Below are 115,343 nucleotides of genomic sequence, written 5' to 3' on the forward strand. Positions count from 1 at the left end.
CTCTATAATATAAAGTAAGAATGTGTGAATAAAGAAGATGCCATTACCTGGGGAGATCTCCAAAGTCACGAGTTGGCATAAAGGAGAAGTAACGCTAAAGACGTCATTTTCAATCAGCAGAGGTCATAGTAGTTGTTGGAAACGAGCAGATATCAAAATCAGAGGTCTCACAAGCAGCGAAGGACCGAACGTAATTCTCTTTAAAATTCGCATAGGAATGATGATTCATAGCCTATGCTTAAACTAGAGGATAGTTTCAAGGGTGAAAAGAGCTTTGGTGTGATGATTTACGAACCGCCGTATACGAGACCCCCCCCCCCCGCACTTGATGCGGGGGGGGGTGAGAGGCGCAGTGGCGACCGTTAGGTCGTCACCCGTCTACTCGACTGTAAATAGTGCTTTTCGCAATTATAATCCTCTAATGTAACAGTCAAAAAATGGTCTTTCTCTATGAATTAGGCTCAAATCATAATCAGCTCGTTGGCTTGAAAATCCGATTTTATGTTCTTTAATAGTTCCATCTTTGGAAATATAGCTATGATTTATAATTTCCGCAATATCATCTGCAGCATAATTTTCGGGCATTTGAAAAAAATCAAATAAAAAACTCGACCCAAATCCGAATGTTTTTCCGTCATTCATTTTTACACAAAATCCTGTCCACGACATTGTAGTTTCACCACGAATTTTTCCAAGAATATCTTTTGGAAAAGCAAATGGGCTTTTTTCTATTCTATCAATATCGTATTCATTAATTGAGTTTTTTTTCGCTACAAAACTTTCTACTATATCTTCATATCCAAACCCCGAACTTTTACTGAAAATTCCTTTTCCTTTTCGCTCCTCGTCAAATCTTCTAATTGCAAGTTCAGTTAGTGGTTTTGGGTTTCTAAAACGAACACAAGGAATATAAGTTCCATCAGTCAAATATGCTGATGCTCGATATCCATTTCCATAAATCTGGTCATCGATTGGCTCTATATTTTCTTTTAAAAACTTAATTTTTTCTTCTAGCGTCATTTTGTTTCCGCATTAATTACAACGTTTATGTATATGGAAAGTTGCATGTTTGTGAGCGAGGATTTTCCGAAGGAAAATCAGCACTAAGCAAACAAAGCAACTAACTTTGGTTAAGCACAGAATAGCAATTTTTTATATACTGTGTGGCTGTTGCACAACTATAAAACACTCTAATTCCTGCTTAATTATTTTTGTCTTCAAAACAACAACGTGTTGATTTTAAATTAGTTATGATTTTTCGTTGTTATCAAAATTTATTACTTTATTTAAAATTATGAGTTGTGCAACGGCTACCATTGTTGTGTGTAGTGTTTTTTACTTAAGTTTATCTGGGTTTTTTCCAAGTTTCTTCGGTTCAGAAATCACTCTTCGCTCCAGTTTTTTAATATCTTCTTCTGCTGGTAAATCCTCTGGCTTTATGCCTCGTTTTAAAAGGATATTTCTAACACCACGATTATTTGTAATATGTTCGGCAGAAATTTGTCTTTCAGATGAAAGCCCTTTTTCTTTTGTGTTGAAGACAGTTATTTCTGTTGCAAAATCTTTGGCTTTAATTGTTATTGTCGGTAAGAAATCCGCAAGTGCTCTTCCCTTGGGAACTCCCAATTTCTTTTTCATCTGTTGGGTAGTTTTTCCAAATAAAGCCTGGTCTCCTTTACTTCTTATTAATCCAAAATTCTTATCGTTACCAGTTTGTTCGTAAATTAGTTCAGAAAGTTCTTTTTCGGATAGTGTAAGTTTTTGTCTCGCTTGAAGTCTTTCCCAGTCTTTTATCCTTTTTTCAATTTCCTCAAACTTACGTGTTTGTATCGCGAAGTAATTTTGAGCAAAGGCTATTTGTTCTTTTCTTGGGTCTCCGTTTTGTGCTATTAAGTAACAAGCGTATCTTGTTAACATAATATCATCAATTTCCCGCTCACTTCCTGAACCAAGTTTTACCATTTTGTTGACGTCAACAAAATGGTCTAAAATATCATTTCCAGTAGTTTCGCAAGATGTTTTTGCTTTTACTATTACTTTCTGAAAATTCCTCCATTCTGAATAGCCTAAAAGATGCTGTATATCTCTCGCAAACCAAAATTCAATACCGTTTTCGGTAGTTTGAGAATGGTCTTCAAAATTATTTGATAGTGATTTTATTATTTCTGATTTCATATCGTGAAAATACTGATTTTTAATGTAATTTTAATGTTCGTTCGACATTACACACAACGTGTTTGTGTATGATTTCGTTGCGTGTTTAAGCACTAAAGTTAGCAATTAAATCACAGACAGATAGTCCGCGAGGATTTTCAGAAGTAGGCGAGAACAAGCAATTAATTATAGCCAGTGTGGCTGTTGCACAACTATAAAACACTCTAATTCCTGCTTAATTATTTTTGCCTTCAAAACAACAATTCGTTGATTTTAAATGAGTTATGATTTTTCGTTGTTATCAAAATTTATTACTTTATTTAAAATTATGAGTTGTGCAACGGCTACCGGTGTTGGCACACGTTTTTTTATTTAAATCATTGTCATATAATCTCCGTTTTTAACCATTCCTGTTAAATCTATTTTAAAGTCTTCTTTTACTCGTTTTGCAAACTCGAAAGGGTCAACATTTTTTAATATCAAAATTTCTCTTGTCAATCGAGGATAATATAAAGTTCCAAAATTACCCATAGGAAAGTGTATTCCGATTGCAGGATGAAAAGGATTGCTTGATATTAGATAGCAATATGAAAAAGCACCAGTTTTTGCATCGCCAAAAGGAATTGGAACAGCTTGGTTAGCTTTAACAGTCATTGAGGTCGGTTGTCCAATAGACATAGTCATTTTCATTAAGTATTCAAGTCCATTTTTAGTAGTATGTACTGTAATATGGAATCCTCCAATACTTTCAATTGCTCCACTTGAAACAACGTTTTCAAATGCTTTTGAGTGAACGTCCAGAATGTGTTTTGGTTCAGTACTTTTTAGGTTTGAAACAAAGTTTCTTTGAAAAGCATTGAACCCAAGACTATCTCCAATCCAATGATTTTGATTTGACGGATTAACTTCTCCCTTCGAGATTTTACAAAGTAAAGGTTGGTTTTCTAAAGAGCCAATCAAAAAGTCTGTCTCATAATTAGATTCTTTGTTTATCTCAATAAGTAACTTTTTAACGTTCCCAATAGTCAGTTCTTTTAGTTTATAAATTTGTTCTATTGCTTCTTGAGCTGTGTCAACTCCTCCAGCATATGAAACGCAAAGTCTTGGGTGTAGAATGATAGTTTTTAATAAACCAGAAAAAATACTATTTCGGTTAGATGCTATTTTCGGATTAGTAATTTTTGAATCACTATCGATTCTTAAAATTCCTTGAGTTATTCGTCCAATTACTAATGTCATTTCTCAAATGTGTGCCAACGTCTCGGCGTCGAGTAGGCAAAGGGATTTTCACCCTAAGCCTCTCACAGAACCGTGCTTGAAAGTCTCCCCTCACACGGCTCTTATAATACAAATCTATGCAATTACATTTATAAAAGAATATCTCCAATGGTAAAATAGATACGGAAACTGTTCACGTACTGCTTGCAACCATTTAAAGGCTTTTCTAATACTGGTTTTGTAACGCTTATACCTTTTTCTTGCCCAACGCACTAATCGATTGCTTAAAAGTCTAAACACTTTTGTGAGTTCTGAGGCTCTAAATTTACCATAGTAATTTACCCATCCTCTTATCATTGGATTTAGGTATTGGGCAACGCCTACAATGCTTTTAAAGCTTAAGGATTCTACTTTTAGTGTTCTTAACTTTTCTGCAATTCGTTTTCTTGAACCGATACTTATAGCACAATCAAAGCCTAAAAAAAGACGATTGCTTTTCTTGGATGTTGTTGTTCTGGGCTGAAAGGAGTAACCCAAAAAGTCAAATTTATTTATTGGGTATTTGCCTTTCCTACGATAATCTCGGCAATAGACAATTTTTGTCTTTTGTGGATATAATTCTAATCCTACCGTTTTCATTCGTTCCCGTATAGCATTGAGTATCTGCTTTGCTTGGGCTTCGCTTTTACAATGTACTATGGCATCGTCGGCATATCGAGCATAGTGTATTGTTCTGTCTGTGTTTTCTAACCATTTATCAAAGGCGTAATGTAGAAAAAGGTTTGCTAATAGCGGACTTATAACCCCGCCTTGTGGCGTGCCTTTTCCTTGCTTTTGGATTAGGGTATTAGACTTTGTTAAAACAGGCATTTCCAACCATCGTTTTATGTAAAGGCGTGCCCAATGCTCTGGCACGTGTTTCTCTACAGCTAGCATTAGTTTGCTATGGTCTATGTTGTCAAAGAATCCTTTGATGTCTAAATCGATTACCCAGTCTGTTTTCCAGCAGTTCTCTCTAACTTGTTTGAGCGCTTGATGCGCACTTTTGTTAGGTCTGTACCCAAAGGAATTAGGACTGAATATCTTCTCTAAACGAGGTTCTAAAAACATTTTAACCACCATTTGCCCAACCCTGTCGCTAATGGTGGGGATGCCCAATTTACGGATGCTTCCATCTGTCTTTGAGATTTCTACTTCTTTAACAGCAGGAGGAAAATAGCTTCCTGATGCCATACGATTCCAAAGTTTGTAAAGATGTTGACTGCGATTGGCATCGAATGCTTCCATGCTAATCTGGTCAACGCCCGCACTCCCTTTGTTGGCTCTTACCTTTTTATAAGCCTGCCAAACCATTTGCCGGCTTATAGGTATTGATTTTGTTTCATTCCATAAATTCATCCTCTAAAAAAAATTGAGTTGATACATAAAATGCAACTGTATTATCTAATCCCTTCGCTCCATTTCCATTACAGAAACTTCATCACTACTACAGATTAGTCCGCCTTTGCCTATAACGTTGGTATTCCACCTCTCGATTGTTTCGATTGTGTGTTTCTCTTTGCATTTATAGGCAATTTCCCGAGTTCCATAAATAAGCCCAAATAAAGGTCATGCCATCTGAATGACGCCAGCCATACGGAAAGTAAACAGGTAACCTCCGTATTTAGTATTGTAATAATACTACTTTTCACTCCGTATCATACTTCGCAGCTTTTGACTGGGTGTTCGCAACTTCTCGACACCTCTTCAATGGTTCACTTGCGTTCATCTCCTTTATTAATACCTTCTAATCTCGTGGATTGGATTCTCCTAAACGCTCAATACCATAACTCTTAATTACAGCACCTTTAGGTGGTTTAAAGCCATTGCCTGTACAACGACTTTGGTGGGTCGTCTTTCTAAAAAAAAGATTCCACCATCTTATTTACAGCATGCAATAGGTAATTGTTGCCGCCTATTGCTTCTCGGCACACTATGAGTAGTTGCGTGGGTTAGTACTTAATTTTGCAAGTACACACGGAACTGAAAATCCGCGAGGATTTTCAGAAGTGGGTGAAAACTAGCAATTACTTATAGTCATTGTGGCTGTTGCACAACTATAAAACACTCTAATTCCTGCTTAATTTTTTTTGCTTTCAAAACAGCAATACGCTGATTTTAAATTAGTTATAGTTATTCGTTGCTGTCAAAATTTATTACTTTATTTAAAATTATGAGTTGTGCAACGGCTACCGGTGTTGTAAAACGTTTTTATACATTCTATAATTATCACCAACCAAATTTACTTTTAATTAAACGTAATATATCAAATCATAAAGCTAGCTATAATCGTTAAGATTAAAGCAGTCAAAAAAAACTAAATTGGAATTGCAATACCTAAACCAGTTCTTAAACCAGACCAATTAGTTTTTACTTTGTCTCCATTATTATTTTCTAAATAAAAGTCATTATTCTCTTTAAATTTTAATGTTCCACCGAAGGTCATATCAAAACCTAAAGAAGCCTTAATAATAAAAAATGACATAGGATATTCATAAATCAATCTGCCTCCAACCCCTAAGTTAATAGATTGAAACTTTATGTTCTCATTAGTGATATTATCTGAAATTTGAGTGTAATTTTCTAATCTCAAATTTGACAACATACTAAATCCTCTAAGTCCCAAGCTAAAGTTATTATTAGTCTTGGATAGTTTAATTTGATATTCGCCTCCAAATGTATAGGCATTCAAAGGCTGAGTTATTCTTATAACTCCAGAATAATCTGAATACGATATTTTTCCTCCTGTTGAATTATAACTAAAAAATAAGGACGTATTAATTTGATTTAGTTTATAACCTAAAGTAAAACCAATATTTGACGGGAAATTATCATTAACTTCGATGGGTACTTCAGGGATATCTTCAATAAATTCTTGCTGAAAAGACTTTAAAGAAGCATGTGAAAATGTATTGTAATTAAGTTCAATAATAATATTACCATTTTGACTATAAATCATGAAAGAAAAACAGATAAATAAAAGTAAGGCTATTTGCTTTTTCATATTGTTATTCGTTTATATAATGATCTAAATAAAACCCCAAGCCATATGCATAAATTAGTTTATCGCTTTGTAACCAATAACCTCTAGGGATTTCATTTGGACTCCATATAGAAACAACATTTTTTACTTCAATTCTTTTGAAGTTTGTGCTTGTAAGATCATAAACGTATGCATAAGAGGGTTGTGTATTACTTAGACCAAATTCACTTCTTACAAATAACAACTTATTTGTTCCGTTGTCATAATCCATAATGTTAATTCTTGTAAAATCACTTAAAGTTGATTTTGTTCTGGTCATCAAATCAAATATAATTGGATTTCCATCATACGAATTGTAAACACATTTGTTTTGATTTACGATGAATTCAACCAAATTGACATTGTCGTTGGTATTAGTTTTAACTATTTCATTTATAACTTTACTATTTATTTCGAAAAAAGCATTGTTGATGTAGAAATATCTACCATCATCAGACATTTTAAAATAACCTGATTTACTGGTATTATAAAATAATTCTTTAGTTGTTGAATCATAAAAGCTTATCTGATTATCTTGCTCAATAACTATGGTATTATTTCGATATTTGATACTTCCAGTTTGTACTCCAAAGTCTGATAGTTTCCATTGATTTATAATTGAAAGACTATTACCCTCGACTAGATATGAAATATCTACTACATCTATTATTAAGTTACCTGTAGAAGTAATTGTTAAATCTCTAGCATAATTAACACCTTTTGTAGTAATGAATTTCGTTTCAACGAGTGCTAAAGTTTCGGAATCTAGTTTTTCAATAGTAATATAATCTGGAGAAGTTCTACTTGAACCCGTTCTTAACACATAAATAAGATTATCAAATTGATTATAAAGAAACTCTCCATAACTACTGCTAGGATCATAATCAAATTGTTTGTTATAGGATTCAGGTATAAATAACGACCCCTTATATATGTTTTGGCCTCCAGATTCTTCATATAAAGTTAAGTTAGTACCAACATCATTATAATCAGGAAATATAATAAGTTTATCCACTATTATTTCTCCCCCTAAAGAGCTTACTTTGTGTGTGTTACTCATGGAATCGGTAAACAAATAGTAATCAAAATTGCTATACAAAGTATGTTGAGGAATAATTAATTTGTATTGATTTTCATTTAAGATTAGCTTTTCAATTTCAAATTTCTTTATAAATATATTTACTTTATTACTAACTGTATTTCCTCTAGTATTTTTAAGCTGGATTTGATATTCTATGTCATGATCCATTTGTTCTTCTCCTGCAGGAATGAATGTATGCACATTTGTGTCATTATAATTCAATTTTAACATTTCTTGTTCAGTGATTTCAAAGTAGTTTGGAGAACCATTATTAGTAATTACCAGCGTAGCACTATCAAAATTTAATTTAGTAATTGGTTCCCATGACAGATAAATAGAACCATCGATAATTTCAGCACTTTTCATAACAATAGTCTCTGGAGGAGATTTATCAACTATAAAATTATATTCTTCAGTTTTTATATAAGCCTCAACACCACTTACGTCAGCTAAACTGCCAGATCCTGAAGAAAAAATATATTCAACTTTTAAAATATGATTTCCATCTTCTAATGATTCTGTATTAATATTAAAATCACCCGAATTGATTGAGCTAGTTTTGATTTCAACGTTATCAATGTAAATTTTTATTTCATAAAGGAGATGCTTGTTATTTCCATTATAATTAAAAATGATTTTTGTAGTGACATAAAAAGTTTGATTATCACTTAAGTCATTTAAACTAATAGATGCAGTTGGAGGGTTTTGGCTAACTTCTATGAATGAATCTTCAGAAAATTCATAAGCGCAATTTGATAAAATAATTAATGTGGTAAAAATTAATAAAGACTTATTAAATTTCTGGAGTGGTGATTTCATGTTTTTTTTAATAAGTTTAAAATCATTTGGATAGTTATTAAAATTAATTAATATCTATCTTAATTTATTTTTTTGTAAATGTTTTACAACGGTTTCGTATAAGAATAGTGCGGTTTTGTGTGCGAGGATTTTCCACAGGAAAATCAGACGTAACAAAATTGCACTAACCTTTGATTAAGCGCCTAATTTAGCATTATTTTTATACAATGTGGCTGTTGCACAACTATAAAACACTCTAATTCCTGCTTAATTATTTTTGCCTTCAAAACAACAATACGTTGATTTTAAATGAGTTATGATTTTTCGTTGTTATCAAAATTTATTACTTTATTTAAAATTATGAGTTGTGCAACGGCTACCATTGTTGGCAGTAGTTTTTATTTTATCTGGTTTATGCTATAATCCATTTGAGTTAAATCCACCACAACCTCATATTCTGCGTTCCATCTTTTTTCAGGGTATTTCTCCGAGTTTAAGCAATAAATGCTCCACGAATAAACACCATCTCCCAACTTATTATTAAGGCTAATTGTTGAACCCTCATTTTCTCTTTTTTCTTTACGCAATAATTTTTTGATGTCTTTTTTATCTTTTATTATGTCATAGGATTTCTGAATTTGGGCAAGTTCGAGCTCAACATTTTTTTCATACCTTTTTTTGGCTCCAATTCCATAAATACTATCCATTTTTCTCCAAAGCCTTAAATGAACAGATTTAACACTGTCAACAAGTTCATGGCTAACCATACAGCCAGCAACTCCTTTGACCTCAAGATTGTATTCTTTTGCAGTAAATTCCATTGCTTTAATTCTCAAATAACTCATTAATCCGTAATAAAGAATTTGACCTTGATTGTCAGAGTCGGTTGATTCCTGCGAAAATCCGCCAAATGAAATCAAAAGAATTAATATGTAGATTATCTTTTTCAAATTATTGCCAACGTTTGGGCTAAGAGTAGTTGCGTGGGTTAGCACTTAACTTTGCAAGTACACACCAAACTGAAAATCCGTGAGGATTTTCAGAAGTAGGTGAGAACAAGCAATTACTTATAGCCATTGTTGTATGCCATTATTTTTGTTTTCTCCTTTTCAATCTATGTCTCCTCATCATCCTTTCCATAAATGACATTCCTTTATTATACTCATTCATCCATTCATTTATATATTCTCTAAATTCGTCAGTAGTCATTTTATTATGACGACCATCATAAGTAGAAGAAGTCAAATTATATGTTGACCTCTTATTAAAAATAACAAATGAACCTCTAAAAAATCTAGACACGTGTCTTGCAGTTTCAGGAATTTCATATCCCATTTCATTGTAATCGTAGCGATGCTCAACTAAATCGTATTTATCATAACTTCCTGGATAAATTTCGGACACACTTTCTCTATCGTGATTTTTTTCGTATGGTATTTTCTCGTCTTCATTTTTGTAAACTCCTGAAGATTCCAATTCATCAAGCTCCAATCTGAAATAATTCCACTCTGGGTCAGCTCCAAAAGATTCAAAGACTAACCTTTTTGGTTTAACAATATCTGTAAGACCACCAAAATCTAATTCTATGCAATCTCTTTCATATGATTTTTTTGTTCCTTCTAAATCTAAACCACCACCATCTGGGAAAAATAAGTGATTTAAGTTATCATATGAGCCAATGACATTAAGCACCTTAATTATATCCTCATTTTCTTCCCAGATTACTCTTTTAGGAAATGAGGTTGGAAAAAGTTTAGTTTGAATTTCAAACCACTGCTCTAGATTTTGTTCGTGAAAATTCTCGTTTAATAATTTCCAATCTTCGAGCTCATTTATGAATTGCTCCATAGTAGGCCTTTTTTCCGGGTCATTATCTGTTGAAGCAGTTAGTAACTTGTCAATTGGACTTGTATAGTGAGAATTGTAAAATTGTCTTAATTCGATGATTGAGTCAGTTGAATATTGTCCATCAAATCCTTTCTGATTTTCAGTTAAGATAATCCAAAGTGTTTTAGCGAGAGAATATACATCTGCTTTTAAGCTATCAGCCGAAGATGACTCTCTTTTCATTTCAGGTGCCATTGTCCATTTAGCACCTATGATTTCATTTTTATGTGAGATATCCTTTTTGTTTGGAAAGTCAACTAATCCAAAATCAGCTATACAAAATCTTGAATTAAACAAAAGAATGTTGGGAAGCTTGATATCTCGATGTGATATTTTTCTATCGTGTAGATTTTTTAGTGTATTAGCAATTTCAATGACTGCATCAACTTTATTTTCAATTGATTTGCCATTTAGCTCCCTTTCAGCGTTACTAGCAACTGGCATAACAAAATAAGGAATGTCAGTTTTTGAAAGTTTTTTTGGTAAGTTTTTATCAATTATTGGAATTATTCCTTCAATATCAGAGTTTGCTTCTATTACGCTTATTTCATCCAAAAAGCGATTATACGATTTTTGCTTAAGAGTTTTAATGAGTTTCATAGCTCCAAATTCACCTTTTGAATTTACACATTTCCATACTTCACCATTCCCACCTCCACCAAGGTAGGAAACCAAAGTCCAATCATTAAATTTTTGATTTTTTTTAAATAGTTTTTTACTCATTTGGTTTTAATGGCATACAACGGTCTTGTGTAAGGAACGTTGCGTGTTTGAGTGCGAGGATTTTCCGAAGGAAAATCAGAAGCTAGCAAACAAAGCAACGACCAAACGATTAAACTAAAATAAGCAATGTTTTTTACACGGTGTTACCCAACGTTTTTATTTCTGTTATACAATTCGGTTTCTTTTCTTTCAAATGCTGGAATTGCTATAATACTTTCCCAATTTTTATCTATTTCGGGAAATTTATTTAGCAATTCGGTCATAAAAATCCGCCAACCTTCGAATTCCTCTGTCGCAAAAGATATTTTATTATCAGATTCAATTTTTAAACAAATATCATCTGTTGTAATTCGGTCAACTTTAAATCCAGTCAGTTTTTCAATCTCTGACCATTTGAATTGAGTAATTTCTTCATCATAATTGATCTGAAATCCGTTTTTAGTCAGTTCAATTTTTTCAATTTTTTTTCTTTTTTTGGTTTTCTTTTTTCTTAAAATAAAAATTAAGCAAGATATAAGCAGGACAATAAATATAAAAGCTATTCCAAAAATCACAAGAGTTATCCAAACTGTAACATAATTTAAATCAGGAGCAAAGGTTTTTAAAATTGACTCAGCGGAGAAGAAAAAAACTAATGATAATAAAATAAATAATACAAAATGGATTAGAATTATTTTTGATTTCTTCATTCGGTTTAAATGTTGGGTAACAATTGTATATGCGTACCGGTACGCATATTTCTTATTTGTCGATACCGCTAATCTAGCGGATTTTTAATTGTTTTGAAAGTGTTTTTTGCTCCAGTATGTAATTTCTGTCCTACTACTAGAACCAAGTACCTAAGAGCACTTGTGTTTGTCTTAAGTCTACCCGCAATTCCAAAAGACGTGGACACACCGTAGCTGCCGACGAAGCAGGGATTGGGTATGAAGCGAGCGAAATACTTCTATGGCCCTGCCAAGGATGGCTCATTTCAATAAATTATTTTATTTCTCCATTTTTAATCTGTGGAAATAAATTTCTCAAAATTATTAACATCATTCCAATAACATTTATGGTGGTGGTCGTAAGCAAGGCTATAATAACATTATCGGAAAGACAAACAAAAGAATTATTTAAAAAGACAATGATTATAACTGAAGCTAACCATAGGACTATGATAGCAGAAAAAATATACACAAGATTTGTTCTTAATGTAGTATCCTTTAAAAAACGCTGAATCTCTGCCTCTTTTAAATGTAAGTTTAAAGTTGCAGTATTATTTTTTGCAACCTCTAAACTTTCAAAATCGGGTACCTCTATTTGGTCAGGTAGTGTATTTAAATCAATGCTCACTTTTAAGCAGTTTTTAGTTTTGAACCATAATGCTGTAAAATATCATCGTCGTTAATTTCTGAATTAGAGCCTTGGCGATAAACTTTTTGCCAGGGTGTTTCCATTTGGTGAGTAAGTGCACTTAAATAAACCCCATCGTATTTCCCATACATGGACCAGATTTTCTCTAAAAATTTTTTGTCTTCTGGAGATATATTTTCTTTTACGTGGCTTGGTATTTCTTTTTTTATGGTGCTTTTTCCGTAATCTTTTATGCTATTGTACAAAGAAGGAAAAACAGGTCCAAAATCCCACGCAACAGCCTTTTCATTTAGAAGTCTTTCTTTTTTGGTTAATGCCAAATACCAACAGTAGGAGAGATAAGTCAGTTTTATAACTTTCATAGGGGTCATATCATCAGACGTATGCTCCTTTATAAAATAATTAGCTATTGTAGTCGGATTATAGGGCATAGTATCAAAATTTTAGGTTTTCTAATTTGTTATACAAAGATACTAAAAATCAGAACTGTAATCTAAATTTATTTAGATCACAATGTTTACCATAAGTCATCTTCCGATAGCTTATTAAAGTCTGTTATTTTTTGAAAAGTGAAATCTAATATTTTTGAAGGTTTCTTAAAAAAATCCCTCTTAAATCTTTTATTATTTTTATTTAAGACCATATACTCAATATCTTCCACTGCTCGTTTGCCCAAAGTATCACTTTGTTTTTCAACCAATTTAATGGATTTGATGGTAACTCTATATTGTCTTTCTTTAAATTCTATGACAGCGAATGCCTTTATATAATTATGGGAAACCATACTTGGTGTAGATAAATATGTGGATCCGTAGGTTTTGTAATCTGGTGAAAGTTGATTGATTTTAGCCGTTAGTTTTTTTTCATTAACCACTATGATATTTTCAAAATAGCCAGAAGTTTTAAGGGTTTCCTCAACTTGTTCCTTTGTTAAGTCCGTATCATAAACCTTTTGCCAAATAACTTGTCCGTTATTGATTTTAAAATTGCTTAGTTTGGAGGCACTAAACCCAAATATGACTACAGAACAAAGGAGGAAAAAAAGAGATTTCATATATAGACTTATTAAAAGTTATTGTTTTTTCAAAAACTATACCATGATTTTAAGACAAAAGCAGGATTTGGTTTTGGACGGCATATTATAAAGCACATAGCGCTCGGTATTGTTTATCATTGATTAAATATTTTTATTTTTTTGTGAGAAAACGTTTGAGAAAGAAAGCATAAAACCTTTATTTTTGTCTTAATGGAGAACCTGCTTCAAAATTATATTCCAGAAACAGCCATGTCTCAAGTTTTAAAACTTTTAGAGCATGATAACTTAGTAGTGAAAATTAAAAGTGAACGTAAAACCCGTCATGGTGATTACATGCGTTTACCAAATGGAAAACACCAAATAACCATTAATTCCAATTTAAACAACTATCGGTTTTTAATCACATTAGTACATGAAATTGCCCATTTTGAAGCCTATAAAACCTATGGTAAATTTATAAAGCCACATGGCATAGAGTGGAAGCGTACATTTCAGCATTTAATGCTGCCATTTTTAAATCCAGGGATTTTTCCAGATCATTTGTTGCCGCTTTTAGCAAAACATTTTAGAAACCCGAAAGCGAGTAGCGATACCGATACCGATTTAGCATTGGCATTAAAACAGTTTGACGCACCAAATAATAAAACCTATATTTTTGAAGTTCCTTTAGATAGCACTTTTAAGCTGTATAATGGTAAAGTCTTTAAAATGGGGCGAAAACGTGTCAAGCGTTTTGAGTGTATCGAAATAAGCACAGGAAGAGTTTATTTGTTTAACCCTAATGCTGAAGTTAGCTTAATAAATTAAATTAGCATAAATTTGGTTGCAGGGCGTAGTCGGAGCAAAAACAGGAAAGTAGTATAGCTGAGTCGCTATAAAATAGCATAGAATATTTAGAAATAAAAAATTGAAGTTCAAGGCAAAAAGCGTAGGCATAGCCTAGTTACGGCGAGTATTTTTAACGAAGAAATTCGGTTTTTTACTCTGAAGTTTCATGTTATTTTATATGGATTTAGCTATAGCTTTTCAACGCTAAGGTAGAAGTTGAAAAGTCTTATTCCTGCAAAGGCAGGAATCTTATGAAACGAAACTAAATATAATGATTTGTAGGTTTTTTCTTTAAATTATAACAAGTAAACCCTTATTTTTATTGTAAATAAAAAATAAATAAATGAATAAAAACTATTATGCTATTTTAATGGCTGGTGGTGTAGGTTCCAGATTTTGGCCTGTAAGCACTCAGGACTTTCCTAAACAATTTCACGATATGTTAGGAACTGGTGATACGTTGATTCAGAAAACCTTCCATCGTTTAGCAAAATTAATACCAGAAGAGAACATTTTTATTTTAACTAATGAGCGCTATAATGGTTTGGTGATGGAACAATTGCCAAGTGTTACAAAAAGACAGGTTGTTTTAGAGCCCGCCATGCGAAATACAGCGCCTTGTATATTATATGCATCGTTAAAGATTCAAAAAGAAAATCCAGAGGCAGTTATGATTGTAGCTCCCAGTGATCATTGGATTGAAGATGAAACGGCTTTTTCTAATAATGTGCAGCAGGCATTCCATTTTTGTTCTAAAAATAATGCATTAATGACTTTAGGTATTCAACCTACATTTCCTAATACGGGATATGGATATATAGAATACGGCAAGACTTCTAAAGAGGTTGTAAAACCCGTTAGCCAGTTTAAAGAAAAACCTGTTTATGAAGTAGCGAAACAATACCTTGAACAGGGTAATTTTTTATGGAACGCGGGTATTTTTATGTGGAGCGTAAAAAGTGTTGTAGAAGCTTTTAAAATTAATCAACCAGACCTGTTTACTTTATTTGAAAGTGGAATGGATGTTTACAATACCGATTTAGAAGATGGCTTTATCCGGGATAACTATGGCAAAGCAGAAAGCATTTCGGTAGATTATGCCATTATGGAAAAATCCAGTAATGTTTATGTCATTGCCGCGGATTTTGATTGGAATGATCTTGGTACTTGGGGGAGTTTATACGATAAGTTAGATAAAGATAAAGCCGAAAATGCCATAGTGAACGCCAGAACCTTAGTAGAGGATGCTTCTGGAAATATGATTCGTACTAAGAATGACAAAATAGTAGTGGTTGATGGCTTGAAAGATTATATTATTGTAGACAAAGATGAAGTTTTGCTTATCTTTCCTAAGAAAAAAGAGCAGGATATTAAAAAAGTACTTCAAAAAGTAAAGGATAAATTTGGAGAGCATTACGGTTAAAATATAATTATGAGCGAAGAAAGCAAATTCAATTTTTCGGAAGAAGAGACCAATCAGGATAAAGCCGTTGAGCAATCAAAAGAAGCTGTAAAAAAAGACGCTAAAGGTTTGTTTCAAAGTATTAAAACCTTTTTTAGTGAGTTACTTGATTTTAGAGATGACACAGACAGAGATGCTACCGTTGAGGCTATTAAAAAAGATATTTCTTTTAAAGGAGCCACTGCGTGGATTTTAATTTGCTCAATCTTTGTGGCTTCCGTTGGTTTAAATGCCGACTCTACTGCTGTTGTTATCGGAGCCATGTTAATTTCTCCATTAATGGGACCTATTCTTGGTGTCGGGCTTTCTATAGCTATTAATGATATTGATACCTTAAGAAAATCGTTAATAAACTTGGCAATTATGATTGTTTTAAGTTTGTTAACTGCTTTTTTATTCTTTTGGCTGTTTCCTTTAAGCGAAGACAATTCTGAACTTTTAGGCAGGGTTAAACCAGATATTCGAGATGTTTTAATTGCATTTTTTGGAGGACTGGCATTAATTATTGCGCGTACCAAAAAAGGAACCATAGCTTCGGTTATTTTTGGTGTAGCCATAGCTACAGCTTTAATGCCGCCATTATGTACTGCGGGTTATGGACTGGCAAAAGGTAATTGGGAATACTTTTTAGGTGCTATGTATTTGTTTACAATAAATACGATTTTTATTGCTTTGGCAACATTTCTTGTACTGAAGGTCCTGCGTTTCCCTATGCTTAAATATGTTAATTCCAAGAAGCGTAATCGTATTTCTAAATTGGCAACATTATTAGCCGTGGTAGTCATGGTTCCAGCTGTATGGACATTTTTAAATGTTTTAAAAGAAAGTAATTTTAACAGAGACGCTAAGAACTTTGTGAACAGTGAGTTGAATTCTTTGCCTCATGCCGAATATTTAAAAAATAATGCAGGATACAAATATTTAGGAAAGGAAGGATCTGTTATTGAATTAAATACCTTTGGTTTAGACGAAATTCCTGAATCGACTATCTCACTTTTACAGGGTAGAATGAAAGATTATAATGCCTTAACAACAAGTCGGCTTATAGTAAATCAAAATAAATCTAAAAATTTAGATAATTTTAGGTACATGGAAGAGTTGCGTACGCGCGATTCCCTTGATCTACTATCTCAAACTCAAAAAATAGCTTATTTAGAGAATAAGGTAAAACAACTTTCAAAATTAGAACGTAACTATATTGCTTTTGATGAATTAATAAAAGAGGTTAAAATTAATTATGAAACGATTGAGCAATTTTCTTATGCCAATGTTATAAATTCTAATTTTACCAAAATGGATACATTATCTGTTTTTTCGGTAAAATGGACAGATGCTTCTAAAGAGGAAATAAGAAAAAAGGATAGGGACAAGCTTGAAAAGTGGTTGAAACTAAAACTGGACTTAGACACTTTGATGGTAAAAAGAATGAACTAGTTTTTAAATCTAAAAAGAATAAAATGAAAAATAATGTTTTAGGTATTGTTTTAACGGTTCTTTTGTTAGGGGTTTCATGTAAACAAAAACAAGAAGGAAATCAGGTTAAAGATGGTTCGAAGAACAAGCTAAGTTTAGATTTAGTTTGGCAAACAGATACGCTTCTAACTACCAGCGAATCTGTTCTTTATAATAAAAAACTAGATATTATTTTTGTCTCGAATGTTAATAATTCTCCATGGGAAAAAGATAACAATGGCTTTTTGTCAACTATAGATGTGAAAGGGAATATTTTAGAGCTAAAATGGCTTGAAGGTTTAAGCGGCCCCAAAGGAATGGGTATTTTTAATGATAAATTATATGTAACCGATATTGATAGAATTATTGAAGTAGATATAAAAACACAAAAGATAATTAATAGCTATGCTGTAGAAGGGGAGCCTCATTTAAATGATATTACGGTGAGCACAGAGGGTGTTGTATATGCATCTGGATCTAATACAAATTCGATGTATGTTTTAAAAAATGGAAGAGTAAGTATTCTTGAAATGGATACAGAGGGGCGATTAAATGGACTGCTACATCAAAATGAGCATATATTTTTTGCAGACGCTGGGAAACAATGTTTTGGAAGCTATAATTTAAAATCAAACACTTCTAAAATTCTTACAGAAGGCGTTGGATATGGAGATGGTGTTGTAAGATTGGAAAATGGAAATTTTATTGTGTCTGATTGGAAGGGACAAATTTTTTATATTGATGCAGCCAATTGGCAAAAAATGCTATTGCTAGATACGCGTGAAGCTAATATTAATGCGGCGGATATTGATTATATTCCTGAAACACAGATGTTGTTAGTGCCTACCTTTTTTAATAATAGGGTCATGTGTTATAAGCTTAATTTGTAATAACAAACACATAAAGAAGAAACCGTTATTTATTTTCCTCTAAGTACATTTTACGAACTTTCTTAAATAAGTTTGAAGAATATACAAAGTCTGTAACCGCTTCATTATCAGTTTTAAAAATGGTTTGATTAGAGCCTTCCCAGGCTTTTAGTCCATTTTTTAAAAACACAATTTTTTCGCCAATCTCCATAACGGAATTCATGTCATGTGAATTAATAACCGTAGTAATTTGGTATTCATCGGTAATTTCTTGAATAAGATTATCTATAACGATGGCCGTTTTAGGATCAAGCCCCGAGTTAGGTTCATCACAAAACAAGTATTTCGGATTGTTTACTATGGCTCTGGCAATCGCAACACGTTTTTGCATGCCTCCAGAAGCTTCACTAGGCATTTTGTTATGGGCATCGTCTAAATTTACACGCTTTAAAACAAAGCTGACACGGTCTTCCATTTCACTTTTATTTTGATTAGTGAACATTTGCAACGGAAACATAACATTTTCTGCAATAGTCATAGAATCAAATAAAGCGCTTCCCTGAAATACCATACCAATTTCGGCACGTAGATTTCGTTTTTCATCTTCAGTTAATTGTGAAAATATTTTTCCATCGTAAGAGATAGAGCCTTCTTCGTAATCAAACAAGCCAAGTAAACATTTAAGAAAAACAGTTTTACCAGAACCACTTTGCCCAATAATAAGATTCGTTTTTCCTTTTTCAAAGCTTGTGCTAATGCCTTTTAAAACCTCAACACCACTAAACGATTTATGTAAATTTTTTACTTCTATCATGAGCCTAACATCATATCGGTTAATATATAATTTAACAGTATAATGACTACCGATGTCCAAACAAAGGCCGTTGTACTCGCTTTTCCAACCTCAAGCGCTCCACCTTTCATATAATAACCATGAAAAGAAGGAACAGTGGCAAGAATAAAAGCAAATACAAACGTTTTTATAAAAGAATAAATTATATGAAAAGGTTGAAAGTCGGTTTGAATCCCTAAAACATAATCCTCTAATGATGTATAACCTCCAAAAACACAAGCAGCCATACCGCCAAGGATTCCTAAGAACATCCCTATAGCGATGGCAAAAGGGTATAAGGATAACGCAATTGTTTTAGGTAAAACGAGATAATTTAAAGAGTTTATTCCCATGACCTCTAAAGCATCTATTTGCTCGGTAACACGCATGGTGCCTATACTGGATGTTATGAAAGAACCAACTTTTCCTGCCATGATTATAGAGGTGAATGTTGGCGCGAACTCCAATACAATAGATTGTTTAGTAGCAAATCCAACCAAATATTTAGGAATGAGAGGATTGTTTATGTTTAAAGCAGTTTGAATCGTTATAACACCACCAACAAAAAATGATATAAAGGCCACAATACCAAGTGAGCCTATAATCAAATCGTCAATATCTTTTAATATTAATTTCTTCATCACAGACCATTTAGTAGGTTTGCGAAACATCTCAAAGATCATTAAAAAATAAGCACCAATATTATGAAGATATGTCATATAAAAATTTGTTAGTGCTAAAGTAAAAAAAGTTAATGGTATTTAACCTTAATTTTAAATTTTGATGTATCAAAATATGTATTTTTGAGTTGTAAAAATAAGATTGTCATGATAAAAAATACATTCTCACTCTTTTTTGTTTTCTTTTTTTGTTTGTCCTGTAAGACACAAAACCAAGTGGTAGAGAAGGAAATGGCACATATAATGGCGTCTAATCCAAAGTTGGTAGTAGGTATTGTAGTAGATCAAATGCGATATGATTACTTAACACGGTTTTATAATAAGTTTGGTGAAGGTGGTTTTAAACGTATGATGCGTGAAGGTTTTAATTGCAAGAACAACCATTTTAATTATATCCCGACCTACACGGGGCCTGGTCATACCTCAGTGTATACAGGTACAACACCAAAATATCATGGTATTATTGGGAACCACTGGTATGATAAAGAAATTAAGAAAACAGTGTATTGTGCTGGGGATGATGCTGTGCAATCTGTAGGAACTAAAAGTGCAGCAGGGCAAATGTCCCCTCACAGAATGAAAACGACGACATTTGCTGATGAAAATAGATTGTTTACTCAAATGCGAGGAAAAACTATTGGTATTTCAATTAAAGATAGAGGCGCTATTTTACCTGCCGGGCATACGGCAAATGCAGCCTATTGGTTTCATGGATCCAAAGAAGGCCATTGGATTTCCAGTTCGTTTTATTTGAATGATTTACCAAACTGGGTGAAGGATTTTAATGCCTCTAAAACAGCAGAATCTTATTTAAAAGTTTGGAATACGTTGTATGATATCGATTCGTATACAGAGAGCGGAAGTGATTTAAATACTTTTGAAGGTGGGTTTAAGGGGAAAGAAACGGCAACCTTTCCTTATGATTTAGATGCCTTAAAAGAAGAGAATGGTAACTTTGATATTTTAAAAACAACTCCTTATGGAAATAGCTTGACTACAGATTTTGCTTTAGCGGCATTGGACGGGGAGCAATTAGGGAAAGATGCGATTACAGATGTTTTGACAATTAGTTTCTCCTGTACAGATTATATTGGACATAATTTTGGAGTAAATTCAAAAGAAGTAGAAGACACCTATCTACGTTTAGATAAGGACTTAGAAAGATTATTAGCTGTACTTGACACCAAAGTAGGGAAAGGGGCGTATACTGTTTTTTTAACTGCAGATCATGGAGCGATAGACGTGCCGGCATATTTACGGTCTGTTAAAATTCCTGCGGGATATTTAAATAATACTGAGCGTAAAGAAAAATTTCAAGAGTTTCTGAAGGCTAGTTTTGGAACAACAGATGTTCTGGAAAATATTAGTAATAATCAGATTTTCTTAAATAGAGAAAAAATAAAAATACTAGGATTAGACTTGAATGAGGTTCAGAACGCTATCGTAAATGAGCAGATAACCTATAAAAACATTTCAAAAGCTTATACGGCAACAACGATGGGCTCTGTTGATTTTACTACAGGAATCGAAGCTTTATTACAGAACGGATTTAATCAAAAAAGATCGGGAGATGTATTGTTAGTAGATGATCCTGCCTACATTTCTTATGGAAAAACCGGATCAACCCATGGTAGTGGTTTAAATTATGATACCCATGTACCGCTTTTGTTTTTTGGAAAAGGGATAAAGAAGGGACAGACCTTTCAAAAAACACACATAACGGATATAGCTCCAACGATGTCTGCGCTTTTAGGGATTAGTTTTCCTAACGGAGCAACGGGTCAACCTTTAGAGTTTGTTTTAGATTTTAATTAGTATGACTAAAAAGACTTTTTATTCGCTAATAGCCATCCTTATTGTTTTTGGGATTTATGGCTATGAGTTTTTTTTAAATCAAGAGGAAGTACTTGATATTGTTAATAAGGGTAAAGAAGTAAAAAATAATACGAATGCATATTTTCTGCCTACAAGTACTACAAATCAAATAATTCACCATGAAGGGTATTCATTGTCTTATAGTGAACCGCATGAACAGGCCGAATGGGTTGCTTATGAATTAAAAAAGGCACATGTATCCAATAGCCATTTTAAGCGCCCATATTTTGAAATAGACAAAGGCGTTGAAACAGGTTCAGCCCATTGGAGAAACTACAAAAACTCTGGATATGATCGCGGACATTTGTGCCCGGCAGGAGACAGGAAGTATAGTCAAAAAGCTCATGATGAAACATTTTTAACAAGTAATATTAGTCCCCAAGAACATCAATTTAATTCTGGTATTTGGAATAAGCTTGAACAGAAAGTGCGTTATTGGGCAGGTAAGTATGATGGTGTTTTTGTTGTTACTGGGGGTGTTTTAAAAGGCCATATGAAAACTATTGGAGAGGAGGCTGTTTCTGTGCCTAACCAGTTTTATAAGGTTTTAATAGATAACAATTCGGGTAAAACGAAAATGATTGCATTTTTAATACCACATAAAGCTTCGGAAGGACCATTATATGAATTTGTTGTTTCTGTGGATGCTATTGAGGCTTTAACCGGTATAGATTTCTTTCCTCAATTAGACGATACTTTAGAAACTCAGCTTGAAGCATCCAGTAGTTATAAAGGTTGGAGTTTTTAATAATATGTTTTGTCATTCCCTCGAAGGAGGGAATCTTATAAATTGGACTTCTTTTGTTCTTTCTGAAAATTCTCTATCTAAATTTATTTAGAATCCCTTTCCAACGCAAGTCGCGAATAAATACACCTTCTTGCTCAGAAACTAAATAGGGAATATTATTTTTCTTAGCTTTAAAATAGCCGGATATATAGTTTTTGAATAACGTAAAACTTCTTTTTTTATAAGCTAATTTCATTGCAGAAATTAGGGTAATAATAAAACCATAGCGCATTTTGTACATGGCTTCTCCCTGCAAATATTTTGAAGCCTTATTGTAACTCATCCCTGTTGGTTTTAAGTGCTTTACTTTTAAAGATGCATCGGTTAAAATATCCCAATTATAAAATTTGGCTAATAGCTCATCAACAGTATCCCAACCCATAGATGGTTTGAGTTTTCCAATTTGGAGAAAACAGTTTTTTCTATATGCCTTTAATGCACCACGAATATGGTCTTTTCTTGTTAAGTTTTCCAATACCCAATCATTATTCTTTTCTATATAGCAAAAGCCTGAAACCATCCCCAGTTTTTTATTTGCTTTATAGTGATTGGATAGTTGTTCTAAATAGTTATTAGGAAAAATGAGATCGGCATCAAATTTACAGATCACATCATAGTTATCATCTAAAGTGTCATAGCCTTTGTAAAAGGCATTAATAATTTTTGAGCCAGGTAAATGTTTGTTGGACGATTTAGAATTTACTAAGGAAATCCAAGAGTATTTCTCTGTGTAAACTTCAACGATATCCTGTGTTTTATCAGTAGAATTATCATTAACAACTACGATACGTTTTGGCAATAGTGTTTGTTTGGTCAATGAATTTAACGTAAGATCTATAGAACTTTGCTCATTGTGCGCAGGAATAACGATATAGAAATTCAAAATAGAAGTTTATTTATTCAAAGTTAAACTCTTTCGGCATAAATAATATAATATCTAGGCGTAAACCAGCGTAGAATGGGTCTAATTCCTATTTTTTTTACAGGATTTGTCCATTTTTTACTATCTATAATTTTCCAACCAGCCTTTTCTAACAACCAGTCGAATTGCCAATCTTCGAACTCGTGGTAGTGCCTGTCCAACATATCTGTTTTACTTCTATACGCTGAAGAAAACCATAATTTAAGGGGGACACTCGCTACTAATTTATTCGCTTTTATAGATTGTAAAACAGTAAAAGGGGATAGTAAGTGTTCAAAAATCTCAAATGCTGTAACGACATCGGTCTTAGAGTTTTCAATTGTGGAAGTGTCTAGATCAATATCCTCACCAAGCGTATTTTTAACAGAATAACCATTTTCTTGCATGATTTTTGTAAACGGGTTTACGACACCTAAATCTAAAATAGTTTCGGAATTAGAAATGTGTTTTTGCAAAAATTGAATGGTAAGCTCAAAGCGCTTGTTTGGATAGTTTTTCTCGTACATTTTAATGTTTGTAAACAATGGCATTTATATTCATACCTGCCCCAACACTTGCAAAAATAATAACATCACCTTTGTTTATTTTTTGGTTTTGCATATTTCCTTTTAATACCATGTCGTATAAAGTAGGTATGGTGGCAACACTTGAGTTGCCTAATTTCCCAATGGTCATGGGCATGATACCTTCAGGTATTTCCGAATGATATAATTTATAGAAGCGTTTTACGATAGCTTCATCCATTTTTTCATTAGCTTGATGGATGAGTATTTTTTTTACGTCTTTTATATGAACACCGCTTTTTTCAAGACAGGATTTCATAGCCAAAGGCACATTGTTTAATGCAAATTCATAAATCTTTCTACCATACATTTTTATGTATCGGCGCTTTTCATTTACATCCTGATTGTTAGTTTCACCGAAATAAATAAAATGAGCTTCGTCTAAGGTGTAGGTTGCCGTTTCATGAGCCATAATACCACCTGTTTCATTGGTGTTTTCAATAACTACGGCTCCAGCACCATCACTATAGATCATAGAATCTCTATCATGCTTGTCAATAACACGCGATAAGGTTTCTGCTCCAATAACCAGACATTTTTTTGCCATTCCCGAGGCTATAAAAGCATTTGCATGAATAACACCTTCTATCCATCCCGGACATCCAAAGAGTAGGTCGTATCCAACACATTTAGGTTTCTCAATTTTTAAAAGATGCTTTACTCTAGAGGCTATACTTGGCACGGTATCACTTTGCTCAGTATTATGTTTTATATCACCATAATTATGGGCAACAATGATATAATCTAAATCTTCTTTGTTGATTTTTGCATCTTTAATAGCCTTTTCAGCAGCGAAGAAAGCAATATCTGATGTGTTTAAATTGGGCTTGGCATAACGTCTTTCATTAATGCCGGTTATGGCCTCAAATTTTTTAACAATAACTTGATTGGGAGCCTTAATTACGGAGCCATCACTGTTTAAAAATTCATGCTCGTAGAAAGCTTCATTTTTTTCAATGGTTTTTGGAATATAACTCCCTGTTCCCGTGATCTTAATATTCATATATAAAAATTTGCCTTTAATTATTTACGGTCGTAATCAAACTAAGGTACTCGTTTTTAATTAAAGGCAGGCTTGGTTTTATTTTAATTTACGATGTTCAAAAGCTATTTACGCTTCTGCATAAGCCTCGATTGGGATACAGGAGCATATTAAGTTTCTGTCCCCATAAGCATCGTCAACACGTCTTACACTAGGCCAAAATTTATTATCCCTAACATATTCTAAAGGAAAGGCCGCAGTTTCGCGAGAGTATGGAAGATACCATTCGTCTGATGTTATCATATCTAACGTATGTGGCGCATTCTTTAAAACATTATTATCATCATCTTTAGAAGCACTATCGATTTCCTTTTTTATAGAAATCATAGCATCACAAAACCTATCGATCTCTGCTTTGCTTTCACTTTCTGTAGGTTCGATCATTAAAGTGCCGGCTACAGGAAAGGATACCGTTGGCGCATGGAAACCATAATCCATTAAGCGTTTAGCAATATCTGTTACTTCGATGCCATGTGCTTTAAATGGTCTACAATCTACAATCATTTCATGTGCAGCACGTCCTCGTTCACCAGAATATAGGGTGTCAAAACTACCTTCTAATCGGTGTTTGATGTAGTTTGCATTTAAAATCGCAATCTTAGTAGATGCTGTTAAACCTTCAGCCCCTAGCATTTTTATATAGCCGTATGATATTAAGCACGCTAATGCAGATCCAAATGGTGCTGCCGAAATAGCCGTAATTGCCTTTTCTCCTCCCGTTTTAATAATGGGGTTTCCAGGTAAAAATGGCACCAGTTGTTTCGCAACACAAATAGGACCAACTCCTGGGCCTCCACCACCATGTGGAATGGCAAATGTTTTGTGTAGGTTTAAATGGCATACATCGGCTCCAATGTTACCTGGGTTTGTTAATCCCACTTGAGCATTCATGTTGGCGCCGTCCATATAAACTTGTCCACCATTGTCATGAATGATTTGAGTAATCTCTTTAATGGCAGATTCATAAACCCCATGCGTAGACGGGTATGTTACCATTAAAGCAGACAGATTATCTTTATGTAATTCTGCTTTTTCACGTAAATCGTCAACATCAATATTTCCTTCCGCTGTCGACTTTGTTACGATCACTTTCATGCCAGCCATCACTGCACTGGCCGGATTTGTACCATGAGCGGACGATGGAATTAAGCAGATATTTCTATGGTGATCACCACGAGATTCATGATATGCTTTAATAACCATGAGTCCAGCAAATTCACCTTGTGCCCCAGAATTTGGCTGTAATGAGGTCGCGGCAAAACCTGTTATTTCAGTTAATTGATTTTCCAGTTCTTTTAAAATGGTTAAATAACCTTTGGCTTGTTTTAAAGGTGCAAATGGATGAATATTGCCCCATTTAAACCAGCTTAAAGGAAGCATTTCTGAAGCAGCGTTCAATTTCATGGTACAAGACCCTAAAGAAATCATGGAATGGTTTAATGCTAAGTCTTTACGTTCGAGACTTTTTATATAACGCATTAATTCGGTTTCAGAATGGTATGTGTTGAAAACATCCAATGTTAAGAAGTCGGACGTTCTCTGCATGGATTTTATAATATTATTAGCCTTGCTAATAGCAGAAATAGTAATAGTGTCTTTTTTGGCAGCCTCAGCAAACACAGAAATTAAATAATTAATGTCTCTAATAGACGTTGTTTCATTAATTGAAATAATGACCGTTTTTTTATTTGGGTAATATAAATTTACTTTCTTCTCTTTGGCAATGGCTTTTATTTTTTTAGCATTGGTCTTTATTTGGATCGTATCAAAGTAGGATGTATTGATTTGATCGTATCCTAATTGAGTTAAAGCATTTGCTAATTCGGAAGCTTTGTTGTGAACTTTGTCGGCAATAAACCGTAAGCCCTTAGGGCCATGATATACAGCATACATACTCGCCATAACAGCCAATAAAACCTGAGCTGTACAAATATTGGAGGTGGCTTTATCTCTTTTTATATGTTGTTCACGTGTTTGTAAAGCCATACGCAAAGCTCTATTGCCGTTTTTATCTTTAGTGACGCCAATAATTCTACCTGGTAAATCACGTTTATAAGCTGTTTTGGTCGCAAAGAACGCAGCATGAGGGCCTCCATATCCCATTGGAATACCAAAACGTTGCGTCGTGCCAACAACAACATCTGCCCCGAATTTTCCAGGAGCTTCCAGTTTTATTAAACTCAGGATATCGGCAGCAACGGCGACTTTAATTTGAGCGTCATTTGCTTTGGCAATAAACGTTTTAATATCGGTTACTTGACCGTCCTTTCCTGGGTATTGTAATAGGGCTCCGAAAAATCCTGATGAAAAATCAAAAGTTTCCTCATTACCAACTACTAATTCAATACCAATAGGCGTTGCTCTGGTTTGCAATAGCGACAGGGTTTGAGGCAATATATTTTCGGAAACAAAAAATTTATTGATTCCTTCTTTTTTCTGTTGACGTTCACGAACTGCAAATAGTAAGCTCATAGCCTCGGCAGCAGCAGTACTCTCGTCAAGAAGTGATGCGTTTGCAATTTCCATCCCCGTTAAGTCTATGACCATGGTTTGAAAATTTAAAAGAGCCTCTAATCTCCCTTGGGCAATTTCAGCTTGATATGGGGTATAAGCCGTGTACCAACCTGGATTTTCAAGGATGTTTCTTTGAATAACAGCTGGTAAAATGGTAGGGTGGTACCCTAAGCCAATATATGTTTTATAAGCTTTATTTTTTTTAGACAACTCATGGATATGAAGTAGATATTCATGCTCGGTCATAGGTGCTTCTAAATTTAGCCCATTTTCCAAGCGAATATCATCTGGAATTGTTTCATAAATCAATTGATCTAAAGATTCAACACCAAGGGTTTTTAACATGAGATTTTGGTCATCTTCTCTAGGACCAATATGACGCAATGCAAAAGCGTTTGTATTCATTAAAATAGAATTAATTATATAATTCGCAAAAATACATAATATTTAATGTGTTTTATTGCATAAAACGGAAATTTTTCAACCATTTGAAAGGGTTATCAACACTTTGATTATTTTTACACTATGAGGTTTGTAAAACAGCTTTTTAATTTCTATTTAAACAGTAGTATTCATGTCGCTTTATCGGTGTTTTCGTTAACATGGATTACGCTTATAGAGTTTGGTGTTCCGTATGATAAAAGCCTGCTCTACTTCGTGTTTTTTGCTTCTATAACCGGGTATAATTTTGTTAAGTATTTTGGGATCGCAAAATTTCATCATAGAAGCCTGACAAATTGGTTAAAATGGATTCAAATATTTTCTTTTTTTTGCTTTCTTTTTATGTGTTATTATGCCTTTAAGTTGAATGCAAAAACCCTGATTTGTATCGTTGGTTTTGCTATCGTGACATTTCTATATGCGATTCCCTTTTTGCCAAAACGTTTCTTTTTGGATAAGCAGCATAATTTAAGAAGTATTGGAGGGCTTAAAATTTATTTGATAGCTTTAATTTGGTCTGGAGTTACTGTATTACTGCCCTTAATAAATAATGATTATGGTATAAATATGGATGTTATATTAACAGCGATCCAAAGATATCTTTTCGTTATCGTTTTAATGTTGCCTTTTGAAATTAGGGACTTAAGGTACGATAGCTTAAAATTATCGACCATTCCTCAGAGAATAGGCGTGAAGCAAACAAAGATAATGGGGGGGATACTGTTGCTATTATACTTCTTTTTAGCTTTTTTTAAAAGCGAAAAAAGTGGCGTACAATTAATTGTTTTAATGATGATTACATGTATAACACTGTTGTTTCTTATGTTTTCTAAAATAGAGCAAGGAAAAAATTATAGTGCGTTTTGGGTAGAAGGTATACCCATGGTATGGCTAATATTGTTATTTTTATTCTATGAGCTCATTTAAAGTTTTTCAATTGGCTAAAAATGACTCATTTTCGCTATCATTCTAAAACGTTAAATGCGTTCTATTAACTTGAATGTTCTTTTAAGGCCTTTTCGAAATTTAGTTTCATAGCTTCTTTGCGCTTTTGATCTAAACATGCTACTTCAGATTTTTGTATAGCCTTAGTAAGTTTCGTATTGTTTTTTGTGTATTCCCTACAGGCCCTACAATATATAAGGTGTATATTGAGTTTTATTTTCTCCCATAGTGTAGCTTCTTTGTACTGTGTTTTATCACATACATGATTTGCATCTTCACAAGGAATAAAAAATTTAATTTCACTCATAATTAAAACCAATTTTCTTTTAAGCAATCTGCCATAGCAGTACGTGCTCTGTGAATGATTACCCAAAGATTAGACGCAGTAATATTTAATTCATTACATATGACTTCGGTTTCAAACCCTTGAATGGTTTTCATTTTAAAAACGTCTGATTGTTTTTTTGGTAATTTTCCTAAACAGTTATGAATGGCCTGGCCTAACTCACTATTTTGCATAGTATCTTCTGCCGTTTTATCAAATGGATCTGCAACACGTTCTTCCAACCAATCACCTTCTGTTTCAGAGTCGCCATTATAGTTAATGCGTACTTCTGCTTTCCCTTTTTTTGAATTTATTTTACGGTAATGGTCTATAATTTTTCGCTTTAAAATAGAGATAAGCCAAGTACGTTCGCTGGCTTCTCCTTTAAAGTTTTTCATAGACTTTAAGCCAGCCAAAAAAGTATCTTGTACTAAATCTTGTGCTACCTCTCTATCACTAACACGTGAAATAGTATAGTTATATAGGTAATCGGAATATAAATCGATCCATTGATTAGGATTAATTTGATGATTGGGCATTATCTATGCAATTATTTTGAATTTCAAAAATAAGATAAAAAAATGACTTTTTAAGGGTTTAGCAAATTGAACAAAGCACTTTCAATGTTTATGTATTTAAAGGCGTAACCATTGATTAACAATCGTTTTGGTATAACATTTCTGCTTTTTAGAACGAGCTCTGTTTCTGTACCAATAAGTTTCGCGCCCAATTCTAATAAAGGTTTTGAATGGGGCATTCCAAAAGGAGCTTTTAAAACTTTTCTGAGTGATTTCATCATAGTGCAATTATCTGTGGGTTTTGGAACGCATATATTAAAAACACCGCTTAGGTTTTTATGTTCTATTAAAAAATCAAGAATTTTTACAAAATCAAGTTCATGAATCCAACTTACTTTTTGATTGCCTATCCCATGTTTTCCACCCAATCCAAATTTGGTCATTTTTTTTAGTGGCATCAACGCCCCGCCATTTTTACCCAAAACGATTGACGTTCTTAAAATAATTTTTCGTGTTTTTGGGTTTGTTATGGCATTAAATGCTTTTTCCCACGATTTAGCAATGTTCATGGAAAAATCATCACCAATGTCTCCATGTTCTTCAGTCATTTCTTTATTCATTGAATGCTTGTAAATAGTTGCTGTTGATGAATTCATCCAGATTTTTGGTGGGTTTTCACAAAGGTTAATTGCTAGCCCAAGTACATGGGTAGAGTTGATTCTAGAACTGTAAATTATTTTTTTGTTTTTTTCGGTGTACCTACAATCCACAGATTTTCCTGTAAGATTTATGAGACCCTCAATATTTTCCAATTCTTTTGTCCATTTACCCAAATCTTTTGCATTCCAGTATATGTCGTTTTCGTGTTTAGGGTTTCTAGTTAATATTTTTACTAAATATTCTTTTTTAGAGAAATACTCCTTTAAAATTTGTCCAAGAAACCCACTGCCTCCAGCTATAATAATTGTTTTCATTGTTTTTGAATTAAGTAAGTTATATAAACAAAGTAACTAGCAATGAGCATTGGAATTATAAAAACACATATTATTTGTATGCTATTATTACCAATATTATTTGAATTAGAAAGAAGAAAGATCGTAAACAGAATAATTAAGACCGAAGACCAATAGTAAGAAATATGCCTTTTAATGCTTTTGTTGTACTTTTTTATATAGAATAAAATAATGATTGCTATTAATACTTGAACAATGCCAAGCACGAATTGAGCATACATGCCTACCATGGCGAAGTATATGGTCAAATAAGGTATAATGGTTATTAGGTAAAAAAAACTGTTAATATAATGGAGCGTTTTCATCTTCTTTAAAGGGGTTATACCAAATAAATTTCAAAATGATTGGTAATAAATTTGAATTATATTTTCTTTAGATGAGATAAAAAACATAAGCATAGCCTAGTTATGGTTACGTTTTTTATTGAAATATAAAGGAAATAGAAACGGATTTAACCAGTTATTTTGAAGTTTATTTGGTATTAGGTTGAGATTTTATATTTGATTTCAATGATTGTCTGGATTTACTTCTCCCTCTGAAAAAAAAGAATAAATTGATAAATAACATGAGGCCTAAATAAATAGAAAAACCACCTATTTTTTCACTCAATATTTCAATGAGTGATTGATAGTCCATTCCATTGACATGGTGATAAGAAATTTTAAGAATTAACAGGGCCCAACCTATATTGATGAGATAGAACCCAATTTCGAATAATTTGTTTGTTGCTAGCGCAATGTCTGCTTTCCCTTTAAAAATGTCAATCATAAATAGTTTTCCATTTTTAAAAAGCATTTTTGAGACGTAAATGGTCAGTAATACAACTATTGGTAAATACACTAAATAACCGATAACAATTTTTGAATTTTCCATGATTTATTATTTTAAAAGTTTTGATTTTATAATATATGTTAAGACGAAGACATTGTTGTAATGCAAAACTGCCAAAAGCATTATAATGCTTCCAAGTGTTGTTGATAGGGTGTTTATTAATTGGTTTATTGATTCGATATAATCCCAATAAGCGATAGTAATTATGGCATATCCGAGATTTACTAGATAATATCCAATGAGTAGTATATTGTTAATGCCATTTACTAATGAGCGATTGTTTTCGAACATGTTCAGTAAAAATACCTCGCCATATTTGTAAAATAGCCAACCAATTTTAATCGTAATGAAGCATATTATAGGAAGATAGATACAGTATGTGATTATGTTATAATTCATTTTAATATTATTGAATTTTCAGGAATTATTGAAACTATGTTTTAAATTTTTTTATTTAATAAGTTTAAGCAAGGATCTAGTCATCCAGTTTTGCTCTTGATTAACTATTTTGTTCATCATAGCATCTGCTGTTTCGGCTAAATCGTACAATGCTTTGGTTTGTTTAATAAGTTCCTTTGTTTTTTCTGTACCATCATCTTTAATGGAACTAACATCCTTTAATATTTTTATTACAGGTTTAATCTCTCTTCTACTTCGTTCTTTAGCGATATGTCTTGCTAATTCTTGTACATCTTTTTCGGTAGTAAAAAACTCTTTGCGTTCACCAGGAATAAGCTCTTTGGTAACAATGCCCCAATCCATAAGTTGGCGTAAGTTCATGCTGGTATTACCCCGGGAGATTTTTAGTTCTTCCATGATCTCTTCCATTGATAATGGTTTTGTTGAAATAAAAAGAAGTGATTGTATTTGAGCCATGGCTTTGTTTATGCCCCATAAAGTTCCTAAACTCCCCCAAGTGCTTATAAATTTTTCTTTTGCTTCTTGATATTCCATATGCAAATATAATAATAATTTCTAAACTTTCAATAATTTATGAAATATATTTGATTTATTACATGAAAATTAAAAGTTTGGCATACGATTTCTTTATATATAAAAACAATACGCGACCATTTTTCGATCTTGTTAAAAATGATCGCGCTAATAATTAAAAAAATATTAAGTTAATATCAAATGTGCTTTAAAAAGAAGTTTGAATGAGTTTATGGTGTTTATTGAAAAGAGACAACATCTGCCATGTATTCTACAAGATTATTACTGTTGAATATAAATAGGGTAGCTGATTTTGTCCCAGATAAATTACAACGAACCGTAAATGTGACTGGTAATGTCACATTTTTTGAACCATTTCCCGTATGCCCTAATAAACTTACCCATATTCCAGTATTATTTTTAACCTCAAACTTATAAGAGCCACTGCCATTTATTGTTATTGATTTTGAGCTAGGGGAGGTTAGTTGCGTAAATCCAGGATCGAAACCAGGAGGTGGAGGAAGTGGGTATAGGTAATTTACTCCAGCAATGTCGCTAGAAGATAATCCATTTCGTTGCACATTAAAAACGGTACCATCTAATCTAGTTATGGTTGGTTGACCGTTACTTGAGAAGAAATGAGAACCGTACATCATTATTGACCCAAAATCAAAATTAGCGATATCCTTACCGGTATTCGTAACAGCAGTGTATTTATCAAAGTTAGAACTAAAACCAGCTTGAATATTATTGTAATGAATTTGTACATGGTTATCCCTGTCTTTTCTGGTTTGTTCATGATACAAGCCTATGGCATGCCCAATTTCATGTATGGTATTTCCTGTTGTACAACCTGCAGCTAAACCAATTTCTTGCCTACCTCCTTTTTTACCTATAGAATTCGAATAACAACCAGTGGCAGGAATGAATTCAATATAATTTGATTGTGTTGTTCTAAGCGTGAATGTAAGTTCTGTATTGGCCTCCCAATGAGCAATGGCATCTGTTACCCTATTTTGTGCAGGAAGGTTGTTATTAATGGTATAATATACTTTCTTATTGGGCCATCTATAAGAGCTTCCAGTTTCAACAGCTGACTTATTAGACGGCTCATTTTTTTGTTTGTCTAAATCTTCTTGGGTGATTATTATATCTCCTTGGAATATATATTCGTTACCCTTTTTCATGGCTTTTATATTGTTGCCACGATAATTAATGGTTGTTGTTTCTCCAACATAGTTCGGATACGCCTCTTCAGGAGTTGGATAAATATTTTCCTTTGATTGTGTAATTTCAACGCCTTCAATATTATCATTTGAACAGTTTTGAAATAATATAAGGGGACTTACTAACACAAAGAATAATTTAATAATACTAAAATTGTTTTTCATTTCGATTAGGTTTAGAGTTTAACAATTGCAGTAATAAACTTATATTAAATTAGTCGAAATCCTACATTTAAAATTGAAGGATTTGTGTCATTAATCGAAAAGCTAAGAATTTCATTGAGGAAAAACCGTAAAATAGTTTTTAAAGATAGCATGGTTTAAGAGTTTTGTTTTAGCTATAAAGGTGGACGCTTAAATACAAGCTTTTCTAATGATTTTATTTCAACAAATCTCTATCCTAATTATTATATGTTATTAGTGGAATTTTAAAAAAAAACAAATTCAGATGTATGTTTTTCATGTAATTGTCTTTTTCGCTAAGGGAAACCTTATAAAAAAAAGGTAAAACCCTTATAAATTGTAAGGGCAATTTTTCGCTGTTTTTCATTTCAGAATGGTAGTTTTGTGGGAATAATGAAATTTGAGTTTAATTTTTGAAATAATAATATGGTAAAGAAACTTTTTTTATTGCTCTTTTTTATTGGAGGTGTTGGATTTGCACAGGTGACAGATACTGGAGATAAGGTTGGTATTGGAACTACTACTCCTTCAGAAAAACTGGATATAAACGGTTTAATAAAAATTAGATCTGCTAATAATGTAGAGAATGATTCCCCTGGTATTGTTTTAGTAAGTAATGATGATTTTTTATATGATGGAAAATATTTAAATCATTACGGTTTTGGGTTTCACGATTTTGAAGATGCTACAAATACATCTATACAGCGTCCAAATACTTATATTTCTGGTTATTATGGAATTGATTTTTTCTCTGGTGGACAAAATAGAATCCGTATAGAGAATAATGGAAACGTTGGCATCGGCACCACAGATACCAAAGGTTTTAAACTAGGTGTTCAAGGAAAAATAGCTGCTGAAGAAGTAAAAGTAGCCACCTATGCTAATTGGGCGGATTTTGTTTTTAAAAATGATTACAACTTACCAACACTTAAAGAAGTAGAACAACATATTAAAGAAAAAGGGCATTTAAAAAATATTCCTAGTGCCGAAGAAGTGAAAAAAGACGGGTTCTTTTTAGGAGAGATGGATTCTAAACTGCTTCAAAAAATAGAGGAGTTGACGCTTTATACTATTGAGCAACAAAAGGAAATTGAACGTTTAAAGCGATTAGAAAAACAGAATATTTCCCATGAGCAAAGAATCCAGAAACTTGAAAAAATAATAGCTTCTTTACAAAAAAGCTATAAAGAATAATTCGTTTAGGTTCTTGTATTTTTTAACTACTATAAAACAACGTTAGTTTTAGATGTTAAAAATTGACCATCTGGAGCTTTAATAAAAGCCGTGTCATTCCGACGAGAAACGAGGAGCCTGCCTGCCGCAAAGGCAGGGAATCTCATCATATTAAGATATCTCAAGTTCATCTTGAAGTATACAGGCTTATGCTTTGCTCTGTCGACATAACAAACTACTGTATTTTATATAGTTAACGTGAGTTCGATTTAAAACCTGTCTGCCGACAGGCAGGCAAGGGAATTTTTAACAATAAATTCACTAATAATGCTATTTGTCGCCTTGAGCGCAGTCGAAAGGACATTAAAACCGCTATTTAAATGGTTTTCGACTGCGCTCAACCTGACAATCAAGGTTAAATTGTTGATAATCAGCTTAACAATATTATGCTTACATCGAACTCACGTTAGTTAATTTGTTTTTTTATAAAATTTATGTCGAGCTGACGTTAAAATAGAGGGCATAAAGTTAAAACATATTATGATTGTGAGATTTTACAGAAGGCGTGGTAATCTATTTAATTTTGGTTTGAATTCAAAAGATTACCACGTCGATTCTCTCCTCGTAATGACATTTGATTTTAACTTTTTAGGTCTTAAGGTTTATTTAAGCAACCCCGCCCGTCGTAACAACGCCTCAGGCTTAGGTGCTTTCCCCCTAAATCGTTTATAGAGCGTCATCGGGTTTTCTGTGCCGCCTTGTGATAGGATATGCTCTTTAAACTTATCTGCGACCGTTTTATTAAAGATCCCCGTTTCTTTAAAATATTCGAAAGCATCGGCATCTAAAACCTCTGCCCATTTGTAGCTGTAGTAACCGGACGAATAGCCTCCTTGAAAGATATGTGAAAAAGAGGTACTCATACAATTTTCTAAAACGTCAGGATACAGTGCTGTATTTTTAAAGGCTTCAGTTTCATGAGCTTTAACCGATTTTATAGCCTCTGGTGATTCATTAGCATGCCAACTCATGTCCAATAACCCAAAGCTTATTTGTCTAAGGGTTTGCATACCTTCATGAAAGGTAGCAGATTCTTTTATTTTTTCGACTAAATCCATTGGAATAAGGTCTCCAGTTTCATAATGGGTAGCAAACAGTTCCAACGCTTCTTTTTCGTAGCACCAATTTTCTAAAACCTGACTCGGTAATTCAACAAAATCCCAAAATACGCTGGTTCCGGATAAACTAGGGTAGGTTGTATTTGCTAACATACCATGTAGCGCATGCCCAAATTCATGAAATAGCGTTGTGACCTCGTTAAAAGTTAGAAGAGACGGTTTGCTTTTTGTCGCCCCTTCGACCGAGCTCAGGACAGGTTTTGTAAAGTTGCAAACAATGGATATATGTGGTCTCTCATTGATACCATTTTTTATGGACTGTGGTTTGTACGAAGTCATCCAGGCGCCATTTCGTTTTCCTGCCCTTGGGAAAAAATCGGCATAAAAAATGGCAATTAAATCACCATGATTATTAGTAACCTTATAGGTTAAAACATCCTCATGGTAGGTATCTATGCTATCTATTTCTTCAAAGTTTAAATCGAATAATTTATTGGCAACAGTAAAAGCACCATGAATCACATTTTCTAATTTGAAATAGGGTTTTAACTTTTCATCATCAAGGTTAAACAGTTTTTGTTTTAATTTTTCAGAGTAATAGGCCCCATCCCATTTTTCAAGCTGATCAATGTTATCTAGTTCTTTAGCAAAACTTTCCAGATTTTTAAACTCTCTTTCGGCAGCTGGTTTCGCTTTTTCAAGTAATTCATTTAAAAAACTTTCAACGGTTTCAGGCGTTTTTGCCATCCGCTCTTCTAAAACAAAATGCGCATGTGTTTTGTAACCTAGGAGATTAGCGCGTTGAAATCTTAGTTTAACTATTTGTAATATATTTTCCTGATTATCTAAGGCATCACCTTTAAAGGCCTTGGCCCCAGCTGCAAGTGCCAATTTTTTTCTTAATGCACGGTTATCGGCATAAGTCATAAAAGGGATATAGCTAGGGTAATCTAACGTAAATAGCCACCCTTCTTTTTCTCTGGATTCAGCTAACTGCTTAGCGGCTTCTTTGGCACCTTCTGGCAAACCCGATAAATCATCTTCATTATTGATAAGCATTTCAAAGGCGTTGGTTTCTGCTAGTACATTTTCTCCAAACTTTAGCGTTAACTTACTTAATTGTTTGTCAATATCCCGGAGCTCTTGTTTTTTGTTTTCTGATAAGTTAGCACCATTTCTTGAAAAGCTTTTATATTTTTTATCAAGCAGTGTTTGTTGCTCTACGGTTAAATCTAAGGTATCCTTAATTCCATAAACTGCTTTTACCCGTTTAAATAAATCTTCATTAAGGGTAATATCGTTACTGAACTCGGATAATAAAGGAGATACTTCTTGTGCTATTTTTTGAATGGTATCGTTAGTTTCGGCAGCGTTCAAATTAAAAAAAATACTAGAAATTCTGTCTAATTGTTCTCCCGAAAAATCTAAAGCTTCAATGGTGTTTTTAAATGTAGGCGCCTCATCATTTTTAACGATGGCATCAATTTCAGATTTAGCTTCAATAATGGCTTGTTTAAAGGCAGGTAGGAAATCATTATTGTCTATTTTGGAAAAGGGAGCCGAATTATATACCGTTTCAAAAGGTTTTATTAATATGTTTTTTGTCATTTTCAAGAAATATGTTAAAATATGAATTTGTTATGTATGCATAATAAATTTCTTTGTACTTTTGCAGTCAATAATGTAAAGAGTGACTAGCTCAAAAAATTATACATAATGGTATAAGTAGGACCTCAAATTTAGTTTGGGGTCTTTTTTTATTTTAAACCTTTAGCAGATTCATTTACTTTTTGCTTTAAGCCTTCTTTGTAAATTAAAACTTTATCTAAAACACAGTTGTCACTAGCCCCTATAATTTGTGCTGCCAGGATACCTGCATTTTTTGCCCCATTAAGAGCAACTGTAGCCACAGGAACCCCCCCGGGCATTTGTAAAATAGATAAAACGGAATCCCAACCATCTATAGAGTTGCTACTTTTTACAGGTACACCTATAACTGGGAGTGGCGATAATGAGGCAATCATTCCGGGTAAATGTGCTGCACCACCTGCACCGGCAATAATAACTGCAAATCCTCTTGTATGGGCATGTTTCCCATAATCAAATAATTTTTCCGGGGTTCTGTGAGCCGAAACAATATCTACTTCAACTTCAATATCGAAACCTTTTAAAATATCAATGGCGTCTTGCATGACTGGAAGATCACTTTTGCTTCCCATGATTACTCCTACTTTTTTCATGAATTTTTATTTTATGCCAGGTCGAGCGCAGTCGAAACCTGACTATCAAAAACTTAAAATATTGAAGCTCCCTCTACTGCACTTGGGGGAGACATTATTCACTAATTACCTTAATTGATTTTTTTACTTCCTCAGCTATTCTTCGTGCCTCGTTTAAATCTTGATTTACAATGGTGACATGCCCCATTTTTCTAAACGGACGCGTTTGTTTTTTACCATAAATATGAGGCGTTACGCCATCCATGTTCATTATGGTTTCAATGTTTTCATAAACAACATTACCAGTATAACCTTCAGCACCAACCAAATTTACCATAACACCACCCACTTTACTGTCGGTTCTTCCCAAAGGTAAATTTAAAATAGCTCTTAGGTGTTGTTCAAACTGTGAAGTATAACTGGCTTCAATAGTCTGGTGACCAGAGTTGTGTGGTCTTGGCGCCACTTCGTTTATTAAAATATCATCGTTCTGGGTTTGAAACATTTCGACAGCCAACAACCCAACATGGTTAAAAGCTTTAGATGTTTTTAACGCTATTTCTGTAGCTTTTTTTGCAACCTCCTCTGGTATTCTAGCTGGACAAATAACATACTCTACTTGATTTGCTTCTGGGTGAAATTCCATTTCAACAACTGGGAAGTTTTTTGTTGACCCCGAAGCATTCCTAACCACAATAACTGCTAATTCATTTTTAAAGGGCACTAATGTTTCAGCAATACACTCTACGTTTGGTAAGCCTTCTAAATCTTGAAGTGTTTTTACAATCTTCACCCCGGTACCATCATATCCAAATTGAGCACATTTCCAAACAAAAGGCAATGTTAAACCACCATGATTTACAGCTTCTTTAATTTCAGAAGTATAAGCAAAACGAGAAAAAGGAGCTGTTGGTAAATCATTATCGACATAAAACAATTTTTGGGTTGCTTTGTTTTGAATAGTACGTAATGTTTTAGATGCAGGGTATACTTTTATACCTTCTTTTTCGAGTGCTTCTAAAGCATCTACATTGACGTTTTCAATTTCAATGGTCAATACATCAACTTGTTTTCCAAAGTTATAAACAACATCATAATCCATTAAATCGCCCAGATGAAACTCATTGCTCGCAATTTTACAAGGTGCTTCATTACTGGCATCCAAAATACAGGTATAAACATCAAATTTTCTAGTATCATTAAGTAACATTTTGCCTAATTGACCACCGCCAAGAATACCAAGTTTAAAATTCGAAGAAAAGTAGTTCATTGATTTCTTTTTTACTGGAACTGAATAAGAATACGCAAAAATACACTTAAATATTAATTAGCGCCTAAATCATAATTCAAAAAATCGTTATTTGTAATCTAATGATTATCTTTGCTCCTTCAAAAATTGATAACCGTGATAAAGCTGTATGATAAACATTTTAAGCCATTTATTTCTGCTAAGGAAATTGATGATGCCATAGAACGGTTGGTGATAGAGATTTCTGAAGACGTGGGAGATGAAATCCCTGTGTTTGTTGGGATTTTAAATGGATCGTTTATGGTGGTAAGCGATTTTGTGAAGAAGTACCCTAAACCATGTGAAGTTACGTTTATAAAATTAGCATCTTATGAAGGGGTCAAGTCAACCGAAGATATTCAAAGACTTATTGGGTTAACTCAAGATTTAACAGGTCGTACCGTTATTATTTTGGAGGATATTATAGATACGGGAAACACCTTGGCGGAGGTTCATAGGATTTTTGAAAATGAAAAGGTGAAGTTGCTAAAAATAGCAACGTTATTTTACAAACCAGAGGCATACAAAAAAGATTTTAAACTACATTATGTTGGTATTGAGATTCCTAATAAATTTATAGTCGGGTTTGGTTTGGACTATAATGGATTGGGAAGGGATTTACCAGAAATATATCAAATAAAAGAGACACAACACATGACAAACTTAGTGCTATTTGGCCCTCCTGGTGCTGGAAAAGGAACACAAGCAGATTTTTTAAAAGAGAAATACCATTTGGTACACATTTCTACAGGCGATGTTTTTAGGTACAATATAAAAAACGAAACGGCTTTAGGCATGTTAGCTAAATCTTATATGGATAAAGGGGAATTGGTTCCAGATCAAGTTACTATTGACATGCTAAATGCTGAGGTGGAAAAAAATGCGGATGCTAATGGTTTTATTTTTGATGGCTTTCCGCGTACTAATGCGCAAGCAGATGCTTTAGATAAGTTAATGGATAGCAAAGATTCCCAAATAAACGCTATGATTGCTTTAGAGGTTGATGATGAAATTTTGGTAGAGCGTTTACTGTCACGTGGTAAGACTAGTGGAAGGGCTGATGATGCTGATGAATCTATTATAAGAAATAGAATAGCAGAGTATTATAACAAAACGGCCATTTTAAAGGATTTTTATTCGGCACAAAACAAATATTTTGGCGTTGATGGTGTTGGTAGTATTGAAGATATTACGGTGCGTTTAAGTACTGTTATCGATAAATTATAAATTCCTGCGCAGGCAGGAATCCATTTAATAAAGAATTTTTTGAAATCAACTTTCTCAAGAAAGAGAGATAAAGATGTATTTCAACGAGTTAAGGAAAGTCTTTGCTGGTTTCATACTTAACTCCTGCCTTGTCGGTAGGCAGTTGGCCACAAGGTTTTGACTTTTTGGATCAAAAATCGAAATTCTGTATTTAGATTCTCATGAAAATGAGAATGACCATTTTACTGGAAACCCAGAGGTTACACTGAGCCTCAAGGAATTCTTTTCAATTAAAAGCTGTACTATTCTATATGAATTGATATGATTTTTTGACAAAGAACTCCATTTAAAAAGATTCCCGTTTTCACGGGAATAACAGAAATTATGACTGAAGGAAATTTTGTTGATTATGTGAAAATGTATGTCGCTTCTGGTAACGGAGGCAAAGGTTCTGTGCATTTACACCGCGAAAAGTATATTACAAAAGGGGGACCGGATGGCGGTGATGGTGGACGTGGCGGCCATGTGATTCTTCGAGGCAATTCTAATCTTTGGACGCTCTTACATTTAAAATTCAAAAAACATATTCGTGCTGGTCATGGTGGTCATGGTAGTAAGAGTAGGAGTTCTGGGGCAGATGGAGAGGATGTCTATTTGGATGTTCCATTAGGAACGGTTGTTCGGGATACTGAAACCGATGCCATTCTTTTAGAAATCACTGAAGATGGGGAAGAAAAAATTATTGCAGAAGGTGGAAAAGGCGGACTAGGCAATTGGCATTTTAAGTCGTCGACCAATCAAACACCAAGATATGCACAGCCTGGACTTCCTTTGGAGGAGAAGTATGTGACATTGGAATTAAAAGTACTTGCAGATGTTGGCTTGGTAGGGTTCCCTAATGCAGGGAAATCTACGTTGTTATCTGTGGTTACTTCTGCGAAGCCAAAAATTGCCGATTATGAGTTTACTACGCTCAAGCCTAATTTAGGGATCGTAGAATATCGTGATTTTCAAACTTTCGTGATGGCCGATATTCCTGGAATTATAGAAGGTGCCGCTGAAGGAAAAGGGTTAGGTCATTATTTTTTGCGTCACATAGAGCGTAATTCCATTCTGTTATTTTTAATTCCTGCGGATGCGGATGATATTAGAAAACAATATGATGTTTTATTAGATGAACTTCGTCGTTATAATCCAGAAATGCTTGATAAAGAACGGATCATAGCCATATCAAAAAGTGATATGCTCGATACTGAATTGAAGGCTGAGCTAAAAAAAGAATTGGATAACGAACTTCCTATTCCATACTTATTCATCTCATCTGTAGCACAGCAAGGTATTACCGAGTTAAAGGATCTTTTGTGGAAAATGTTGAATGCGTAATATATAGATATTCATTTGACCTTATAAAATGTAGTTTTTTACTAGGGTCTTTCTAGTAAAATCTACCAAGCTTTGAAAATAATTTGATTCCTGATATGAAACGATTTCTATAGATTTATATCTGTGGAATAATTTTTGATTAACTTAGTGAAACTTCAATTTTATAAATTGATTAGTTGAATTTATTTTAAAATTACTAGCTATGAGATCTTTAAAAATTATTTTATTTGCTTTGTTGGTTATAGGATGTGCACCCATTCGTGTTAGTTACGATTACGATAAGACCGTTCAATTTGATCATTATAAAACCTATAATTATTATAGTGATATAAATACGGGATTGAGCGAATTGGATACAAAACGATTGTTAAATGCCATAGATACAAAAATGACAACAAAAGGGTTTAGCTTGTCTGATACTCCAGATTTTTTTATTGATATTAAAAGTAGTGAATACCGCGAAGCACAGCGCAGTTCGGTTGGAGTTGGCATGGGCGGCGGCGGACGCCATGTTGGCGGAGGCATTTCAATAGGGATTCCTGTTGGGCAGACCCATGTTAACCGACAGATAATAATCGATTTTGTAGATGAAAATAAAAAGCAATTATTTTGGCAGGCTGTAAGCGAATCGAATTATAACCCTAACGCTATACCGGGCGAACGTGAGGAACGTTTAAATGCTATAGTAGAGAAAGTACTTATGGAATATCCTCCTAAACAATAAGAGTTATAGCTTTACTAATTTTTTACTTGCCACTAATACTTTATTTGCGTAGAAATTAACGATATAAATACCTTCGCTTAAGTTACTAATATCTACCTGCTGTGTTATGTAGTTAGAGATAGGTACAGTCTTTACTCTTTTACCATCTAAACTAATAATATCAACTTTTAAACGGGCATCTCTTTCGCTTTCAATTTTAAAGTTAGCTATGGTGTTTGCTGGGTTTGGATACATGATAAGCTTCAAGTTATTGATGTCACTTTCAATAGCCTTAACCCCTAAAGAAGAGTTGTCTATAGTCCAGGTGACCATGTATACATGGATGGTTTCATGATTATCGACCTTTAGAAGTGTTGTATTATCTGTAACGACTACCGTTAGATTATTTATGCCTGTATTTAAATCGGTTTCTAAAATATTGACATCGTCAACATTTGTGGCAAAATTTACAGCGTTAAGTGTCCATGAGCTTTCTAGGCTATTAGGAATGGGCTTAATGAGGTTTAAGTGAAAATCGATAGGAAAACTTGGGTTTGACACCGTATTTGAAACGGGCGTGTAAGACTCAATAGGAGACACCAAACTGTGTATCTTTTCTATGATTCCTTCTTTGCAAACTGAGCAAAAAGGTTGGTCTAATTTTTCCATCTTGCATTTATCTCCATCTTGGGGTTTATACCAAGTAGCAGAAACCCCGGTCGCTCCGTATGGATAAATACTAATGCCATTTTCATTGATCCAATTTTTCCATTTGACTAAATTTGGGTCGGTTTCTTGGGTCATATTAATAGCTTCACTATAGTAAACAGCATCGGATAAAAAATATTCATCTTTTAAATTGAATAAGGAATGTCCTAATTCGTGTATAGCAATCTCATTTGATGAAATTGAAGCCATAGGGAACTCACCTCCAATGCCTCCATAAATATTAGTATTAACTAAAATTAAAGCTTGGTCGTATGTAGGGAAATTATCGGCTAAAACGGAACGTATTTTTGCCTCTGCAGGGGCTGCATCAGTATAATCTATTCCATAAAATAAGTACCTATGATAATTAAATGCATCAAAAGTAGCATTGAAATAGGTGTCTTTTGTTTCCACTGGGGTTTTGGGCTCTGTAACATCTGTAGCTGTTCCTGGATGGTCTGCACCACTTTCATTAGATGGTACTTTTATAATATGTACGTTAAAATAATCTGAATATTCAGCAAATGGAGATTGGGAAAACATATCATTAACTAAACTTTCAGCATCTGTTTTAAATTTTGTTAATTCACTAGCTTGGTACCCTTCACTTAAGATAACTAAATTTATTCTTTTGTCAATATCTCCAGGGTTATCCTTAATAATTTCCACATCAAAAATTTGAGCCGAAATAAAAAGAGTACTAAAAAAATATAGTATGCAAAATAAAAAATACCTCATGGTTAGTTAAGTTGGGTTTTAATTAGAGGGATTATTTTGTTTTTGGAATCACTAATATCGTGTATGCTAATATACTCTGTATTGGGGTTTAGTTGTAACCGCAAAGAAAATCGTGAGCTATCCAAATCAATCTTTTTCATTTGAAACGATTTGGATGCATCTACGAACTCAAAAGTTTTAGTAAATGGGTTTTTTATAACTGTACTTTGTAAGATGTTTGACTTTTTATCAAGTTGATAACACATTAAATCACCAGTAACTGGGTCTTGTTTAGAGTTTTCGTTATGGTTTTTAAGTTTTCCTTCGGTTACTTTTTTATCTATAAAACGAATAGCCTTATTACCATCCGGTATTTTTTTAATGGTATAGTTTAGAAAGATGATCTTAGGCGTTTTTTCAATTTTGTCTGTATTTGTAGATAGGCCCTGTTTAGAAACACAGCCTAAAAGCATTATAAAGAATAAAAATGCAATAGTAGTTTTGGGGTTGTTTAATTTTTGCTTTTCCAAAGGTTCAAACAAATAATAAAATTTGAGTAAAGTTAAGAAAATAAAGAGACTGTATAATAGTATCATTCTTAATGCAATAAAGAATCTCTCTTAAGAGAGATAGTGTACAATAACATAATATTCTTCACTACGCTTTGAATGACACTTTTATACAGCCTCTATTATAAAAATATTATCAACTTAGTAAATCTTTATACTTGTCTTTATAGCCATAAAGCACAATAATATTTAAAACTAGTAATATTAATGCACCTGCGATGCTTCCTGGTTCTAAAGTAGCATGAAACAATACAGCATTTACAGATATGCTCATCAATATCAAGGCCAGTAACGCTCCAAATTTGTTAAAGATAAATGTTAATCCTGCAACAATTTCTACAATAGCTATTAATGTAATTAAATTCACAGAAGCTAATGCTCCGAAATAGGCTCCCGCCTCGGCAGACATCTCTCCCATATCCATAAAATGAAAGAACTTGTTAAGTCCAAAAAACAAAACGAAAAGCCCGAGAAGTATTCTCACGACCATAAAAACTTTTGAATTCATAATGATGTATATTTATTAGTTATTAGACAGAAAGATAGCAAATTAAAAATTAACTTGCTATCAATTTTGTCAAAACGGTTTTACTTAACCAATAAACGAATACCTTCACTATGGCTGCTAAACTCTGGTGCATACATGCTTTGTATGGTTGTTATGCCGTTGCTCATATTACCTGCATTGTTAACTCTTAAATCGTATTCAAAAACATAAATTCCTTTTGGTAAAAAGTCAAAAAAGAAATTAGTCGAAGCATCTTTTGTACTTTCGTAATATCCCAAATCATCTTGCCATTTGTATTGCGAGAATACATTAACAGGTTCTAATCCCGCAGCCCTCATGTCTTTCATATGAATAAATTCCATGTTTCGATCACTTCGTAATTCTATACGAACTCTTACCAGGTCTCCAACTTTTAAAGGGGTGTTTTTTGTGATTTCAGAAATGGTTTCACCGGTATCTGTATTTTGTTTTAGGAATAATTTTTTCTTTAATTTTAGGGGGGTCTCTGCCAATGTTATCTTATCTAAATCTTCAAAGTATTGCCAATATAAACTTCCCCAGGCAATGCCTTTTCCTTTTTTGGTAAGTTTTACTTCGGCCATTTCAGGTTTGATTTCAGAAGCACTCCAAGATGTTTTATAATAACCCGTGCCAGCTTCTACTTTTACGTTTTCTAATTTTGAAGGCGCTATGTTCTGTCCGCCTAAAACAACATCGACCATTTCGGTAACCGATAACCAATCGCTTCCTTGAAGTAACAAGGCATATACGGCATCGGTAGTTGCTTTGGTGGTTTTCCAACTATTGGTCTGTTTGTTTTTAAGTAACCATATTTTTAAGTTATCTATAATTTCAAGATGCTTCAAGGAGTCTTTACTGGGCGAAGTCGATGGGCTTTGAAAGGCATGACCAGCCTCTGAAAAAGCCTCAATTAAAAGGGCTTGTGTTTCTATAGGTGCTTGATACCAATGCCAGGAGTTGGTGTTTTCTTTCCAATACATACCTAATTCATCAGAGGTTATGCTCGTTTCTTTCAACGATTTTAGAATCTTATGGGCGGTTTTGGAATCATTGTTTCTATAAGATACCAAAGCCATTAACCCTTTTGCATATAAAGGTCGACTTAACCAGTACTTTTGAATTTGAGTTTGGTAGTACTGCATGATTTTATCAACTTCTTTAGATTTTTTAATGTCTGGATAGAAGCTTCTCATATATAAATAATGTAATTGTGTGTAGCTTAAATGGTCTTTGTTTAAATCTATTTTAGCATTATATTTTCTAATGTCTTGGTATTCTTTTACGAATTGTGCATCGAGATATTTGACGGCTTTTGAGATCATTTGATTATGAGATTCTTCGGCTGTGCTCAGGGTGACACCTAATTTATTTAAGTGACCAAAACCAGTAATAATATGTTGCGTGATGTATCTGTTTTCACGTCCACCATCAAACCATGCCCAGGCGCCAGAACTCATTTGATTATTTTCTAATTTTCTGAGAGCAGATTGCAATTCATTATTCATCTTGTTTAGATCAAAAAGGAGCGCCATACGTTTTTTCTGTTCTGCTTCACTTTGCGCATCTCGTAGCCAAGGTGTTTCTTGAATGAGAATGGACTTTAATGTTTCATTTTTTTCTAGGTTAGAGATAAGGACGTCTTGAGATTTCCATTGATTAAAAACGTCTTGAATTCGAGGATTGGAATTCGCAATATGACTCGCCAAAGCATTGGCATAATAACGACTGAAAGTTTGTTCGTTACAAGCGTAGGGATACTCCATTAAATAGGGGAGTGCCTGCACCGCATACCATGCAGGATTGGAAGTTATTTCCAAAGTCAGCTTATGGTTTTTAAGTGTTGTAGGGGAACCTGCACTGAGCGCAGTCGAAGTGTTCTTTAGTTTATCTAACGTAAATGTTTTTGTTTGATTACTACGAACCCACATGGGAAGTGTTTCGGTGACCAGCATTCTATTGGATAGTACGGGCAAGGCGTTTTGCTCACCATCACTAAAATCTTCCGATTTGGCAATAATTTTATATTGAACCGCTTGCACATTGTCTGGGATCGACAAATACCATGATACTTGTGTATTGCCTTTGGCATTAACGGTGAAGGCCCTTTCTGGCTTCGCCATCTCTCCCAAAGGGAGAGAAGAATTATCGGAGCTCTTAATTAATTTTGTCGAGATATCTTCTCCAGAAATAGGATCTGTTAATATTAATTTTGCTTGCCCCGATAATTGCTTTTCGGTAAGGTTTACAATTTTAGTGCTAATCGTAATACGGTCGCCTTCCCTTAGGAAACGTGGTGCGTTTGGTACCACCATTAATTCTTTTTGAGTAACTGCTGTTAAGGTTTTAGTTGTACTTTCTAAGGTTTGTGTGTGTGCCAATAACTGCAATCTCCATTGGGTTAAAGCTTCTGGAGTTGTGAAACTGAAACTAACATTCCCTTCTGGATCTGTTTTTAATTGCGGAAAGAAAAAGGCAGTTTCCTGAAGGTTTTTACGGATTTTGATATTCTCTAAGTTTGGTTTTTCGTTTGGGTTAATATTTTCTTCGCTATTTGCTGTAGTACTGCTGCCCGTTATTTCTTTTTTTTCCATTGTTCCATACCCAACTGTAACAATTTCATCCAGATTAGCACCATCACTTTCATTCATTAAAGCCACTGATTCTTCTACTTCGATTTCGTTTGGAACCATAGATGCACTGGCTGCACGACTAAAGCTATTGACTCCTCTAGTTCTAAATGAGTTATTGTTTCCAAAATAAAACCCAAACCAATTCAATTGGTCATAATATTGGGGTGTGTCATTTATTCGAGCATGTTGTTTATTATAAACTCTAAAATAACCTGTGCCAAAACTCTGATGGGCATTGCTTGGATTATGGGAGTAGTAAATAGGTCTGTTAATTAGATTAGAAGGCCATGTATGTGACTTAAATTGATCTAATGAAGCATCATACATGCTTGCCAACAACTCTGCGCTGACTTTATCTCCTTGTGGTCCTTTAACTTTAAAACTCCAGGTTTCTTCGGTTCCAGGTTGTAGTTTGTTTCTAAATGTTGTGGTTTCAATATCCAAATCCATATTAGGGTAGGGAACAGGGATGTTTATACCTCCTGATTGGAAACTATTAAAAGCTGCAAAACTGTAATTAACTGTAAAACCACCAATATCTTCATTGTTTACAGGCACAGAAATGGTTTTTCTGTTATTGCTAAGTTGAATGATATGCGTTTTTACAACCTTGCGATCCTTTTCAATTTGAACGCTAACATTTAAATTACTGGCAGCAGACCCTAATGTTATTAAGACGGTTTCGCCTGTCTTATAACTTGATTTATTTGTAGTAATGAAGAATAACTTTTTATCTGCTACGGTTTTATCTTTAGGACTGTGTAAAGTCGTTTTAATTTCATCTTTAACTAATTGGCCAAATTTGTCTTTACTTTCTAAAATGATAATATATGCACCTGATTCCCACTTTTTAATTTTACCAAGATTAAGTTTTTTTGTGGTTTCTGTGTTAAAAGATGCTATGAAAACAAGCGCTCCCTTTTCCCAATTGCTAGTAAGATGTTCATCTTTGTAAGCATCATGAGGAAACCATTTATTAAAGACTTCTTGTGAAAATTCCTGATAATCTGGTGCCTCCCAAGGTCTTTGCCTTAAAACGCTTTTAGGGGCATTTAATTTATAAATTTTAACGGTTCCCTTAGCTGGTACAAATGCTCCATTTAAGTTTCTGGTATCTATTTCAAGGACATTATTTTTTTTGGTCTTATCTATAAGATTAGCAATAGACATATTTGCTGTTAATGCGTGGTAGCCAACATTAATCGTGGTCGTAGCACTTCTGGTTTCGCCGTTTAAATCGGTAACATCGGCAGTGACTTCGTATTTAAAAATGGGAAGGTTTGTTTTATCCACACTTTGGTCGGGAATGGCTTTAAAAGTAATTTTGAACATGCCTTTGTTATCAGTCATACTTTCACCATGAGTAATCTCTTGGGGCTCACTATTAAACCAAGGGTAATGCCAATAGTACCAACGTGGGTATTCTACTTTTCTATGAACCCTGTATACTACTTTAGCATCGGTAATATGGCTTCCTGCGTAAGATAGGGCATGTCCTTTTATGGTCACAGAATCGTTAACCTTATAGGTTTCCGTTACGGGATTGAATGATGTTTCAAACTTTGGACGTTTGTATTCTTCGACCGAGAAGTAAGTGTTTGCATTCATGTTATGGCCTGCCTCTGTACCAAATTGGATATAGTATTGACCGTTTAATCCATTGTTTGGTAAAATAAATTCGCCAGAAATGGAACCAAATTCATTCGTTTTAAACTTTAACTGTTTTAATTCTTCACCATTTGTATTATATAAAATGGCGTAAACTTTTTCGTTGGCCAGAACTTCAGATTTTCCATCTTCTGTTTTTAAGGTTATCGCTTTAAAATGTACGGTTTGCCCTGGTCTATATATGCTTCTATCCGTGAATAGAAAAGCATTGTATCTCACTTTTTCCTGCTGCTGTTTATAATATCTGCTTACATAATACTCGCCAAAGTATGCTTTTTCACCATTATAAATAACTTCTATATTTAAATCGTTATAATTTACATTTGATTTTGGAAGTGACATTTCACCAAATTGGTTTGACGTTTTGGTTTCTGTTATTTTATTATCCTTCTCGTAGTTTTTATGATAAGAGAATTTAACGGTTGCATTTTCAATAGGCTTCCCGTTATTTCTATTTATAATTTGAAAGATTTTATTGTTTGTGGTTTCCGTATCAACCAAAGCTAAATTAGTCACTTGTACAGTGCTAAAGGCAAAGGTTTCTGCCTCGTTTTTAGGTGATGCAAAAATTAGGTATGAGCCGTTATTTAGTTTAGGCACTAAAATTTCTGTTGTATGTATTTGGTAATCACTTTCATTTCTTAAAGTATAATCCCAATCTTTATATGTGTCTAATTTTTTAATAAATGCCAATTGTTCATCTTCTCTATATATTTTATCGAATTTACTTAACTGGTTTCTGGTGAGCTCAAATATTTTAAATTGAAGTTGATTTAAGTTTTTATAACGTATTAATAGCCGTGCATTTTGTTGTATAGGCAGAAATTTTTCTGTGGTGATTTGTAATGTTTGTTGTTTTATTTGTTGTTTTAAAACCGTACATTTTTTAGCCCCTTTGCTTTTAGGGAACTTTAAAATAGCCTTATTGCAAATATCAATAGCATCTTTAATCTTCCAACGATTATCTTCATTGGTTTTAGGTTGGTAATTTGCCCCTTGTTGATTGTAAGCGGTGGCTATTTCATAATCATATAAAGTGGAAACTTCATGACTCTTTAAAAGGTCTCTTTCTGTTTTTAAAACGTTTAAAAGAAGGGACTCTTTGTCATTAAATGTTGCATGTCGATTCACAAATTTTAAACGTTCAATATTGACATCGGCTAAAGCAAAAGGTTTTTTGTCCTTTAAATGAAAGTTAATCAGATCTTGATAAATCTTTAAAGCATTTAGTTGTAATGACATCGTATCTTTCGATGCTATTTTTAATTTTGAAAAGACTTCTGCGTTACCCAGAAAAGTTGGGTCGTCTATCTCAAATTTATAAGCCGGTTTGGTGATATGGGTTTCATCAGTTTTATAAAATAGTAATGCATTGTGACTTAAAAGATCGAATAAAGTAGGTCTGTAAATTCTAGAGCTCTTTTGTAGCTTTAAAATAGCATCATAATGGCCTAAAGGTTCCAACTGCAATAACAATCCATTTTGTAATGAGTTTTGGTAATGTCTATGAATTTCATCGAATAGTGTTTGTAAATCCCATGTTCTAAAATCCGAGGCGTCTACCTTTACGGCAGTTTTTGTTCTATTATAAAGTTTCCATCTATTTTGACTAAAGTACTGCCAATACATATTTGCCAGAATGCTTTCTAAAACATTTTTAGCAGGGAACGTGCTTTTTTTAATTTCATCTTTAAAATCCTTGATAATTTTTAACTGTGCATCTTCTTCTAAAACTAAAGCGTATTTGCTTTTAAAAAACATACTTTTAATAAGTTGCGGTGTATTCTTGTCTTTTTCTGCTAATAACTTGATATCTTCAACAGTTTTTAAAGCAGATTGTGGTAACCCTTTAGTTTCAAATTGTTCGATTTGAGTCCATAAATCTTCATATGTATTGTTTTGGGCATTAGAAAATGCAGCGAATAGAATAATCATTAATAAGGATAAAATGTTTTTCATTTTTTTAAGTTTGTATCTAAAGTACTTTCAAAAGCTATACCAAAAAACAAGGAATGAGTGAACCCGTCTTTTGGTTGAGTGAAGTTAGGTTTTTATGAGTGAAATAGAAAGTTTATTTTTACGTTTTCGACTATACACATTATGATGAAGTTTTTGCTCCTTTTCCTATTTCCTATCATGGCTTTTAGTCAATCAGATCTTGATGATACAGAAACGCTTTTTCAGAATAAACAATTCAATAAAGCCGAACAATTAGTTAGTAATTACTTGAAAACACATCCCAATGACTTACGGGCCATTGAATTATTAGGTGATGCTTATGGGCATCAAAAAAAATGGGATGCTGCTATTTTACAATATAAAAAGTTAGTAAATAATAAAGGGAACCATGCCAACTATCATTACAAATATGGTGGGGCATTAGGAATGAAGGCCTTGTCTGTGAGTAAACTAAGGGCTTTGGGTTTTATAGGTGATGTAAAAGAAGCATTTTTAAAGGCTGCTGAGCTGGACAAAAACCATATTGAAGTGCGTTGGGCGTTAGTGGAGCTTTATATGCAATTACCAGGCATTATTGGTGGTAGTAAAAGTAAATCATTGTATTATGCGGAGGAGTTGGAAGCCCTTTCGAAAGTGGATGGCTATTTGGCAAAAGGCTATGTTTATGAATATGATGACGAACCCGAACTTGCCGAAAAGTATTATAAGATGGCTATAAAAGAAGGCGGGTCTGTAACTTGTTTTAATAAGTTGACCACTTTATACGAAAATGAAAAAGAACCAGAGAAGGCGATTGAAAATATTGAAGCTGCCCATAAAAAACATCAGCGAAACGCCATGTATTATCAAATTGGCAAGGTGGCCGCAGAATACAATATAGAACTACAAAAGGGAGCGCAATGTTTACTAATCTATTTGGAAAATCATTCTGCCAAAGATGGTGTTCCTAAAGCTTGGGCACATTACCGTTTGGCACAAATTTATATGCATAAAAAAAATAAACAGGAAGCTCTAAAATATATTGAGTTGGCCATTGCCGAACTTCCTAAAATAAAACCGTTTAAGGAGCAAAAGGAAAAGATACTTAGTAGGTGATACTAGGTATTAGGGATGAGGTATGAGGGATTAGAGGTGAGGAGGTAGATATTAGGTTATTAGAAAATATACCAAACAAACAGTGCTAAATCCGCATTAATACTTTTAAAACAAAATTTTGGTAGTATCTTTAAATTTGTACTTTCCCCAATCCTCAATCCCCAATCCCCAATCCTCAATCCCCAATCCCCAATCCTCAATCCCCAATCCTCAATCCCCAATCCCCAATCCTCAATCCCCAATCCTCAATCCCCAATCCCCAATCCTCAATCCCCAATCCCCAATCCCCAATCCTCAATCCCCAATCCCCACTTTTACATCGTTTAATTTGGAATTTGAAATCTGGTGTTTGATATTTGCTCTATGAACGTACATTTTATAGCTATTGGTGGTGCTGCCATGCACAATTTAGCCTTGGCATTGCATAATAAAGGTTATCAGGTCACGGGAAGTGACGATACTATTTTCGAGCCTTCAAAATCAAGATTGGACGCCAAGGGGTTGTTACCTGAAGCTTTTGGATGGTTTCCAGAAAAAATGACCTCAAATTTGGATGCGGTTGTTTTGGGAATGCATGCTAAAGCAGATAATCCGGAATTGTTGAAAGCTCAGGAACTGGGTTTGAAAATCTATAGTTATCCAGAGTTTTTATACGAACAATCTAAACATAAAACACGTGTGGTGATTGGAGGGAGTCACGGTAAAACGACCATAACTTCTATGATCTTACATGTTATGCATTACCATGATAGAGATGTCGATTATATGGTTGGTGCGCAGTTAGAGGGTTTTGATGTGATGGTAAAGCTCACTGAATCCAATGATTTTATCGTACTAGAAGGTGATGAGTATTTGAGCTCTCCTATTGATAGACGTCCAAAATTTCATCTATACAAACCTAACATTGCCTTATTAAGTGGTATTGCCTGGGATCATATTAATGTGTTTCCGACCTATGATAATTATGTGGAGCAGTTTCGCATTTTTGTAGATTCTATTGTTAACGGCGGTAGTATTAGCTACAATGAGGAAGATCCCGAGGTAAAACGTGTTGTAGAGGCTTCAACAAATGCCATTCGTAAATTAGCATACCATACACCGGAATATAGGGTAGAAAACGGACAAACCTTATTAGATACTCCTGAAGGTCATTTGCCGATAGAAATCTTTGGAAAACATAATTTAAACAATCTGGCAGGGGCCAAATGGATTTGTCAGCACATGGGGGTTGATGAAGACGATTTTTACGAGGCCATAGCTACTTTTAAGGGAGCCAGCAAACGTTTGGAAAAAATTGCTGAAAGTAAAAACAGTGTCGCCTATAAAGATTTTGCACATTCTCCAAGTAAAGTAGAGGCGACTACCCATGCGGTTAAAGAACAATATAAAAACAGAACGTTGGTAGCCTGTTTGGAATTGCATACTTATAGTAGTTTAAATGCCGAGTTTTTAAAAGAATATAAAGGGACATTAAATGCTGCCGATGTAGCTGTGGTGTTTTATTCGCCGCATGCGGTGGAGATTAAAAAACTTGAAGAAGTGACGCACGAACAAATTGCGAATGCTTTTAAGCGTGATGATCTTATTATTTATACGAATCCAGACGATTTTAAGAACTTTTTATTTTCACAGGACTTTGATAATAAGGCACTTTTATTAATGAGTTCTGGTAATTATGGTGGTTTGGATTTTGATGCCGTCAAGGGATTAATTGAGTAATCCCGTTATTATTGTCAGAGTTTTTTATTTTTTGCCCTTATCTCCATTAGTTTTGGAAACTAGCGGTCCATGTTATTGGGGTAAGGGAATTTACTCCTTTTTTGTCACATAGAGAACTTCGGCTTTAGTTTATCATGAGCGAAATCGAAAGGTTTAGCATAAACTAAAGGTGAAAAGCTATTAAAAACCAGAACTTCAATAGGTCTTCGACTGAGCCCAGATAGGTACTATTCAATAATTTTAGTCAAATGGTTCCTTGGGGAGTTTTTTTAAATTTTTAATATATCTGGCATTGTTGTAGGGTTTACCATTTTTAATAACTTCGAATAATTCAACTGATAAACATTGCCCTATCATTTGTCTGGTTTGAAAATCATTATATCCAGCCTTTAACAATCGGTCAAAGGTGATTTTTGTTTCTGGTGGATCATTGTTTTTGAGTTGATTTTTTATTATTTCAAAAATTTGCTCCCTTAACATGTCATTTGTCTCCATAATGAAGTAGTTTTAACTAGATGTACCTAATTTTGCTAAGTTATAAAATCATTTTAATACTGAAACATTTACCCAGAATTTACCTATGCTGAATTCATTTCAGTAGTTCAAGGAAATCCAGCACGGGTTATTTTTTATATAAAACACCAAACTAATTTAATTTTTCTTAGATAATGAAGTTTGTGACTTCATCAGTATGGGAAAGCATTATTTCAAAAAAACTCTTTTAAAGAGTAACATGTTATAAATACATTTATTGTATTTTATAAAACTACCTCCTCAAAAACTGCATAACCCCAGCATTTAATTGAAAGTCTAAATCTGAAACAAAATAATCAATCTTGTTATTTGGAAAACAGTTATTGATATCGTTAATAACGTAACAAATATCTTTATAGTAATCTAAAAGTTTATGGTTGTCAGGATCCAGCCCCGCTTGCTTGCACCATACCAAAAAATCTTCTGATTCACTTATAGTTACCAAGGCCCTGAAGACAATAATGAAATTTAATATTGGGTTATAATAATTAAGGTCTTCATATTCATCCAACACATGAATAGTGAAGGTATTGTTGTTTATTTTTAAGATTACTGGTGTTAAATTTTTGTCAATAGGAGCCCCTTTGCCTAAGTATATTATTATTCCTTTGGTTGCGATAAAGTTTTGGATATCTATTATCTCAGGGTACATGTATTATAGTAAGAGTGTGTGAATTCTGAAATGTATAAATTAAAGCACGTTATTCAAAATGGGATAACGCTTTCCAGTCAATATAGTCTTTTGCTTTCGTGAAAATCGGCTAAAATTCCATTAAAAACCTATTTTGCTAAGGCTTTTCTGTTTTTATAATTGAACTCATCTCTGTTCTTTTTTGTTTTTTCATTTTTATTTAAATACTTTTTCTAAAAACTGTTCAATACTCTCTTGATTTGCACGAATGAGCTCCGCTTTGGCGTTTTCAACATCCCGTGGTTTTTTATCTTGAGAGAGTTTAAACTTACCCTCCCAATCGGTAATAGTGATTTCAAACATTTTAATAAAATCTAAATAACCTTTCATGCTTCGGTTATTAGGTTCTAAAACATATTTATGTTCGGGTGCTTCCAAAAATGCAGTCATGTCAATTAATGATGCTTTTAAAGATTCCTTGCTTTCAATAGCCTTAACTGTGGCTTTTAAATGAACGATGATATAATTCCAGGTTGGTAATTGTGAGGTGGTATAGATACTTGGGGAAATATAACATTGTGGACCAGAAAATATAATAGTAACCTCGTTATCATCTTTTAATAATTCTGCTTGCGGGTTAAATTTATCAATGTGCCCAATAAGTTTACCCTCATCGTTATAAATTAGAGGCAAATGGGTGATTAATGGCTGATTATCCTTTACGGAAATTACTGTTGCCAATGGGTAGGTTTTAATCACTTCAATCATGTGATTAATATTGTTATCTTGGTGGTATTTTGGAGGATATTTCAATGGGTGTAAATTAAGAATTGTTGATTTGTAAAATTACAATATTTATTTTCTTGGGTAATTTATTTTAAAAAATAAGACAGAAATAACTTACTTTGCGAATTATTACTTTTCTTTATATAATTTATACAACCAAGTACATTTAACCAATGCAAGAAAAACTAGTATCATTTCCAATAAAAAATTGGTCGGAAGCCGACCGACCGCGTGAAAAACTACAGTATAAAGGCAAAGAGGTATTGAGCGATGCAGAATTGGTGGCTATTTTAATAGGTTCGGGTAACAAAGATGAAAGTGCTGTCGCTTTATGTCAGCGAATTTTAGCAAGTGTAGATAATAATTTAAGCGAATTAGGTAAATTATCCACTATAGAACTTATGGAATTTAAAGGAGTTGGTGAGGCCAAGGCTGTTACTATTGCAGCTGCTATGGAATTAGGAAGACGAAGAAGAGGCGGGGAGGCCTTGGAAAAAAGTAAAATAACATCTAGCAGGTCTGCTTTTGAACTCATGCAACCTATAATAGGCGAGTTGAAACATGAGGAATTTTGGATTATCTACTTAAATAATTCCAATAAGGTCATTCAAAAAAATCAATTAAGTAAAGGAGGTATTACAGGAACTTTGGTCGATGTACGGTTAGTGCTAAAAAATGCTTTAGAGGTTGGGGCTACAGGATTGATACTGGCCCATAACCATCCGTCGGGAACTTTAAGGCCCAGTGATGCCGATAGGCAAATTACCTGTAAATTAAAAAAAGCTGCCCAAAATTTAGATATAAAGGTTCTAGATCACTTAATTATAACAGAAAAATCATATTTTAGTTTCGCGGATGAATCATTACTTTGAAAATATCAAAAAAACAAATATTAAAAACCAAGATTAAAACGGGTATTTTGTGTTTGTAATTTGGTGTTTTTATAATGAAATGGTTTAAACTTTTTATAATTGGTTGTAAAGCTCTCTTTTATCCCCATATTTTGTCTTTTTATTACGCCGTAGCGAAGCTATGCAGTTCAAAAAAGCCTTTATTTTGGGAATGCCTGCTTACTGGTAGGCAGGAAATTGTTATTTTTCGCTTCAATCAAAAAACATGTGCCCAGCTTGGCAGGGTAGTTTAAACCACTTCAATTGGAATTTATAAAAATTAATGAATTTTTTAATAATAAATCTTAAGCTACTCACTGCTACTAAAAACTGTTTACTAAAAATATGCTGTTAGTTTATACTCATAAAATATCGCCTCGATTAAAGTATGTTTTCAAACACATTTGTATTAGAATTTTAGGTGTTAAAGTAGAGTTTACTACCAAAATAGAAGAATTTATTGCACACGATAGTCTAAAGATGTCTTACACAAAACAACAACTTGGGAATGAGTTTTTTGTTAAAAGCCATGATATATTGTTTGAGCAAGGATTAAGTGATCTGGATATTAATATTCATGATTGGGAAAATACAAAATGCTTCTTTTTTAACGGAGATAAGGGGGCCATTCCTTTCGATATTTTTGCAGCTTCTTTTTATTTATTATCCCGTTACGAAGAATATTTTCCACATGTAAAAGATGAATTTGGTCGTTTTACCGCAGCGGAAAGTTTAGCTTATAAACACGGATTTTTACATCAACCTGTGGTTGATATTTGGGCGTACAAATTTAAAGATGCTTTACAAGCGCAATTCCCGGAATTTAAGTTTCCTGAAAAAAACTATACTATCAAACCCATTATTGATGTCCCCAATGCCTATAATTTTAGGCTGAAAGGTATTATGAGAACACTTGGAGGTCTAGTAAAGGACATATTTAGATTTAGATTTAAGAACTTGTATATTAGATGTATGGTCATTCTTGGCTTTATGCATGATCCGTTTGATACTTTTAAATATATAATAAATAAGCAAAAGCACACTAAGTTTAAGTTTTTATTCTTTTTCTTGATAGGTGATTATTCTACTTACGATAAAGGCATTAGCCCCAATAAGAAGAAGTTTGCTTCACTTATAAAGCACGTTGCCGATTATTGCACTGTAGGTTTAAAAACATCTTATTTTGCTATTGAGGAGATAGCAATTTTGAAGAAAGAAAAATTACGGATGGAAGACATTTTAAATACCACATTAAAAGCTTCCAGGCAATCTTTTTCGAGGCTTAATTTACCAGAATCGTACAGAAACCTTATAGCGTTAGAAATTCAAGAAGATTATACTATGGGGTATGTAAATTATATAGGTTTTAGAGCAGGATCCTGTACGCCTTTCTTCTTTTATGATTTAGACTACGAAGTACAGACCCCTTTAAAGATTTACTCGTACCATCTTATGGATTATGCCCTATTAAAAACACATTCCCTATTGGACAAAAAGAAAGTTGTAAATGAAATTATCCATGAGGTAAAGAAGGTCAATGGAACGTTTGTTCCGATATTTCATAATTATACTTTTAGTACAGAAAAACAGTGGTATGGGTTTAAAGAGTTATTTAATATTATTTTAGAATCTGCAAATGAAACAAATGAAAATTAAAGGTATTACAGATGTGTTTTTTGATTTAGACCATACCCTATGGGATTTTGATAAAAACTCTGCGTTAACGTTTGATAAGATATTAAAATTGAACCATATTGATATTGACGTCAATGACTTTTTGTATCATTATAAGCCTATAAATTTAAACTACTGGAAACTGTACCGAGAAGAGAAAATAGGAAAAATGGCCTTGCGTTTTGGAAGATTAAATGATGCTTTTTCTGCCATTGGTTATCAGGTCGAAGAAACAATGATTTATAAATTGTCGGATGATTATATTACTCATTTAACAAGGTTTAATTATCTATTTGAAAATACTTTTGAGATTCTGGATTATTTAAATCTCAATTATAATTTGCACATTATTACTAATGGATTCGATGAAGTACAATATAAGAAACTAACCCAGTCTAATATTAATAAATATTTTAAAACAGTTACCAATTCTGAAATGGTAGGCGTTAAAAAACCAAACCCTAAAATTTTTAACTTCGCTTTACAAGCAGCTAATTCTGTTAGTAATCAAAGTGTTATGGTTGGTGATAGTTATGAGGCAGATATCCTTGGTGCAAAAAGTATTGGTATGGAAGCCGTTTTTTTTGATATTCACAATACAGTTATTGATGACGATATTAAGCGAATCAACAATTTAATTCAGTTGAAGAAATATTTATAATATACTAATTTTTTTATTTTAGCATTTTGTCCTTGACACCTAATCTATGCAGAAACAGATAGTCAATTATTCATTTTTAGTCATTATATTATATTTGATTTTTTTTTCCTGTACTAAGGAAATTGATTTTGACCAAGCAGATGATTTTGAAATTTCCCCTGTTATGGAATCGAGTCTTGTGTTTTTTGACGAGCCAGCTAATAGTTTTTTGCTCAATAACACGGAAATAATTTCTATCAAGGACTCCATAAAAATAGATTTTTTTAACAATGAATTTATAGTAGATAACCTTATTAAGGCAGACTTTGTATTTGAAACTACAAATTCAATTAATAAAGGATTTCAACTACAAGTTGATTTTATTAACGACACAGAGGAGCAATTACATACGTTCACGATTCGGGTTTCACCATCATCAGACGGTAGTGATGTCCTATCAAATCATGTAGAAGAATTTGAAGGAGACACTTTAACAGCTTTAAAAAGCACTAGAAAATTGGTATTCACTCTTAGCCTCTTACCTGGAGGCCCTATTGATCAAACAACACGAGGTAGAATTAAATTAGAATCCAAGGCTGTCTTTTATTTGAATATAGGAGAGGAGATATGAGGCGTTTCATTTTACTTTTCATAGTCATTTCATGCCATTTTTCCTTTTCACAAAATAAGCAATTACTTTATGGGTTTTCAGATATACCACAGTCTTTATTACTTAATCCAGGCGGGAACATTAAAAATGATTGGTATTTTGGAATTCCATTACTATCACATATTCATGCTAATGTAGGAATAACGGGAAGTACCGTTTATGACATTTTTGCAAATGATGGTATCGATTTTAACACCAAGCTTCAAAATGCTGTTTATGGTATGGGGCCTAGGGACTTTTTTAACGGAAATCAACAATTGGAAATTCTTTCTGGAGGGTTTTCTTTTGGAAGCTCTTATGAAAAGAACGAATATATAAGTTTTGGATTATACCAAGAATTGGATTTTATAACGTATTTTCCCAAAGATTTTGCGGTTTTAGCTTTAGAGGGTAATCAAAATAATATCAATAGACCTTTTAGGGCACATCATTTAAGTGTTGCTGCAGAGGTTATTTCAGTATTACATCTAGGGTACAATAAAAAAGTAAATGACCATTTTACTTTTGGAGTTAGAGGAAAAATATATTCGAGCATCGCAAACATAAGATCTACAAAAAACCAAGGTCGTTTTATAACTGTAGTTGGACAAAACAATTTTTATGACCATATCTTTAATTTAGATTTAGAACTTAGAACTTCTGGATTGGCCAGTTTAATTGATGATGATGATTCTGATACTAATTCTGATGCTGTTGTTAAAGATTTAAAAAGACGTATCTTATTTGGTGGAAATCTAGGACTGGGATTCGATATTGGCTTTACACGTCGGTTAAATGAACAATGGATCTGGGATGCCAGTCTATTGGATATAGGTTTTATAAGTCATACAAAAGATGTTGAAAATTACAAAATAGAAGGTGACTATGTCTTTGAAGGCATAAACCCTATTTTCCCCGATACGGGAAATGTGCAAACAGCCGAAGCGTATTGGAGTGAAATTGAAGATAACTTTGAGGATTTGTTTAAACTGGATACTACCACTACTAAGTACATAACATGGCGCCCCTTAAAACTTAATACATCATTGAATTATGCTTTTGGTAAAAAAGGATACGAAGATTGTAATTGTACAAGAAGCGAAAATAGTTATCAAAACAGCATAGGATTACAATTATTTGCGATGAGCAGACCTAAGCAACCTCAATTGGCGTTAACAGCATATTATTACAGGCGTTTGTTTAATGGCTTACAGATTAAAACGACCTATACGATAGATTCTTATTCTGCAAATAACATAGGTTTAGGAGTATCTGCTAACTTGGGAGGCCTAAATTTTTATATCATGGCAGACAATTTTTTGGAATTAAAAAACATATATAACGCACAAAGTGTATCTTTACAGTTAGGGTTTAACTATATATTTAATAAAAATGAAGACTAAATTTTTTTCAGTGATTATAGCCTGTTTTATGGTCACTACTGTTTTTTCACAATCAAATTTAAATGATTATAAATATGTGATTGTTCCTAATAAATTTGATTTTTTAAAGGAGAAAGACCAATATCAATTAAATTCATTAGCGCAGTTTTTATTTGAGAAATACGGGTTTGAAGCTTTGATGGAAGGAAGTACTTATCCAGAGGATTTAGCTAGAAATAGGTGCTTGGCATTAAGATCTGATGTTATAAAGGACCCAGGTATGTTTAAAACTAAATTAACAGTAGCGCTTAAAGATTGTAATGATCAATTAATTTATACATCAGAGTTGGGAGTCAGTAGAGAAAAGGATTATGCTAGATCTTATGCAGGGGCTTTAAGAGCTGCTTTTAAATCCATAGAGGCCCTTAATTATAAATATGTGCCTAATGAAAACACAACGGCTTTACAAACTCCAAGAACAGATGTAAAGAATGAAGTAACACAGGAGATTGAGCAATTAAAACAAGAGATTCAAAATCTTAAAAAAGAAAAAGAAGCAGAAATAGTTGCCAATGAGCCGAAAGCAATTGAGCCCGAATCAAAAACTGAAGTAGTAGTGCCTTCAATCAAAAAAGAAAATACTATGGGTGCCGGCATAGAAGAGGTATTATCTGGGGTGTTATACGCTCAAGAAATCGAAAATGGTTTTCAATTGGTCGATAGCTCCCCAAAAGTAGTTTACCGAATCAAACAAACTAAACTGGATCATGTGTTTTTAGTAGAAAATGCAAGTGCTATTATTTATAAAAAAGGAGATAGTTGGGTTATTGAATACTATTCAAATAATATCTTAAAACAGGAGGTTTTAAATATTAAATTCTAGTTTTAGTGAGCAGTGAGCAGTGAGCAGTGGGCAGTGGGCAGTGAGGAGTAGGCAGTAGGCAGTGATCAGTAGGCAGTGACCAGCAACTAACAACAAATACTAATACCCATATTTATCTTTCCAGCGCTGTTTTAAGAACTCTTTGTGAGCATTCTCACGAGCATTGTTTCCTGGCTCGTAAAATTTTGTGTTTTTAATTTCATCTGGTAGGAACTCCTGATTGGCAAAGTTGAGATCGTAATTATGAGCATATTTATAATTATCTCCATAACCCAATTCTTTCATTAATTTGGTAGGTGCATTCCTTATTTCCAAAGGGACCGACAAGTCACCTGTTTCTTTGACCAATTGCTGTGCTTTACCAATAGCTTTATAGGCTGCATTGCTTTTAGGGGAGCATGCTAAATAAGTAGCGCACTGGCTTAATATAATTCTAGATTCTGGATAGCCGATTGTAGAAACTGCTTGAAATGTATTGTTAGCTATGACTAAGGCAGTTGGATTGGCATTACCTATATCTTCACTAGCTAAAATGAGTAACCGTCGTGCAATAAACTTTACGTCTTCACCGCCTTCCACCATACGGGCTAGCCAATATACTGCGGCATTTGGATCGCTGCCCCGTATTGATTTTATAAATGCCGAAATAATATCGTAATGCTGTTCACCAGTTTTATCATAATGAACGGTATTACTTTGAATCCTTTCCAAAACGGATTTATCGGTAATGGTTATTTTATTGGACTCATAAGAATTTACAATAAGCTCAAAAATATTAAGTAGCTTTCTGGCATCACCGCCAGAAAGCCTTATAAGGGCATTTGTTTCTTCTAGCTTGATCGTTTTTTTGGAAATATGTTCATCTTTTTCAATGGCACGTTTTAAAAGCGTCTCTAAATCGTTTTTATTGAATGCATTTAAAATATAAATCTGACAGCGGGATAAAAGTGCCGAAATAACTTCAAAACTAGGGTTTTCGGTAGTCGCACCAATTAACGTAATCCAACCTTTTTCTACTGCTTGTAACAAAGAGTCTTGTTGAGACTTACTAAATCTATGAATTTCATCAATGAACAAAATAGGGTTTTTTGTAGTAAATAACCCACCACTTTGTTTAGCTTTCTCAATGACGTCCCGAATATCTTTAACGCCTGAATTTATGGCGCTAAGTGTATAAAAGGGTCTACCGGATTCTGAAGCAATGATATTAGCAAGTGTTGTTTTTCCCGTACCTGGCGGTCCCCAGAAAATCATTGAAGGAATCAAGCCTTGTTTTATATGCTGTGTTAAGCTACCCTGTTTACCAACCAAGTGATTCTGACTCACATAGTCAGTCAGTGTTTTTGGTCTTAAACGTTCAGCTAAAGGTTCATTCATAATGTAAAATTAAAAGAATTCCTGCGAAGGCAGGAATCTTATTGCGGATATTTTTAATAATAATTTATTGATAGACCGTAATATGTCATAAACCTAAAAATATATTGATTTTGTCATCCCGAGGAAACGAGGGATCTCGAGGGATCACAAAATCAATATATTATATTTTTCACTTCGTTCAGAATGACAAAAATATCATTATGTATGATTACGGACATTCAGATGATTTATAAATAAAAGGTGACAATCTAACATATACGCTCTTTTTGGTCGATTATTTGATATAGACTAGTTAAATTTATAAAATGATGCAGGATGACCATTTTAAATTCTCAACAGGCGTTATTATATACCCTGTTTTTTTTGTACTAGCCATTTGGTTGGTATTTTGGTTTGAAGTACGTTTTGGTTTTAATTTTAGCAGATATGGTGTATACCCCCAAACTTTAAAAGGGTTAAGAGGGGTTATTTTGAGTCCTTTTATTCATGGAGATATACAGCACATTTATCACAATACGATTCCATTGTTTGTACTCTCCATGGCGTTGTTTTATTTCTACAAACCCATTGCCTGGAGGGTTGTGTTATTCGGGATTTTATTTTCTGGATTTTTAACTTGGTGTATAGGAAGACCATCGTATCATATAGGGGCAAGCGGGCTTATTTATGTTTTAGTGAGTTTTACCTTTTTTAAGGGGGTATTTGCCAAACATTTTAGGCTGATAGCATTATCGCTTTTGGTTATTTTCCTTTATGGAAGCATGTTGTGGTATGCAGCTCCTGTGAAAGAAGGTATATCATGGGAAGGCCATCTGTCTGGTTTGGTTACAGGCTTATTATTTGCCTTTTTCTTTAGAAAAGAGATTGCTAAGCCAAAAAAATATGTTTGGGAGCAGGAAAGTTATAATGAAGAGGACGATCCTTTTTTAAAACACTTTGATAAAGACGGCAATTTTATAGAGCATATCGAAACAGAGGAGGAGCAAACAAAGATCCATTATATTTATAAAGAAGAACCAAAAGACAAAAAATAATATATTGTCAATAACTTCCAACTTCCAACTTCGTCAATCCTCAATCCTCAATCCTCAATCCTCAATCGTCAATCCTCAATCGTCAATCCTCAATCCTCAATCGACAACCATCCTCTGCCTCACTACTTCATATAAAAAAGCACCGCAAGCAACAGAAACATTTAAAGACTCAATGTCACCCAATATGGGCAGTTTTGCTTTGGTATCAACAACTTTTAATATAGACGGGTTAATACCTCTACCTTCAGACCCCATAATAATAGCACAGGGCTCTTTAAAAGAAACATCATATAACATGTTATCTGTTTTTTCGGTAGCGGCGATAACATTGATACCAGATGCCTGCATGTAAAATACAGCATCTTTAATATGATCAACTTTGCAAATAGGCACTTTAAAAACAGCACCAGCACTTGTTTTAATAGTATCGCCATTTACAGGTGCACCCCCTTTTTTTTGAATAATAATACCATCAACACCAGTACATTCTGCGGTACGTATAATAGCCCCAAAATTACGAACATCGCTTAATTGATCTAAGAGTAAAAATAAAGGGGCTTTACCAGACTCTGTGGTATTTAAAACCAACGTTTCAATGTCATGAAACTCAATTGGAGAAATTTGAGCAACGGCACCTTGGTGGTTTTTTCTAGTAAGTCTGTTCAGTTTTTCGACAGGTACGTAAGAAGTGTTTATTGCTTTTTTTCTTAAAATAGTTTCCAATTCGCTAAAAAGCTCACCTTTTAGTCCTTTTTGAAGAAACACCTTGTCTATTGTTTCACCTGCATTAATAGCTTCTATAATAGCTCTAATACCGAATATTTGTGTTTGGTTTTCCATTGGGGTAAAGGTATAAAAAAACCACCTCTACTGAGGTGGTTTTTTTAATTAAACAAATAGTGACTAATGTTCATCTTCTAAATAGCCACTACGTTTATAACCTTCAATATGATAGACGTTTCCTGGGTCGTCAGAAAATTCAGCATCAAAAGAAATTAAATCAGCGGGTAAATTAGTTCCAGATGTAACAGTAGCATTCTTTTCAACTTTTCCATTAGTAATGTCTACTGTGATCTCGTACCCATCCACGTCACTGGCTAAACCAGATCCTTCAAAAGTTAAATTTTGGGAGTTAGCAGGAACAGCAACATTAAATGTCCATATATGTTCATGGTCAAATATTTGAATCGCTGAGTTGTCATTTGCTGTATTTGAAGTGGTTATAACTTCGTAGTCAATTATTTTATTCCCTTCTAAAAAGGTTTCAACGTACCAATCTCCAGATAACTCAATAACCCCTGTTTTTTCAACAGTAAAATCTTCATATCCATCTTCTTCACAAGAATTAAATAAAGAGAAGGCAAGAGTTAATATAAGAATATATTTTAAGTGATTTTTCATGATTTTTTTATTTTAGTTAATCTTTGAGAAAATTACGGGCGAAGATTCCACAGCACCCAATAAACGTATTAAGAGATATATCTCCTCCTCCTGATATGGTTCCACTACTATCAGATACATCACTAGGATCAACAACAATATCTCCAAAACGACTTGACTGTCTTGGTATGATAACTTCTGTGCCTGAAACATGAAATACAAATACAGCTATGTTGTTTGTTGGTAAAACATCATCTGCATGATAAACTCCGTCGGCAACCTTTGTTAAGGTCATTACATGTGCGGAATTGGTGTCTCTTGTGTAACTCCCACTTAAATCACTAGTTTTAATAAAGTCAGGGTCATCTACAACAATTACATATCTAAAGGCAGTTCCATCAAAACCGTCAGCATTAGTGGCGGAATAATCCAGTTTATAAACACCAGGGGTGGCAGTATTAACAGTTCCGGATGTTGTAAAAGGTAACTCGTCTGTACCAGATAATGCTTTAACTCCAGAATCTGTAAATGAAGAACCTGTTTGAATGATCGTATAAGGCTCTTCAATCTCAAAGCTAGGGAATATTGTTACTTCAGACCCAATTAATTTAGCTTCTGAACATGAAGCTAAAATTAACAAGCAAAGTAAGGAAGATATTCCTATAATTTTATTTTTTATTTTCATTATATTGTATATATTATGTTAATAATGTTTTCTTCTTATTTTTGATCCCACCACACTTTTTCGGTAATTGACGTTTTTTGAACAATGTTTGGGTTCTTTGTAGTTTCAGTATCTGGATAAAATATAGTATTTGGAGTTTGTGTACCTGTTAAAACAGAGCTTTCAGATGCTACAAAATTTCCAACAGTATAATCTTCGTCTCCCAAAGCTACTGTTTCTGGATATAGGGTTCTATTTGTTTCAAAGAAACCTTCAATATTATTGACATAAGCTAAAGACACCCATTTTTGAATAATTACTTGTCTTATATCATTTTCAATATTTCCAGATGACGTATACTCGTAACTACCTCCAGTAGTTGTAAAACTATCTGCTGTTGCGGCATCTTCACCGTAAAGTAAAAATGAATTTAATACACCAGCATCATATTTTGCTTTAGCTCCCGCACCTGAAGAGTAACGTATTAATGCTTCAGCTTGTAGAAAATTGCTTTCGGCAACTGTCATTAAATACACAGGGGAAGTAGCTATTACATTAGGTCTAGAAAAATCTGAAGCAACATCTGATGTGTAGTTACCTCTATCGCCTTGATCAATTGCTAAATGAATTCCACCAGAATTTTTTCTGTATATCGCATCTATTCTAGGATCTGCATAAGCCTGTAAAAACTGAAGTAAAGAATTACTGGCAATATTATTCACATCTCCTAGACGATCGATCTGAACATCGTAAAATGGATTGGCTTTGTCAATAGCATCTTCATATAAAGCAAATTTAGCATCTGTTGTAATAAAATTATCGTCTGCCAATAATGAATTTACTACAGCTGAATTTGCTTGTGAAGTATATGCCATTCTTATATATAACTTTAATTTTAATGTGTTGGCAAATCTAATCCACTCATCCATATCGGCATTATATATAGCATCTTGAGCACCAACATTAGACGCTACAGGGTCATTATTGTATTTATCCACTGCATTGTCTAACTCAGCAATAATTCCAGCGTAAATATCACTCCCCGAATCGGGATTTGGGGTAATGTTTTCAGATCCAAGTAAGGCTTCCGAGTAAGGAATATCACCATATAGATCTGTTAATAATTGAAAAGTATAAACTCTCAATAGTGTTGCAATAAGATAAGTTCCTGTATCATTCTGTTCATCAGACTCTTCTAAAACAAACTTTAAATCATTTAAACAGCCCGCCCAAAGTTCGTTCCATAATCGATCGGAAAAATCAATATTCATATTGTAAGTGTCAATATTTACATATTGAGAAGCACTAGGTGGTTGTGTATGGTATTGAGCCAAAAAGCCACCTAAATTTGTTAGTTGACCACCAATACCATTTGCCAAGGAAGCTTGTGCTGCTGTTAGCACAAAACTTTTGTCAACATTTACAGGAGTGTTGGGATTGTCATTTATATCCAAATTTTCTTGACATGCTGTAATCAGTATGAAGAAAAAGAGAAATTTCATTATATTTTTCATGTTTATATTTTTTTATTGTTAAAATTTAGCTCTTAAAACTACACTAGCACTTCTCGTACTTGGATTTGCACTAAATTCACCAAAAAGACTTTCTAAATCTGTACCAAATGTGGAGACTTCTGGATCTATATACTGGTTTGACTCCGGTGTAAATAGTAGTAAGTTTCTACCTATAAGCGATATTGATAACGATTCAAAAGGTGTTTTTTCTATTAATTTCTTAGAGAAATTATATCCAAGAGTAACTTCTCTTAACTTTACAAAAGATTTATCGATAACATCCCCACGCTCGTTTGCAGTTGCTCTATAATAATCATCCCAATGTTCAATATCAATAGCTGTTGTATTTTCAACAAAAATGGTGCTATTAGGGTCTGAGGGGTCTACAACACTTTGAACAGACCCAGGAACTATGTATGGGTTTCTGTCATTTATAGTTGTTGTGATAGAGTTTCCTGTAAAACGACTATTACTAGCTGTACGGCTAAACATTAAACCACCTTGTCTTATATCGAAAGTAAATCCAAATGAAAACCCTTTGTAAGAGAAGTTATTTGTAATACCTAAGGTATAATCGTATTGAGTATCTCCATAAACTTCTTTTTCGGGAGATGCAATTGGAACCCCATCACCATCAACAACAATATTACCATTAGGGTCTCTTAATGGTACGCTGCCTTCAATTAAAGCTAAAGGTTCTCCTTGTCTTGCCACAAGGCTAATTGTACTTAAGCCTCCTAAAGCTATTTGTTCAACTCTAGGATCCAATTCTTCTAAAATAGCATCGTTTGTTGCATAATTAAAAATCATATCCCAGTTGAAGCCTTGACTATTTCTAAAAAGACCTAAAGTTACAAGCGCTTCGTATCCTTTATTAGATATAGTACCAATATTAGCTGTTTGGTTTGTAAAACCAGATGTAGAAGCTAGTGGTAAACTTAAAATTTGATCTTCAACAGTTGCGTCATAGTAAGCAAAATCTATACTGATACGATTTTTTAGGAACGAAAGCTCAGCACCAATTTCTAGCTCTTTTCTTCTTTCCGGTTTTAAGTCTGGGTTTCCAGCTCTGTTTCCAACTTCAAAAGCATTTACACCGCCTACAGGAAATACAAGGTCTCTAAATCCTTGATTGTCAATATTACCTGCAATATTAACAGGATCAATTTGATAAGGATCTGTATCTACACCTGTTTCTCCATAACCTGCTCTAATTTTTCCATAACTGAGGACATTTTTAATTCCTGGAAAAGTTTCTGTTAATAACCAAGAGGCATTTACGCCACCATAGAGCACAGATCTATTTTCCTTAGGCAAAGTAGAATACCAGTCATTTCTAACATTTGCAGTAATAAATAGCATATTATTAAAACTAAATGTTGATGAATTGAAGATACCGTATAATCTTCTTTTAGATATAGAAGAAACAGCATTAACGGGACTGGCAGAATTAGATAATGAGAAAAAATCTGGAATATCCTGAGATGCAACCGATGCACTATTGCTCGTATTGTATCTATCGTTGTAATTAAAACCAAACGCAGAACTCACGTTTATTTTTTCATCAATGTCAAAATTAAAGTTTAACAATAAATCATGATTTATTTGTTTTACCGAATTTTGATATTCTCCATAAAAACCAGGCTGTTCAGTTGTAGTGCCATCATTAGGGCTACCTGGTGTAGCATCAATAATAGCATTCCAAAGTCTTGTGTAATCTGAGGATTGGTCTATACCTAGTCGATAGGTAAGGCTTACCCAATCTGTAATTTTTGCATTCACATCAAAAGATCCAAAAACTCTTTCTTTATTGTAACGAGCTCCGTCTTCATTTAATGTAAAATAAGGATTTGTAATACCAAATGGTGTATAATAATTGTCTATATTATTAAAAGGATCATTTTTGTAATCTTTAAATTCATTAATATTAAAATCAGTTGGTATTTGCATTAAGTTGTTAATCACAGATACTCCTTGACCACCTTGTATACCTTTACCTTGAGTGGCTATATAATTTAAGGTACCTCCAAAAGTTAAAAAATCTATTTCAGAATTAAAAGCTACTGTAACTGTATTTCTTTCATTAGAATCATTGCTTGTTGGAAAAATACCATCAGCAGTTGTGTTGTTAAAAGCAACCCTTCCTGTTGTATTACCAGAACCACCTGATATTGCTAAGTTTGTATTATAGGCAGTACCTATGTCGAAGAAATTCTTCCATTGATCTTCTTGGAACGAATATCGTTTAATTTTTTGAGCATTGTTGACAACATTACCCCAAACCAGAATTTCGTCATTAAAACGTGGACCCCAAGAACCATTTTCCCCTAAAAAGTGTTGACCGTCCCAACCTTGTCCAAATTGTTTTTGGTAGTTAGGCGCTCTTAACAGGTCTGAGAATGTTGCTTGAGTTGTGAAATCGATACTTAATTTGTCCTTATTGCCTCTTTTCGTGGTTATTATTATAACACCATTTGCAGCTCTTGAACCATAAAGTGCCGTACTCGAAGCACCTTTTAGTATCGAAATTGATTCAATGTTTTCTGGATTAATATCGCTAGCACCATTACCGAAGTCATAAGTTCTATTTAAACCATCGACAGCACTATTTGAGTTTTCTTGACTTGATCTTGAATTATTATTAATGGGGACTCCATCAATAATATAAAGAGGTTGGTTGCTTGCACTAAGTGAGCTAAACCCCCTAATTATAACACCAGATGAAGCTCCAGGATCTGTACTTGCATTAGAAATAACAACACCAGCAACTTTACCTTTAATAGCATCTGATATGTTTGTTTGTGCACCTTTATTTACAGCTTCACTATCTAGAGTAGTGATTGCTGAGCCGAGCGACTTTCTTTCTCTTTTAATACCGAGTGCTGTAACTACAACTTCTTCTAATGCTTCTGTGTCTTCTTGTAATGTTACATTGACTGTGTTGGTAGCACCAACAGTAGCTTCAATAGTCGTATATCCAACAAAACTGAATACAAGAGTAGCCCCTTGACTTGCTCTAATTGAATACTTTCCATCGAAATCTGAAGATGTACCAGAACTAGTACCTTTAACTAAGACAGTTGCTCCAGGCAAAGGTAGGCCAGAATCATCTGAAACTGTACCTGAAATTGTCTTTTCTTGTGCAAACGCAAGTTGCACTACTAACGCTAGTAATAGCGTTAGCATTCCACTAAACTTTGTTTTCATTTTATAATTATTTGAATTAGTCAATGCCAAAAATCCTAATAAAAAGTTAATAAAACAATAAATAATGGTTAAAATTTACCTTTTGACGAAAAATTTTAAGAAAAAGGACGAAAAGCAAGAAGTTATAATTATACCAAATAAACTTCAAAACAACAGGTTAAATCCGTTTAGCTCACTATCATTTATTCTTATAATAGGAGTTCAAGAATCTTCGATTACTATTACCTTTATATTTCAATAAAAAACATGACCATAACTAGGCTATGCATATGTTTTTTATCACATCTAAAGAAAAAATAATTCAAATTTATTACCAATCATTTTAAAATTCATTTGGTATTATGTGTTTTTTTGATTCATTTATTAAAGTTAAGGTTGCTTTTTTACAATTTTTCACTTGTTTTTAAAGTTAAAAACAAGTAAAGTCTTTTTATTCTTTTAAATTATGAAGGTCAAATTTTAGAGTATTATCCTGTAGGCACAGTAAAGGGTCATTGTTAATCTGTATATATTAATGCCTTGGAGAAAAGAGATAAAGAAAGTTTTACAGGCTATCTCATCCTTGTATGCTTCTAAAAGTGACATTTGTGATTTTAACTTACATAATATAAAGTCGTCTAAAGAGCAATTTTTGGACGACTTTATATATTTAAATTGTGTGAAAATTAATTTTTATCCCAAAACAGTTTAGTTTGTTGGGAATCTCCACCAATAGCAGTAGATGCAGCCTCCCAATTTGTAACGTTTAAGTTTTGCTCATCAATGGGGTAAGTGTATCTATAAGGTAAAGGATTGCCAGTATCGACAGGAAGTTGTAGGGTTGGAGCATCTAATTTTCTCCAAACAGTAAAACCTTCAAACCCTCTATTGTACATGGCTATCCAAAATTGAGTTCCAATTTTTTCTTTCCAGGTTCCTGGAGCGGTATCGTAAGCTACATCAGGGTTTGCCATATAAGAGGCTAAATCACTAGACCCCCAACTATCAAATGACGCAGCGATTCCATTGTCGTAATGTTGTGCTGCGGTACCTCCAACAGAGTAACCTAATTCCGCAGCTTCAGCAAGATAGAAAGAAACTTCGGCAAAATCTATTAAAGAAGCAGGGTTCGTGGGACTGTAAATAGCATCTCCATAATGGGAATGAACAGAAAACGATGCCACTGTACCAAAATTACCACCTACATAAATGCCAGGTCCTAAATTATCATCAAAGTACTGAGCTCTTCTTGGGTCATCAAGAGTATTCATAAGATTTACAATAGTATTTGCTGGAATATGGTCCGAACGTCCGGATTGTACAATGTCTACCCAAACAGGGTTGGTATTAGGAGTTGAACCTTCGTAGGGGATAGTTGCATTGTCTGCATTTGATGTAAAAGCTCCAGCGCTGTACCCAGACTCGACCGTAGATTGCGCTAAAGATTGTAATGCCGGCACATCGGTAAGTCTGATGCCCAATCTTATTTTTAATGAATTCGCAAATTTAATCCATGCATTGGAATCTCCGCCATATAACCGATCTGATGAACTATAGCCAGAACCGCTTAAGTCGGGAATAGCAGCATCCAATCGTGTAATTAAATCTTGATAAATAGTTGCGGCATCATCATATTTAGGAAGCGTTACATCGCTAAGGGCTTCACTGTATGGGATATCTCCCCAAGTATCTACCATTTGCTGAAATGTATAAATCATTAAAACTTCTGCTTGGGCCACTCTGGCATCTTGCTCACTTGCCGTAAGCTCTAAATCTGCCAAGGTTATTTCTTTCGAGGTCAATAAATCCAATAATACATCTCTATACATTTCAGACCAATGATACCCTGGGATTGTTCTAGTTACTAAATCAAAATTCGGTTCCTCGGTATAGGTCGTTGTCGTACTATATTGAGCAAAAAACCTGAAACTGTTACGGTTCACATTTATTTGTGTCATTTGATCAATCAAACTCTTGGTAGCTGAATTAAATAAAAAGTCAGCCGAAACCTGAGTTGGGTTTTTAGGATCTCTATTTAAGTTTTCGTATTGCTCGTCAGTTTTACAAGAAGATAATACAAATACCAAAGAGATTACTGATATTAATAATATTTTTTTCATTTTCATTTTTTTAGAATTGTAATTTTATACTAGCACCAATTTCTTTAACTGAAGGGTATGCTCCCGACTGGTTACCTTGAACATTTCCTGCACTTAAACCAGCTTCAGGGTCGGCATATGGTACATGCTTTTCAATAATCCATAAATTTCTTCCTATAAGAGATATTGAAGCCGATGTAAAAGGAAACTTATCTAATATTTTATCGTTAAGCTTATACGATAGAGTAGCTTCACGTAATTTAACATAACCAGCATCGTAGACATGTGCTGCTTGTGGTTGTCTGTAACCCCAAGTGCCCGCATCAAGTAAATGGGCTCTTATATCATTAGGAGTACCGTCCTCTTTAACTCCTGGGAAAATAACACCACCACTGTCTGATCCGTAGTTTCCAGGTGTGCCAGTAACAGGATCTCTATAGGGATTGCCCAGTTCGTTATTTCCAGCAGTAAAGTCGTATATACCTGTACCAAAACCATAATAAGTGTCTAATGAGAACACATCTCCTCCTTTTTGAATATCAATCAAGAAACTGAAATTGAAATTTTTGTAGGTAAAACTGTTGCTAATACCTGCTTTCCAATCTGGGTTAATATCGCCAATATTATTATTGCTAGTAGCAGTTCTTAAGTAACGACCATTAGCCCCAACTGTTTTTTCTCCATTGGTATATACAAAATCACGTCCTCTAATGGTTCCATAAGGTTGCCCAACTACAGCATTAATAGTTAGGCCTGTTTGGAAATCTGCTAACTCTAAAGATTCGATCCCGTCAAGCAGAGACAGTACTTTGTTTCTATTTCTGTCCCAGTTTATATTTACATACCATTGGAAATCTTCCGTTTTTAATGGAATGGCATTTAACTGTAGTTCAATACCTTTGTTTTCAATGGTACCAGCATTTAAAAGCACTCTGGAGTATCCAGTAGACCTGGTTACGGGTACTTGAGTAATTTGATCCCGGTTTTCGGTATTGTAGTAAGTGATGTCAAAACCAAGGCGTTTATTAACAAAATTCATTTCCAAGCCAACTTCCCAGTTAACTTGTTGTTCGGGTTTTAAATCTGGGTTTTGTTTATCTGAAGGGTTGGAAGCACTGCCCGAACCACCAAAAGGAGGATTAATTCCATATGTGTTAAATACCTGATAAGGCGTGGTTCCATTACCTACAGTTCCATAATTGGCTCTAAGTTTTGCAAAAGACAACCAATCTGCTTCAATTAATTTTGATAAAATTAAACTACCGGTAACCGACCAATAGTTGTATGTGTTTTTTGCTTTTGGCAAACTTGAGTTACGATCTCTCCTAAATGTTCCTTCAACAAATAAGGTGTTGTCATAACCTAAACTTGCCCGTCCAAAAATACCGTCTGTCATTTGGGTTGCATCATATTCTGTAGGAGCATTGATTGGATTGACACTATTTGCCAATGTATAAATTCCAGCTAAATTTAATCCACCATTTGTTAATGCATATATATTGTTCCATTCTTTCCTGCTTAAATTAACCCCAACACTTCCTTCTAAATTTAACATATCTGTTAAATCTTTATTGAAATTAAGGAAGGCATCATAGTTATATTCAGATGCGCTATTGTTAAATCTTGTGTACAGTGGCACATTAGAACTTCCTACATTGGTTCTTTCTTCTTGTAACTCTGTATAAGTGTCATATGTAAATCTACCTAAAGCAGATAGCCAGTCATTTATAGTATAATTCAATACCACATTGCCAAAGAACCTTGAACGGGTATCCGTTTCAAAATTCTCGTAAAATGTCCAGTAAGGGTTGTCAGAATAAATTGGAGCTAAATTTGTGTGGGAATTTGGGTTCCAGGTAATATTTTCACGGGTTGCAAAATAAGCTTCCTTTTGCTCTTTAACATCAACGTTAACTTGCCACCACTGTCTAAACTGTTGCATAACGTTGTTGGAATCATAACCAGTACCATAACGTCCTCTGCCATCAGTTTTAGTGAAAGTAAATGTTGTAGAAACGGTGAGCTTATCATTTAAATCCTGACTTCCATTGAAATTAATGCTATTTCTTTTAATTTCACTATTGGGTAAATTACCTTCTTGAAGCATATTTGTAAATCCTAATCTAAAAGCTCCAGTTTCGCTACCTCCATCAAGTGATACAGAATTAATTAAAGTGCTTGACGTTTTCCAAATATAGTTTGGGTCGTGTGCTCCGGCTACCCATGGTGTAGGTGTTAAGTAAGTATCTAATTGAGGGTAAAGGCTATTCCATTGGTACACCAGTAAATTAGGGTCGAATTCGGCACCATAAGATGCATCTTCTGTAAACGGAACCGATAAATCATTGGTGCCGTCTCCATTAATATCAAATTGATCGTTAAAATATTGGTCTTCTGTAGCTCCATAAAAAGCACCATAGCCTGCTCCATATTTTTTTTGATAAACAGGTAAAGTGGATTTATCTACCTCTCCAACAGTAATGCTTGAGTTGACAGTAATACCAATACCCTTTTTCTTGCGTCCTTTTTTTGTTGTAATCATTATAACCCCATTTGCAGCTCTAGACCCATAAAGAGCAGATGCTGCTGCACCTTTTAATACATTTATGGACTCTATGTCATCGGGGTTGATGTCTGAAGCGGCATTACCATAATCGTAACCGCCTCTACCACTTGTTTGCTGTCTGCTCTCTGACGCAATGGCTGTAGTAATTTTGTTGTTAATACCATTGTTAACAGGAATTCCATCAATAACAAACAATGCCTGGTTGTTTCCCAGCACCGAAGAGTTCCCTCTAATGATTACCTGGGTAGATCCGCCCATAGTACCAGAAGGTTTAATTTGTAAACCAGCTATTTTACCAGATAGCGAGTTGACAAAGTTTTGACTTTTTACATCAGATACTGCTTCACCTTTAACTTCTTGCGTAGCATAGCCCAAACTCTTTTTGTCTCTTTCAATACCCAGAGCAGTAACGACAACTTCGTCTAAAGCAGAAGTGTCTTCTTGTAGCAGTACATCTATGGTGTTGGATGAGCCAACAACAATTTCTTTAGTGGCATATCCTATAAAAGTAAACACAAGGGTTTCTCCTTGTGAAACTTCAATAGAATATTTGCCATCAAAATTGGATGAGGTGCCAGAAGTCGTACCTTTAATTATGACAGATGTTCCAGGAAGTGGTAAGCCAGAATTGTCTGAAACTGTTCCCGAAATTGTCTTTTTTTGCGCAAATGTTAATTGCGTAACTAACACTAGCAATAGTGTTAGCATTACACTAAACTTTGTTTTCATTATTATAATTATTTGAATTAGTCGACGGTAAAAGTCGGGTACAAAACTTACTCTAAAGGGATAAAGGCTTATATGTAAAGGATTTTTATTGAAGCTTATATGGTATTACTAGCTTAAAAACCAGATAAATTAATTTAAGAACTAATCTTAGGGCAGCCCAAGCTAGTGTAATACCAATTATTAATTGAAATGAGCTACAGAAAACGACATTGCTTATTTGTTTTAGCCAGCTACGAGTTATTTGCATAGCCTAAGCTATGGGAATGATGAGTAAAGAGATAAAACGAATTAATGAATGAGTTTGAATAGCGTATTTTAATTCATAACTGGTATAAGTTTAATTTAAAAAGCATAACAAATATGCGGTTGGATTACAAGGGCGTTAGAAATTGGCTACCAGACTTAGGTGTATTTTAGAATTGGAAAGTTTGAATTTTTGATTTTCGCTTTTGCCATTTGCATAGTTAAATCTAAATAATCCTGCTTGTGTAAGAATCCCAAAGCCAAAGCCATACCCGAAAAGCTTTTCTTTAACATTTAAAACTTTATTTTCAAAATAGGCAGCATCGATAATAGAGTGGATATAAATGGCATTGTTAAGTTGGTATCTATACTCTGTATTGATTAAACCAAATAAAGAAGATAACAAGCTGTTTTCTTCGAACCCTCTAATAGAGTTTATGCCACCAAACCTTAGTAATTCATTTTCTAAATAAGTGTTTGAATTTAAAGAAGCGCCGTTTAACCTTAAAAAAATGCTGTTTTTTCTGTTTAGGTTAAGGATTTTAAATGCATCAACAGAAACATGGGATTGTTTTTCTTTGGTGCTGGATGTTTTTCTTTCTCCAAAATTTGTTTCTAGATATAATTTAGAATTTGTTGGAAAAAGTAGATGGTATGATTGTGGTTTTATAAACTCGTATGCCAATGTATAATATTGTGTTTTATAATCTGAAATTGTTAGTGATGTATTTTCAGTTAATAAATTGTTCGATTCGGTAGAAAGTAGTCCGGCATAAATTTTATGCTTCGAGTTTATTTGATAGTGTAGTTTTAATGCTTGATCTACCGTTGTGAATGAAGAATCCTTTTTAAAAATCCGTAAACGTAAATCGACTCCTATTGGAGATTTAAACAAATAAGGTCCTGTTAAATCCGCTTGAAACGTTTTTTGATCGTTTTCATCACTTTTGTATAGTAATTTGAATGATTCGCCGAAGTTTAAATTATTGGTTAAATTTAAATTTAGATACCCATCAAATTCTAACCTGTTGGTTTCTTCATTGGTTCCAAAACCTAAAAAACCATCAAAAGAATTACTTTTTGATTTTTCGAGGTATAAATATAAAGTTGTTGAATCTTTAGAAAATAAAACTTCAGGAGGTTTTGTCTCATTAGCAAACTTCAAATGGTTTAGTTGATTGGTTTTGTTTTTAATTCTGTTTAAATCAAAAACTTGGGAAGGTGTAATTTTTAAGTAGTGTTTAAGGTACGCGCGCGGAAATTTTTCATAGCCCTTGATTATTATGTTGCTAATGTTTCTTTTCCCTGATTGGGATTCGATTACCAAATTCGCCGATAAATTAGGGCCATCGACAGTACTCTGGGTGACATCTTTAATCTTAATATTAGACAAGCGTAATTTTGAAAAAGGTAATCCTTCTTCTGATATTTTTGAATTAATAAAACTCAAAGCATATTCAATTTTGCTAAATTCCAATTCAAAATAATCATCAAAAATATTTTTTGAAATGGTCTCTAAAAGCGAACGCTTAATTTCTGTTTTGTCATAATATATATATATGGTATGATATTTCTTTTTTAAATGAATTAGAGCTTTGAACGATGAATCGTTTGTTTTGATGATTTTTTTTAATTCACTTTCAATAAATCCCATTTTAAAAAGCCTTTTTTGGATAGTATCTACTTCATGTTTTATAGAAGCATAATCTTTGTGGGTTTTTAAGTAGTTTAAAGAATCAATGATGTTGGTCTGGTTTTCATTCCCGCCATTAATTTTAAGGTGCAAATTTTGGCAAAACAATTCCGAAGAAAAAAGTGTATATATGATAAGGAGTAAAAAAGAAGTTTTTTGCACGTTGATTCGTGTTGTTTAATAAAAAAAGATTATAGACCACTAGGTTCCAGACTTTAGACTAAAAAAAACGCTGCACTTCAATTATTAGACTAACAGTCTAGTGTTTATTATCTATCGATCTAGTATCTATTTTCTCTCTGTAAATCTAACGGAAAACATAGACTTATAATATAGGTGATGAGATAATTTTTAAATTCTATTGAAATTACTTAAGTATTTTATGAAAAAAAAATGATGAACAATCTATGTTGTTTTAAAAGCCGAATTAGACAAATAGATGGAGAAATGAGGAGTTGCCTCATCGTATAAAAAACAAAAATTCATTATGATATGAAAATTAATGATTTAGGGTTTGAATTATTCATTTTAATTTCTACCTTTGCAGCCCTCTAAAGAGGATTTTAAAATTTATATATAATATATATGCCAACAATTTCACAATTAGTAAGAACAGGAAGAGCCAAAATAACCAAGAAGAGTAAATCGGCTGCTTTAGATTCTTGTCCGCAAAGACGTGGTGTGTGTACTCGTGTTTACACGACGACTCCTAAAAAACCAAACTCAGCAATGCGTAAGGTGGCCAGGGTGCGTTTAACAAACGGAAACGAGGTTAATGCATACATTGGTGGAGAAGGACACAATCTACAAGAGCACTCGATAGTATTGGTTAGAGGTGGAAGGGTAAAAGATTTGCCAGGAGTTAGATATCACATCGTTCGTGGTGCTTTAGACACAGCAGGTGTTTCAGGTAGAACACAACGTAGATCTAAGTATGGTGCTAAACGCCCTAAGAAGTAAAAACAAGTTAAAAGTTAAAAGTTAAAAGTTAAAAGTTTGAAAAAAGCTAATAACCAATAACCAATAACAAATAACAAATAACTTAAAGAAGACATGAGAAAAAGAGCAGCAAAAAAGAGACCGCTTTTACCAGATCCACGCTTTAACGATCAGTTAGTAACTCGTTTCGTTAATATGATGATGTGGGATGGAAAGAAGTCTGTCGCTTTTAAGGTATTCTACGATGCTATTGACATTGTAGATTCGAAAAAAACTGACGAAGAAAAAACAGCTTTAGAAACTTGGAAAGACGCTTTATCAAATGTGATGCCTCACGTAGAAGTACGTAGTCGTCGTGTTGGTGGTGCAACATTCCAAATTCCAATGCAAATTCGTCCAGATCGTAAAGTTTCTACGGCAATGAAATGGCTTATAGGCTATGCTCGTAAAAGAAACGAAAAATCTATGGCGCAACGTTTAGCTTCAGAAATTTTAGCAGCAGCTAAAGAAGAAGGGGCGGCAGTTAAGAAAAGAGTTGATACTCACAAAATGGCGGAAGCAAATAAAGCATTCTCTCACTTTAGATTTTAATACGACATGGCAAGAGATTTAAAATTCACTAGAAATATAGGTATTGCTGCACATATTGATGCGGGAAAAACTACTACTACAGAGCGTATTCTTTATTATACAGGGGTGTCTCATAAAATTGGGGAAGTACATGATGGTGCTGCTACAATGGATTGGATGGAGCAAGAGCAGGAAAGAGGTATTACCATTACTTCTGCTGCTACCACTTGTGAGTGGAAATTTCCAATTGAAAATGGACAGCCAACTCCTGATACTAAAGGGTATCACTTTAATATAATTGACACACCGGGTCACGTTGATTTTACGGTTGAAGTAAACCGTTCCCTACGTGTGCTTGATGGTTTGGTGTTCTTGTTTAGTGCGGTTGATGGTGTTGAGCCTCAATCTGAAACTAACTGGAGATTAGCCGATAACTACAAGGTGCCAAGAATTGGTTTTGTTAATAAAATGGATCGTCAAGGATCTAACTTTTTAGGTGTTTGTCAACAAGTAAAAGACATGTTAAAGTCTAATGCAGTGCCAATCGTTTTGAATATTGGTGACGAAGCAGACTTTAAAGGAATTATCGATTTAGTTAAGAATCGTGCTATAGTTTGGCATGATGAAACACAAGGGGCAACTTTTGATGTTATCGATATACCAGAAGATATGAAAGAAGAAGCTCGTAAGTACCGTGCACTTTTAATAGAAGAAGTAGCAACTTACGATGAGAATCTTTTAGAAAAATTCATGGAAGATGAAGATTCTATTACAGAAGAAGAGGTGCACGCTGCACTTAGAGCTGCTGTAATGGATATGGCCATTATTCCTATGATTTGTGGTTCTGCTTTTAAAAATAAAGGCGTACAGTTTTTATTGGATGCTGTTTGTCGTTACTTACCATCTCCATTAGATAGAGATAGTGTTTTAGGAACAAATCCAGAAACAGGAGGAGAAACGTCACGTAAGCCAGATGTAAAAGAGCCTTTTTCTGCATTAGCATTTAAAATTGCTACCGATCCTTTTGTGGGTCGTTTAGCATTCTTTAGAGCGTACTCTGGTCGTTTAGATGCGGGTTCTTATATTTTGAACAACCGTTCTGGTAAAAAAGAGCGTATCTCTCGTATTTATCAAATGCACTCTAATAAGCAAAATGCTATCGATTATATCGAAGCAGGAGATATTGGAGCAGCAGTAGGGTTTAAGGATATTAAGACAGGTGATACCATGTCTGATGAAAAACACCCTATTGTTTTAGAATCCATGGACTTTCCAGATCCGGTAATTGGTATTGCGGTTGAGCCTAAGACTAAAGCAGACGTTGATAAATTAGGGATGGCTTTAGCAAAATTAGCTGAAGAGGATCCAACATTTACAGCAAGAACAGACGAAGCTTCAGGACAGACTATTATTTCTGGAATGGGTGAGCTTCACTTAGATATTATTGTTGACCGTCTTAAGCGTGAGTTTAAGGTTGAAGTAAATCAGGGTCAACCACAGGTAGAATACAAAGAAGCTATTACGCAACGTGCTGAACACAGAGAAGTTTATAAGAAACAATCTGGTGGACGTGGTAAATTCGCAGACATTGTATTTACGCTTGAGCCTGCTGAAGAAGGAAAAGTAGGATTGGAATTTATTTCTGAAATTAAAGGTGGTAACGTTCCTAAAGAATTTATCCCATCAATTGAAAAAGGATTCAAGATGGCTATGGTAAATGGACCATTGGCAGGATACGAAGTTGATGCTATGAAAGTAACATTAACAGATGGATCTTACCATGACGTGGATTCTGATCAATTATCTTTCGAATTGGCTGCAAAAATTGGATTTAAAAACTCTGCGAAAGCTGCGAAAGCGGTAATCATGGAACCTATTATGAAACTAGAGGTAATAACTCCAGAAGAAAATATGGGAGATATCGTAGGTGATTTAAATAGAAGAAGAGGACAAGTAAGTGATATGGGAGATAGAGCTGGTGCAAAAACTGTAAAAGCTACTGTACCACTTTCAGAAATGTTTGGATATGTAACCACATTAAGAACATTATCATCAGGTCGTGCAACGTCAACAATGGAATTTTCACATTATGCCGAAACACCTTCAAATATATCTGAAGAAGTAATTAAGGCGGCTAAAGGTGTTGAAGCTTAAAATCTAAGAAAATGAGTCAAAAAATCAGAATAAAATTAAAATCTTACGATCACAATTTAGTAGACAAGTCTGCCGATAAGATTGTAAAGACTGTAAAAAGCACTGGAGCTGTTGTAACTGGGCCAATTCCATTACCAACTCACAAGAAAATTTTCACAGTATTACGTTCTCCACACGTAAACAAGAAATCAAGAGAACAATTTCAATTAAGCTCTTATAAGAGATTATTGGATATCTACTCTTCGTCATCAAAAACAATTGATGCGTTAATGAAGCTTGAATTACCAAGTGGTGTTGAGGTGGAAATTAAGGTTTAATTTCCATTCCCACGAAAGTGGGAATCTCTTGAACGTTAAAGAGAGGTATAATTAAGATTCCTGCTTTCGCAGGAAAGTAAAAGACCCTGAAACAAGTTCAGGGCGTGCATGTCCCACCGATGCGGTCGCGGGAAAAACGGTAAAAATACATTCAGGGTTGAAAGTATTTCGACCCTGAAATTTTTTAAATAAGTAAATTAATAACAATAGATTGAAGGTTTAATCAGAATCGTTCTGAAATTATAAATCAACAATCGTAAATCGTAAATTAAAATGTCTGGGTTAATTGGAAAGAAAATCGGTATGACCAGTATCTTTGATGACAACGGAAAAAACATTCCTTGTACAGTTATCGAAGCTGGACCATGTATCGTTACCCAAGTCAGAACTGAAGAAGTTGACGGCTATAAAGCTGTTCAATTAGGTTTCGATGACGCGACAGAAAAAAGCGCTACAAAAGCTGACTTAGGTCATGCTAAAAAAGCGGGTACTTCTGTAAAACGCAAAGTTGTTGAATTCAAAGGTTTTGATGCGGAGTACAAATTAGGAGATGCTATCACTGTTGAACATTTCGCAGAAGGAGAATTTGTTGATATAGCAGGAACATCTAAAGGTAAAGGATTTCAAGGTGTTGTAAAACGTCATGGTTTCGGTGGTGTAGGTCAAGCTACTCACGGTCAACATAATCGTTTAAGAGCGCCAGGATCTATTGGAGCGGCATCATACCCTGCAAGAGTTTTCAAAGGAATGAAAATGGCAGGAAGAATGGGTGGAGACACAGTTAAAGTTCAAAATTTAAGAGTTTTAAAAGTAGTTGCTGAAAAGAATCTACTTGTTGTTAAAGGTTGTGTGCCTGGGCATAAAAACGCTTATGTAATTATTAGAAAATAATGAAAGTAGCAGTTTTAGATATAAACGGAAAAGACACAGGTAGAAAGGCAGACCTTTCTAAAGATGTGTTCGCTATTGCCCCTAATAATCATGCTGTATATTTGGATGTTAAACAATATTTAGCAAACCAACGTCAAGGAACTCACAAATCGAAAGAAAGAGCTGAGATTGCAGGAAGTACACGTAAGATTAAAAAGCAAAAAGGAACTGGTACAGCAAGAGCTGGTAGTATTAAGTCTGGTGTGTTTAAAGGTGGTGGTCGCATGTTCGGTCCAAGACCAAGAAATTACAGCTTTAAACTTAATAAAAATGTTAAGCGTTTAGCACGTAAATCTGCATTAAGTATCAAAGCGGGAGAAAAATCAATTACAGTTTTAGAAGACTTTAATTTTGATACGCCTAAGACTAAAAACTTTACAGCGATTTTAAAAGCGTTAGAGCTTGAAAACAAAAAATCTTTGTTTGTGTTGGGTGGGTCAAATAATAACGTATATTTGTCATCGCGCAATTTAAAAGGATCTGAAGTTATAACTTCTTCAGAATTAAGTACTTATAAGATTTTAAATGCGAATCAAGTAGTGCTTTTAGAAGGTGCTTTAGAAGGAATTGAAACAAATTTAAGTAAATAGAAACCATGAGTATCTTAATTAAACCTATAATCACGGAAAAAGCGACTGCAAATAGCGAGTTAAGAAACTGCTATACTTTCGCAGTGAATACAAAGGCGAACAAGGTAGAAATCAAAAAAGCGGTGGAAGCTGCTTATGGTGTTTCTGTTGAAAAAGTTCGTACTATAAATGTCCGTCCAGATAGAAGAACACGTCATACAAAGACTGGGATTCAACATGGTAAAACAAATGCTGTTAAAAAGGCAATTGTACAACTGGCGGAAGGTGAAATGATTGATTTATACAGTAACATGTAATTAGACAACAATGTCAGTAAGAAAATTAAAACCAATCACACCAGGACAGCGATTTAGAGTAGTAAATGGTTATGACGCCATAACTACTGATAAGCCGGAAAAGAGTTTACTTGTTCCGAATAAAAAGTCTGGTGGTAGAAACAGTCAAGGAAAAATGACCATGCGCTATATAGGTGGAGGTCATAAAAGAAAGTATCGTATTATCGATTTTAGACGTAACAAAACTGGAATTCCAGCAGAAGTTAAGTCTATCGAATATGATCCAAACAGAACCGCTTTTATCGCATTATTGAATTATCAAGATGGCGAAAAAAGATATATTATTGCTCAAAATGGTTTACAGGTTGGGCAAAAAGTGGTATCTGGTTTAGAAGGCGTTGCTCCAGAAATTGGAAATGCCATGCCATTAAGTGAAATTCCATTAGGGACTATTATTTCTTGTGTAGAATTACGTCCAGGACAAGGAGCTGTGATGGCTCGTAGTGCTGGTGCTTTTGCTCAGTTAATGGCAAGAGATGGTAAGTTTGCAACAATCAAGTTGCCTTCAGGTGAAACAAGATTAATTCTTGCTAACTGTATGGCGACTATAGGTGTGGTATCTAATTCAGATCATCAATTATTAGTTGGTGGTAAAGCAGGTAGAACTAGATGGTTAGGAAGACGTCCTCGTACTAGACCAGTCGTTATGAATCCAGTCGATCACCCAATGGGTGGTGGTGAAGGTAAATCTTCTGGTGGACATCCACGTTCTAGAAACGGTATTCCAGCTAAAGGTTACAGAACCCGTTCTAAGACTAAAGCAAGTAATAAATATATTGTAGAACGTAGAAAGAAATAAGACATGGCAAGATCATTAAAAAAAGGACCTTACGTTCATTATAAGTTAGAAAAGAAAGTAGCTGTTAATGTTGAATCTAATAAGAAAACAGTAATCAAAACTTGGTCAAGAGCTAGTATGATTACTCCAGATTTTGTTGGACAAACAATTGCAGTGCACAATGGCCGTCAATTTGTACCAGTTTATGTAACAGAAAACATGGTAGGCCATAAGTTAGGAGAATTTTCACCAACACGTTCATTCCGTGGACATGCAGGTGCTAAAAACAAAGGTAAAAAGTAGTAGCTATGGGAAGTCGTAAAAAACAAATGGCAGACGCTATTAAGGAAGCTAAAAAGCATGTTGCTTTTGCTAAACTTAATAATTGTCCTACATCACCAAGAAAAATGCGTTTAGTAGCCGATTTGGTAAGAGGTGAAAAAGTAGAACATGCACTTAATATCTTAAAATTCAACCAAAAAGAAGCATCTGGTCGTTTAGAGAAATTGTTATTGTCTGCCATTGCAAACTGGCAGTCTAAAAACGAGGAAGCAGATGTAGAATCGGCTGAATTATTTGTAAAAGAGATTAGAGTTGACAGCGGATCTATGTTAAAGAGATTACGTCCGGCACCTCAAGGTCGTGCACACAGAATTAGAAAACGTTCTAACCACGTTACATTAGTAGTTGGAGCTAACAATAACACACAAAGCTAAGATAGAAGTATGGGACAAAAAACAAATCCAATCGGAAATCGCTTAGGTATTATCAGAGGATGGGAATCTAACTGGTACGGAGGTAATGATTATGGAGACAAGCTTGCCGAAGACGATAAAATTAGAAAATACGTTCACGCGCGTTTATCTAAAGCTAGTGTAAGTAGAGTAATTATTGAGAGAACTTTAAAGCTTGTAACCGTTACTATCACTACTGCTAGACCTGGTATTATTATCGGAAAAGGTGGTCAAGAGGTAGACAAGTTAAAAGAAGAACTTAAGAAGATTACTGGAAAAGAAGTTCAGATTAACATCTTTGAAATTAAAAGACCTGAACTTGATGCATTTTTAGTAGGATCTAGTATTGCTCGTCAAATTGAAAACAGAATTTCATATAGACGTGCAATAAAGATGGCTATCGCTGCTACAATGCGTATGAATGCAGAAGGAATCAAGATCCAAATTAGTGGGCGTTTAAACGGAGCAGAAATGGCACGTTCAGAACACTACAAAGAAGGACGTATTCCTTTATCGACCTTTAGAGCCGATATTGATTATGCTTTAGTTGAGGCACACACTACTTACGGTAGATTGGGTGTTAAGGTATGGATCATGAAAGGTGAAGTATATGGTAAAAGAGAACTTTCTCCACTTGTTGGTTTATCTAAGAAGCAAGGAAAAGGTGGAGCCGGAGGACGTGGCGGAAACAGAGATAACAAACCTCGTCGTAGAAAGTAATTTTTTATAAAGTAAAGAAAAATGTTACAGCCTAAAAGAACAAAATTTCGTAAGCAACAAAAAGGACGTATGAAAGGTCTCTCTGGAAGAGGACATCAACTTTCAAACGGTACTTTTGGAATAAAAGCATTAGACGCAACTTTTATAACATCACGTCAAATTGAAGCAGCTCGTATTGCCGCTACACGTTACATGAAAAGAGAAGGGCAACTTTGGATTAAAATATTTCCAGACAAGCCTATTACAAAAAAGCCTCTTGAAGTACGTATGGGTAAAGGTAAAGGTGCTGTTGAATATTGGGTAGCTGTTTGTAGACCAGGTCGTGTTTTATTTGAAATTGGTGGTGTGCCGTTAGATATTGCTAAAGAAGCATTGCGTTTAGCAGCACAAAAATTACCAGTAAAAACTAAGTTTTTAATTGCTCGCGATTACGAAGCATAATTTATTTGATATTATGAAACAATCAGAAATTAAAGAATTATCTACAGCTGAGTTACAAGAGAAACTTGGTGAGACAAAAAAAAGTTATTCAGACCTAAAAATGGCTCATGCAATATCTCCTTTAGAAAATCCAATTCAGTTACGTAGTATTAGACGTACTGTAGCTAGAATTGCGACAGAATTAACTAAAAGAGAATTACAATAATTCTGCTGAAAGATGGAAACAAGAAATTTAAGAAAAGAACGTATAGGAGTTGTTACTAGTAACAAAATGCAAAAATCAATAGTTGTTGCAGAGGTTAAAAAAGTGAAACACCCTATGTATGGTAAGTTCGTGTTGAAAACAAAAAAATATGTGGCACACGACGAAACAAACGATTGTAACATTGGTGATACCGTAAAGATCATGGAAACAAGACCTTTAAGTAAATCTAAATGTTGGAGATTAGTTGAAATCATAGAAAGAGCTAAATAATTATGGTACAGCAAGAATCAAGATTAAAGGTAGCAGATAACACTGGAGCAAAAGAAGTATTAACAATACGTGTTCTAGGTGGTACTAAAAGAAGATACGCTTCTGTAGGAGACAAAATAGTTGTTTCTGTTAAAGACGCAACACCTAATGGAAACATTAAAAAAGGTGCTGTTTCTACTGCAGTTGTTGTTCGTACTAAAAAAGAAGTAAGAAGACCTGATGGATCTTATATTAGATTCGACGATAATGCGTGTGTTTTATTAAACCCAACGGGTGAGATGAGAGGAACACGTGTATTTGGTCCTGTTGCTAGAGAACTTCGTGATAAACAATTCATGAAAATTGTATCATTAGCACCAGAGGTGCTTTAATACATTAATTTAAGATGACAAAGCTTAAAATAAAAACTGGAGATACTGTAAAAGTCATTGCTGGAGATCATAAAGGATCTGAAGGTAAAGTACAAAAAGTATTAATAGATAAGAACAAAGCGATTGTTGAGGGCGTAAACATGGTTAAGAAACACACGAAACCAAGTGCGCAAAACCCTCAAGGTGGAATCGTAGAGAAAGAAGCTGCTATTCATATTTCTAACTTATCATTGTTAACTTCAAAAGGAGAAACAACTAGAGTTGGATATAAAATAGAAGGCGATAAGAAAGTGAGATTTTCAGTAAAATCTAATGAAGTAATATAGTTATGGCATATTCACCTAGACTTAAAGAAGAGTATAAAAGCAAAGTAATTGCTGCTCTTACAGACGAATTTGGTTATAAAAACGTCATGCAAGTACCTAAACTTACTAAGATCGTTGTATCTAAAGGAGTTGGTGCAGCTGTTGCAGATAAAAAACTTATTGACTACGCAGTTGAGGAGTTAACAACAATAACCGGACAAAAAGCTATAGCAACTTTATCTAAAAAAGATGTTGCATCTTTCAAATTACGTAAAGGGATGCCCATTGGGGTTAAAGTTACTTTGCGTGGCGAAAGAATGTATGAGTTTTTAGATCGTTTAGTTACTTCTGCTTTACCGCGTGTAAGAGATTTTAATGGGATAAAAGCAACTGGATTTGACGGACGAGGTAATTACAATTTAGGAATTACCGAGCAAATTATTTTTCCAGAGATCAATATCGATAAGGTAAATAAAATCTCAGGTATGGATATTACATTTGTAACTACCGCAGAAACAGACAAAGAAGCAAAATCATTATTAACCGAATTAGGGTTACCTTTTAAAAAGAACTAAGTTATGGCTAAAGAATCAATGAAAGCCCGTGAGGTAAAAAGAGCTAAAACAGTAGCTAAGTATGCCGAAAAACGTAAAGCTTTAAAAGAAGCTGGCGATTACGATGCATTACAAAAGTTACCAAAAAATGCATCTCCTATTCGTCAACATAATAGATGTAAATTAACAGGAAGACCAAAAGGATATATGAGAACTTTTGGGATTTCTCGTGTAACATTTAGAGAGATGGCCAATCAAGGTCTTATCCCTGGAGTTAGAAAAGCTAGTTGGTAATATTATTTAAATAATCAGATTTAAGGTTCAACATAAGTTGAAAACCAAGATCGCAAAATCAATTCATTATGTACACAGATCCAATTGCGGATTATTTGACAAGGATTAGAAATGCAGTACGTGCTAACCATAGGGTAGTAGAGGTGCCTGCTTCTAATTTGAAAAAAGACATCACTAAAATATTATTCGAACAAGGATATATTTTAAGTTACAAGTTTGATGATTCTTCAGTACAAGGTACCATTAAAATTGCCCTTAAGTACAATAAAGAAACTAAAGAACCTGTAATCAAGAAGCTACAAAGAATTAGTAAACCAGGTTTACGTAAGTATTCTGGTTCTAAAGAGCTGCCTAGAATCCTTAATGGTCTTGGTATTGCCATCGTTTCTACTTCTCACGGAGTTATGACAGGTAAACAGGCCAAAAGAGATAATGTAGGTGGTGAAGTATTATGTTACGTTTACTAATCTAAAAAGAAGAAAGAAATGTCAAGAATAGGTAATAACCCAGTAGCCATTCCAGAAGGAGTTACGGTTGATATAAATGACGGGATCGTTACAGTAAAAGGAAAATTGGGTGAGTTAACTCAAAATTTCGATTCTGTAGATATTAAAGTTGAAGATGGAAATGTTTTAGTAACACGTTCTTCCGATTCTAAAGATCAAAAAGCAAAACATGGTTTATACAGATCATTAATGCATAACATGATTGAAGGTGTATCAAAAGGATGGACTAAAGAATTAGAATTAGTTGGTGTAGGATATAGAGCATCTAACCAAGGACAAAAATTGGATTTAGCTTTAGGTTTTTCTCATAATATTGTTTTAAACATTGCTCCAGAAGTAAAAGTTGAAACAGTATCAGAAAAAGGAAAAAATCCAGTAGTAAAGTTAACATCATTCGATAAACAACTTGTTGGTCAAGTAGCTGCGAAAATCCGTGGGTTTAGAAGACCAGAGCCTTACAAAGGAAAAGGAATTAAGTTTGTTGGTGAAGTAATAAGAAGAAAAGCAGGTAAATCAGCATAATGAATTTACGATGGTAGATTTTAGAATTACGAGTTATTATAGAGTAAATCAAAAATCAAAAATCGTTAATCAAAAATCGTAAATCAAGATGGCATTAACAAAGAATAAAAGAAGACTAAGAATAAAAAACAGAATCCGTAAGGTTGTTTCTGGTACAGAAGCAAGACCTAGATTGGCTGTTTTTAGAAGTAATAAAGAAATTTATGCTCAAATTGTAGATGACGTAACTGGTAATACTATCAGTGCTGCATCTTCAAGAGATAAAGATATTAGTTCTGCGAAAGCAACTAAATCAGAAGTAGCTAAATTAGTAGGTAAAGCAATTGCCGAAAAAGCTCTAAAAGCTGGCGTAGAAACCATCTCTTTTGATAGAGGAGGCTATTTATACCACGGTAGAATAAAATCATTAGCTGAAGGAGCTAGGGAAGCAGGACTTAAATTCTAAGAAATTATGTTTCAAAAATATAAAAGTGCAGAGTTAGTAAAACCAGGTGGGCTGGATCTTAAAGATCGTTTAGTTGGTGTACAAAGAGTTACAAAAGTAACTAAAGGAGGTAGAGCATTTGGTTTTTCAGCAATTGTTGTAGTTGGTGATGAAGCAGGTGTTGTAGGACAAGGTTTAGGTAAATCTAAAGATGTTGCTAGCGCTATAGCAAAAGCAGTAGAAGATGCTAAGAAAAACCTAGTTAGAATTCCTATTATAAAAGGAACTTTACCACATGAGCAAAAAGGTAAATACGGTGGAGCAAGAGTAAATATTATTCCTGCTGCTCCTGGTACAGGAGTTATTGCTGGTGGAGCAGTTAGAACGGTTTTAGAGGCAGTTGGTGTACATGATGTATTATCAAAATCCCAAGGATCTTCTAATCCTCATAACGTAGTAAAAGCAACTTTTGATGCTTTATTACAATTAAGGGATGCCAATGCAATTGCTCGAGATAGAGGTATTTCACTTGAACAGGTTTTTAACGCTTAAAATAACATCAGAGATGGCAAAGATTAAAGTAACAAAAGTTAAAAGCGCAATCAATCGTACACAAAGACAAAAAAGAACTTTAGAAGCTCTAGGTCTTAAAAAGATTGGTCAAGTAAAAGAGCACGAAGCTACACCTAATATTTTAGGTATGGTTGCTAAAGTTTCACATTTAGTTTCTGTTGAAGAAGCAAAATAATATAAAACTGAAAATGGATTTAAGTAATTTAAAACCTGCAGAAGGTTCAGTAAAAAATCAAGGTAAAAGAATAGGTAGAGGACAAGGTTCTGGTAAAGGTGGTACCGCTACACGTGGTCACAAAGGGGCTAAATCCCGTTCTGGTTATTCTAAGAAACTAGGATTTGAAGGTGGGCAAATGCCACTACAAAGACGTGTTCCTAAATTTGGTTTTACTAACATTAACCGTGTTGAGTATCAAGGTGTCAATATAGATACTTTACAACAATTGGTTGATGATAAGAAAATTAAGGATACAGTAGATTTTGAAACTTTATTCTCAAATCGTTTAGTTGGAAAGAATGATCTGGTTAAGATTTTGGGTAGAGGCGAGTTAAAAGCAAAATTAAAGGTATCTGCACATAAATTTACAGCTTCAGCAAAAGCGGCTATTGAAGCAGCTGGAGGAGAAGCAATAACATTATAAGACCATATTATAAGTATGAAGTTTATAGAATCGTTAAAAAATGTTTGGAAAATTGAGGAGCTAAGAAACAGAATCATAGTCACACTAGGTCTGTTATTAGTATATCGTTTTGGTACTCAGGTGACGTTGCCAGGAGTTGATGCCGCACAATTAGCAGCCTTGGGAGACAAAACTAGTACAGGTTTATTAGGACTACTCAGTCAGTTTACTGGAGGAGCATTTTCTAGAGCATCTGTGTTTGCCTTAGGTATTATGCCTTACATTTCTGCTTCTATTGTTGTACAATTAATGGGTATAGCTATTCCTTATTTGCAAAAACTGCAAAAAGAGGGTGCCAGCGGTCAGAAGAAAGTGAATCAAATTACGCGTTGGCTAACCATTGCTATTTGCTTATTGCAAGCACCAGGTTATTTAGCAAGCTTACCAAGCTTAGGTGTTCCACAAAGTGCCTTTTTGTTAGGAACAGGTCCTTTGTTCTATTTCTCATCTGTAAGTATTTTAGTTACAGGCTGTATTTTTGCCATGTGGTTAGGTGAAAAAATTACGGATAAAGGGATAGGAAACGGAATTTCATTATTGATCATGGTTGGTATTATTGCAACATTACCTCAGTCATTTATTCAGAATGCAGCAACAAGATTAGAAGGTAACAATGTGATGCTTATTCTTTTTGAATTGGTTATTTGGTTTGTTATAATCTTAGTGACGATCATGCTTGTCATGGCAGTTAGGAAAATAGCGGTACAATACGCACGAAGAACGGCTTCTGGTGGTTATGAGAAAAGTGCTATGGCCGGTTCAAGACAATATATTCCATTAAAGCTAAATGCTTCTGGAGTGATGCCTATAATATTTGCTCAAGCTATTATGTTTGTGCCAGGTATGATAGGAGGTACAGATTTATTAAAAGATTCATCTGTAGGAGCTTGGTTGGTTACTAATCTTGGTCCAGCAAGTATGTTTGGTTTTTGGTATAACGTTGTTTTTGCTTTATTAATAATCGTATTTACGTATTTCTATACAGCGATTACTGTACCAACGAACAAAATGGCAGACGATTTAAAACGTAGTGGTGGTTTTATTCCTGGTATTCGTCCAGGTTCTGAAACATCAGAATATCTTGATAAAATAATGTCTCAAATAACCTTGCCGGGATCTATATTTTTAGCGCTAATAGCTGTGTTCCCAGCGTTTATTGTTAAGCTTATGGATGTGCAAGCTGGTTGGGCATTGTTTTTTGGAGGAACCTCATTATTAATTATGGTTGGAGTTGCAATTGACACTATGCAACAAGTAAATTCATACTTGTTAAATAGACATTATGATGGCTTGATGAAAACTGGTAAAAATAGAAAGGCAAGCGCTTAATATATAATACTATGGCAAAACAGGCAGCAATAGAACAAGACGGAACCATTATAGAAGCATTATCGAATGCTATGTTTCGTGTTGAATTAGAAAATGGTCACATTGTGACTGCACATATTTCTGGTAAAATGCGTATGCATTATATTAAACTATTACCAGGAGACAAAGTGAAATTAGAAATGAGTCCTTACGATTTAACAAAGGCTCGAATAACTTATAGATATTAAACAGGTTATGGGTTGTAAGAGGAAAGTGATAAGTTATGTTAAGCAAACTTAGAACTTTAAACTTAGAACTTTAAACTTTAAACTAACAGAGATGAAAGTAAGAGCATCACTTAAAAAGAGAAGTGCAGATTGTAAAATCGTACGAAGAAAAGGCAGACTTTACGTTATAAACAAAAAGAATCCTAGATTTAAACAAAGACAAGGGTAATTATGGCAAGAATTGCAGGTGTAGACATACCAAAAAACAAAAGAGGAGTAATCTCTTTAACTTATATCTATGGAATAGGTAGAAGTAGAGCAAAAGAAATTTTAGCAACGGCTAAGGTTGACGAAAGTACAAAAGTTCAAGATTGGAGCGATGACCAAATAAGTGGTATTCGTGAAGCTGTTGGAGCTTATACAATCGAAGGTGAATTACGTTCTGAGACCCAATTAAACATTAAGCGATTAATGGATATTGGATGTTACAGAGGTATTCGTCACAGATCTGGTCTTCCATTAAGAGGGCAACGTACTAAAAACAACTCTAGAACTAGAAAAGGTAGAAGAAAAACAGTTGCTAACAAGAAAAAAGCAACTAAATAATTAAAAGTCATTAGTATTTAGTCGTTAGATGGAATCTGTTCGAAATGTAAAAGTTTAGGATTCTAATACTAACAACTAACAACTAGAAACTAAAAAAATATGGCAAAAACAAGCACTAAAAAACGTAAAGTTATTGTTGACTCTGTTGGAGAAGCACACGTTACAGCTTCTTTCAATAACATTATTATTTCGCTTACCAACAAAAAAGGAGACGTTATCTCATGGTCTTCTGCTGGTAAAATGGGATTTAGAGGTTCTAAGAAAAACACACCTTATGCTGCTCAATTAGCTGCAGAAGATGCTGCTGCTGTAGCTCAAGAAGCTGGTTTAAAGAAAGTAAAGGTTTATGTAAAAGGACCAGGAAATGGTAGAGAGTCTGCTATTCGTTCTATTCATAATGCAGGGATTGAAGTAACAGAAATTATTGATGTTACCCCATTACCACATAATGGATGTCGCCCTCCAAAGCGTAGAAGAGTTTAATAATTTTGAATTTAAAAATTAATACCATTGGAAAACTCTAATGGTGTTAATTTTTTGCATAAATTTGCAAACTGAAAAAATAATAACAAGTATCAACGAGAGACCAAAAGATTATCGAAGGATAAGATTAAGACCTTAATTCATAATCACTCTCAAAAATAAATTTAAAATGGCAAGATATACTGGTCCTAAAACTAAAATCGCTCGTAAATTTGGCGAAGCAATATTTGGAGACGATAAGTCTTTTGAAAAAAGAAATTATCCTCCAGGGCAACACGGAAACAACAGAAGACGTGGAAAAAAATCTGAATACGCAATCCAATTAATGGAAAAACAAAAAGCTAAATATACTTACGGTATTTTAGAGCGTCAATTTAGAGGTCTATTTAAAAAGGCAAGAGCTGCACAAGGAATTACTGGTGAGGTTTTATTACAATTATGTGAGTCTAGATTAGACAATGTTGTATATAGAATGGGGATTTCTCCTTCTAGAAGCGGCGCAAGACAATTGGTATCCCACAGGCATATAACAGTAAATGGGGAATTAGTAAATATTCCTTCTTACCAATTAAAAGCTGGAGATATTGTTGCAGTAAGAGAAAAATCAAAATCACTTGAGGCTATCAGCAGATCTTTATCAAACTCAAGTCACGTTTACGAATGGATTACGTGGAATGATGATACAAAGCAAGGGACTTATGTTTCTGTTCCTGCTAGAATTCAAATTCCAGAAAACATAAACGAGCAATTCATCGTCGAATTATATTCTAAATAATAAATTAATCATATTGGTATTTGGCCAAAGGGTTTATAAGTATTTCTTCAAACTTTTAAACCGCGCAACTAAATAACAATTAAAACGAAGAAAAAAGTATGGCAGTATTTAATTTTCAAAAGCCCGACAAAGTAATCATGATCGATTCCACAGATTTTGAAGGGAAATTCGAATTTCGCCCTTTAGAACCTGGTTACGGATTAACTGTAGGTAATGCATTAAGAAGAGTATTGCTTTCTTCTTTAGAAGGATTTGCAATTACGTCGGTTAGAATAGAAGGTGTAGATCATGAGTTTTCAGCAATAGCTGGAGTCGTTGAAGATGTTACAGAAATCATTTTAAATTTAAAACAAGTACGTTTTAAAAGACAAATTGATGATATTGATAATGAATCTATTTCTATTTCTATTTCTGGTCAGGATAGAATCACAGCTGGAGATTTTCAAAAGTTCATATCAGGATTTCAAGTATTAAATACAGAGTTAGTTATCTGTAACTTAGATCCTAAAGTTAATTTTAACTTGGAAATTACTATTGAAAAGGGTAGAGGGTATGTTCCTGCAGAAGAGAACAAGAAAGCTGCTGCACCAATAGGAACCATCTTTACGGATTCTATATATACTCCAATAAAAAATGTTAAGTATAGTATTGAAAACTATCGTGTAGAGCAAAAAACAGATTATGAAAAATTAGTTTTTGAAATTATTACGGATGGCTCCATTACACCACAAGATGCTTTAACTGAAGCTGCTAAAACATTGATTCACCATTTCATGTTATTCTCTGATGAGCGTATCACTTTAGAAGCGGATGAAATCGCACAAACTGAAACATATGATGAGGAATCATTGCATATGAGACAGTTACTTAAAACGAAGCTTATTGATATGGATTTATCGGTACGTGCACTTAACTGTTTAAAAGCTGCAGAAGTAGATACTTTAGGAGACTTGGTATCATTCAATAAAAATGATTTAATGAAATTCAGAAACTTCGGTAAGAAGTCTTTAACAGAGCTTGAAGAGCTTGTAAATGTTAAAGGATTAAATTTCGGAATGGATTTAAGTAAATATAAATTAGATAAAGATTAACGATTGAAGATTTCAGATTTACGAATGACGAATTTTGTAGTTTCCTTCGTAAATCAAAAATCGTAAATCAAAAATTAATAATTAATCATATTTTGCTCCCACGCCGTTGGTGTGGTTAGGTAGCAAGATGATAAACAAAGGTCATGAGACACGGAAAAAAATTCAATCATTTAGGCAGGAAAACTGCTCACAGAAAATCAATGTTGGCCAATATGGCTTGTTCTTTAATAGAGCACAAACGTATTAATACAACTGTTGCCAAAGCAAAAGCTTTAAAACAATTTGTTGAGCCAATGATTACAAAATCCAAGGAAGATACCACACACAACAGACGTATTGTGATGGCTCGCCTTAGACAAAAAGAAGCAGTTGTTGAATTGTTTAGAGATGTTGCAGCTAAAGTTGCCGATCGTCCTGGAGGTTACACAAGAATTATAAAGCTTGGTAATCGTTTAGGCGATAATGCAGATATGGCAATGATAGAGCTTGTTGATTACAACGAGATTTACAACGCAGATAAAAAGCCTAAGAAAACAACAAGAAGAAGTAGAAGAGGAGGTTCTAAACCTGCTGCTGCAGCTCCAGTTGTTGAAACTAAAGCAACAAACGAAGAAGAATAAATGTTAATAAGCATTTTAAATATAAAGGATAAACTGTTTCAGTTTATCCTTTTTTTTGTGCAATTTTGTAAAACCCAAAGTTTCCACGCAGGTGGGAATCTCATCAATTGAATATGAAACTTTATGTATTGAGCTTTTTTATAAATTGAAAGTTTAAGTTGAGATTACACATAAAGTCATGAAACATGTAAAAGAGTAAAATGAAATATCAAAAAAGACAAAAAGCCATCATTCTTTTAGCAGATGGTACTATTTTTTACGGTAAGGCAGTAGGTAACAAACAGGGAACTTCTTTTGGAGAAGTGTGTTTTAATACGGGTATGACTGGTTACCAAGAAATTTTTACGGACCCATCTTACTTTGGGCAATTAATGGTAACTACCAATGCACATATTGGTAACTATGGAACGAATGCAGATGAAGTAGAATCAGATTCTATTAAAATAGCCGGGTTAATTTGTAAAAACTTTAGCTATGTTTATTCTCGTGTTGACTCTGAGGGGTCTTTAGAAGAATTTTTAGATAAAAATAATTTGTTGGCTATTTCTGATGTTGATACACGGGCTTTAGTAAGCTATATTAGAGATCATGGAGCCATGAATGCCGTTATTTCTACAGAGGTTGATAATATAGAAGGCTTAAAGAAACAATTGGCAGAAGTTCCAAAGATGGAGGGGTTGGAATTGGCATCAAAAGTGTCTACTAAAGAGCCTTATTATTTTGGAGATGAAAATGCTACTTATAAAGTGGCGGCTTTAGATATAGGAATAAAAAAGAATATCTTAAGGAACATAGCCAGTAGGGATGTATACATAAAAGTGTTCCCGTACAATTCTAAATTTGAAGATTTAGAGGCTTTTAAACCAGATGGATACTTTTTATCAAATGGACCAGGAGATCCAGAGCCATTAGTAGAGGCACAGAATTTGGCAAAAGAGATTATAAAAAGAGATTTACCTTTGTTTGGTATTTGTTTAGGGCATCAAGTGATCGCCAGAGCTAATGGTATATCTACTTATAAAATGCACAATGGCCATAGAGGGATTAATCATCCCGTAAAGAACTTGGTGACGGGAAAAGGGGAGATCACTTCCCAAAATCATGGATTTGCCGTAAATAGAGAAGAGTCTGAAGCGAATTCGGATTTACAGATAACACATGTTCATTTAAACGATCATACAGTTGCAGGGTTGGCCATGAAAAACAAAAACTGTTTTTCGGTACAATATCATCCTGAGGCAAGCCCTGGACCACATGATTCATCGTATCTTTTCGATCAGTTCTTAGAAAATATCAAAAAATAATCATTAAAATAAAAGTGTCTAAAATGTCATTCAGAGGGAGGAACGACCGAAGAATCTCTTTAAAGGTAAAAATTTGTAAAATCCATATTGGAGATTTTTTTAAAAGAGCCTTTACTGAATGTAGCAGAAATGCTAAAAATGACAAATTCCAAACTTTTCAGATAGTCTTATTTTTACTAAAACGTTATAGATGTGGTTTTGAGTATTTCTTCAAAAACATCTTAAAACAAAAAAGATTTAACCGTAAATTTGAAGTATTAAAAGCTTAAAAATAACTAATTATGAGTATTATAATTAATATACATGCAAGACAAATTCTAGACTCAAGAGGTAACCCTACCGTTGAAGTAGATGTAGTAACTGAAAATGATGTATTAGGAAGGGCAGCTGTACCATCTGGCGCATCCACTGGAGAACATGAAGCTGTAGAATTACGTGATGGTGGTAGTGCCTATATGGGAAAAGGTGTTGCTAAAGCAGTAGAGAATGTAAACTCTATCATTGCTGAAGAATTATTAGGGGTTTCTGTATTCGAACAAAATTTAATCGATCAAATAATGATTGATCTGGATGGTACACCAAATAAATCAAAATTAGGAGCTAACGCTATTTTAGGAGTTTCTTTAGCTGTGGCAAAAGCTGCTGCAGGAGAGCTAGGTTTACCGTTATACCGTTATGTAGGAGGTGTTTCTGCCAATACGTTACCATTACCAATGATGAATATCATTAATGGGGGGTCTCATAGTGATGCACCTATCGCATTTCAAGAGTTTATGATTATGCCCGTAAAGGCTAAGAACTTTACTCATGCTATGCAAATGGGAACTGAAATTTTCCATAACCTTAAAAAAGTATTACATGATAGAAATTTGAGTACTGCTGTAGGTGACGAAGGTGGATTTGCACCAAATTTAGCAGGAGGAACCGAAGATGCTCTTGAAACCATTGCAAAAGCGGTTGAAAATGCAGGATATAAATTTGGAGATGAAGTTAAAATTGCGTTAGATTGTGCTTCTGCCGAATTTTATGTAGATGGCAAGTACGATTATACCAAGTTTGAAGGCGATAAAGGAGAAGTAAGAACTAGCAAGGAACAAGCCGATTATCTAGCAGAATTGGTAGCTAAATACCCAATTATTTCTATAGAAGATGGTATGGATGAAAACGATTGGGATGGTTGGAAATACCTAACGGAATTAGTTGGTAATAAAGTACAGTTAGTAGGGGATGATTTATTTGTAACTAATGTAGAACGCTTATCTCGCGGTATTAAAGAAAACATTGCAAATTCAATTCTTATTAAAGTAAACCAGATAGGAACATTAACAGAAACAATTGCTGCTGTTAATATGGCGCATAATGCAGGTTATACATCAGTGATGTCCCACCGTTCTGGAGAAACAGAAGATAACACGATTGCAGATTTAGCAGTTGCTTTAAATACAGGACAGATTAAAACAGGTTCTGCGTCTCGTAGCGATCGTATGGCTAAATACAATCAATTACTTCGTATTGAAGAAGAGTTAGGGACAGTTGCTTATTTCCCTCAAGAAAAAGCATTTAAAATAAAATAAAAAAACGATTATATTTTATTCAAAAAGCGGTTGTTATTTTTAACAATCGCTTTTTTATTTAGTATCAATTTTAATAATAATCAAATTGATTAATTCATTAGGGATAAGCTTTAAAAATAAGTCTATATTTCGTAATTTAGCGTTCCGCATAACAAAATAAATTCACTATATAATATGGCAAATACTGCTACCATAGAAATCAACGGTCAAAAAAATGAATTCCCATTAGTTAATGGAACAGAAAATGAGGTTGCTATAGATATAACTAAGCTTAGAAGCGCCACAAAAGGAGTAATAACTATAGATCCAGGATATAAAAATACAGGTTCTTGCGAAAGTGCCATTACATTTTTAGATGGAGAAAAGGGGATTTTAAGGTACAGGGGCTATAGTATAGAAGAACTAGCAGAAAAAGCAGATTTTTTGGAAGTTGCTTATTTACTTATATTTGGAGAATTACCAACTATCGAGCAATTAGAAAAGTTCCATTCTGATATAAAAAAACATTCGGTTGTTGATGACGATGTAAAAAAGATTTTGGACGCCTTCCCTAAATCGGCACATCCCATGGGTGTTTTATCATCACTAACAAGCGCTTTAACAGCCTTTAATCCATCTTCTGTGAACGTTAACTCAGAGCAAGATATGTACAATTCAGTAGTGCGTATTTTAGCTAAGTTCCCAGTTTTAGTAGCTTGGACGATGCGTAAAAAACAAGGGCTACCTTTATACTACGGAGATTCTTCTTTAGGTTATGTTGAAAATGTTTTGAAGATGATGTTCAAACAGCCTCATGAAGAAAGATATATTCAAAATCCTATTTTAGTAAATGCTTTGGACAAACTATTAATTTTACATGCGGATCATGAACAAAATTGTTCTACATCAACAGTTAGAATTGTTGGATCGTCGCATGCTGGTTTATTCGCTTCATTATCAGCCGGTATTTCTGCATTATGGGGACCATTGCATGGTGGTGCAAATCAAGCTGTTTTAGAAATGCTTGAAGCTATAAAGGAAGATGGCGGTGATACTAAAAAGTATATGGCTAAGGCTAAAGATAAAAACGATCCGTTTAGATTAATGGGTTTTGGACATCGTGTGTATAAAAATTTCGATCCGCGCGCTAGAATTATTAAAAAAGCTGCTGATGAAGTACTGGGAGATTTAGGTGTTGAAGATCCCATATTGGATATAGCAAAGGGCTTAGAAAAAGAAGCCCTTAACGATGATTATTTTGTGAAGCGTAAACTATACCCTAATGTAGACTTTTACTCTGGAATAATTTATAGAGCTATGGGTATTCCAACAGATATGTTTACGGTCATGTTTGCATTAGGGCGTTTACCAGGCTGGATTGCACAATGGCGCGAGATGCGATTAAAAAAAGAGCCGATAGGGAGACCAAGGCAACTTTATATTGGTGAAACGCTAAGAGCTTTTAAAACCATTGATAAAAGATAAAAAATAAACACTATAATACATTAAAGCTTCATATTTTATGAAGCTTTTTTATTTTATATTTGCTCGATTTTAATGAATTAATAGAAATTAAATGCTATTGCTAATAATTTCTAAAAAAAAGAATATGTTTTTTACGTTTGTCGTATGTTAAAACTAAATGTTAAAAATGAAACGTCTCGATTGCGAGCGGTTGTCTTAGGAACAGCTGAAAGTAATGGCCCAACACCTAAAATAGAGGATTGTTACGATCCTAAAAGCATTGAGCATATATTAGCTGGAACTTATCCAAAAGAAGCAGACATGGTTAAAGAAATGGAAGCTGTTGCTGCCGTTTTTAAGAAATACAATGTTACCGTTTACAGACCAGAAGTTATAAAAGACTGCAACCAAATATTTTCGCGGGATATAGCCTTTGTTATTGAAGATAAAATGATACGCGCTAACATACTTCCAAATAGAGAAGAGGAGGTTAAAGCGATTGATTATATCTGGAATCAAGTCGCAGAAGATAAAAGAATTGTTTTGCCCGAAGCATGTCATGTTGAAGGTGGAGATGTCATGCTATGGAATGATTATATTTTTATTGGCACCTATTCAGGTGAAGATTATCCAGATATCATTACAGCTCGTACAAATGCAAATGCAGTTATAGCCATTAAGGAACTATTCCCCAATAAGATTGTGAAATCGTTCGAGCTTAGAAAGTCTAATACCGTTGCTAAAGATAATGCACTGCATTTAGATTGTTGTTTTCAGCCAATTGGTACGGACAAAGCCATTATACATAAAAATGGTTTTTTAATTGAGAAAGAATATGAATGGCTAGTTGATTTTTTTGGAAAGGAAAATATATTCGAAATCACGAAGGATGAAATGTACCATATGAATAGTAATGTGTTTTCTATTTCTGAAGACGTTATAATCTCAGAAAAAACCTTTACACGTTTAAATACATGGTTAAGAAAACAAGGTTTTACCGTTGAGGAAGTGCCCTATGCAGAAATAGCAAAGCAAGAAGGGCTATTGAGGTGTTCTACAATGCCTTTAATTAGAGATTAATTTTAAATAGAAATAGTTATACTTTTGTGACTTTAATGATGAAAAAATAATGCAACAAACGACAAATACCATTTTAATGGTTCGCCCTATAGCTTTTAGGATGAATGAGCAAACGGCAGTAAATAATTATTATCAAAAAGTAATTGATAACTTATTGCCAGAAACGGTTAACGCTAAAGCGCAGCAAGAATTTGATGCGTATGTTGAAAAACTAAGGGCGATTGGTGTGCATGTTATAGTTGTTAATGACACGGACGTTGCTGACACCCCTGATTCTATTTTTCCAAATAATTGGGTGTCGTTCCATGAGAACGGCGATGTAGGTTTATATCCCATGTTTGCAGAAAACAGACGTTTGGAGCGTCGCGAAGATATTTTGAATACTTTGGAAGAAAATGGTTTTCTAATAAATAATATTGTAGACTATACCAGTGCCGAGGAAGAGAGCGTGTTTCTTGAAGGTACAGGAAGTTTGTTGTTAGATCGTGAAAACAGAAAAGCATACTGTGCATTGTCTCCAAGGGCAGATGAAAATTTATTTATTGAGTTTTGTGAAGATTTTGAATATACACCAGTAGTGTTCACTTCAAACCAAACAGTAAACGGAGAACGCAAAGCTATTTACCATACGAATGTTATGATGTGTTTAGGTGAAACCTTTGCAGTTATATGTTTAAGTAGTATTGATGACAAAAAAGAACGCAAAAATGTGATCGGTCATTTAAAGGAAAATAGCAAAGAGATTATCGATATCACGGAAGCACAGGTGAATAATTTTGCAGGTAACATGTTGCAAGTAAAAGGGGCTAATAATGAGCGTTATTTGATTATGAGCCAAGCAGCTTATAATTCTTTAACAGTATCTCAAATAGAGAGGTTGGAAAAGCATACCAAAATATTATCGAGCTCATTAAATACTATTGAGGCTTGTGGTGGAGGTAGTGCCCGTTGTATGATGGCAGAAGTGTTTTTACCTAAAGCTTAACCCCCATTATTCACAGTTATTCTATTCCAAAGCCAAACTACCGGCTATCTTTGGCAATGCTCTTAATTTTTATACCTCAAAAGTGTGTAACAATTTATCCTTTAAAAATTATTGCGCTTCCCAAATCTATTGATATTTTGACTTTTCATAACGAAAATAATGAATAATGCGGGTTAATCTTCATTAGGCCTGGACTTAGGTAGTTGTACATAGAATGTACTACCTACTCCTTGTGTGCTTTCAACCCAAATTTTACCATTATTCAATTCTATGAGTTCTTTACAAATAGAGAGCCCCAAGCCAGTACCTTTTTCATTATTGGTACCAACAGTTGTAAAAGAACTGTTTTTAAATAGTTTTTCTAGATTTTCTTTAGAAATACCAACACCCGTGTCCGCGATACTTATAATACAACTTCCATTACTAATGTGGTTCGAAATAGTGATCGTATCCCCTTCTTTACAGAATTTTAAAGCATTTGCAAGTAGGTTCTGAATAACAATTTCAAACATACTTCTATCTGCATAGGCAAAGTCACGTAAAGAGTGGTCGGTTAAAGTAATTCCCTTATTCTCCATACGCTGCTCAATAAGGTTGACCTTATCTTCAAAAACTTCTTGAATATCAAATAAACTAGGCTTTGGCTCTAATGACTGCATTTGAGATTTAGACCAGTTTAATAAATTAAACAATAATAATGATGCGTTGTTAGCATTTTCACTTAATTCCGGAATTAAATTATCAAACTCTTCTCTAGATAAAGAACCATCTTTAAGTAAATCTATAAAACCATTAATAGAAGATAAAGAGTCTTTTAGGTCATGAGAAACAATAGAAAATAGTTTGTCTTTTACATTATTAACATTTTCAAGGTGTTTGGTTTGCTCTTGAAATGCCACGTTTTGTAATTCAATTTTAATGTTTTTTTCTTCTAATTCCTGAGTGTACTTTATATTGTTATTACGCTTTAGGTAAATTAGAACTAAAAAGGTAGACATAATAGCGAGTGCTGCTAACAACCCATAAAAAATAAGCTTAAGCCTGTCAAACTTTTCTTTGGTTTTGGTAGTTTCTGCTTTTGTGACAGGATCAACTATTTCTTTATTGGTAAGGGGTTTGTCAAAATCGGGATCTGGTTCAAGTTCCAGGGATTCATTCGTTTTCGAATCTATTTTTATGTCATTTTCATTAAGCTCATTTTTTAAGTCATAATATTGACGCTGCCAAACAAAAGCTCTGTCAAATCGTTTTTTTGTAGAATCTAACGATTTCATCAATTTATAATGCTTAAGCAATTCCGTTTTATTATCAATATCTTTAGCAATGGCACCAGCTTCAAGCAATTGCTTTTCAGCGGTGAGTAATAGACCTTGGTGTAAATTTAAATTACCAAGGTTGTTTAAAGCAGTTAATAGGCCTTCTTTATAATGCCCACGCCTGTTAAGACTTAAACCTTTTACTAAATAATTAGACGCATTATCATAATCGTTAAACTTTAAATACTCACCGCCCAATTTTGGGTAAATACGTCCACGTATAGAATCATTGATTGTTTCTTTGTTGGCCAATACTTTTTCGTAATATTCTATCGCTTTTCTATGTTCCTTGTTTAAAGAGTATAATTCAGCTAATTGACTGTTCGATTGATTGATTCCCTTAATATCATTTAATTGCTCCTGAATCCTTAAGGCTTTTAAATAAAACGTCATAGCTTTATCATAAGCGTTAATGTTGTAATAAGCATCTGCTAAATTGCTATAAGCTAATTTTAGCTCTTGTACTAAGTGTCTTTTCTCTAATTCTTTAATAGCAGCAAGAGAGAATTGCAATCCTTTGGCATAATTTCCCCGTTTAATTTCAATTAAGCCAATACTGTTATTTACTTTAGCAACTCCTAGGGTATCTTCTAGTTGGTTATACAAAGCTTTAGATTTTTCATAACCACTAACAGCGTTTATGTAGTCGCCTTTTTTAGCATAAATTAATGACTTATAATAAGTAACCTCTGCAATACCTTTGTTGTAATTTATATTATTAGAAAGCTTCTCACTTTCAATAATGTATTTTAAAGCTTTATCATAATCTTTTATATCATAAAGCGATTTAATAAGTTTTAATGAAGTCTGTATTTTTAAGGTATCCTCACTTTGGAAAGCTAACTCAATAGCAAGACTATCTACATCATGGGTTTGAGAATAACCGATTGATGTAGATAAAAATATAATTAAAGTAATTATTTTCCTCATACAACATTCAAATTACAACTAAACCAAGCAATAATTATTAGGTGTCTTAAATTTGAGGGAAAATAAGATCGCTTTATTAAGTTGTAACGTATTTTTTAGTGTTAAAATTTCTAAAAAATGGATTTATTAATAGCATTACTAAACAAAAATTAGAAAAAGCAATAGTAAAATCTAATTTCTGCGTCTTAATACCAATAAATTAGATAAAAGGGTATAGGAAATTTAATAGAAAAATCGACGAATAGATGAACGGTAAAAATCATAGAAAAAGAGCACTTTTATCGATGAAATGCATATTTTTTTTTGATGATTCTTTGGATTTTTTATAATGACTTTTTCATGAAGTTTTTGTATTTTTTTTCTTTCAATTAATATTTGGATTTTTATTTTAGGAATGGGCTGTTTTATTAAGCCTCGTTTTGAGCTTAATGCTTTAATAAAAGTTTTATCTTTGCTCACTTAAAAATCCACTTATATAATGATCCTTCAAGAGACTTTATCTAATCAAGTAAAGCAAGCTGTAAAATCCAGTTTTAATATAGCATTGGAAACGGTAGAATTTCAAGCAACCAGAAAAGAATTTGCTGGTGACATTACTGTCGTTATTTTTCCAATGTTGCGTTTTATAAAAAGCAACCCTGTGCAAATAGGGGAGACCATCGGTAACTATTTAGTGGGAAATGTAGTAGATATTAAGGCCTTTAATGTGGTAAAGGGTTTTTTGAATGTTGAAATAAGTGATTCATATTATATCGACTTTTTTAATGGTATAAAAAACAATAAAACTTATGGTTTTGTTTCGCCAAAGGAAGGAGAAAAAGCGGTGATGGTTGAGTATTCTTCACCAAATACAAACAAACCATTACATTTAGGTCATGTACGAAATAATCTTTTAGGTTATAGTGTTGCCGAAATTTTAAAAGCGGCAGGAACAAAAGTTTACAAAACTCAAATTATAAACGATAGAGGGATTCATATTTGTAAAAGTATGTTGGCCTGGAAACGTTTTGGAAATGAGGAAACCCCAAAAAGTACAGGTTTAAAAGGAGATAAGTTAGTAGGGAATTATTACGTAAAGTTTGATCAGGAATATAAAAAGGAGGTTGAAGCACTAGTTGCGACAGGGATACCCCAAGAAGAAGCTAAAAAGAATGCACCTATTCTATTGGAAGCCCAAGATATGTTGCTAAAATGGGAAGCAGGTGATGAAGAAACAGTGGCGCTTTGGAAGAAAATGAACGGTTGGGTATATGATGGCTTTAATATAACCTATAAAAATTTAGGAGTAGATTTTGATACCTTGTATTATGAAAGTAACACCTATTTATTAGGTAAAGAGTTTGTTGCGGAAGGATTAAGGTCTGGCGTTTTCTATAAGGAAGAAGACAGTTCTGTTTGGTGCGATTTAACCGAGGACGGGTTAGATAAAAAAATAGTATTGCGTGCCGATGGTACAGCGGTTTATATGACCCAGGATATTGGTACGGCCATACAGCGTATTAAAGATTATCCTGATGTTGGTGGTTTGGTATATACGGTTGGCAATGAGCAAGATTATCATTTTCAGGTATTGTTTTTAATTCTAAAAAAGCTTGGCTTCGAATGGGCTAAAAATTTATACCATTTAAGTTATGGGATGGTAGATCTGCCTAGTGGAAAAATGAAGAGTAGAGAGGGTACGGTTGTTGATGCCGATGATTTAATTGACGATATGGCCACTACCGCTGGCGAGATTTCCGAAGAGTTAGGAAAGCTTGATGGCTATTCTGATAATGAAAAGCAAACCTTATATAAAACCATTGGTTTAGGGGCTCTAAAATATTATGTCTTAAAAGTAGACCCCAAAAAACGTATTTTATTCGATCCTAAGGAATCCATCGATTTTCAAGGCAATACAGGGCCTTTTATTCAATACACTTATGCTAGGATTCAATCCATTTTAAGAAAGGCTGATTTAAAACCTGCTGTCACACTGAGCGCAGTCGAAGTGTCTTTGCACCCAAAAGAAAAAGAACTTTTAAAACAGATTCAGCTATTTCCTGAGGTTGTGCAAAATGCAGCAGCACAGCACAGTCCTGCATTGATTGCTAATTATACTTACGATTTGGTTAAGGAGTTCAATTCTTTTTATCAAAATGTATCTATCTTAGGTGCAGATAACGATAACGAAAAAACATTTAGAGTACAACTTTCCAATACGGTGGCCAATACGATTAAAAATGGGTTTGGGTTGTTGGGAATCCAAGTTCCGGAACGGATGTAGTTTTTAATGTGTTCTGTCGTTGGGAAGCATGATTGTCCTATACATTGTTCTACATGGCATTCTTCATATTTTGAATGGGTATAAATTCTATTTTATTAAGTGGTACTCCAAAATCATCTCGTTTTATCAATTTGATAATTGTTGTCTGAAAGTTCTCCATCTCATCTTTTTCGGCTTTCTTCCATTCAGGTGTATCAAAAATATCTTCATCATTAGTAAATTTACCTTTAGCTATAATCTCTTTAAATTCTTCCTCGCTTAACAAATGCATTCGTACTGCTTTTAGTGGCTTAGGGAAATCAATGATTATCAATTTTCCGTTTTCGTCTAAAGTGTAATTTATGCCAATATTTCTTTCATTATCTAATCTTACAATATCAGCTTTGGGATATGAATACATGTAATTTATAGCTTCATCGATGGATTCCTGCTCTAAATTTCTGGGCATGATGACTCTCAATGTTACATCTTTAGTCTTAAACTCCTGGATTTGATCTATTTCTTTGCCATCCTCTTTGTATAGTTCTACCTTTAGTCTGGCTAGCCTAAGAATTAAAAAAATATCTTTCGCAAAATTATAGTAATACCCTAGAGCTACTCCTGTTGAAGCTATATGACGAACTTCTTCTTCTAATTCCTTGTTTTTACGTTTTTCTTGAATATACTTATACACGGCAATGATGGCAGTGATTATACCAATAATACCAGAAATCAAATCTATATGTTCTGCGACCATATTAGATTGATTCTGGAAGGTGATTATAGAATTTAATAGCGTTTTCATATTTTAACTTATTTTCAGGAAACTTGCACTTAAAATTTAAAAATTGATGTATTGCCTCATCGTATATGATTTTTGCAGCTGGGGTAGACAAAAACTTTGTGATTATTGGAGAATTCCCTCTATCGATATACTTCTTGTACTCTTGATCTAAGCGCATTGCAATTGAAGAAGGGCTAATTTGGGATATTACGGACCTTGGATAAGGTGGATATCCTCCACATGCTTCAGTGTCAATAGACAATCGCTCCAAAGCTTTAGAATAATAGTAGTCCATTTGTCCATTTACTGAACGATGGATATTGGTCATGACCATCATCCCTGCACACATGGCACATGGTTCAAGTGTAGGGAAAATGGTGTATCCTTTTAAGGAGTACAAATTCTCTTGATCTAGATACCGAGAGATTAATCTCATTTCTCCATGTTGAGTACTGTTTTTGCTTACGTTAACTGAGTTTATGTCCCAGTCAACCACATTCTGGTTTTCATCGACCAGTACGACCCCGACATTATAACCACGGCCATTTAGGTCATCACTTTCCCAGTATTTTTGAACTATTGAATAACTTAGTAATGAGTATATCTCATCTAATTCATCAAATCGGTCAACCTTTACGTTTTCTAAGTCCGATTGATTGTCAAACCTTGAATTAGTATGACCAACATTATCATTCATATTATTTTTGTTATTTTCTAAACATCCTACCAACAGAAAAGCGAAAATTAAATAGGTTAATATTTTTAAATATTTAATCATAACTTATATTCATTGGCAATATTAGTCATTACTTATTGTCCTTAATTATTGAAAAATACTATATTACATTTATTCCCTTTATTGATTCAAATATACATAAATACTTACAATGTTTAAGAGGTTTTTCTCGGCTTAAAACTATTTGTATAAATTTCAGCTTATAATCACATACTTGTTTTAACATCTTCACTTTCATTGTCATCTTCTTTTTTATCAACAAGCTCTATGGTATACTTGGGAAGATGGTCTTTTTTATAAAAAGTCATGGGCACAGGTAATACGGATGCCAAAGCAATCATAAGTATTAAAGCGAAAAGCCTTAATGCTTTTTTTAAAGTCTTCATTATGGTAATAGTAGATGCAGCATCGAAAATGATGTCGCAGATTAAAAAATAAATTGAAATATTGCCAGAATGTTGGCAACAGGTTATAGAATATTACTCTATGAAGACACTTTTAGACTTGATGGTATGCGTTTGAGCAATAAGATTTTGCTTTAGAAGGTTGTTGTAGTTCTCAAACTGTAAAATGGTTTCCTTTTGGGATTTTAAAGTAATACTAAAGTTAAAAGTATGAATGTTTAGTAAGGATTTAAAACTAAAAACAAGGTACTGATTGCATATTACTTTTTGAAAGTTTTTAGTAAAAGGCTTGTATTGTTTATCTGTAGAATGATTGCTTTTATATTTGCTAACAAGAAGCTCGGTCTGTGGTTTTTCGTAATTAGAAGACACACTGGTAAAACCCGAAAACGATACTAAAGTAATTAGTAAAGTGAGGCAGCTCAATATATTTTGTATTCTTTTTAAAGATAGCATATTACAAAAATAAACATTTATACCCATTTGAATATAAAGTGTTGTATTTAAAAGTGTATTCTTAAACTTACATTAGGAGTGATACCCAGAGATTCGTTTTCAACAGTGTTAACCTCATTATTGTCATCTAAAGTATAATATGTATTTATAATATTTTTTTTATTTAAAACATTCCAAACCGATGCGCCAAGAGTTGCCCGTGCAGTATCAGAAATATTAAAAGCATAAGTAGCGGAACAATCTGTACGTAAATAATCCTCTAAATTAGAGCTATTAGGAGTAGTGTAAGTGATAACCCGATCATTCGAATTATCATTTGCGTCTGGAAGGGTGGTTGGCTTTCCAGAATGCCAATGGAGCCCTAATGCTAATTTAATAGCCTTTTGCGTATAGGTTCCGGCAAAAGAAAAGGTATGCCTTATATCTGCATTATTGGGGAATTTTTTACCACCGTTTAAGGATGGAAATATATAATTGTTATTGCTATAGGAATAAGAAACCCAACTGCTTATAATGTTTCCAAATTGTTTGTTTAATAAGAAATCCAAGCCCTGGATTTCATAACTGCCCATACTATTAATAAATTGATATTGGTTTTGAAAACCTTGACTTCTTGTGGTAATACCATCTACTTTTTTTATGTAACCTTCGGCACTAATTAACAATTTGTTTTTGTTATAATGAATACCGACCGATAGTTGTTTGCTTTTCACTACCGGAACTGGGTAGATCGTTTTATCGTTAATAAAGATGTTATCCCTATTATTGTTGGATAGTACCCATCGACGGTTTTCAATGCCCAAAAAATCATTTTGCAAATCGATAATCTGAGATGTTGTTTGATGTTTAAACTCACCTAATACTTCAAATTTGAAGTTGTTTAAAAAGCGCTGACTAAACCTTAGCCTGGGCTCCGCCAAAAATAATTTAAACTTGTTTATATAATTAAAACGCCCTCCTATTTTTAAATTGGTTTTGGCATTATTCGATAAAAGTGATGTTTCTGCATAAATAGCATGACTTCTAATAACATTTTTAATATAACTTCTAAAATCAGGGTTATTGACATCCTCTAAATTACTAATGCCAACTTCAGAGAATTGGTAGCCGCCATTTATTTTCAGCAGACGATTGTGCTTGTAATTAATGTCAAACTTTGAAGAACCATCATATACTTCGTTTTCTTGAATAAGTCGTTGGTCGTTAAAAACATCAAAATTTGTAGCATCCAAATCATAATTAGAAACATAGACTTGGTATGTTGTTGAAAGCCTATGGGTCCAATCTCTTGTATATGTTAGTCCAATGGCCGAGTTTCGTTGCGATAGTTCACTATTCAAGGCCTCGTTTCTTTCATTATTGCTTAATAGTTCTTCGTAATTTAATTTGTTGTTCACATTTAAAAAATGAAATCTGATTTTGTCCTTTTTAGAAATGTCATATAAGAACTTGGCGGTTATGTCATAAAAATAAAACGTCTCATTTTGGGAGATGGTATTGTTGCTGGAATTACTAAAATCTGAATCTTCAAAAACACGTTTAAGATATTGATCGTATGTAGGCGTCACAATGAGGTCGGTCACAGAACGGCGTGTTGATAACTGTAATTCTGTTTTTTTTGATAATGGAATTTTAGCGTAGGCATCGGCATTTATCAAATTAAAACCGATCCCTGCTTTAAACTCGTTATCAATATCATCTGGTAACTGTATGTCTATAATACTGGAAATACCATCACCGTATTTAGCACTGGTACCATTTTTATATACATTAATACGTTTTGTTGTATGTGGGTTAAAAGCAGAAATGAGTCCGAAAAAATGTCCCGATTGATACATTTTTATACCGTCCCATAATAATAAGTTCTGGTCGTGCGTACCACCTCTAACATTTATATTGGATACTGTTTCGTCTGCACTTAAAACGCCAGGAAGTGCTTGAATGGTTTGTAAAACATCAGGTTCTATTAAACCAGGAAGGATTCCAAAAGTTTCAGGTTTTATAGTAATGGAACCATCATTTAATTTTGTGATACCATTAGTAAGGTAATTAGTAACAACAACTTCTTTGAGTTTTTGTACGCTATGGCTGTTTTTTTCTTTTTCTAAAAGTTTAATGGCCACAAAGCGGCTATCCAATAGCTCGAAGTCCAGCTCGGTTTTATTTTTAAGCAGCTCTAAAATAGTTTCTAAAGTAAAATCTTGATCGGGTAAGATGATTTCTTTATCCTTAATTGTTTCATCTGCATAAGAAAAGCTAATGTTGTAACGCTCTTCAAGGATATTTAGAATAGACAAAAGGGGCTGCTTTTCTTTTTGAACGGTTTGGGCTTTAAGGTAAGCTACATTCAAAAAAAACATTGAGCAAAAAAGAGAAAGAATGCCTTTTCTACTCACGTTTTAATATTATAGTATGATTTGTTTTGCTATAAGTGACGCGTAAGGGTAAGGTAATTGCTTTTATGGCCACGTCTATATTGTCGTGAGCAAAGCTACCCGTAAACAGCTGTTCTGAATCAATATTTATTAAAGTAATATCAACGCCATACTGTCTTTCGAATTCGGCAATAACTGTTTTATAAGGTAAACTTTTAAAAGTACTCTCGTTATTCAACCACGAAGGTTTCGAGCGGTTTTCTTTTTCTTTAGCAATTATTTTCCCATCGATTATTAAAAAACTGTCACCAGGATTTAACTTTGTTTCTTGAGAATTGTAAGTAACGCCAACTAAACCTTCGTAGCAAATAACCTCAAAATAATGGTCCCATTGTTTTACATTAAATTGAGTTCCGTAAACAGTAACAATTCCTGTTTTTGTTTTTACTTTAAAAGAGGATCCTTTAGCAACTTTAAAAAAGGCCTCGCCATTAAGTTCTACTTCTCTATGATGTTTCCAATCTTTTTTATTGAATATTAATAATGACTTTGCATTTAATGAGACACTAGAAGCATCTGGTAATTCTATGGTCGTTTTTTCAGCAAACTCAGTAGTTATGGTGGTATCTAAAGTAGTTGTATAATAATATAGGCTAAAACAAACAGCAAGTATGGCCGCAATACGCATAAATGGTTTAAACCAATGTTTTGATTGCTTTTTACTGCTTTTAATAGTGTTTAAAACAGTATCTAGTTCTTTAGAAGTGTCGTAATCATCTGTCTTAAAAGCCTGTAAGCCTTCATTTAACTTTACTAAATCATCATAGTCTTCAAGCATTTTAAACGCTTCAAGTTCTTGATCATTTAGATCGTTATTCAACCATTTCGATATTAAGATTTCTCTGTTCATGATTCCTTATTCAATTATATAACAGTTTACTTTTATTTTTTCCTACCCTGTGATTTAATTTTTTTCAAAAAACTAAATTTCAGTGTTCAGTGTTCAGTGTTCGGTATTCAGTATTCAGTGTTCGGTATTTAGTATTCAGTGTTCAGTATTTAGTGTTCAGTGTTCGGTGTTCGGTGTTCATTCTTTATGGGAAAAAAAATACAGAAAACTAAAAATCCAAATTCAAAAAGTATAACTCCTAACTCCTAACTCCTAACTCCTAACTCCTTCACAACTCCTTAATATCCTTCCGTAATTTCTCTAAAGCGCCATAAATACGTTTTTCAACTGCTTTGGTAGAAATGTCTAAAAGGGCGGCAATTTCCTTAAAACGTTTTCCTTCAACCCGATTCATCATAAAGGCAACCCGTTGCGCTTCGGTTAAATTTGCTAATGCTTTTTGCAACTTATCGTTATACTCGCTTTCCTGCATTATAAATTCAGGAGTCTCATTGGTATACATTTTAGGTTTGATTTGCCGATGTTTTAAAACAACCTTTTGGTGTGCCGTTTCATTAAGCATTAAATTATTGGCCGTAGTAAACACAAAACTTTTTGCCTTCTCTGGAGAAATCTTAGCACAGTTTTCCCAAAGTTTAACAAAAGCTTCCTGTACTTTATCTTTAGGGCTTAGTAGTTCGCCAAACTTATAGTATAGAAAATTGTGTAAATCTTTAGAATGTTTATTGAATATAGAGGAAAACATACGCTCTTCGCAAATGTTTTCATGTAGTTGTTTCGCCATGTATTATTGGTGGTTGTTCATGCTAAATTAAAAAAAAAGGAAACACGGGGTAGGAATTTTTAAAGTTATCCTGTTTTATATTCAAAAAGCTATGTTTAACCCAAAATCAAACATCATGAAATCTAAAATGAGAACATTATTATTAATACCTTTTTTTGCTCTTTTATTATTCACTTCATGCCAGGACGAAGTCATAGAGGTTACTCCGCCTGCTGAAAGTGAAGCGCTTGTTGCTAATTCCATGCTAACAAGTTTTATTAGCTCCACATCTGCCAAGGACGGATCTGCAGATAACATTATTGATAAAGCAAGTTGTCTGTCTGTTGAATTACCAGTAACGGTTGTTGTTAATGGTCTTGAAATTATTATTGATTCTACTGAAGACTACAAAGTTATCGAGGCCATCTTTAATGAGTTTGAAGATGACGATGATAGGTTGGACATTGTTTTTCCTATAACTATTATTTTATCAGATCATAGCGAAGTTGTTCTTAACAATCGTAACGATTTAGAAAATTTAATCGAAGAATGTAAAGGTGAAAATGAAGCGGACGATGATATTGAATGTATCGATTTTCAATATCCATTATCTTTTTCGGTCTATGATACATCATTTCAAGTTATAGATGTTATCACCGTTGAAAATGATAGGGAACTGTACCGTTTCATCAAGCGTGTAAAAGAAGGCGATGTTTTTGCAAGTCTTAATTTCCCCGTGACTATGATTTATGCAGATGGTTCTACCACTGTTGTAAACAATAATGAAGCACTGGAAAGCACAATTAATGATGCAAAAGATGCTTGTGATGAAGATGATGATAATGATTATGGTGATGACGATTTTACTAAAGAACGTTTAGATAATTTATTAAAAACATGTCCTTGGGTTGTTTACGAATTCCAAA

At 33.8% G+C, this 115,343-nt stretch carries 111 protein-coding genes (1 of these 111 only partly in view); 59 read left to right on the forward strand and 52 right to left on the reverse strand.

Annotated elements, in window-relative coordinates; all coding sequences use genetic code 11:
- Positions 1-408 precede the first annotated feature (408 nt).
- From PQO00_RS10175 to PQO00_RS10230, 12 genes are all read right to left on the reverse strand, one after another.
- Positions 409-1,020, reverse strand: a complete 612-nt coding sequence (locus PQO00_RS10175) for a hypothetical protein (RefSeq protein ID WP_274184747.1) — start codon at positions 1,018-1,020, stop codon at positions 409-411.
- Between the two features lie 315 nt (positions 1,021-1,335).
- The gene (gene dinD / locus PQO00_RS10180; RefSeq protein WP_274184748.1) at positions 1,336-2,175 is read right to left on the reverse strand and encodes a DNA damage-inducible protein D; all 840 of its coding nucleotides are present in this window, start codon (positions 2,173-2,175) and stop codon (positions 1,336-1,338) included.
- A 351-nt stretch (positions 2,176-2,526) separates the two neighbouring features.
- On the reverse strand, positions 2,527-3,393 hold the full coding sequence (locus PQO00_RS10185; protein ID WP_274184749.1) for a hypothetical protein: 867 nt from the start codon (positions 3,391-3,393) through the stop codon (positions 2,527-2,529).
- A gap of 114 nt (positions 3,394-3,507) precedes the next feature.
- Positions 3,508-4,770: a group II intron reverse transcriptase/maturase gene (ltrA, locus tag PQO00_RS10190; RefSeq protein ID WP_274184750.1), complete on the reverse strand. Its 1,263-nt coding sequence runs from the start codon at positions 4,768-4,770 to the stop codon at positions 3,508-3,510.
- A gap of 958 nt (positions 4,771-5,728) precedes the next feature.
- Positions 5,729-6,415, reverse strand: coding sequence for a hypothetical protein (locus PQO00_RS10195; RefSeq protein ID WP_274184751.1), 687 nt, complete (start codon positions 6,413-6,415; stop codon positions 5,729-5,731).
- A gap of 4 nt (positions 6,416-6,419) precedes the next feature.
- Entirely contained in the window at positions 6,420-8,333 is a 1,914-nt protein-coding gene (locus PQO00_RS10200; RefSeq protein ID WP_274184752.1) for a hypothetical protein, read from the reverse strand.
- A 377-nt stretch (positions 8,334-8,710) separates the two neighbouring features.
- A complete protein-coding gene (locus PQO00_RS10205; RefSeq protein WP_274184753.1) occupies positions 8,711-9,262 on the reverse strand; it encodes a hypothetical protein in 552 nt (183 codons plus the stop codon).
- Positions 9,263-9,401: 139 nt separating this feature from the next.
- On the reverse strand, positions 9,402-10,922 hold the full coding sequence (locus tag PQO00_RS10210) for a protein kinase (RefSeq protein WP_274184754.1): 1,521 nt from the start codon (positions 10,920-10,922) through the stop codon (positions 9,402-9,404).
- A 143-nt stretch (positions 10,923-11,065) separates the two neighbouring features.
- Positions 11,066-11,611, reverse strand: coding sequence for a hypothetical protein (locus PQO00_RS10215; protein ID WP_106660225.1), 546 nt, complete (start codon positions 11,609-11,611; stop codon positions 11,066-11,068).
- 292 nt (positions 11,612-11,903) lie between these two features.
- A complete protein-coding gene (locus PQO00_RS10220; RefSeq protein WP_274184755.1) occupies positions 11,904-12,257 on the reverse strand; it encodes a hypothetical protein in 354 nt (117 codons plus the stop codon).
- 2 nt (positions 12,258-12,259) lie between these two features.
- Positions 12,260-12,709, reverse strand: a complete 450-nt coding sequence (locus tag PQO00_RS10225) for a Panacea domain-containing protein (protein WP_274184756.1) — start codon at positions 12,707-12,709, stop codon at positions 12,260-12,262.
- A gap of 86 nt (positions 12,710-12,795) precedes the next feature.
- A complete protein-coding gene (locus PQO00_RS10230) occupies positions 12,796-13,332 on the reverse strand; it encodes a hypothetical protein (RefSeq protein ID WP_274184757.1) in 537 nt (178 codons plus the stop codon).
- Between the two features lie 192 nt (positions 13,333-13,524).
- Here PQO00_RS10230 and PQO00_RS10235 point away from each other — a divergent pair, with 192 nt between their 5' ends.
- From PQO00_RS10235 to PQO00_RS10250, 4 genes are all read left to right on the forward strand, one after another.
- Positions 13,525-14,121 carry a SprT-like domain-containing protein gene (locus tag PQO00_RS10235; RefSeq protein ID WP_274184758.1) on the forward strand — a complete coding sequence of 199 codons (597 nt, stop codon included), beginning with the start codon at positions 13,525-13,527 and terminating at the stop codon, positions 14,119-14,121.
- Positions 14,122-14,485: 364 nt separating this feature from the next.
- Positions 14,486-15,565, forward strand: a complete 1,080-nt coding sequence (locus PQO00_RS10240) for a mannose-1-phosphate guanylyltransferase (protein WP_274184759.1) — start codon at positions 14,486-14,488, stop codon at positions 15,563-15,565.
- A gap of 9 nt (positions 15,566-15,574) precedes the next feature.
- Complete coding sequence (locus PQO00_RS10245) at positions 15,575-17,038, forward strand: DUF389 domain-containing protein (protein ID WP_274184760.1); 1,464 nt, start codon at positions 15,575-15,577, stop codon at positions 17,036-17,038.
- A 23-nt stretch (positions 17,039-17,061) separates the two neighbouring features.
- A complete protein-coding gene (locus tag PQO00_RS10250; RefSeq protein ID WP_274184761.1) occupies positions 17,062-17,946 on the forward strand; it encodes a hypothetical protein in 885 nt (294 codons plus the stop codon).
- A gap of 25 nt (positions 17,947-17,971) precedes the next feature.
- On the opposite strand, the gene PQO00_RS10255 is transcribed toward PQO00_RS10250, so the two are convergent.
- Positions 17,972-18,739, reverse strand: coding sequence for an ABC transporter ATP-binding protein (locus PQO00_RS10255; protein ID WP_274184762.1), 768 nt, complete (start codon positions 18,737-18,739; stop codon positions 17,972-17,974).
- Entirely contained in the window at positions 18,736-19,476 is a 741-nt protein-coding gene (locus PQO00_RS10260; RefSeq protein ID WP_274184763.1) for an ABC transporter permease, read from the reverse strand. The genes PQO00_RS10255 and PQO00_RS10260 overlap by 4 nt, the downstream gene beginning before the upstream one ends.
- A gap of 108 nt (positions 19,477-19,584) precedes the next feature.
- Here PQO00_RS10260 and pafA point away from each other — a divergent pair, with 108 nt between their 5' ends.
- Positions 19,585-21,252 (forward strand): alkaline phosphatase PafA, encoded by a 1,668-nt coding sequence (pafA, locus tag PQO00_RS10265; protein ID WP_274184764.1) that lies wholly within the window; start codon positions 19,585-19,587, stop codon positions 21,250-21,252.
- A 1-nt stretch (position 21,253) separates the two neighbouring features.
- Complete coding sequence (locus PQO00_RS10270; protein WP_274184765.1) at positions 21,254-22,060, forward strand: DNA/RNA non-specific endonuclease; 807 nt, start codon at positions 21,254-21,256, stop codon at positions 22,058-22,060.
- A gap of 73 nt (positions 22,061-22,133) precedes the next feature.
- Here PQO00_RS10270 and PQO00_RS10275 read toward each other — a convergent pair whose 3' ends face one another.
- The 4 genes from PQO00_RS10275 to gcvP form a co-directional block, all read right to left on the reverse strand.
- Positions 22,134-22,982: a glycosyltransferase family 2 protein gene (locus PQO00_RS10275; RefSeq protein ID WP_274184766.1), complete on the reverse strand. Its 849-nt coding sequence runs from the start codon at positions 22,980-22,982 to the stop codon at positions 22,134-22,136.
- A 23-nt stretch (positions 22,983-23,005) separates the two neighbouring features.
- Entirely contained in the window at positions 23,006-23,527 is a 522-nt protein-coding gene (locus tag PQO00_RS10280; RefSeq protein WP_274184767.1) for a methyltransferase, read from the reverse strand.
- 1 nt (position 23,528) lies between these two features.
- The gene (locus PQO00_RS10285) at positions 23,529-24,587 is read right to left on the reverse strand and encodes a 3-oxoacyl-ACP synthase III family protein (protein WP_274184768.1); all 1,059 of its coding nucleotides are present in this window, start codon (positions 24,585-24,587) and stop codon (positions 23,529-23,531) included.
- A gap of 108 nt (positions 24,588-24,695) precedes the next feature.
- Complete coding sequence (gcvP, locus tag PQO00_RS10290; protein WP_274184769.1) at positions 24,696-27,545, reverse strand: aminomethyl-transferring glycine dehydrogenase; 2,850 nt, start codon at positions 27,543-27,545, stop codon at positions 24,696-24,698.
- 120 nt (positions 27,546-27,665) lie between these two features.
- On the opposite strand from gcvP, the gene PQO00_RS10295 reads away from it, so the two are divergent.
- On the forward strand, positions 27,666-28,508 hold the full coding sequence (locus PQO00_RS10295) for a hypothetical protein (protein ID WP_274184770.1): 843 nt from the start codon (positions 27,666-27,668) through the stop codon (positions 28,506-28,508).
- 64 nt (positions 28,509-28,572) lie between these two features.
- On the opposite strand, the gene PQO00_RS10300 is transcribed toward PQO00_RS10295, so the two are convergent.
- The 6 genes from PQO00_RS10300 to PQO00_RS10325 all read right to left on the reverse strand — a co-directional run bounded on the left by PQO00_RS10300 (position 28,573) and on the right by PQO00_RS10325 (position 33,537).
- Positions 28,573-28,833 (reverse strand): hypothetical protein, encoded by a 261-nt coding sequence (locus PQO00_RS10300; RefSeq protein ID WP_274184771.1) that lies wholly within the window; start codon positions 28,831-28,833, stop codon positions 28,573-28,575.
- 2 nt (positions 28,834-28,835) lie between these two features.
- Positions 28,836-29,390 (reverse strand): sigma-70 family RNA polymerase sigma factor, encoded by a 555-nt coding sequence (locus PQO00_RS10305; RefSeq protein WP_274184772.1) that lies wholly within the window; start codon positions 29,388-29,390, stop codon positions 28,836-28,838.
- Between the two features lie 50 nt (positions 29,391-29,440).
- Positions 29,441-30,343 (reverse strand): TIGR01777 family oxidoreductase, encoded by a 903-nt coding sequence (locus PQO00_RS10310; protein ID WP_274184773.1) that lies wholly within the window; start codon positions 30,341-30,343, stop codon positions 29,441-29,443.
- Between the two features lie 510 nt (positions 30,344-30,853).
- Complete coding sequence (locus tag PQO00_RS10315; RefSeq protein ID WP_274184774.1) at positions 30,854-31,255, reverse strand: hypothetical protein; 402 nt, start codon at positions 31,253-31,255, stop codon at positions 30,854-30,856.
- A 408-nt stretch (positions 31,256-31,663) separates the two neighbouring features.
- The gene (locus PQO00_RS10320; RefSeq protein WP_274184775.1) at positions 31,664-32,167 is read right to left on the reverse strand and encodes a GbsR/MarR family transcriptional regulator; all 504 of its coding nucleotides are present in this window, start codon (positions 32,165-32,167) and stop codon (positions 31,664-31,666) included.
- 218 nt (positions 32,168-32,385) lie between these two features.
- Complete coding sequence (locus PQO00_RS10325) at positions 32,386-33,537, reverse strand: M12 family metallopeptidase (protein WP_274184776.1); 1,152 nt, start codon at positions 33,535-33,537, stop codon at positions 32,386-32,388.
- Between the two features lie 444 nt (positions 33,538-33,981).
- On the opposite strand from PQO00_RS10325, the gene PQO00_RS10330 reads away from it, so the two are divergent.
- Positions 33,982-34,749 carry a hypothetical protein gene (locus PQO00_RS10330; protein WP_274184777.1) on the forward strand — a complete coding sequence of 256 codons (768 nt, stop codon included), beginning with the start codon at positions 33,982-33,984 and terminating at the stop codon, positions 34,747-34,749.
- A gap of 641 nt (positions 34,750-35,390) precedes the next feature.
- On the opposite strand, the gene PQO00_RS10335 is transcribed toward PQO00_RS10330, so the two are convergent.
- The 3 genes from PQO00_RS10335 to PQO00_RS10345 form a co-directional block, all read right to left on the reverse strand.
- On the reverse strand, positions 35,391-37,454 hold the full coding sequence (locus tag PQO00_RS10335) for a M3 family metallopeptidase (RefSeq protein WP_274184778.1): 2,064 nt from the start codon (positions 37,452-37,454) through the stop codon (positions 35,391-35,393).
- Between the two features lie 149 nt (positions 37,455-37,603).
- Positions 37,604-38,086 (reverse strand): 5-(carboxyamino)imidazole ribonucleotide mutase, encoded by a 483-nt coding sequence (gene purE, locus PQO00_RS10340; RefSeq protein ID WP_274184779.1) that lies wholly within the window; start codon positions 38,084-38,086, stop codon positions 37,604-37,606.
- Positions 38,087-38,180: 94 nt separating this feature from the next.
- The gene (locus PQO00_RS10345; RefSeq protein ID WP_274184780.1) at positions 38,181-39,335 is read right to left on the reverse strand and encodes a 5-(carboxyamino)imidazole ribonucleotide synthase; all 1,155 of its coding nucleotides are present in this window, start codon (positions 39,333-39,335) and stop codon (positions 38,181-38,183) included.
- 135 nt (positions 39,336-39,470) lie between these two features.
- On the opposite strand from PQO00_RS10345, the gene PQO00_RS10350 reads away from it, so the two are divergent.
- The 3 genes from PQO00_RS10350 (at position 39,471) to PQO00_RS10360 (ending at position 42,666) form a co-directional block, all read left to right on the forward strand.
- Positions 39,471-40,580, forward strand: coding sequence for an adenylate kinase (locus tag PQO00_RS10350; protein WP_274184781.1), 1,110 nt, complete (start codon positions 39,471-39,473; stop codon positions 40,578-40,580).
- Between the two features lie 363 nt (positions 40,581-40,943).
- On the forward strand, positions 40,944-41,942 hold the full coding sequence (gene obgE, locus PQO00_RS10355) for a GTPase ObgE (RefSeq protein ID WP_274184782.1): 999 nt from the start codon (positions 40,944-40,946) through the stop codon (positions 41,940-41,942).
- 202 nt (positions 41,943-42,144) lie between these two features.
- Positions 42,145-42,666, forward strand: a complete 522-nt coding sequence (locus tag PQO00_RS10360; protein ID WP_274184783.1) for a DUF4136 domain-containing protein — start codon at positions 42,145-42,147, stop codon at positions 42,664-42,666.
- Between the two features lie 3 nt (positions 42,667-42,669).
- On the opposite strand, the gene PQO00_RS10365 is transcribed toward PQO00_RS10360, so the two are convergent.
- The 4 genes from PQO00_RS10365 to PQO00_RS10380 form a co-directional block, all read right to left on the reverse strand.
- Positions 42,670-44,022, reverse strand: a complete 1,353-nt coding sequence (locus tag PQO00_RS10365; protein WP_274184784.1) for a M64 family metallopeptidase — start codon at positions 44,020-44,022, stop codon at positions 42,670-42,672.
- Positions 44,023-44,093: 71 nt separating this feature from the next.
- Positions 44,094-44,600 carry a hypothetical protein gene (locus PQO00_RS10370; RefSeq protein ID WP_274184785.1) on the reverse strand — a complete coding sequence of 169 codons (507 nt, stop codon included), beginning with the start codon at positions 44,598-44,600 and terminating at the stop codon, positions 44,094-44,096.
- A gap of 175 nt (positions 44,601-44,775) precedes the next feature.
- Positions 44,776-45,147 (reverse strand): DoxX family membrane protein, encoded by a 372-nt coding sequence (locus tag PQO00_RS10375; RefSeq protein WP_274184786.1) that lies wholly within the window; start codon positions 45,145-45,147, stop codon positions 44,776-44,778.
- A gap of 80 nt (positions 45,148-45,227) precedes the next feature.
- Complete coding sequence (locus PQO00_RS10380) at positions 45,228-51,425, reverse strand: alpha-2-macroglobulin (protein WP_274184787.1); 6,198 nt, start codon at positions 51,423-51,425, stop codon at positions 45,228-45,230.
- A gap of 177 nt (positions 51,426-51,602) precedes the next feature.
- Here PQO00_RS10380 and PQO00_RS10385 point away from each other — a divergent pair, with 177 nt between their 5' ends.
- Both PQO00_RS10385 and murC read left to right on the forward strand, forming a co-directional pair.
- Complete coding sequence (locus PQO00_RS10385) at positions 51,603-52,520, forward strand: tetratricopeptide repeat protein (protein WP_337992837.1); 918 nt, start codon at positions 51,603-51,605, stop codon at positions 52,518-52,520.
- A 363-nt stretch (positions 52,521-52,883) separates the two neighbouring features.
- The gene (gene murC / locus PQO00_RS10390; protein ID WP_274184789.1) at positions 52,884-54,239 is read left to right on the forward strand and encodes a UDP-N-acetylmuramate--L-alanine ligase; all 1,356 of its coding nucleotides are present in this window, start codon (positions 52,884-52,886) and stop codon (positions 54,237-54,239) included.
- A gap of 240 nt (positions 54,240-54,479) precedes the next feature.
- Here murC and PQO00_RS10395 read toward each other — a convergent pair whose 3' ends face one another.
- The 3 genes from PQO00_RS10395 to PQO00_RS10405 all read right to left on the reverse strand — a co-directional run bounded on the left by PQO00_RS10395 (position 54,480) and on the right by PQO00_RS10405 (position 56,217).
- Entirely contained in the window at positions 54,480-54,734 is a 255-nt protein-coding gene (locus PQO00_RS10395) for a hypothetical protein (protein WP_274184790.1), read from the reverse strand.
- 271 nt (positions 54,735-55,005) lie between these two features.
- Complete coding sequence (locus PQO00_RS10400; protein WP_274184791.1) at positions 55,006-55,425, reverse strand: hypothetical protein; 420 nt, start codon at positions 55,423-55,425, stop codon at positions 55,006-55,008.
- Positions 55,426-55,620: 195 nt separating this feature from the next.
- Complete coding sequence (locus PQO00_RS10405) at positions 55,621-56,217, reverse strand: FMN-binding negative transcriptional regulator (protein ID WP_274184792.1); 597 nt, start codon at positions 56,215-56,217, stop codon at positions 55,621-55,623.
- Positions 56,218-56,363: 146 nt separating this feature from the next.
- Here PQO00_RS10405 and radC point away from each other — a divergent pair, with 146 nt between their 5' ends.
- From radC to PQO00_RS10435, 6 genes are all read left to right on the forward strand, one after another.
- Positions 56,364-57,062 carry a DNA repair protein RadC gene (gene radC, locus PQO00_RS10410; protein ID WP_274184793.1) on the forward strand — a complete coding sequence of 233 codons (699 nt, stop codon included), beginning with the start codon at positions 56,364-56,366 and terminating at the stop codon, positions 57,060-57,062.
- Positions 57,063-57,425: 363 nt separating this feature from the next.
- Positions 57,426-58,736, forward strand: coding sequence for a polysaccharide deacetylase family protein (locus PQO00_RS10415; RefSeq protein WP_274184794.1), 1,311 nt, complete (start codon positions 57,426-57,428; stop codon positions 58,734-58,736).
- Positions 58,717-59,415 (forward strand): YjjG family noncanonical pyrimidine nucleotidase, encoded by a 699-nt coding sequence (locus PQO00_RS10420; protein WP_337992838.1) that lies wholly within the window; start codon positions 58,717-58,719, stop codon positions 59,413-59,415. Before PQO00_RS10415 ends, PQO00_RS10420 begins: the two co-directional genes overlap by 20 nt.
- A 46-nt stretch (positions 59,416-59,461) precedes the next feature.
- The gene (locus tag PQO00_RS10425) at positions 59,462-60,025 is read left to right on the forward strand and encodes a hypothetical protein (protein ID WP_274184795.1); all 564 of its coding nucleotides are present in this window, start codon (positions 59,462-59,464) and stop codon (positions 60,023-60,025) included.
- Positions 60,022-61,446, forward strand: a complete 1,425-nt coding sequence (locus PQO00_RS10430) for a DUF5723 family protein (protein WP_274184796.1) — start codon at positions 60,022-60,024, stop codon at positions 61,444-61,446. Before PQO00_RS10425 ends, PQO00_RS10430 begins: the two co-directional genes overlap by 4 nt.
- Entirely contained in the window at positions 61,436-62,308 is an 873-nt protein-coding gene (locus tag PQO00_RS10435; RefSeq protein WP_274184797.1) for a hypothetical protein, read from the forward strand. Before PQO00_RS10430 ends, PQO00_RS10435 begins: the two co-directional genes overlap by 11 nt.
- Before the next feature lie 99 nt (positions 62,309-62,407).
- Here PQO00_RS10435 and PQO00_RS10440 read toward each other — a convergent pair whose 3' ends face one another.
- Positions 62,408-63,685, reverse strand: coding sequence for a replication-associated recombination protein A (locus tag PQO00_RS10440; protein ID WP_274184798.1), 1,278 nt, complete (start codon positions 63,683-63,685; stop codon positions 62,408-62,410).
- Between the two features lie 305 nt (positions 63,686-63,990).
- Here PQO00_RS10440 and PQO00_RS10445 point away from each other — a divergent pair, with 305 nt between their 5' ends.
- Positions 63,991-64,719, forward strand: a complete 729-nt coding sequence (locus PQO00_RS10445; RefSeq protein ID WP_274184799.1) for a rhomboid family intramembrane serine protease — start codon at positions 63,991-63,993, stop codon at positions 64,717-64,719.
- Between the two features lie 96 nt (positions 64,720-64,815).
- Here the strand turns inward: PQO00_RS10445 and rlmB are convergent, their stop codons facing one another.
- The 8 genes from rlmB to PQO00_RS10485 form a co-directional block, all read right to left on the reverse strand.
- Positions 64,816-65,559 carry a 23S rRNA (guanosine(2251)-2'-O)-methyltransferase RlmB gene (gene rlmB / locus PQO00_RS10450; RefSeq protein ID WP_274184800.1) on the reverse strand — a complete coding sequence of 248 codons (744 nt, stop codon included), beginning with the start codon at positions 65,557-65,559 and terminating at the stop codon, positions 64,816-64,818.
- A 63-nt stretch (positions 65,560-65,622) separates the two neighbouring features.
- Positions 65,623-66,120 carry a lipid-binding protein gene (locus tag PQO00_RS10455; protein ID WP_274184801.1) on the reverse strand — a complete coding sequence of 166 codons (498 nt, stop codon included), beginning with the start codon at positions 66,118-66,120 and terminating at the stop codon, positions 65,623-65,625.
- Between the two features lie 16 nt (positions 66,121-66,136).
- Positions 66,137-66,784 carry an immunoglobulin-like domain-containing protein gene (locus tag PQO00_RS10460; RefSeq protein ID WP_274184802.1) on the reverse strand — a complete coding sequence of 216 codons (648 nt, stop codon included), beginning with the start codon at positions 66,782-66,784 and terminating at the stop codon, positions 66,137-66,139.
- Positions 66,785-66,819: 35 nt separating this feature from the next.
- Positions 66,820-68,277 (reverse strand): SusD/RagB family nutrient-binding outer membrane lipoprotein, encoded by a 1,458-nt coding sequence (locus PQO00_RS10465; protein WP_274184803.1) that lies wholly within the window; start codon positions 68,275-68,277, stop codon positions 66,820-66,822.
- Positions 68,278-68,295: 18 nt separating this feature from the next.
- Complete coding sequence (locus PQO00_RS10470; RefSeq protein ID WP_274184804.1) at positions 68,296-71,484, reverse strand: SusC/RagA family TonB-linked outer membrane protein; 3,189 nt, start codon at positions 71,482-71,484, stop codon at positions 68,296-68,298.
- A gap of 665 nt (positions 71,485-72,149) precedes the next feature.
- The gene (locus PQO00_RS10475; protein ID WP_274184805.1) at positions 72,150-73,583 is read right to left on the reverse strand and encodes a SusD/RagB family nutrient-binding outer membrane lipoprotein; all 1,434 of its coding nucleotides are present in this window, start codon (positions 73,581-73,583) and stop codon (positions 72,150-72,152) included.
- Between the two features lie 10 nt (positions 73,584-73,593).
- Positions 73,594-76,857, reverse strand: coding sequence for a SusC/RagA family TonB-linked outer membrane protein (locus tag PQO00_RS10480; protein ID WP_274184806.1), 3,264 nt, complete (start codon positions 76,855-76,857; stop codon positions 73,594-73,596).
- Positions 76,858-77,239: 382 nt separating this feature from the next.
- Positions 77,240-78,886, reverse strand: coding sequence for a hypothetical protein (locus PQO00_RS10485; RefSeq protein WP_274184807.1), 1,647 nt, complete (start codon positions 78,884-78,886; stop codon positions 77,240-77,242).
- 492 nt (positions 78,887-79,378) lie between these two features.
- Here PQO00_RS10485 and rpsL point away from each other — a divergent pair, with 492 nt between their 5' ends.
- The 37 genes from rpsL (at position 79,379) to ctlX (ending at position 103,501) form a co-directional block, all read left to right on the forward strand.
- Positions 79,379-79,753: a 30S ribosomal protein S12 gene (gene rpsL, locus PQO00_RS10490; protein ID WP_102756994.1), complete on the forward strand. Its 375-nt coding sequence runs from the start codon at positions 79,379-79,381 to the stop codon at positions 79,751-79,753.
- Between the two features lie 93 nt (positions 79,754-79,846).
- Positions 79,847-80,323: a 30S ribosomal protein S7 gene (rpsG, locus tag PQO00_RS10495; protein ID WP_102756995.1), complete on the forward strand. Its 477-nt coding sequence runs from the start codon at positions 79,847-79,849 to the stop codon at positions 80,321-80,323.
- Positions 80,324-80,329: 6 nt separating this feature from the next.
- A complete protein-coding gene (fusA, locus tag PQO00_RS10500) occupies positions 80,330-82,456 on the forward strand; it encodes an elongation factor G (RefSeq protein ID WP_274184808.1) in 2,127 nt (708 codons plus the stop codon).
- An 11-nt stretch (positions 82,457-82,467) separates the two neighbouring features.
- Positions 82,468-82,773 carry a 30S ribosomal protein S10 gene (gene rpsJ, locus PQO00_RS10505; protein ID WP_007650482.1) on the forward strand — a complete coding sequence of 102 codons (306 nt, stop codon included), beginning with the start codon at positions 82,468-82,470 and terminating at the stop codon, positions 82,771-82,773.
- A 273-nt stretch (positions 82,774-83,046) separates the two neighbouring features.
- Complete coding sequence (gene rplC, locus PQO00_RS10510; protein ID WP_274184809.1) at positions 83,047-83,664, forward strand: 50S ribosomal protein L3; 618 nt, start codon at positions 83,047-83,049, stop codon at positions 83,662-83,664.
- Positions 83,664-84,293 carry a 50S ribosomal protein L4 gene (rplD, locus tag PQO00_RS10515; protein WP_274184810.1) on the forward strand — a complete coding sequence of 210 codons (630 nt, stop codon included), beginning with the start codon at positions 83,664-83,666 and terminating at the stop codon, positions 84,291-84,293. Before rplC ends, rplD begins: the two co-directional genes overlap by 1 nt.
- Positions 84,294-84,298: 5 nt before the next feature.
- Positions 84,299-84,589 carry a 50S ribosomal protein L23 gene (gene rplW / locus PQO00_RS10520; RefSeq protein ID WP_274184811.1) on the forward strand — a complete coding sequence of 97 codons (291 nt, stop codon included), beginning with the start codon at positions 84,299-84,301 and terminating at the stop codon, positions 84,587-84,589.
- A gap of 10 nt (positions 84,590-84,599) precedes the next feature.
- Positions 84,600-85,427 (forward strand): 50S ribosomal protein L2, encoded by an 828-nt coding sequence (rplB, locus tag PQO00_RS10525; protein ID WP_274184812.1) that lies wholly within the window; start codon positions 84,600-84,602, stop codon positions 85,425-85,427.
- Between the two features lie 3 nt (positions 85,428-85,430).
- On the forward strand, positions 85,431-85,709 hold the full coding sequence (gene rpsS, locus PQO00_RS10530; protein WP_042499126.1) for a 30S ribosomal protein S19: 279 nt from the start codon (positions 85,431-85,433) through the stop codon (positions 85,707-85,709).
- A 5-nt stretch (positions 85,710-85,714) separates the two neighbouring features.
- Positions 85,715-86,122, forward strand: a complete 408-nt coding sequence (rplV, locus tag PQO00_RS10535) for a 50S ribosomal protein L22 (protein WP_274184813.1) — start codon at positions 85,715-85,717, stop codon at positions 86,120-86,122.
- 9 nt (positions 86,123-86,131) lie between these two features.
- Complete coding sequence (gene rpsC, locus PQO00_RS10540; protein WP_067147346.1) at positions 86,132-86,860, forward strand: 30S ribosomal protein S3; 729 nt, start codon at positions 86,132-86,134, stop codon at positions 86,858-86,860.
- Positions 86,861-86,881: 21 nt separating this feature from the next.
- On the forward strand, positions 86,882-87,301 hold the full coding sequence (rplP, locus tag PQO00_RS10545; protein ID WP_274184814.1) for a 50S ribosomal protein L16: 420 nt from the start codon (positions 86,882-86,884) through the stop codon (positions 87,299-87,301).
- Between the two features lie 13 nt (positions 87,302-87,314).
- On the forward strand, positions 87,315-87,506 hold the full coding sequence (gene rpmC, locus PQO00_RS10550) for a 50S ribosomal protein L29 (protein WP_274184815.1): 192 nt from the start codon (positions 87,315-87,317) through the stop codon (positions 87,504-87,506).
- A gap of 12 nt (positions 87,507-87,518) precedes the next feature.
- Positions 87,519-87,776 carry a 30S ribosomal protein S17 gene (rpsQ, locus tag PQO00_RS10555; RefSeq protein ID WP_072399584.1) on the forward strand — a complete coding sequence of 86 codons (258 nt, stop codon included), beginning with the start codon at positions 87,519-87,521 and terminating at the stop codon, positions 87,774-87,776.
- A 2-nt stretch (positions 87,777-87,778) separates the two neighbouring features.
- Complete coding sequence (gene rplN, locus PQO00_RS10560) at positions 87,779-88,147, forward strand: 50S ribosomal protein L14 (protein ID WP_019386277.1); 369 nt, start codon at positions 87,779-87,781, stop codon at positions 88,145-88,147.
- Positions 88,148-88,161: 14 nt separating this feature from the next.
- Entirely contained in the window at positions 88,162-88,473 is a 312-nt protein-coding gene (gene rplX, locus PQO00_RS10565; RefSeq protein ID WP_274184816.1) for a 50S ribosomal protein L24, read from the forward strand.
- Between the two features lie 2 nt (positions 88,474-88,475).
- Positions 88,476-89,027, forward strand: a complete 552-nt coding sequence (gene rplE / locus PQO00_RS10570; RefSeq protein ID WP_274184817.1) for a 50S ribosomal protein L5 — start codon at positions 88,476-88,478, stop codon at positions 89,025-89,027.
- A gap of 3 nt (positions 89,028-89,030) precedes the next feature.
- On the forward strand, positions 89,031-89,300 hold the full coding sequence (gene rpsN, locus PQO00_RS10575; RefSeq protein WP_274184818.1) for a 30S ribosomal protein S14: 270 nt from the start codon (positions 89,031-89,033) through the stop codon (positions 89,298-89,300).
- A gap of 68 nt (positions 89,301-89,368) precedes the next feature.
- Entirely contained in the window at positions 89,369-89,767 is a 399-nt protein-coding gene (rpsH, locus tag PQO00_RS10580; RefSeq protein WP_274184819.1) for a 30S ribosomal protein S8, read from the forward strand.
- 18 nt (positions 89,768-89,785) lie between these two features.
- Positions 89,786-90,328, forward strand: coding sequence for a 50S ribosomal protein L6 (gene rplF, locus PQO00_RS10585; protein ID WP_274184820.1), 543 nt, complete (start codon positions 89,786-89,788; stop codon positions 90,326-90,328).
- 88 nt (positions 90,329-90,416) lie between these two features.
- A complete protein-coding gene (rplR, locus tag PQO00_RS10590) occupies positions 90,417-90,773 on the forward strand; it encodes a 50S ribosomal protein L18 (protein WP_274184821.1) in 357 nt (118 codons plus the stop codon).
- Between the two features lie 6 nt (positions 90,774-90,779).
- Entirely contained in the window at positions 90,780-91,304 is a 525-nt protein-coding gene (gene rpsE / locus PQO00_RS10595; protein ID WP_135877605.1) for a 30S ribosomal protein S5, read from the forward strand.
- A 13-nt stretch (positions 91,305-91,317) separates the two neighbouring features.
- Positions 91,318-91,500, forward strand: a complete 183-nt coding sequence (gene rpmD, locus PQO00_RS10600) for a 50S ribosomal protein L30 (protein ID WP_274184822.1) — start codon at positions 91,318-91,320, stop codon at positions 91,498-91,500.
- 13 nt (positions 91,501-91,513) lie between these two features.
- Positions 91,514-91,966 carry a 50S ribosomal protein L15 gene (rplO, locus tag PQO00_RS10605; protein ID WP_274184823.1) on the forward strand — a complete coding sequence of 151 codons (453 nt, stop codon included), beginning with the start codon at positions 91,514-91,516 and terminating at the stop codon, positions 91,964-91,966.
- A gap of 15 nt (positions 91,967-91,981) precedes the next feature.
- A complete protein-coding gene (gene secY / locus PQO00_RS10610; protein WP_274184824.1) occupies positions 91,982-93,334 on the forward strand; it encodes a preprotein translocase subunit SecY in 1,353 nt (450 codons plus the stop codon).
- An 11-nt stretch (positions 93,335-93,345) separates the two neighbouring features.
- A complete protein-coding gene (gene infA / locus PQO00_RS10615) occupies positions 93,346-93,561 on the forward strand; it encodes a translation initiation factor IF-1 (RefSeq protein ID WP_007094967.1) in 216 nt (71 codons plus the stop codon).
- A gap of 91 nt (positions 93,562-93,652) precedes the next feature.
- Positions 93,653-93,769 (forward strand): type B 50S ribosomal protein L36, encoded by a 117-nt coding sequence (gene ykgO, locus PQO00_RS10620; protein ID WP_010181906.1) that lies wholly within the window; start codon positions 93,653-93,655, stop codon positions 93,767-93,769.
- A gap of 2 nt (positions 93,770-93,771) precedes the next feature.
- Positions 93,772-94,146 (forward strand): 30S ribosomal protein S13, encoded by a 375-nt coding sequence (gene rpsM, locus PQO00_RS10625; RefSeq protein ID WP_274184825.1) that lies wholly within the window; start codon positions 93,772-93,774, stop codon positions 94,144-94,146.
- Between the two features lie 99 nt (positions 94,147-94,245).
- A complete protein-coding gene (gene rpsK / locus PQO00_RS10630; protein ID WP_135877609.1) occupies positions 94,246-94,629 on the forward strand; it encodes a 30S ribosomal protein S11 in 384 nt (127 codons plus the stop codon).
- Positions 94,630-94,798: 169 nt separating this feature from the next.
- Positions 94,799-95,404, forward strand: coding sequence for a 30S ribosomal protein S4 (gene rpsD, locus PQO00_RS10635; protein WP_274184826.1), 606 nt, complete (start codon positions 94,799-94,801; stop codon positions 95,402-95,404).
- A 98-nt stretch (positions 95,405-95,502) separates the two neighbouring features.
- A complete protein-coding gene (locus PQO00_RS10640; protein ID WP_102758311.1) occupies positions 95,503-96,495 on the forward strand; it encodes a DNA-directed RNA polymerase subunit alpha in 993 nt (330 codons plus the stop codon).
- A 143-nt stretch (positions 96,496-96,638) separates the two neighbouring features.
- Positions 96,639-97,115, forward strand: coding sequence for a 50S ribosomal protein L17 (gene rplQ, locus PQO00_RS10645; protein ID WP_274184827.1), 477 nt, complete (start codon positions 96,639-96,641; stop codon positions 97,113-97,115).
- A 200-nt stretch (positions 97,116-97,315) separates the two neighbouring features.
- On the forward strand, positions 97,316-98,419 hold the full coding sequence (carA, locus tag PQO00_RS10650) for a glutamine-hydrolyzing carbamoyl-phosphate synthase small subunit (RefSeq protein WP_274184828.1): 1,104 nt from the start codon (positions 97,316-97,318) through the stop codon (positions 98,417-98,419).
- Positions 98,420-98,700: 281 nt separating this feature from the next.
- Positions 98,701-99,993, forward strand: a complete 1,293-nt coding sequence (gene eno / locus PQO00_RS10655) for a phosphopyruvate hydratase (protein ID WP_274184829.1) — start codon at positions 98,701-98,703, stop codon at positions 99,991-99,993.
- Between the two features lie 174 nt (positions 99,994-100,167).
- The gene (locus PQO00_RS10660; RefSeq protein ID WP_274184830.1) at positions 100,168-101,457 is read left to right on the forward strand and encodes a citrate synthase; all 1,290 of its coding nucleotides are present in this window, start codon (positions 100,168-100,170) and stop codon (positions 101,455-101,457) included.
- Between the two features lie 144 nt (positions 101,458-101,601).
- Positions 101,602-102,516, forward strand: a complete 915-nt coding sequence (locus PQO00_RS10665) for a dimethylarginine dimethylaminohydrolase family protein (RefSeq protein ID WP_274184831.1) — start codon at positions 101,602-101,604, stop codon at positions 102,514-102,516.
- Positions 102,517-102,565: 49 nt separating this feature from the next.
- Positions 102,566-103,501 (forward strand): citrulline utilization hydrolase CtlX, encoded by a 936-nt coding sequence (gene ctlX / locus PQO00_RS10670; RefSeq protein WP_274184832.1) that lies wholly within the window; start codon positions 102,566-102,568, stop codon positions 103,499-103,501.
- Between the two features lie 173 nt (positions 103,502-103,674).
- Here the strand turns inward: ctlX and PQO00_RS10675 are convergent, their stop codons facing one another.
- Both PQO00_RS10675 and PQO00_RS10680 read right to left on the reverse strand, forming a co-directional pair.
- A complete protein-coding gene (locus tag PQO00_RS10675; RefSeq protein ID WP_274184833.1) occupies positions 103,675-105,747 on the reverse strand; it encodes a tetratricopeptide repeat-containing sensor histidine kinase in 2,073 nt (690 codons plus the stop codon).
- A gap of 222 nt (positions 105,748-105,969) precedes the next feature.
- A complete protein-coding gene (locus PQO00_RS10680) occupies positions 105,970-106,206 on the reverse strand; it encodes a hypothetical protein (protein ID WP_274184834.1) in 237 nt (78 codons plus the stop codon).
- A 19-nt stretch (positions 106,207-106,225) separates the two neighbouring features.
- Between PQO00_RS10680 and argS the strand changes: the two genes are divergently transcribed.
- Positions 106,226-108,010 (forward strand): arginine--tRNA ligase, encoded by a 1,785-nt coding sequence (argS, locus tag PQO00_RS10685; RefSeq protein ID WP_274184835.1) that lies wholly within the window; start codon positions 106,226-106,228, stop codon positions 108,008-108,010.
- Between the two features lie 49 nt (positions 108,011-108,059).
- Here argS and PQO00_RS10690 read toward each other — a convergent pair whose 3' ends face one another.
- The 7 genes from PQO00_RS10690 to PQO00_RS10720 form a co-directional block, all read right to left on the reverse strand.
- On the reverse strand, positions 108,060-108,794 hold the full coding sequence (locus PQO00_RS10690; RefSeq protein WP_274184836.1) for an STING domain-containing protein: 735 nt from the start codon (positions 108,792-108,794) through the stop codon (positions 108,060-108,062).
- Positions 108,748-109,470: a nucleoside deaminase gene (locus tag PQO00_RS10695; RefSeq protein ID WP_274184837.1), complete on the reverse strand. Its 723-nt coding sequence runs from the start codon at positions 109,468-109,470 to the stop codon at positions 108,748-108,750. Before PQO00_RS10695 ends, PQO00_RS10690 begins: the two co-directional genes overlap by 47 nt.
- Before the next feature lie 245 nt (positions 109,471-109,715).
- Positions 109,716-109,895 (reverse strand): hypothetical protein, encoded by a 180-nt coding sequence (locus PQO00_RS10700; protein WP_274184838.1) that lies wholly within the window; start codon positions 109,893-109,895, stop codon positions 109,716-109,718.
- Positions 109,896-109,988: 93 nt separating this feature from the next.
- On the reverse strand, positions 109,989-110,369 hold the full coding sequence (locus tag PQO00_RS10705; protein WP_274184839.1) for a hypothetical protein: 381 nt from the start codon (positions 110,367-110,369) through the stop codon (positions 109,989-109,991).
- Positions 110,370-110,416: 47 nt separating this feature from the next.
- Positions 110,417-112,729, reverse strand: a complete 2,313-nt coding sequence (locus PQO00_RS10710; protein ID WP_274184901.1) for a TonB-dependent siderophore receptor — start codon at positions 112,727-112,729, stop codon at positions 110,417-110,419.
- Between the two features lie 28 nt (positions 112,730-112,757).
- On the reverse strand, positions 112,758-113,654 hold the full coding sequence (locus tag PQO00_RS10715; protein WP_274184840.1) for a FecR family protein: 897 nt from the start codon (positions 113,652-113,654) through the stop codon (positions 112,758-112,760).
- Positions 113,655-113,922: 268 nt separating this feature from the next.
- Entirely contained in the window at positions 113,923-114,438 is a 516-nt protein-coding gene (locus PQO00_RS10720) for an RNA polymerase sigma factor (protein ID WP_274184841.1), read from the reverse strand.
- A 115-nt stretch (positions 114,439-114,553) separates the two neighbouring features.
- On the opposite strand from PQO00_RS10720, the gene PQO00_RS10725 reads away from it, so the two are divergent.
- On the forward strand, positions 114,554-115,343 hold the 5' portion of the coding sequence (locus PQO00_RS10725; RefSeq protein ID WP_274184842.1) for a hypothetical protein. It continues 965 nt past the right edge of the window; 790 of the gene's 1,755 nt are visible here — the first part of the coding sequence; the start codon lies at positions 114,554-114,556; the stop codon falls past the right edge of the window.

The organism is Flavivirga sp. 57AJ16 (assembly GCF_028736925.1).
Taxonomy (GTDB): Bacteria; Bacteroidota; Bacteroidia; order Flavobacteriales; family Flavobacteriaceae; genus Flavivirga.

Bases quoted from the DNA above. Each gene is read 5' to 3' on its own strand.
- PQO00_RS10175 (WP_274184747.1), bottom strand. From the start codon at position 1,020: ATGACGCTAGAAGAAAAAATTAAGTTTTTAAAAGAAAATATAGAGCCA.
- dinD (WP_274184748.1), bottom strand. From the start codon at position 2,175: ATGAAATCAGAAATAATAAAATCACTATCAAATAATTTTGAAGACCAT.
- PQO00_RS10185 (WP_274184749.1), bottom strand. From the start codon at position 3,393: ATGACATTAGTAATTGGACGAATAACTCAAGGAATTTTAAGAATCGAT.
- ltrA (WP_274184750.1), bottom strand. From the start codon at position 4,770: ATGAATTTATGGAATGAAACAAAATCAATACCTATAAGCCGGCAAATG.
- PQO00_RS10195 (WP_274184751.1), bottom strand. From the start codon at position 6,415: ATGAAAAAGCAAATAGCCTTACTTTTATTTATCTGTTTTTCTTTCATG.
- PQO00_RS10200 (WP_274184752.1), bottom strand. From the start codon at position 8,333: ATGAAATCACCACTCCAGAAATTTAATAAGTCTTTATTAATTTTTACC.
- PQO00_RS10210 (WP_274184754.1), bottom strand. From the start codon at position 10,922: ATGAGTAAAAAACTATTTAAAAAAAATCAAAAATTTAATGATTGGACT.
- PQO00_RS10215 (WP_106660225.1), bottom strand. From the start codon at position 11,611: ATGAAGAAATCAAAAATAATTCTAATCCATTTTGTATTATTTATTTTA.
- PQO00_RS10225 (WP_274184756.1), bottom strand. From the start codon at position 12,709: ATGCCCTATAATCCGACTACAATAGCTAATTATTTTATAAAGGAGCAT.
- PQO00_RS10230 (WP_274184757.1), bottom strand. From the start codon at position 13,332: ATGAAATCTCTTTTTTTCCTCCTTTGTTCTGTAGTCATATTTGGGTTT.
- PQO00_RS10235 (WP_274184758.1), top strand. From the start codon at position 13,525: ATGGAGAACCTGCTTCAAAATTATATTCCAGAAACAGCCATGTCTCAA.
- PQO00_RS10240 (WP_274184759.1), top strand. From the start codon at position 14,486: ATGAATAAAAACTATTATGCTATTTTAATGGCTGGTGGTGTAGGTTCC.
- PQO00_RS10245 (WP_274184760.1), top strand. From the start codon at position 15,575: ATGAGCGAAGAAAGCAAATTCAATTTTTCGGAAGAAGAGACCAATCAG.
- PQO00_RS10250 (WP_274184761.1), top strand. From the start codon at position 17,062: ATGAAAAATAATGTTTTAGGTATTGTTTTAACGGTTCTTTTGTTAGGG.
- PQO00_RS10255 (WP_274184762.1), bottom strand. From the start codon at position 18,739: ATGATAGAAGTAAAAAATTTACATAAATCGTTTAGTGGTGTTGAGGTT.
- PQO00_RS10260 (WP_274184763.1), bottom strand. From the start codon at position 19,476: ATGACATATCTTCATAATATTGGTGCTTATTTTTTAATGATCTTTGAG.
- pafA (WP_274184764.1), top strand. From the start codon at position 19,585: ATGATAAAAAATACATTCTCACTCTTTTTTGTTTTCTTTTTTTGTTTG.
- PQO00_RS10270 (WP_274184765.1), top strand. From the start codon at position 21,254: ATGACTAAAAAGACTTTTTATTCGCTAATAGCCATCCTTATTGTTTTT.
- PQO00_RS10280 (WP_274184767.1), bottom strand. From the start codon at position 23,527: ATGTACGAGAAAAACTATCCAAACAAGCGCTTTGAGCTTACCATTCAA.
- PQO00_RS10285 (WP_274184768.1), bottom strand. From the start codon at position 24,587: ATGAATATTAAGATCACGGGAACAGGGAGTTATATTCCAAAAACCATT.
- gcvP (WP_274184769.1), bottom strand. From the start codon at position 27,545: ATGAATACAAACGCTTTTGCATTGCGTCATATTGGTCCTAGAGAAGAT.
- PQO00_RS10295 (WP_274184770.1), top strand. From the start codon at position 27,666: ATGAGGTTTGTAAAACAGCTTTTTAATTTCTATTTAAACAGTAGTATT.
- PQO00_RS10300 (WP_274184771.1), bottom strand. From the start codon at position 28,833: ATGAGTGAAATTAAATTTTTTATTCCTTGTGAAGATGCAAATCATGTA.
- PQO00_RS10305 (WP_274184772.1), bottom strand. From the start codon at position 29,390: ATGCCCAATCATCAAATTAATCCTAATCAATGGATCGATTTATATTCC.
- PQO00_RS10310 (WP_274184773.1), bottom strand. From the start codon at position 30,343: ATGAAAACAATTATTATAGCTGGAGGCAGTGGGTTTCTTGGACAAATT.
- PQO00_RS10315 (WP_274184774.1), bottom strand. From the start codon at position 31,255: ATGGAAAATTCAAAAATTGTTATCGGTTATTTAGTGTATTTACCAATA.
- PQO00_RS10320 (WP_274184775.1), bottom strand. From the start codon at position 32,167: ATGGAATATCAAGAAGCAAAAGAAAAATTTATAAGCACTTGGGGGAGT.
- PQO00_RS10325 (WP_274184776.1), bottom strand. From the start codon at position 33,537: ATGAAAAACAATTTTAGTATTATTAAATTATTCTTTGTGTTAGTAAGT.
- PQO00_RS10330 (WP_274184777.1), top strand. From the start codon at position 33,982: ATGGTAAAGAAACTTTTTTTATTGCTCTTTTTTATTGGAGGTGTTGGA.
- PQO00_RS10335 (WP_274184778.1), bottom strand. From the start codon at position 37,454: ATGACAAAAAACATATTAATAAAACCTTTTGAAACGGTATATAATTCG.
- purE (WP_274184779.1), bottom strand. From the start codon at position 38,086: ATGAAAAAAGTAGGAGTAATCATGGGAAGCAAAAGTGATCTTCCAGTC.
- PQO00_RS10345 (WP_274184780.1), bottom strand. From the start codon at position 39,335: ATGAACTACTTTTCTTCGAATTTTAAACTTGGTATTCTTGGCGGTGGT.
- obgE (WP_274184782.1), top strand. From the start codon at position 40,944: ATGACTGAAGGAAATTTTGTTGATTATGTGAAAATGTATGTCGCTTCT.
- PQO00_RS10360 (WP_274184783.1), top strand. From the start codon at position 42,145: ATGAGATCTTTAAAAATTATTTTATTTGCTTTGTTGGTTATAGGATGT.
- PQO00_RS10375 (WP_274184786.1), bottom strand. From the start codon at position 45,147: ATGAATTCAAAAGTTTTTATGGTCGTGAGAATACTTCTCGGGCTTTTC.
- PQO00_RS10380 (WP_274184787.1), bottom strand. From the start codon at position 51,425: ATGAAAAACATTTTATCCTTATTAATGATTATTCTATTCGCTGCATTT.
- PQO00_RS10385 (WP_337992837.1), top strand. From the start codon at position 51,603: ATGGCTTTTAGTCAATCAGATCTTGATGATACAGAAACGCTTTTTCAG.
- murC (WP_274184789.1), top strand. From the start codon at position 52,884: ATGAACGTACATTTTATAGCTATTGGTGGTGCTGCCATGCACAATTTA.
- PQO00_RS10395 (WP_274184790.1), bottom strand. From the start codon at position 54,734: ATGGAGACAAATGACATGTTAAGGGAGCAAATTTTTGAAATAATAAAA.
- PQO00_RS10400 (WP_274184791.1), bottom strand. From the start codon at position 55,425: ATGTACCCTGAGATAATAGATATCCAAAACTTTATCGCAACCAAAGGA.
- radC (WP_274184793.1), top strand. From the start codon at position 56,364: ATGCAAGAAAAACTAGTATCATTTCCAATAAAAAATTGGTCGGAAGCC.
- PQO00_RS10415 (WP_274184794.1), top strand. From the start codon at position 57,426: ATGCTGTTAGTTTATACTCATAAAATATCGCCTCGATTAAAGTATGTT.
- PQO00_RS10420 (WP_337992838.1), top strand. From the start codon at position 58,717: ATGAAACAAATGAAAATTAAAGGTATTACAGATGTGTTTTTTGATTTA.
- PQO00_RS10425 (WP_274184795.1), top strand. From the start codon at position 59,462: ATGCAGAAACAGATAGTCAATTATTCATTTTTAGTCATTATATTATAT.
- PQO00_RS10430 (WP_274184796.1), top strand. From the start codon at position 60,022: ATGAGGCGTTTCATTTTACTTTTCATAGTCATTTCATGCCATTTTTCC.
- PQO00_RS10435 (WP_274184797.1), top strand. From the start codon at position 61,436: ATGAAGACTAAATTTTTTTCAGTGATTATAGCCTGTTTTATGGTCACT.
- PQO00_RS10440 (WP_274184798.1), bottom strand. From the start codon at position 63,685: ATGAATGAACCTTTAGCTGAACGTTTAAGACCAAAAACACTGACTGAC.
- PQO00_RS10445 (WP_274184799.1), top strand. From the start codon at position 63,991: ATGATGCAGGATGACCATTTTAAATTCTCAACAGGCGTTATTATATAC.
- rlmB (WP_274184800.1), bottom strand. From the start codon at position 65,559: ATGGAAAACCAAACACAAATATTCGGTATTAGAGCTATTATAGAAGCT.
- PQO00_RS10455 (WP_274184801.1), bottom strand. From the start codon at position 66,120: ATGAAAAATCACTTAAAATATATTCTTATATTAACTCTTGCCTTCTCT.
- PQO00_RS10460 (WP_274184802.1), bottom strand. From the start codon at position 66,784: ATGAAAATAAAAAATAAAATTATAGGAATATCTTCCTTACTTTGCTTG.
- PQO00_RS10465 (WP_274184803.1), bottom strand. From the start codon at position 68,277: ATGAAAAATATAATGAAATTTCTCTTTTTCTTCATACTGATTACAGCA.
- PQO00_RS10470 (WP_274184804.1), bottom strand. From the start codon at position 71,484: ATGAAAACAAAGTTTAGTGGAATGCTAACGCTATTACTAGCGTTAGTA.
- PQO00_RS10475 (WP_274184805.1), bottom strand. From the start codon at position 73,583: ATGAAAAAAATATTATTAATATCAGTAATCTCTTTGGTATTTGTATTA.
- PQO00_RS10480 (WP_274184806.1), bottom strand. From the start codon at position 76,857: ATGAAAACAAAGTTTAGTGTAATGCTAACACTATTGCTAGTGTTAGTT.
- rpsL (WP_102756994.1), top strand. From the start codon at position 79,379: ATGCCAACAATTTCACAATTAGTAAGAACAGGAAGAGCCAAAATAACC.
- rpsG (WP_102756995.1), top strand. From the start codon at position 79,847: ATGAGAAAAAGAGCAGCAAAAAAGAGACCGCTTTTACCAGATCCACGC.
- fusA (WP_274184808.1), top strand. From the start codon at position 80,330: ATGGCAAGAGATTTAAAATTCACTAGAAATATAGGTATTGCTGCACAT.
- rpsJ (WP_007650482.1), top strand. From the start codon at position 82,468: ATGAGTCAAAAAATCAGAATAAAATTAAAATCTTACGATCACAATTTA.
- rplC (WP_274184809.1), top strand. From the start codon at position 83,047: ATGTCTGGGTTAATTGGAAAGAAAATCGGTATGACCAGTATCTTTGAT.
- rplD (WP_274184810.1), top strand. From the start codon at position 83,664: ATGAAAGTAGCAGTTTTAGATATAAACGGAAAAGACACAGGTAGAAAG.
- rplW (WP_274184811.1), top strand. From the start codon at position 84,299: ATGAGTATCTTAATTAAACCTATAATCACGGAAAAAGCGACTGCAAAT.
- rplB (WP_274184812.1), top strand. From the start codon at position 84,600: ATGTCAGTAAGAAAATTAAAACCAATCACACCAGGACAGCGATTTAGA.
- rpsS (WP_042499126.1), top strand. From the start codon at position 85,431: ATGGCAAGATCATTAAAAAAAGGACCTTACGTTCATTATAAGTTAGAA.
- rplV (WP_274184813.1), top strand. From the start codon at position 85,715: ATGGGAAGTCGTAAAAAACAAATGGCAGACGCTATTAAGGAAGCTAAA.
- rpsC (WP_067147346.1), top strand. From the start codon at position 86,132: ATGGGACAAAAAACAAATCCAATCGGAAATCGCTTAGGTATTATCAGA.
- rplP (WP_274184814.1), top strand. From the start codon at position 86,882: ATGTTACAGCCTAAAAGAACAAAATTTCGTAAGCAACAAAAAGGACGT.
- rpmC (WP_274184815.1), top strand. From the start codon at position 87,315: ATGAAACAATCAGAAATTAAAGAATTATCTACAGCTGAGTTACAAGAG.
- rpsQ (WP_072399584.1), top strand. From the start codon at position 87,519: ATGGAAACAAGAAATTTAAGAAAAGAACGTATAGGAGTTGTTACTAGT.
- rplN (WP_019386277.1), top strand. From the start codon at position 87,779: ATGGTACAGCAAGAATCAAGATTAAAGGTAGCAGATAACACTGGAGCA.
- rplX (WP_274184816.1), top strand. From the start codon at position 88,162: ATGACAAAGCTTAAAATAAAAACTGGAGATACTGTAAAAGTCATTGCT.
- rplE (WP_274184817.1), top strand. From the start codon at position 88,476: ATGGCATATTCACCTAGACTTAAAGAAGAGTATAAAAGCAAAGTAATT.
- rpsN (WP_274184818.1), top strand. From the start codon at position 89,031: ATGGCTAAAGAATCAATGAAAGCCCGTGAGGTAAAAAGAGCTAAAACA.
- rpsH (WP_274184819.1), top strand. From the start codon at position 89,369: ATGTACACAGATCCAATTGCGGATTATTTGACAAGGATTAGAAATGCA.
- rplF (WP_274184820.1), top strand. From the start codon at position 89,786: ATGTCAAGAATAGGTAATAACCCAGTAGCCATTCCAGAAGGAGTTACG.
- rplR (WP_274184821.1), top strand. From the start codon at position 90,417: ATGGCATTAACAAAGAATAAAAGAAGACTAAGAATAAAAAACAGAATC.
- rpsE (WP_135877605.1), top strand. From the start codon at position 90,780: ATGTTTCAAAAATATAAAAGTGCAGAGTTAGTAAAACCAGGTGGGCTG.
- rpmD (WP_274184822.1), top strand. From the start codon at position 91,318: ATGGCAAAGATTAAAGTAACAAAAGTTAAAAGCGCAATCAATCGTACA.
- rplO (WP_274184823.1), top strand. From the start codon at position 91,514: ATGGATTTAAGTAATTTAAAACCTGCAGAAGGTTCAGTAAAAAATCAA.
- secY (WP_274184824.1), top strand. From the start codon at position 91,982: ATGAAGTTTATAGAATCGTTAAAAAATGTTTGGAAAATTGAGGAGCTA.
- infA (WP_007094967.1), top strand. From the start codon at position 93,346: ATGGCAAAACAGGCAGCAATAGAACAAGACGGAACCATTATAGAAGCA.
- ykgO (WP_010181906.1), top strand. From the start codon at position 93,653: ATGAAAGTAAGAGCATCACTTAAAAAGAGAAGTGCAGATTGTAAAATC.
- rpsM (WP_274184825.1), top strand. From the start codon at position 93,772: ATGGCAAGAATTGCAGGTGTAGACATACCAAAAAACAAAAGAGGAGTA.
- rpsK (WP_135877609.1), top strand. From the start codon at position 94,246: ATGGCAAAAACAAGCACTAAAAAACGTAAAGTTATTGTTGACTCTGTT.
- rpsD (WP_274184826.1), top strand. From the start codon at position 94,799: ATGGCAAGATATACTGGTCCTAAAACTAAAATCGCTCGTAAATTTGGC.
- PQO00_RS10640 (WP_102758311.1), top strand. From the start codon at position 95,503: ATGGCAGTATTTAATTTTCAAAAGCCCGACAAAGTAATCATGATCGAT.
- rplQ (WP_274184827.1), top strand. From the start codon at position 96,639: ATGAGACACGGAAAAAAATTCAATCATTTAGGCAGGAAAACTGCTCAC.
- carA (WP_274184828.1), top strand. From the start codon at position 97,316: ATGAAATATCAAAAAAGACAAAAAGCCATCATTCTTTTAGCAGATGGT.
- eno (WP_274184829.1), top strand. From the start codon at position 98,701: ATGAGTATTATAATTAATATACATGCAAGACAAATTCTAGACTCAAGA.
- PQO00_RS10660 (WP_274184830.1), top strand. From the start codon at position 100,168: ATGGCAAATACTGCTACCATAGAAATCAACGGTCAAAAAAATGAATTC.
- PQO00_RS10665 (WP_274184831.1), top strand. From the start codon at position 101,602: ATGTTAAAACTAAATGTTAAAAATGAAACGTCTCGATTGCGAGCGGTT.
- ctlX (WP_274184832.1), top strand. From the start codon at position 102,566: ATGCAACAAACGACAAATACCATTTTAATGGTTCGCCCTATAGCTTTT.
- PQO00_RS10675 (WP_274184833.1), bottom strand. From the start codon at position 105,747: ATGAGGAAAATAATTACTTTAATTATATTTTTATCTACATCAATCGGT.
- argS (WP_274184835.1), top strand. From the start codon at position 106,226: ATGATCCTTCAAGAGACTTTATCTAATCAAGTAAAGCAAGCTGTAAAA.
- PQO00_RS10690 (WP_274184836.1), bottom strand. From the start codon at position 108,794: ATGAAAACGCTATTAAATTCTATAATCACCTTCCAGAATCAATCTAAT.
- PQO00_RS10695 (WP_274184837.1), bottom strand. From the start codon at position 109,470: ATGAATGATAATGTTGGTCATACTAATTCAAGGTTTGACAATCAATCG.
- PQO00_RS10700 (WP_274184838.1), bottom strand. From the start codon at position 109,895: ATGAAGACTTTAAAAAAAGCATTAAGGCTTTTCGCTTTAATACTTATG.
- PQO00_RS10705 (WP_274184839.1), bottom strand. From the start codon at position 110,369: ATGCTATCTTTAAAAAGAATACAAAATATATTGAGCTGCCTCACTTTA.
- PQO00_RS10710 (WP_274184901.1), bottom strand. From the start codon at position 112,729: ATGTTTTTTTTGAATGTAGCTTACCTTAAAGCCCAAACCGTTCAAAAA.
- PQO00_RS10715 (WP_274184840.1), bottom strand. From the start codon at position 113,654: ATGAACAGAGAAATCTTAATATCGAAATGGTTGAATAACGATCTAAAT.
- PQO00_RS10720 (WP_274184841.1), bottom strand. From the start codon at position 114,438: ATGGCGAAACAACTACATGAAAACATTTGCGAAGAGCGTATGTTTTCC.